Genomic DNA, 113596 nt, shown 5'->3' with positions numbered 1-113596 from the left:
GCAGCTGACGGTGCCGGATTCGGCGGACCTGCTGGTCACGACGTACTCGCCGACCGCGTCGGGCCCGGTGACGTATCACCCCGACGCCCGCCAGATCTCGTACACCGCGCGCGGCGAGCACACCGCGCAGACCAGCGGGGCGGCCTTCGTCGGGCAGAGCCCGCACTGGCGGTACGTGACCGGGGTGGACGTCTTCACGCCCCGGGCCGACGGCGCGGTCGTGGTGCTGGGCGACTCGCTCACCGACGGCGTCGCGTCCACCGTCGGCGCGAACCGGCGCTGGACCGACGACCTCGCGATGCGCATGCTGAATTCCGGCCTGCGCATGGGCGTTCTCAACGCGGGACTGAGCGGCAACCGGATCCTGCTCGACGAATCCACCGGCTTCGACCCCGGTGGCCTCAACCGCCTCGGGCGTGACGCGCTCGGCGCGACCGGGGCCAGGACGCTGGTCGTGCAGCTGGGGATCAACGACATCCTGCGCGCGCCGCGTCAGACGGAGCCAGCGTTCGTCATCGACGGGCTGCGCGCGATCGTTCACCGCGCGCATGCGCAGGGGGTGCGCGTCGTCGGGGCCACGCTGGCCCCCGTGCAGGGCCACGCGGGGTACAGCGCCGCCGTGGAGGCCGTGCGGCAGAAGATCAACCAGAAGATCCGGACCGGCGTGATCTTCGACGACGTCGTCGACTTCGACAAGGTGCTCCGCGATCCGCGCCGGCCGGCGCGGCTGCTGGGCGCCTACGACTCCGGGGACCATCTGAACCCCAACAACGCCGGGTACCAGGCCATGGCCGACGCGGTCGCGCTCGGCACCCTCAAGAGCGACGGGAAAGCGAACGCATGACCAGCGAGGCCGGACTGCCGGGATACGCCGAGCACTTCAGCGAACCCGAGGGCTATCTGGACTTCGCCCGCTACGGACCGCCCTCCCGCGACGTCCTCGACGCGACCGCCGCCGCCCTCGCGCAGTCCGCGCAGGCCGGCCACACCACCGTCAACGAGCTGATGCTGGCCGAGCCGCGCGCCCGCGCGGCGGCGGCCCGCCTGGCCGGAACCGGCCCTGCGCATGTCGTGTTGCTGCCGAACGCCTCCACCGGCCTGTTCCACGCGGCCTTCGGCATCCCCAAGGGCACCGTCCTGGTCCCCGCCGCCGACTTCCCCGCCAACCACTACCCGTGGCGCCGCAGCGCCGCCCTCGGCCGCGCCGAGCCCCGCTGGCTCGACGCCGCGCCGACCCCGGAGGCCGTCGACAAGGCACTGACCGACGTTGTCGTCGCGGTGTCGCTGAGCGCCGTGGACTTCCGTACCGGCTACCGCGCCGACCTCGCCGCCATCCGCCAGGTCATCGGCGAGGACCGGCTGCTGATCGTCGACGCCATGCAGGCCTTCGGCGTCGCCGACCTCCCCTGGGACGCGGCCGACGTGGTCGTGGCCGGCGGCCAGAAGTGGCTGCGCGCCAGCTGGGCCACCGGCTTCGCCGCTCTGTCCGACCGGGCCCTGGAGCGGCTGGAGCCGACGCTCACCGGCTGGACGGGCGTCGAGGACGTCGCCGTCTTCGACGACACCGAGCACCCGGCCGCGCCGGACGCGCTGCGCTGGAGCATCACCAACCTGAGCCCGGTCACGGCGGCCGCGTTCGCCGCCGCCCTGGAGCTGGTCGAGACGGTGACCGTGCGGGCCATCGCCGCGCATGTCGCCCAGCGCGTGGACGAGCTCATCGACGCCGTCCGGGCGGCAGGCGGCGAGATCCTCTCCCCCGTCGCACCCGCCGAACGCGCCGGCATCGTCTCCTTCCGCCTCCCCGGCACCGACCCGGCGGCCGTCGCCAAAACGCTGCACGCGCATGACGTCACCCCGTCGGTGCGCGCCGACTCCGTACGGCTGTCGGCGCACGCCTCGACGACGGCCGGGGCGGTGGACCGGGTAAGGCAGGCGCTGCAGTCGGTCAGAGCTTGAGGTCCTTGATGAGCTTGGCGACATGCCCGGTGGCCTTGACGTTGTACCAGGCGTGCTCGACGTTCCCGGCCTCGTCCACGACGACCGTGGAGCGGATGACGCCAACGACGGTCTTGCCGTAGAGCTTCTTCTCGCCGAAGGCGCCGTACGCCTCCAGCACCTGCTTGTCCGGGTCGCCGACCAGCGTCACCTTCAGGGACTCCTTCTCCCGGAACTTGGCGAGCTTCTCCGGCTTGTCCGGCGAGACCCCGATGACGTCGTAGCCCGCCGAGGCCAGCAGGTCGAGGTTGTCGGTGAAGTCGCAGGCCTGCTTGGTGCAGCCGGGGGTCAGGGCGGCCGGGTAGAAGTAGACGATGACCTTGCGGCCCTTGTGTCCGGCCAGGGACACCTCGTTGCCGTCGGCGTCGGGCAGGGTGAAGTCGGGGGCGGGATCACCGGGGGTGAGGCGCTCGGCCATGGGGTGCAACTCCTCTGAAAGGGGGTGCCGACGGGCGTCGGGACGTGCGGACTGACAGACTGTCTGCACGGTACCGGGCGGACGGTACCCGGCGAGTTGACGAAGGAGCTGCGGTGTCGGACGCGAGGACCCCCGCGCAGATCGAGGCGGACATCGTCCGCAGGCGGCAGGATCTCGCCGCGGCCCTGGACGAGATCGCGGTGCGCGTGCACCCGAAGACGATCGCGGCCGACACGAAGGCCAAGGTCGCCTCGGCCGTCGACCGCACCGCCGGCCAGGCGTACGTCGCGGTGAACCGGGCGGTGACGCAGGCGTGCGGCCACTTCACCTCGGAGGACGGCAGCCCGCGCCTGGACCGCATCGTGCCGGTCGCGGTGGGCGTGGTGGCCGTGGTCGCGGTGGTGGCCGGGCTCTCACTGCGCAGGCGACGCCGGTAACGTCGTACCTGTGAGTTCGAACAAGACCGATACGGCACGCGAGTCCCATGACAAGCTCCCCATCCGCATGCTGCACGACCGTGTGCTCGTGCGCAGCGACTCCCCCGAGGGCGAGCGCCGCTCAGGCGGCGGCATCCTGATCCCCGCCACGGCGGCCGTCGGCAAGCGGCTGGCCTGGGCGGAGGTGGTCGCCGTCGGCCAGAACGTACGGACGGTGGAGGTCGGCGACCGAGTGCTGTTCGACCCGGAGGACCGGGCCGAGGTCGAGGTGCGGGGCACCGCGTACGTGCTGATGCGCGAGCGCGATCTGCACGCGGTGGCCGCGGAGCGGCTGCAGGGCGCGGAGGACTCCACCGGGCTGTACCTCTAGGACTGTGACCCGAGCGTTCGCCGGGTTGCGCAGCCCTCCGGCTGCGCTTGTCCTCAATCGCCGGACGGGCTGAATTCAGCCCGTCCGGCGATTGAGGACGGAACCGGCCACCCGGGCAGACCCCAGGGCCCTGCGCGAAGCGCTATGGCTCCGCGTCCACGTCCGGCGTACCGAAGTCGATACCGCCGTCCGTCGCCCCGTCCGTCGGGGCCTCGGTCGTCGGGGTCGGCGCCCCGGTCGTCGGGGCCTCGGTCGTGGGGGCGGTGGTCGTCGGGGCCTGGGTGGTCGGCGGGGCGCTGGTCACGGGCGGCTGGGTGGTCGCCGGGGCACTGGTCCGGGGCGCTGTGGTGATCGGCGGGGCACTGGCCCCCTTCTCCAGGAACAGCTCGAAGCTCTCGGCCTTCTTCCCCTTCAGCGCGCCCTTCGTGTACGCCGCCCAGATCTGCGTCGGATAGCCGCCGCCGTTGACCCGGGCCAGCCCGGTCACACCGTAGAGCGACTTCTGCTTCCCCGTCGCCGAATCCTGGCCCATGACCGCGACCACGGTCGCCAGATTCGGCGTGTACCCGGCGAACCAGGCCGCCCTGTCCTCCTCCATCGTCCCCGTCTTGCCCGCCGAGGGCCGCCCGGCCGCCTGCGCCGCCGTCGCCGTACCGCCGTTGACCACCGACCGCAGGATGGAGGTCGTCGTGTCGGCCGCCTCGCGCGAGATCGCCTGCTTGGCCGGGCGGGAGGGCAGGTGGATGTCGGTGCCGTCCCTGGTGATCTTCACCACCAGCGTGTACGGGATGTACCTGCCGTGGTTCGCCAGCGTCGCGTAGGCCGACGCCATGTCCAGCGGGCTCGCGGTGGCCGTGCCCAGCGCCATCGACGGATTCGTGGTCAGCGACGGCGTGTCCGACGGCAGTCCGAGCGCGATGGCCGTCGCCTTGACCTTGGCCGGGCCCACGTCCTGGGCCATCTGCGCGTAGACCGAGTTCACCGACTTGTCCATCGCCCGGGTGACGGTGATCGGCCCGTACGAGACATCGTCCTCGTTCGCCGGCCGGTAACCCGTCGGGCCGTCGGGACCGATCACCTCGCGCTTGTTGGTGCCGCTGTAGACCGTGTACGGGGTGATGGTCCGGCCGTACTGGGTCTGCGACCTGTTCTGCACGGCGGACGCGAAGATGAACGGCTTGAAGGTCGAGCCGACCTGATAGTCACGGCGGGTCGCGTTGTTCACATACTGCTTCGTGTAGTCGATGCCCCCGTACATCGCCACGACCCTGCCGGTCTTCGGATCGATCGACGCCCCGCCCGCCCGGACGTACTTGTCGGCCTTGTGCGCCTTGCTGTTGAGCTTGTCCATCAGCTGCTTCTCGGCGGCGCTGACGAAGGCCGTCTCCTTCGACTTCTCGATCGTGGTGGTGATGCGGTAGCCGCCGGTGCGCAACGTCTCCTCGTCGACGATGTCGTTGTCCGCCAGATAGTCGTTCACCGCCTCCACCAGATACCCGCGCTGACCCGACATCCCGGTGGCCGCCTTCACCGGGCCCGGCTTGGGGAACACGGTTGACTGCCGGGCGCTCTCGCTCAGCCAGCCTTCCTTCACCATCCCGTCCAGGACGTAGTTCCAGCGGGCCACGGCCTTCGCCTTGTTCTCCGGGTGGGCGACCACGTCGTACTCGCTCGGGGCATTGAGGAGGGTCGCGAGATAGGCGCCTTCGGCGACGGTCAGCTCGTCGGCGTCCTTGCCGAAGTACGCCTGCGAGGCCGCCTGGACGCCGTAAGCGCGCCGGCCGTAGTAGCTGGTGTTGAGATAGCCCTCGAGGATCTCGTCCTTGGTCTTCTCCCGGTCCAGCTTGATCGCGATGAAGAACTCCTTCACCTTGCGGACCGCGGTCTGCTGCTGGGTGAGGTAGTAGTTCTTCACGTACTGCTGGGTGATCGTCGAGCCCGACTGCTTGCCCTTGCCCGTCGCGCTGTTCCAGGCCGCCCGCACCATCGCCTTCGGGCTGACCGCCGACTCCTGGTAGAACCGCCGGTCCTCGGCCGCCAGCGTCGCGTACTGCGCCGACTTCGCGACCTGGCTCAGCGGCACGCTCTCCCGGTTGACCTCCCCGTCGCGGGCGAGCTGCGAGCCGTCCGCGTACAGATACACATTCGACTGCGCGACGGCCCCGGCATTCGCCTTCGGGATGTCCACCAGCATGTAACCCGCGATGAAAGCGCCCGCCAGCACCAGCACGAACAGCAGGAACGACCCCACGACCGTCCGCCAGGTCGGAATCAGCCGGCCAAGGCCGGTGCGCTTGCTGCTCATACCTTCTTGGACTCCTCCACCGCCGCCGAGGGTTGTGCCACGGCGGAACATCTGGGGTCAATCGTGACCTACGCCGCGCAGGACACTGTCGCATCAAAGGACTGATAAGGGACATCAGCACACACTTGTGACAGTCCCGTGACAGGCCGGATGACCCAATCCACCCACCCGTATGAGTTAAAAAGGGTTGGAACGGTTCCTGACCCGCCGCTAGGCTCGTGCGCTTGCGCGCGATTCGGGAGGGGCGGTCCGGATGAGCCGGTACGGAGGCCTGTACGGCGCCGTTGCGACAAGCAGTTTCCGCCGCTACTCGACCTACCGGGTCGCCACCGCGGCAGGCGTCTTCACCAACACCGTCTTCGGCTTCATCCTCGCCTACACCTACATCGCCCTGTGGGACCAACGGCCGCACCTCGGCGGCTACGACCAGTCCATGGCCCTCACCTACGTCTGGATCGGCCAGGCCCTCCTCGCCACCATGGCCATGATGGGCGGCGGCTTCCAGGACGAGCTGATCGAGCGAATCCGTACCGGCGACATCGCCATCGACCTCTACCGCCCCGCCGACCTCCAGCTCTGGTGGCTCACCGCCGACCTCGGCCGCGCCGCCTTCCACCTCCTGGGCCGCGGACTGCTCCCCACGCTCTGCGGCGCCCTCTTCTTCGACCTGGCTCTCCCCGCGAACCCCCTGACCTGGCTCGCCTTCCTCCTGTCGGTCGTCCTCGGCATCGTCGTCAGCTTCGCCCTGCGCTACCTCGTCGTCCTCAGCGCCTTCTGGCTGCTCGACGGCGCCGGCGTGACCACCGTCGCCGGGCTCGCCATGCTCTTCTTCTCCGGCACGCTGCTCCCGCTCAACGTCTTCCCCGGCGCCCTGGGCGACATAGCCCGGCTCCTCCCCTGGTCAGCGCTCCTCCAGGTCCCCGCCGACATCCTCCTCGGCGTCCACACCGGCCCCCTCGGCCTCGCCAGGGCCTACGGCCTCCAGCTCGCCTGGGCCGTCACCCTCCTCTGCGCCGGGCGCGCCCTCCAGGCCGCCGCGACCCGAAAGGTGGTCGTCCAGGGTGGCTGACGCCCTCCGCTCCTACTGGCTCATCGTCGTCATGTGGATGCGCTCCACCATGGCCTACCGCGCCTCATTCCTCATGACCACCTTCGGCAACTTCGCCGGCACCGCCCTCGACTTCGTCGCCATCGTGCTGATGTTCACCCGCGTCGACTCCCTCGGCGGCTTCTCCTTCGCCGAAGTCGCCTTCCTCTACGGCACCACCAGCACCTCCTTCGGCATCGCCGACCTCCTCATGGGCAGCATGGACCGCCTCGGCCGGCGCGTCCGCGACGGCACCCTCGACACCCTCCTCGTCCGCCCCGCCCCCGTCCTCGCCCAGGTCGCCGCCGACAAGTTCGCGCTCCGCCGCCTCGGCCGCCTCACCCAGGGCGCCCTCGTCCTCGGCTGGGCGATCGCCCGGCTCGACATCGCCTGGACCCCGGTGCACCTGCTCCTCCTCCCCGTCATGCTCATCAGCGGAGCCGGCATCTTCAGCTCCGTCTTCGTCGTCGGAGGGGCCTTCCAGTTCCTGTCCAACGACGCCTCCGAAGTCCAGAACTCCTTCACCTACGGCGGCAACACCCTCCTCCAGTTCCCGCCCACCGTCTTCGCCAAGGACCTTGTACGCGGCGTCACCTTCGTCGTCCCCCTCGCCTTCGTCAACTGGCTGCCCGCCCTCCGCATCCTCGGCCGCGACGACCCCCTCGGCCTGCCCGGCTGGATCGACTTCGCCCCACCCCTCGTAGCCGGTGCCTGCCTCGCCCTCTCCGGGCTGGCCTGGCGCGCCGGCCTGCGTTCCTACCGCAGCACAGGGAGCTGAGAGCCTCACATGGACGACCTCATCATCGAACTCGACGGCGTCGAGAAGATCTTCGACGTACGGCGCCGCGCCGGGCTCTGGCGACGCGAACGGCGCCAGGTCCGGGCCGTCGACGGCATCTCCTTCACCGTGCCGAGAGGAGAAATGGTCGGCTACATCGGGCCCAACGGCGCCGGCAAATCCACCACCATCAAGATGCTCACCGGCATCCTCACCCCCAGTGGCGGCCGCCTCAGGGTCGCCGGCATCGACCCCTCCCGGGAACGCACCCGCCTCGCGAGGCGCATCGGCGTCGTCTTCGGCCAGCGGACCACTTTGTGGTGGGACCTGCCCCTGCGGGATTCGTACGAGCTGGTGCGGCGCATGTACCGCATCCCCGACGACCGCTACCGGATCAACCTGGCGCGCTGTGTCGAACTCCTCGACCTGGCCGAGCTGTTGGACGTCCCGGTGCGGCAGCTCTCGCTGGGGCAGCGGATGCGCGGAGACATCGCGGCCGCGCTGCTGCACGATCCCGAGGTTCTCTACCTGGACGAGCCGACGATCGGGCTGGATGTCGTCAGCAAGGCGAAGGTCCGCGAATTCCTGCGCAGCGTCAACTCCGAGCAGGGCATGACCGTTCTGCTGACCACGCATGACCTGACGGACATCGAGCAGCTCTGCAAGCGGGTCATGGTCATCGACCACGGACGCCTCATGTACGACGGCGGACTCGACGGCCTCCACGCGGTCGGCGAGAGCGAGCGGACCCTCGTCGTCGACTTCGAGCGCGAGCTCCCCCCGATCGAGCTCGCCGGCGCGCGTTGCGAGCGCGTCGACGGGCCCCGGCAATGGCTCGCCTTCCCAGCAGGCGCGAGCGCGGCCCCGCTCGTCGCGGAACTGGCGGCTCGGTATCCGGTCGTTGACCTGTCCGTGCGGGAGCCGGTGATCGAGGACGTCATCGCCCGGATGTACACGGAGAGCCCGGCCCCGGCCTGACGGCCGACGGCCGGGCTCGCGATCGCAAAGTGGTCGGAATACGGACGTGACCATCCGACTATCGGTTCGTTAGTGCGTACGAGACTGCTACGCGCAGCCGATACCGGAGGGGGTTCCGTTGTCCATCGGTTTCAAGTACACCCGTGAACTCGTCGCAGACGCCGTTGCCTTGTGCACGTCACTATCCGAGGTGATTTCGAGATTCGGCGGCAAACCCACGAGTGGCAGCCGCGCGTATCTGCGAACGCTGGTCGCACAGTGGGGCATCGACTGTTCTCACTTCGAGCGCGAGGGTGTCCGGCATACGGAGCGGCGGCTTCGCGAAGTTGTCCGCGAGTCGAGCAGCATCGCCGAGGTTGTGCGACGGTTGGGCATCAGCCCTGTGGGCGGCAACCAGGCCCACATCGGCCGCCGCATCGCGAAGCTCGGCATCGACACTTCACACTTCACTCCCGTGGTACGCCAACCACGGCGGAAGCGAGCCAAGGACGAGATTCTCGTCCTTGGCTCCCCTCAAGACGGCCGCACCAGCAGCAGTCGCTTGCGCAAATACCTGCTGAGGGAAGGCACGCCGGACACGTGCGCGATGTGCGGCACTGGCCCCAGGCGAAATGGCGAACCACTTCGCCTGGAAGTCGACCACATCAACGGCGACTGGTGGGACAACCGCCTGGATAACCTTCGGCTTCTCTGCCCCAACTGCCATTCCGTCACAGACACTTTCCGTGGCCGCAAGCGTGCCGGGAAGGCGTCATAGTGTCCCGTCTCTACGACCGCCCCGGCTACACACGTATCGGGCTCGAAACCACCGCCCCTGAATGCCGCAGCCTCGTGGACATGCTCCGCCGCCTTGGCCAGCCACTGGGAAGCGGGCCCCTCCGCTACCTTCGTGGACGGCTCAAGCACTACGGCATCGACACGACCCACTTCGTGGACGAACCTCTGCCCCGTCGGCCTGCACAGAGGTACACGAAGGAGGTTCTTGAGGATGCCGCAGCGCACTGTGGGTCCGTCCGGGGGATTCTTGAGTACTTGGGCGTGCCGCCCTACGACACCGCGTATGGCCATCTCAAACGGAGGTTGGCTCACTTCGGCATCGACACCTCTCACTTCCCCGACGCCGGCCAACGAGGTGGCCCGATCGACCCGAACCGTCTCCGTGAGGCTGCAGCTGACTCCCTCAGCCTGGCAGAGACAATCCGAGCCCTTGGCCTCAGCAACGGCGGCGGCACACGCCAGCGGGTGAAGGCCGCTCTGGCCGCTCACGGAGTCCCAACCCAGCATTTTGTCGGCCAGGGATGCAACCGCAACAAACGATCACCGCAACGCAAGACGGCTGACGAGATCTTGCGGCGGCTTGATCCCGGAGCACCGCGCACACGACGATCGCTCCTCCATCGAGCATTGCAGGAGAAGGACGTGGCCTACGTATGCGCAAAATGCGGCGTGGGTGACGTCTGGCAAGGACATCGACTCGTCCTGGAGATCGACCACATCAACGGCGATCGCCTGGACAACAGGTTCGCCAACCTGCGGTACCTCTGTCCGTCATGCCACAGCCAGACGAACACGTTTGCCGGTCGTGACCCTCGGGCCAGTATCCCTTCGCAGGTGGGCCGCGACACCCAGTACAGTAGACCGGGCGGGCCCGTACCCCAGCTGGCAAAGAGGGCGCCGGTTTAGGTCCGGTGTGTCGTGGGTTCGAGTCCCACCGGGCCCACCGCCAAAGGCGCGACACCGTTTGAGGTGTCGCGCCTTTCCTTGTCACTCACCCCACAAGCTCGCGCACCACCGGCGCCAGCGCCCTGAACGCCTGTCCCCGGTGACTGATCGCGTTCTTCTCTTCCGCCGTGAGCTGGGCGCAGGTCCGCGACTCCCCCAGCGGCTGCAGGATCGGGTCGTAGCCGAACCCGCCGTCCCCCACCGGGGCGTGCCGGAGCGTGCCGAGCAGCCGCCCTTCCACCACCCGCTCCGTGCCGTCCGGAAGCGCAAGCGCGGCCGCGCAGGCGAAGTGGGCACCCCGATGCGCGTCGTCGATGTCGGAGAGCTGGGCGAGGAGGAGGTCGAGGTTGGCGCGGTCGTCGCCGTGGCGGCCAGCCCAGCGGGCGGAGAAGATGCCGGGGGCGCCGTTGAGGACGTCGACGCAGAGGCCGGAGTCGTCGGCGACGGCGGGGAGGCCGGTGGCCTGGGCGAGGGCGTGGGCCTTGAGGAGGGCGTTCTCGGCGAAGGTGACGCCGGTTTCCTTGACGTCGGGGACTTCGGGATAGGCGTCGGCGCCGACGAGGTCGTAGTGGGGGCCGACGGCGGTGAGGATGGCGCGGAGTTCGGTGATTTTGCCGGGGTTGCGGGTGGCGAGGACGATGCGGGTCATGGGGTGATTATCGCGTCAGCCGGGGGTGCAGACCTTGGTGAGTTCGCCGGCTGCGTCGACGACGGGGGAGATGTCGGGGACGTCGCCCTTCTCGGCGGCGGCCTGGGCGTTGTCGACGGCCTGGGTGAGGGATTTGACGGCGGCGCTGACGTCGGCGTCGCCGGTGTCGGCGTCGATGGCCTTGAGGTCGCTGGAGATCTGGTCGAGGGCGTTGGCCGCGGCCTGGGGGTTGTCGCCGGCGTTGCTGATGGCGTCCTGGAGGTTCTGGACGTCGGTGGCGACGGTGGCGGCGGTCTGGGCGCAGCTGAGAGCCTTGTCGACGGCGGAGCAGCCGGTGAGGGCTGCGGCGGCCAGGAGGGGGGCGGCTGCGGCGAGGGCGAGGCGGCGGGCGCGTGAAGGCATACCTCTCTATACGCGCCGCGCCGCCTAAAGGTTGCGTAAAACGACGAAGTCAGACGGTCGGGCGGTCAGATGGCGAGGATGCCGGCGAGGGCTTCGCGCTGGAGGGCGTCGAGTTCGGCGCAGCCGGAGACGGCGAGGTCGAGGAGCGCGTTGAGCTCCTTGCGGTCGAAGGGGGCGCCTTCCGCGGTGCCCTGGACTTCGACGAAGCGGCCGTCGCCGGTGCAGACGACGTTCATGTCGGTCTCGGCGCGGACGTCTTCCTCGTAGGCGAGGTCGAGGAGGGGGAGGCCGTCGACGATGCCGACGGAGACGGCGCTGACGGTGCCGGTGATGGGGCGGGCCTTGAGGCGGACGAGGTGGTTGCTCTGCATCCAGGCGACGGCGTCGACGAGGGCGACGTAGGCGCCGGTGATGGCGGCGGTGCGGGTGCCGCCGTCGGCCTGGAGGACGTCGCAGTCCAGGACGACGGTGTTCTCGCCGAGCTGCTTGTAGTCGATGACGGCTCGCAGCGAGCGCCCGATCAGGCGGGAGATCTCGTGCGTGCGGCCGCCGATCTTGCCGCGTACGGATTCGCGGTCGCCGCGGGTGTTGGTGGCACGCGGGAGCATGGAGTACTCGGCGGTGACCCAGCCTTCGCCGCTGCCCTTGCGCCAGCGCGGTACGCCCTGGGTGGCGCTGGCGGTGCAGAGGACGCGGGTGTCACCGAAGGAGACGAGGACGGAGCCCTCGGCGTGCTTGCTCCAGCCGCGCTGGATGGTGACGGGGCGGAGCTGTTCGGGGGTGCGACCGTCGATACGAGACATGGGATTGAGCCTATCGGCTGTGGGCGCAGGGCCCGTTCCTGTCCTTGAACGGGCCCTGTCCTGTGGTAAGCCGACGGCTCAGCGGGCTCAGCGGGTCACATCATGTCTTCGATGTCCGCGGCGATGGGGTCCGCGTCCGTGCCGATGACGACCTGGATGGCGTTGCCCATCCTGACGACACCGTGGGCTCCGGCCGCCTTGAGGGCGGCGTCGTCGACCTTGGAGGCGTCTTCGACCTCGGTGCGGAGGCGGGTGATGCAGCCTTCGACCTCGATGATGTTTTCGAGGCCGCCGAGCCCGGCGACGATCTTCTCAGCCTTGGTGGGCATCTTTCACTCCTGTTTTCTCGGCCGTCACGCACACGGTGTCGACTGGTCTACACCATTTTACCCTCCAGGAGAAACGTGATCCAGGCCACACGGATTGAGGCATTCCTTACTGTCGGCCATACGTGGTAAACACTGGTCTACACCACCGAGTGGTATAGACCAGGAGGAACCACATGACCACCGCCACAGCGTCTGCGCCGGCGGCCCCCGCAGCCAAGAAGCGGGGCTCCGGCCTGTTCTCAGGTTTGCAGAAGGTCGGCCGCAGCCTGCAGCTGCCGATCGCCGTGCTGCCGGCGGCGGGCATTCTGCTCCGCTTCGGACAGCCGGACATGTTCGGCGCCGACGGCCTCGGCTGGGACCGGGTCGCGTCCGTGTTCGCCACGGCGGGCGGCGCGGTCTTCGACAACCTGCCGCTGCTGTTCTGTATCGGCGTCGCGATCGGCTTCGCCAGAAAGGCGGACGGCTCGACCGCCCTCGCGGCACTGGTCGGCTTCCTGGTCTACAAGAACGTGCTGACCGCGTTCCCGGTCACCGAGGCGAAGATCCAGAAGGGCGCCGACATAGCGGCGACCTACAACAACCCCGGTGTCCTCGGCGGCATCATCATGGGTCTGCTGTCGGCCATCGTCTGGCAGCGGTTCCACCGCACCAAGCTCGTGGACTGGCTCGGCTTCTTCAACGGCCGCCGGCTCGTCCCGATCCTGATGGCCTTCATCGGCACCGCGGTCGGCGTCTTCTTCGGCCTGGTCTGGGAGCCGATAGGCGAGGTCATCAGCAACTTCGGCGAGTGGATGACCGGTCTCGGCTCGGTCGGCGCCGCCCTGTTCGGCCTGATCAACCGCGCGCTGATCCCCGTCGGCATGCACCAGTTCGTCAACTCCGTGGCCTGGTTCCAGCTCGGCGACTTCACCAACTCGGCGCACGTGGTCGTGCACGGCGACCTCACCCGCTTCTTCGCGGGCGACCCGACCGCCGGGCAGTTCATGACCGGCTTCTTCCCGATCATGATGTTCGGCCTGCCCGCCGCCGCGCTCGCCATGGCGCACACCGCCCGCCCCGAGCGCCGCAAGGCCGTCCTCGGCATGATGATCTCCGTCGCCCTGACCTCGTTCGTCACCGGCATCACCGAGCCGATCGAGTTCTCGTTCATGTTCATCGCGCCGCTGCTCTACGCGGTCCACGCGGTGCTCACCGCCCTCTCGATGGCCATCACCTGGGCGCTGGGCGTGCACGCCGGCTTCACCTTCTCCGCCGGCTTCATCGACTACGCCCTGAACTGGAACCTCGCCACCAAGCCATGGCTGATCATCCCGATCGGCCTGGTCTTCGGAGTGATCTACTACGTGGTCTTCCGCTTCGCGATCATCAAGTTCGACCTCCCCACGCCGGGCCGTGAGCCCGAGGAGGAGATCGAGGACCTCACCAAGGCGTGATCCACGATGCGCGAGGCCCCGGCACCGTCGTTACGGTGCCGGGGCCTCGTCATGCCGTGATGCCTACAGCTCGTACACCGCGCCGGGCTTCGCCAGCTCCACCGGGCCGTCGAAGACCTCGCGGGCGTCGGTGAGGTTGATGTCGGGGTCCGTCCACGGCGGGATGTGGGTGAGGACGAGCCGGCCCGCACCGGCGCGGTCGGCGTGTTCCCCGGCTTCGCGGCCGTTGAGGTGCAGGGCGGGGATGTCCTCCTTGCCGTACGTGAAGGACGCCTCGCACAGGAAGAGGTCGGTCCCGTCGGCGAGGGCGAGCAGCGCGTCGCTGACGCCGGTGTCGCCGGAGTACGTGAGCGACTTGCCGGCGTGCTCCACGCGGAAGCCGAAGGCCTCGACGGGGTGGCTCACCCGGTCCGTGGTGACGGAGAAGGGGCCCAGGCGGAAGGTGCCGGGTTCGAGGGTGCGGAAGTCGAAGACCTCGCTCATGCACTTCTCGTCCGGCAGGTCGCCGTACGCGGTGTTGAGGCGGCGTTCGGTGCCTTCGGGGCCGTAGACCGGGATGGCGTGGGCGGGGCCGCCCTCGTGGCGGTAGTACCGCGCCACGAAGTACCCGCACATGTCGATGCAGTGATCAGCGTGCAGATGGGACAGCAGTACGGCGTCCAGGTCGTACAGGCCGCAGTGGCGCTGCAGCTCGCCAAGGGCACCGTTGCCCATGTCGAGAAGCAGCCGGAAGCCGTCGGCCTCTACGAGGTAGCTCGAGCAGGCCGATTCCGCGGAGGGGAACGAGCCCGAGCAGCCGACGACGGTGAGCTTCATGTGCAGAAACCTCCGTGGAGTCGTCCGGGGGTCTTGCGGGAGGTGAGCGGGCGGGGTGGGGACGTACGGCCCGCCGTGCCACCTGAGCGTACGGCGCGGCGTGTACGCCCGCGCCTCCCCTGGCCGCCGTTGTGGGCGGAATCACCAGTCCGGCGGCCCCTCCGGGACTCCGCCCCGGGCCCTCCCCCGAGGCCCGCCGGCCGCGGCCTACGCCCAGAGCTGGCCGTGCAGAGCCGCGATCGCGGCCTCCGTCGTGGGCGCGGTGTACACGCCGGTGGACAGGTACTTCCAGCCGCCGTCGGCGACGACGAAGACGACGTCGGCGGTCTCGCCGGCGCGCTCGGCCTTACGGGCGACGCCGAGCGCGGCGTGCAGCGCGGCGCCGGTGGAGACGCCGGCGAAGATGCCCTCCTGCTGGAGGAGTTCGCGCGTGCGCGCGACCGCGTCCTCGGAGCCGACGGAGAAGCGTGTGGTGAGGACGGACTCGTCGTAGAGCTCGGGGATGAATCCCTCGTCGAGGTTGCGGAGGCCGTAGACGAGGTCGTCGTAGCGCGGCTCGGCGGCGACGATCTGGATGGCGGGGATCTTCTCGCGGAGGAAGCGGCCGACGCCCATCAGGGTGCCGGTGGTGCCCAGACCGGCCACGAAGTGGGTGATGGACGGCAGGTCGGCCAGGATCTCGGGGCCGGTCGTCGCGTAGTGGGCACCCGCGTTGTCGGGGTTGCCGTACTGGTAGAGCATCACCCAGTCGGGGTGCTCGGCGGCGAGGTCCTTGGCGATGCGGACGGCGGTGTTGGAGCCGCCCGCGGCCGGGGAGCCGATGATCTTGGCGCCCCACATGGCGAGGAGTTCACGGCGTTCGCGCGAGGTGTTCTCGGGCATGACGCAGATGATGTCGTAGCCCTTGAGCCGGGCGGCCATGGCCAGGGAGATGCCGGTGTTGCCGGAGGTGGGCTCAAGGATGGTGCAGCCGGGGGTGAGGCGGCCGTCGCGCTCGGCCTGCTCGATCATGTGCAGGGCCGGGCGGTCCTTGATGGAGCCGGTGGGATTGCGGTCCTCCAGCTTGGCCCAGACGCTGACGCGGTCGGAGGGCGACAGGCGTGGCAGCCGCACGAGCGGGGTGTTGCCGACGGCTGCCAGCGGGCTGTCGTATCGCATCAGCGCATGCCGCCGGCCACGGCCGGGAGGATGGTGACGCTGTCGCCGTCGGTGAGCTTGGTGGTGATGCCGTCGAGGAAGCGGACGTCCTCGTCGTTGAGGTAGACGTTCACGAAGCGGCGCAGGCCGCCGTCCTGGACGATGCGCTCGCGGATGCCGGCGTGCCGGGTGTCGAGGTCGGTGAAGAGCTCGTCGAGCGTGTTTCCGCTGCCCTCGACGGCCTTCTGGCCGTCGGTGTAGGTGCGGAGGATGGTGGGGATGCGGACCTCGATGGCCATGCGGGCTGGCTCCTGTCGGAAAGGGCGGCGGGTGCGTCGGTCGGGTGGCGTGCGGCGCGGCGTGGTGCGGAAGGCAGATCGGCGGACGGAGTCCGACGCAGCGGCCCGAAGCCCGCGAAGCGGCGCGAGGGGCGCGTCAGGAATCGGTACACGCCGCGCTGGCGAGGCGGCACAGGTCGACGTGCAGCCGCGCCACGAGCAGCATGCCCGGCGCCTTCTTGCTCACGTCGAGGGAAACCATGGGCTCATCGTATCGATTCCCCCGGGCTCGCAGAGATGGCCGTCCCATGATGCGGACGATTCCGTCTCAGATGTACGTCACACGTACGCGTCGACGATCTCGACCGGCTCCTCGGTGACCTCGCCGTCCACGATCCGGAATGAGCGGAACTGGAAGGGACCGGCGTCGTCGGTGTCGGCGGTGGAGACCAGGACGTAGTGGGCGCCCGGCTCGTTGGCGTAGGAGATGTCGGTGCGGGAGGGGTAGGCCTCGGTCGCGGTGTGGGAGTGGTAGATGACCACCGGCTCCTCGTCGCGGTCGTCGAGCTCGCGGTAGAGCTTGAGCAGGTCCGTGGAGTCGAACTCGTAGAACGTGGGCGACCGGGCCGCGTTCAGCATCGGGATGTGCCGCTCGGGCCGGCCGGAGCCCTCCGGTCCGGCGATGACGCCGCAGGCCTCGTCCGGGTGGTCGGCGCGGGCGTGGGCGACGAGGGCGTCGTGGAGAGCCCGGGTGATGGTCAGCATGCGCATCAGAATAAGCGGGGCCCCGGCAAGGCCCCTCGCGGCTAGGCCCTGTTCGGGCGATCAGGGTCGGATAGGCCGCGGCGTCTGGTGCGGTGCATCGCAAGGCGCCGGAATGCCCGCAGACTGGTTTGTCTGTGGGCTTTTCGGCAACGCCGCGAGGTGCCGTGTCAGGCGTCACGGCCCCGGCCATGATCGCCCGGACAGGGCCTAACGCATCAGCGTCTCCACGAGCGTCTCCTGGAGGCCGCCGAGCCACAGGTACGCCATCACCATCGGCTTGCGCGGGTCGCTGTCGGGCAGCCGGTAGAGCTCGTTGTCCTCCTCGTCGACGTCCAGCCGGGTCCCTATGGTCAGCCGGAGGTCGTTGAGGGCGCCGAGCCACTGCCGGGACTCGTCGGGGCTGAGCCTGATGACCGGGCCGCCGGCCCCGGCGTCCAGGGTGCGGACCATGGCGAGGGCGTCGTCGCGCTTGCGGGAGCGCAGATCGTTCTCGGTGTAGCGGCGGAAGTCGGAGGAGTCGGCGGCGTCCTCGTACGCGTCCGGGAAGAGCCGGGCCAGCGCGGGGTCCTCCGGGGGCTTGGAGGGGCCGTCGGCGAAGAGCTCGGCGAGCGGGTCGGCGGACTCGCCCGGCCCGCTCTCGGGCCCGTCGCCGGGGCCGATCAGTTCCAGGAGCTGGACGGCGAGGCTGCGGAGGATGGAGACCTCGACCTCGTCGAGTGCGATGGCGGCGCCGCCGCCGGGGGCGGTCTCGAAGTATCCGGTCATCGTGGTCAGCGGTCCTGCTGCAGGGTGGCCCACAGTCCGTAACCGTGCATTGCCTGCACGTCGCGCTCCATCTCCTCGCGGCTGCCGCTGGAGACCACGGCCCGGCCCTTGTTGTGGACGTCCAGCATGAGCTTGGTCGCCTTGTCCTTCGTGTAGCCGAAGTACGCCTGGAAGACGTATGTCACATAGCTCATGAGATTGACCGGGTCGTTGTGGACCAGGGTCACCCACGGAACATCCGCCGCGGGTACGGCAAACGGTGCCTCGCTGGACTCGGTGCGTTCGATCTCTACGGGGGCGACACTCACGTCCCCCATGGTGTCACCGCATGGGGTGACAGGTGAAACCGAGCGGGTTCGTCAAGTGCTTCCCGAGACATCTCGTCAGTTTGACGAGATGTGCGCTAGCATCCTCGTCATGAGCACAGCAGACCTGGGCCTGCCCGTCGCGGTCCCGTCCACCGCGCTGTTCACCGACCGCTACGAGCTGACCATGCTGCAGGCCGCCCTGCGCAGCGGCGCGGCGCACCGGCGCTCGGTGTTCGAGGTCTTCACCCGCCGCCTGCCCGAGGGCCGGCGCTACGGCGTCGTGGCGGGCACCGGGCGGGTCCTGGACGCCGTGGAGAACTTCCGCTTCGACGCGGACCTCCTGGCCTTCCTGGAGCGCGAGGCGATCGTGGACGCCCCCACCCTGGACTGGCTGTCCGGCTACCGGTTCCGGGGCGACGTCGACGGCTACCCCGAGGGCGAGGCCTACTTCCCCGGCTCCCCGATCCTGCGGGTCGAGGGCACCTTCGCCGAGGCGGTGCTGCTGGAGACGGTGATCCTGTCGATCCTCAACCACGACAGCGCCATCGCCGCCGCCGCGTCCCGTATGGCCGTCGCCGCCGGCGGGCGGCCCCTCATGGAGATGGGCGCCCGCCGCACCCACGAGCTGGCGGCCGTCGCCGCCTCCCGGGCCGCGTACGTCGGCGGCTTCGTCTCGACCTCCAACCTGGCGGCCGGCTTCCGCTACGGCCTGCCGACCATCGGCACCAGCGCGCACGCCTTCACCCTCCTCCACGACAGCGAGCGCGACGCCTTCACCGCCCAGGTCGAGTCCCTGGGGCGCGGCACGACCCTGCTCGTGGACACCTACGACGTCGCGACGGCGGTCCGGGCCGCCGTCGAGATCGCCGGGCCCGAGCTGGGGGCCGTACGGATCGACTCCGGCGACCTGCTGCTGCTCGCCCACCGCGTGCGCCAGCAGCTCGACGACCTCGGCGCGAAGAACACCAGGATCGTCGTGACCTCCGATCTCGACGAGTACGCGATCGCCTCGCTCGCGGCCGCCCCCGTGGACGCGTACGGGGTCGGCACCTCCCTGGTGACCGGCAGCGGGCACCCGACCTGCTCGATGGTCTACAAGCTGGTGGCGCGGGCGGCGGACGGCGAGCCTCTTGAGCCCGTCGCCAAGAAGTCCACCGGCGGCAAGACCAGCATCGGCGGCCGCAAGTGGGCCGCCCGGCGGCTCGACGCCGACGGCGTCGCCGAGGCCGAGGTGGTGGGCACCGGGCCCGAGCCCGTGTCCGGTGAGCTGGCGGGGCTCATGCTCCAGGTGCCGCTGATGCGCGGCGGCCGGAGCGTCGGCCGCGAGCCGATGTCCGCCGCCCGCGCCCGCCACATCGAGGCCCGCGCGGGGCTCCCGCTGTCCGCGACGCAGCTGTCGCGCGGGGAGCCGGTGCTGCCGACGGTGTACGCGTGAGTGTACGAGTGGGCCCGCCGTGCCCAGGCCCTGTCCGGGCGATCACGAACGGCCCCTTCGCCGCCCGGCACGGCACCTCGCCGCGTTGCCGAAACGCCCACAGGAAACCACCCTGCGGGCATTCCGGCGCCTTGCGATGCACCGCACCAGACGACGCCTGGACCGCCCCTGATCGCCCGGACAGGGCCTAGAGTCAGTGTTCGAAGCGAGCAACCGGGAGGATCCCCCATGCACCGCGCACTGATCGTCGTGGACGTCCAGAACGATTTCTGCGAGGGCGGGAGCCTGCCCGTCGCCGGTGGCGCGGATGTCGCCGCCGCCATCACCGACCTCGTCGGCCAGTCCGGCGTCGTCGGCTACCGCCACGTCGTCGCCACCCGGGACCGCCATGTCTCCCCCGGCAACCACTTCGCCGCCCACCCCGACTTCGTCCACTCCTGGCCCGCGCACTGCGTCGCCGGCACCGAGGGGGTCGGCTTCCACCCGAACTTCGCGCCCGCCGTGGCTTCGGGCGCGGTCGACGCGGTCTTCGACAAGGGGTCGTACGCGGCCGCGTACAGCGGCTTCGAGGGCTTGAACGAGAACGGCATCGCGCTCGGGGACTGGCTTCGCGAGCGCCGGGTCACGGAGGTGGACGTGGTGGGGATAGCCACGGACCACTGCGTGAAGGCCACCGCGCTGGACGCGGTACGGGAGGGTTTCCGGACACGCGTGCTGCTCGACCTCACGGCCGGAGTCGCCCCCGGGACGACGGAAGCGGCCGTGGAGGAGCTGCGGGCGGCGGGAGCCGAGCTCACGGGCAAGCCGGTCGTGGCCGAGGCCTAGAACGCCCTCCGGGCGTGTCCTCAAACGCCGGACGGGCTGAAATTCACCGCAGGGCCGTGAACGCCTGCCAGCCCACCCCATCCGTCGCGGCCACGGCACGCCACACCAGGCCGTCCGGGTGGTGGAGGACCGCCCGGACCTCGTCCGCCGTGGGCGGTTCCGCGTTGCCGACGAGCCGTACGCCGCGAAAACCCAGGTTGCGCAGGCGCGTGAACGCGCGCTGGCGGTTGGCGGCGAGGACGATGACACGGATGTCGCCGCCGCCGGAGGGCGGGGAGAGCCGGAGGGCGACGACCACGTCGCCGCTGAGGAGCCTGGTGAAGCCGCCGGTGGCCATATGCACATGATCAGCTGAACGGCCCCCGTCCACCAGGGGCGGGGGCCGTTCGTGGGTCAGATCGAGTGAATTACCGGGTGAACTACTTCGTGGAGGCGCCCACGGCGACCGTGACCGTGCTGCCGTCCTTGGACTGCGTCAGGATCTTGATCTTCGTGTTGGTGTCGGGCACCTGGACACCCGCGTAGGGGGTCGCTGCGTAGTAGTACGTGCCCTTGCGGTCGTCGAAGACGGAGACGCCCTTCTGGCTCTTGATCTTCGTGGCGACGCTGAGCTTGTGCAGGGTGACCCCGTCCGTCGGCTCCAGGGTGAAGGTGGAGTCGTAGGACTGGATGCGCTGGCGCATGTACGTGCCGTCGGACCACTTCAGCGGGGTGGCGTGGGCGTCGATCGGGAGGATCAGGCCCTGGCCGGGGTGGGCGCTGACGTTGTTGTCGGCCTGGGAGGTGTCCCAGAGCCAGATCAGCAGGCCGTTCTGGTAGGGGAAGTGCTCGACCCAGCTCTCCTTGGTGTCGAGGAAGCCGAAGTTGTACGGGCCGACCTTGAGGGTCTTGTCGTAGGACACGTACTGGCGGTTCTCGGCGATGTAGTACTGCGGGTACTCGCCGGAGAAGGACGCGCCCTTGACGGTGAAGCCGTCGGCGGTCCAGTCGCCCTCGCCGTTCTCGGCGCCGTCGGAGAAGACGGTGGCGCCGTCGGCGGTGATGGCGATGTCGTCGGCGGTGAAGCCCTTCTGGGCCACGCCGCCGTCGGTGGCGTAGCGGAAGCGGAGCTTCACGGACTGGCCGGCGTAGGCGTCGAGCGGGTAGACGAGGTCCTGGTAGCCGTCGACGGTGCCGGTGAGGGCGGGCTGGTCACTGGCGTCGCGCGGGATGGCGGCGCCGCCGGAGGTGCCGTCGATGGGGGTCCAGGTGGTGCCGCCGTCGGTGGAGACCTCGGTGTAGAGGTAGTCGTAGGCGGTCTCGATGTCGTAGTAGCCCTTGAGGGACAGGGTGGCTGCCGACTTGCCCGTGAGGTCCACGTCGCGGGTGAGGGTGTTGCTGAGGTTGTCGCCGCTGCCGCTCCACCACTGGTACGAGCCGGAGGCCGGCGGTATCAGCTCGGTGGTGACGGTCTTGTCGGGCAGGGCGACGATCAGCGCCTGCTTGTCCTTGGTGTTGTACTCCGAGACGCCGAGCTTGGTGACGGACTTCGTCGCCGACTGGACGACCTTGTAGTTCAGCCAGCCGAGCTGGAGCTTGTCCCAGGCGCTGAAGTCGCCGGGGAGGTCGCCGATGGCCTGCTTGCCGGTGCCGAGCCAGGAGCCCGAGGACATCAGGTCCCAGAAGCCGGTGGAGTTCTCGGCGGCGCCGGTGGTGTCGTAGTTGTCCGGGAGGCCGAGGTCGTGGCCGTACTCGTGGGCGAAGACGCCGAGGCCGCCGTTCTCCGGCTGGATGGTGTAGTCGCCGACCCAGATGCCGGTGTCGCCGATCTGGGCGCCGCCGAGCTTGTTGTCGTCCGGGCCGGTGCTGCCGGCGTCGGTGCCGTACGCGTACCAGCGGTGGGCCCAGATGGCGTCGGCGCCCTGGGCGCCGCCGCCGGCGGACTCGTCCTCGCCGGCGTGCACGATCTGGAAGTGGTCGATGTAGCCGTCGGGCTCGTTGAAGTCGCCGTCGCCGTCGTAGTCGTAACGGTCGTACTCGTCGTAGGAGGCGAGCTGGGTCTTGATCTCGGCGGCGGTGTCACCGGCGGCCTCGCGGGCGGCGACCCACTTGGTGACGGCGTCGCTGACCAGGTTCCAGACGCAGGTGTCGCAGTCGTTGGAGCCGTAACGGGCCTCGTTGTAGTCGACCTTGACCCAGTCCTGGACCTGGCCGTCGACCGAGTAGCGGCCGGAGGAGGCCTTCTCGTAGAACTTCTTCAGGGACTCCTTGTTCTTCGCCGTGGAGAAGTACAGGTCCTGGAAGTGCGCCTGGTTGTAGTCGGCCTGCCAGGCGGTGCTGTTGTCGGTGGACCGGTCCGGCTCGGCTATCTCGTTGTGCGCGGGGCCGGCGGTGCCGCCGTACTGCGAGATCCCGTCGCCGAACTCGGCGAGGATCGTGAAGATCTTGTCGGTCTTCTCGCGGGCCAGCTCGACATACTTGCCGCCGCTGAGTTTCACGACCTTCGAGCCGTCCCGGTCCTTGACCGCGGACTTCCCGGATATGACCTGTTCGATCGCCTGCTGCTTCTGCGCCTGCTGACTGTCCGTCAGTGGGCCCCTGAGGTCGTCCTCACGCTGGGCCGATGCCGAGGACGGGTCCTCGCGCACGACACTGGCAGAGCCCGAAGCGGGTGCGGCCGAGGCTGCCGTGGCGGGTATCACGGTGGCGCCGATCGCGGCGATCGCCACGGCCAGAGCGGCGGATCTGATGGTCCGTCGTTGGCTATTCACGATGTCTTGACCTCCCTATGGTGAGGCCATTGCATCGAAGTGGCGGAAGAAAAAACAGATCTTGACTTGTACATGATCAGCCAAGTACGGTGATCGGTCCGGCAGTTGTGCATAGCGGACACAAGCGCCCCGAGTGCGGTCGCGATGCGACCCCGTGCGCCCCCCTATGCTTCCGCACCGTGGGTTAGGTCACGCTTACCAGCGGTTCCGGACGGGCATCCCGGAACGTAGAGTCTGTGGTCGGCGCGCCACGCACAAGTACCACAAGTACTGCGAACCACCGCCCTACCCGACACTTCGGCCCCCATCGTCGTTTACGAGGACGGACCCCCGCCATGCCGCGTCCTACCCCTGCCCAGCTGACCTACGGTTCCGTGACCGTGGTGTTCTCCACCCTCGCGATGCTGCTGCTCTCCGAGGCGCGATCGGGCATCGGCGTCGTCGTCATCGCGGCAGCCGGCCTCGTGCTCGGTGTGCTCGTCGCCATGACGGTGCCGATCCCGCTGACCGCCCGGGCCAAGGCCCGTACGGCACCGGCCGTGACGCCGCCCTCGGCGCCCGGCACGGCCATACCGCGCGTGCGCATCCACAGCAACGCAGAACCGCGCGTGAGCGAGCACTCCCTGCGCCGCTGACCCGCCGACCCGCTGACGAACACGAAAGGGCCCCGGGCGCATGCCCGGGGCCCTTCGTCATGTCAGCCGGCCTGGACGACCACCGTCTTCGCCGCCTTGTCGTGCAGGCACTGCCGGTACGGCTGGTCCCAGGTGCACCACAGCACGTTCAGCAGCCAGAAGAGCGCGCCCACGCACACCGCCGACAAAATGCCCGGCAGCGCGAAGACCCCGGCGCGCAGCCAGCCCGCGTTGCCCGGGACGCTGCCGTCGGAGAACTTCGCCACGCGGATCTTCAGGGCCATCTTGCCGAGCGTCTGGCCGGTGCGGCTGAGCATGAGGCCCTCGTAGACGAAGTACAGGCCATAGACGATGATGTCGGCCAGCATCTGCTTCCCGATGGTCGCCCTCCACTGGGGGCCGTGGATGGCGGTGGAGACGACCACCGCGAGCACGATGAGCAGGCCGGTATCGATCAGCCGGGCCAGGAAGCGCTGGCCGACGGTCGCCAACGGTGGCTTTCCGGCGGGCGGTTGAGTGCCGTAGACGTCCTGTCCGTACGGTTCCTTTTCACTCATAGAGTGAGTGAAGCAGCCAATCGGATGGTCGTACAGATGCTGTGCGGAGGTCAGGCGGCGGAGACCACCACCGTCTGGCCCGCCTTGTCGTGCAGGCACTGCTGATAGGGCTTGTCCCACGTGCACCACAGCACATTGACGAGCCAGAAGATCGAGCCGCAGCACGGCACGATCGGCACCAGCGCGTACACCGACTCCCGCTTCAGGGCCGCCTGGGTGGTGGGGTGCGAGCCGTCCGCGAGCATGCCCACGCGCACCTTCAGCAGCATCTTGCCCAGGCTCTGGCCGGAGCGGGTCAGCATGGAGACCTGGTACGCGAGATAGACGAACGCGTAGATGACGGACTCCCCGTACGACGCACCGGTGTTGTTGTAGTCGTAGTTGTCGAAGGCCGCGCCCATGATCGCGTAGACCGGGATGCCGACGATCAGCGCGTCCACGATCCGCGCCAGCAGCCTGCGGCCACGGTTCGCCAGCGGCGGCATGCCCGCCAGCGGGTCGGCGGCGGCGGTGCCCCCGGGCACGTCGTACGGGGAGGTGCCCGGCGGGGGCGGAGCCTGCGGAGGTTCCTGGCCCGGCGGCGGCCGCTGCGGAGGCTTGGCGAACGGGTCCTCTTCGGTGCTCATGCACCGAGTGAAACCCGGACGATTCGGCCGCGCCTCCGGCAGCGTCCGTTCGGGGTAATCAGTCCCCGGACACGAAGGTCCGGGCCACCTTGTCGTGCCAGCACTGCCGCCACGGCCGGTCGAACAGGCACCACGCCAGCCCCAGGAAACCGATCACCAGCCCGTCCAGCACCGTGTGCGTCAGCCAGCGGCGCAGCGCCGCCCTGAAGCCCGGCTCGTACTGCGACTCGACGTCCAGCACCCTGAGCCCCAGCAGCTTCTTGCCGAGCGTACGGCCCCACTTGGCGGTCGGCAGCACCTCGTACAGCAGTCCCGTGACGAAGGCGACGGCCAGGACGATGCCGAGCTGCACGGCCGTCGTGCCGTCGATCAGCCACACCGTCACCGTCTCGCCGCTGCGCCGCGCGTCGTCCAGCTTCTGCTGGATGTGGTCGTACGCCGCCGAGCCCAGCGGCACAGCCGCGACCGCCACGACCGCCCCCATCACGGCCTGGTCCAGGACCCGCGCCGCCAGCCGCTTCCCCAGCGAGGCGGGCCGCGCCTGCTCCCGCGCCGCCAGGACCGGATCGCCCGCCACCGGCTTGGCGAGGTCGTGCACCTGCTGTGCCCAGGGGGCGGGGGCCGGGGCGGGGGCCTTCGGCTGGGGTTTCGGCTCGGCGGGCGGCATGGGCGCCGGCGCCGGCCGTACCTGCTCGGGTACCGCCGGGCGCGGGGCGACCTGTACGGGTGCCGGCTCGCGCACCGCGGGCTGCCAGGACGCCGCAGGGGCGGCCTCGGCGGCGGGCGGCGCCTCCGAGGCGGGCGCGCCAGGCTCCTCGTCCAGGAACATCGGCCCGGACTCATCCATGGCGGGCATCCGGGGCATGGGAGCAGGGGCCGGGGCGGGGGCGGGGGCGAGGGCAGGAGTCGGCGCGGGCGCCGGGGCGACGGAAGGGGCCGCGACCGCCGTGTTGGGCGGCGGGGCGACATCCTCCCCGGGCAGCGGCGCGGGCCGGCTCGTACCGGGCACCCAGGCCGAGCCGTTCCAGTACCGGATGTAGCCCGGAATGGACGGGTCCGGGTAGTAGGCAGGGGTGGGGGAGCTCATCGTCCGTACATCCCGTATCTGCTCGGCCGTGTGGTGCGGGCGGGGGTGCTGTCACTGCTGTCGACGTGCGGTGTCCACATCTACCAGAACAGCGCACCGACCGGGCCCGGCCCCGCCCGGACCACTCCACTGTGCGTACCCCATGGATCTACGCGTCGCGCCTCGTTCAAGAAAAATCCTCCCGATTGCCAGAACTCGCGTAATGGTGAGAGCTGTATGCGCTCTCTCCTGGTGCGGGCCCCGTGCAGCACCCGCTGCGCATGCGACAACGCAAGGGGCCGCCGCGCAGAGGAAAGGACGACGTCTTCATGCATACCGTGGTGGAACGCGAACTCGAGATGAACCTGGTGCTGTCGCCCGAGCGCAGCATCGCCGTCCCCGCCAAGCTGGCCTACCACTCCGACGATCCCTACGCCGTGCACATCACCTTCCACACCTGCTCCGACTCCCCCGTCAACTGGACCTTCGCCCGTGAGCTCCTGGTCGAGGGCGTCTTCCGCCCCTGCGGCCACGGCGATGTCCGGGTCTGGCCGACCAAGTTCAACGGCCGCAGCGTCATCTGCATGGCGCTGAGCTCCCCCGACGGCAACGCCCTGCTGGAGGCCTCCGCCACGCCGCTGTCGGCCTGGCTGGAGCGCACGCTGCGCCTCGTACCACCGGGCACCGAGCAGGACCAGCTGTCGATGGACGACGGGCTGATCGCGCTGCTCACGCCCACCACCCCGCGCGACGAGCTGTGGCTGCGCGATCCGTGGCGCAAGAAGGACGAGACGACGCCGGAGGGATGAGGCCCGACTCGGGTCTCCTCGCCTGCCCCGCCCGCCTCGCTCAGAAGAGCTTGCCCGGATTGAGAATGCCGAGCGGATCGAAGACCTCCTTGATCCCGCGCTGCATCTCCACCCCCACCGGGCCCAGCTCGCGGGCCAGCCACTCCTTCTTCAGTACGCCGACGCCATGCTCGCCCGTGATCGTGCCGCCCAGCTCCAGCCCCAGCGCCATGATCTCGTCGAACGACTCCCGCGCCCGCCGGGACTCATCGGCGTCGGCCGCGTCAAAGCAGACCACGGGGTGCGTGTTGCCGTCCCCCGCGTGCGCACACACCCCGATGGTCAGGTCGTACTTCTCCGCGATGTCCGCCACCCCGTCGATCATCGCCCCCAGCGCGCTGCGCGGCACGCACACATCGTCGATCATCGTCGCCGTCGACACCCGCTCCATCGCCGGCAGCGCCATCCGCCGCGCCTGCAACAGCAGTTCCGACTCCGCCGCGTCCTCCGCCGGCACCACCTGCGTCGCCCCGGCGGCCCTGCACAGCTCCCCGAGGGCCTGCAGGTCGGCCGACGGGTCATGCGTGTCGAACGCGGCCATCAGCAGGGCCTCCGTCGTCTCCGGCAGCTCCATGTGCGCCATGTCGTTCACCGCCCTGACCGTCGTCCCGTCCATCAGCTCCAGCAGCGACGGCACATGGCCTCCGGCCATGATCGCGCACACCGCTTCACACGCCGCCGCCGACGACGGGAACTCGGCCGCCAGGGCCAGCTGCACGGGCGGCGCCGGCTTCAGCGCGAGCGTCGCCTCCACGACGATGCCCAGGCTGCCCTCCGACCCCACGAACAGCCGCGTCAGGTCGTATCCCGCGACGCCCTTGGCCGTCCTGCGGCCGGTCCTCATCAGCCGCCCGTCGGCCAGCACGACCTCCAGCCCGAGTACGTACTCGGCCGTGACCCCGTACTTCACACAGCACAGGCCCCCGGAGCCCGTCCCGATGTTCCCCCCGATCGTGCACTGCTCCCAGCTCGACGGGTCGGGCGGGTAGTACAGCCCCCGCTCCGCCACCGCTCGCGACAGCACGGCGTTCACCACGCCCGGCTCGACCACGGCCACCCGGTCCACCGGGCTGATCTCCAGGATCCGGTCCATCCTCGTCAGCGACAGGACGATGCACCCCTCCGACGCGTTCGCCGCCCCGGACAGGCCCGTCCGGGCCCCCTGCGGGACCACCGGGATCCGCAGGGCAGTCGCCGTACGCATGACGTGCTGCACCTCTGCGGTCGTCCGGGGCAGCACCACGACCGCCGGGGCCCCGGCTTCGCAGAAGCTCGCCATGTCGTTGGCGTAGGACGCGGTGATGTCGGGGTCGGTGAGGATCGCGTCGTCCGGGAGGCCCGCGCGGAGGTGGTCAAGGAGATCGCCCATGTGTCCAAGCGTGGCACCACGGCGGGGGCGCGGGGAAGATCCGCGACGATCACGTCGCGGGCGGCCGGGGATCACTCCGCCCGGGGCCAGACCACCCGAACGGACGATGTCAGCTCTTGGCCGGGAACTCGCTCGTGTCGATGTCCACGGCCCGCCCATCGGCAAGCCGAAGGGTCACGGGCTCCCCGAACTGGATCTCTTCCTTCGTCTTGTACCCGGTCGGCTGCGGCCCTTCCAGCAGCGTGCACACCGCACGGAAGGGGTCGACGATCAGGTACGAAGCCACTCCGAAGCGGCCGTACTTGGCCACCTTCGTCACGTAGTCATTCGCGTCGCCCTCTATCGAGACGAACTCGACGGCCGCGAGCACATCAGTGCAGACATACCTGTTGCCGTGTGGCACCGCATCCGAGGACAGGATGGCGACATCCGGGGCCAGCGAGGTTTCGCCCGGGAAGTCGACGAATACGTCAGAGGCCGTCTTCACCGTCTTTCCATAGCGATCGCGCACCTGGCTGCGGATGTTGAAGATCGTGTCGTCCTGATCCGGCCCCTGCGGGGTCAGGATCACCCTTCCGTCGATCACGTCGACGACGTAACCCTCGGTCTTGAGGTCCATGGCCGGATTCCGCCGCAGCTCATCCAGGAGAGACATGCAGTCGCTCCTCTCAGCGCGGTAACGCTCCGCAGCCATGCTCGCATGGGTCTATGGCCTCAGCGAGCAGCTTCAGTTCCGTTCGCGATCCGACGGGCCCTGACCTGATCCATGCTGACCGTCTGCAGCGTGCCGGCCTCGGCCGCCGCGATGATCCGCTCCCGTTCAGGGTCGGTGTCCAGCATCGCCTGCCCCCACCAGGTGGCGACGACATGCTGCAGCTCCGGGCCGGCCTGTGCCTCGCCGATCTCCCGGTAGAACTCCATCCGACGGGCGCCACTCAGCGCATCGGCAATCCCGTTGATCGTGCGAGGGACCCGGGGCCCCGGGTCGTGCGGATGTACAGGCCGCGCGCTCATCCGTCCATCCTGCCATCGCGGGCTCCGGTCCCCCGAGGATCTGAGTACGCGTACGGATAGCCGACCGGCGGGGGCACACCCCGAGGATGGCCCAGTGACCGAAACCAGGGACTCACGGCGCAAGGCCATCACCAGGTGGGTGTGGACGGGCCTGCTGCTGGCGCCGCCCGTCGTCCTGTGGTGCCTGGGCGCCTACGACGCCGCCCACCACAAGAGCCCGACCGACTGGCAGACCAACCACGCGACCAAGCTCGCCTTCGAACACGCCTTCCTGCTCATCTTGGGCGCCCCGGCCGTCGGCGCGCTGCTGGGCGGCTGCTACGGCGTTGTACGGCGCTCGGCCGACCCCGGGGCAACCGTGGCGGGCGGTGCGCTGCTGGGGGCGGTGGGGCTGTGGGCGTACGGCGCGTACGAGCTCGGCTACGCGCTCACGCACATCACGATCGTCTTCTGAGCCGCTTCACTCGGCGAGCGGCCAGACGACGCCGTCGAACCTCAGCGTCGAATAGAAGCCGTTGTCCGCCTCGGTCACCTTGAGGCGGCCGATCCGCCCCTCACTGGTCTTCACACACAGGACCATGCCCTCCTTCACGGCCTGCTCACCGGCCCCGGCGGCGGTCACCGTGCTGGAGCAGTCCGCGAATTCGGGGAGTCTGGTGCTGTCATCCCACACGGAGACCAGGGCATGGTCGTGGGCTCGGATGGTGTCGTTGGACGCGTAGAAGTCGTTGTCGTCCCTGTTGCCCGCGTCGACGGGCTGAGGCGCGTCCAGGTCCTTGTCGCCGCTGCTGTCGATCTCGGTGAGCACGAGCTTCCCCTGCCACTGCACGGCGCCGCCGCTCGGCTGCGCCGTGGGACTGCCCGTGGTGGCCGACACCGAGGGCGACGGCTGCGGCGAGACGGAGACGGTGGGCGTCGGCGATGCCGCATCGTCCGCGGTGCCGTTGCTCCCTCCCCCGGCCAACTGGCTCCCCAGCACGCCGATCAGAGCCACCAGCACGCTTGCCCCGGACGCGATCCACGCCCCCCGGTGGGCCGAGAACCAGCCACCACCGTCTCCGACGGTCGGCGGCGTGGACGGCGGCGGCCCGTAGTAGTTGTTCGTGGTGATGTGCTGGTCATGACCAGCCTGCTGCGTCGTGGACCGGCCATGCGCTTCCGCGTTCATACGGGGCGACGGCTCTCCGGGCTCCGCCGACTCGCCGTCCCTCTTTGTGTCGCTGGCCACTGTTGTCTCAACGCTCCCCTGTGCAACGTGACTTACGTTCCGCAGAGGTTATCGCTTGGCATGGTCAGGTCGGTCGCTGAGCCTCTCGACGAACGCCGCCCAGGCGTCCGGGCCGAAGGCCAGGGCGGGGCGGGCGGTGTCCTTGGAGTCACGGACGTGGACGGTGTGGGCGCAGGTGGCGACCTCGACGCAGTCGCCCTCGTTGCCGCTGTAGCTGCTCTTGAACCAGTCGAGTGCGCTCATAGCTCCTGTGCCAACTTCCTGATCAGATCCGTCGAATCACGAGGCGTGAGGGCCTGGGTTCGGATGATCCCATAACGCGCCTTGAGGACGCTGACCTCCTTCGAGTCCGAGATCAGAAGGCTCACCCCCTGGCCTTCCACATATGCCTGTTCCCGACGGTCGAAGCCCTCCACAAGGACCAACGGACCGTCCAGACCCGGGTGCTCCTCAACCTCAGTGGGCATGACCTGAATCTGCAGATTGCGCATACCGCCGCACTCCAGCAGGTGCAGCAATTGGGCCTTCTGGACTGCCCGACCGCCCAGCGGTCGCCGAAGCGCCACTTCCTCGACCACGAAAGCCGCGATGATCGGCGGCGTGCGGGTCAGCACCGCCTGCCGCGTCATGCGCCCCCGGACCCGACTCTCCACCTCCTCGTCATCCAGCGGGGGACAACGAGCGCCAATCGCCGCGCGCGCATAGGCCTCGGTCTGGAGCAGACCTGGGACGGAGAGGGCGTCGTACGAATACCTCGTGACCGCCTCCGCCTCGATCGGCGCGAACTCCGCCAGCAGCGCCGGAAGGCCGTCCAGGCTGAGCGTCTTCTCCAGCTTGAGCAGCGCGCCCTGCGCATCAAGCGCGGCCTCCGCCTTCCGTACGAACTCCGGCAACGCGGGCCGCCGTGCCTGCTCGACAGCCGCGACCATCGACTCGGAGTAGCCCATCAGCTGCCCCAACTCGGCCTGCGTCAGCCCCTTCAGCCCCCGGAAGTGCCCGAGCATCAGCCCGAACGTGGCCCAGCTCTGCGGCGTGCCGTCTGCCATCAGCCTCAACTCTCCCCGTACAGAGCCCCACAAGGCCGTCCACCGAGCCCCACAAACCCACAGTGATCGCGTCACTACTCCCCACGGTAGGCGGATCAGGCCACCGTAGAAGCCATGACGACCGAAATTCCCCCCACCGACTGGCTCCCGGCGACCGGCCACCAACTGCACCGCACCGGCGTCCAATTCGACGCCGTACGGATCGCCGGACTCGGCGGCGACGGGATCGCGGGCCCGGTCATCCACGACAGGTCGGGCAAGGGGTGTACGTACTTCCTCCTCCCGCCCGGCGCCGCCGCCGATTACCGCTGGCCGCCCGGGGTGACGGTGCTGGGAACCGGACACCGGGTGGGCTACGTCGGCGTGCCGGCGCTGCAGGGGAGGACGTGGCCGCTGGCGTGGCGGTCGAGGCCGACCGTGGAGCGGCCGTTCGTGGATGCGGCGGCCCTGCATGGGGCCCTGTGCAGCACGCCCGCCGCGTGGACCTGGGTGGACACCGACCCGGCCGGGGAACCGCTGCCCATGCTCCTGCTGGCCCACCCGGAGGGCTCGGGGATGCGGGAGCTGGCCGCCCGGCTCGGCCTGGCCGCACCCGACGCCCCCGTGGCGGACCTCGGCGCGCTGCTCACCGTGCAGCCGGGGAACCGGGCCGTGCTCGCCCTCCCCGCAGGTCCCATCGCCCTTCCGGTTCACGCGAGTTGGGTCCGGCTCCTGCTCACCCGCCGCCAAGCCGCGCTCATCCTGGGCCTGGACCCGCTCCCCCGTGCGGCCGACGCCCCCGCCCTGGACCAGTACCTCACCGACGCGCTCATCGCCGAGCGCCTTCTGTTCGGCCACGTGGAAACGTACGGGGCCGGGCCATGCCTCTCCCCCGTGGAGGCATGGCCCGGCGGCCGGAACGGCGGTTGAAGCGGTCAGAGATTGCCGCGGAGCGCCTGCTCACGCTCGATCGCTTCAAACAGGGCTTTGAAATTCCCCTTGCCGAAGCCCATCGAACCGTGTCGCTCGATCATTTCGAAGAAAACTGTCGGGCGATCCTGGACAGGCTTGGTGAAGATCTGTAGAAGGTAGCCGTCCTCGTCCCGATCTGCGAGGATCCGGAGCTCACGGAGGGTCTCCACGGGGACGCGGGTGTCGCCGACCCACTCCCCCAGTGTGTCGTAGTACGAGTCCGGGGTGTCGAGGAATTCGACGCCGGACGCGCGCATGGCGCGCACGGTCGCGACGATGTCGTTGGTCGCGAGGGCGATGTGCTGGACGCCGGGGCCGCCGTAGAACTCCAGGTACTCGTCGATCTGGGACTTCTTCTTGGCGATGGCGGGCTCGTTGAGGGGGAACTTCACCTTCCGCGTCCCGTCGGCGACGACCTTGGACATGAGGGCGGAGTACTCGGTGGCGATGTCGTCGCCGACGAATTCCTTCATGTTGGTGAAGCCCATGACGCGGTTGTAGAAGGCCACCCACTCGTTCATCTTCCCGAGCTGCACATTGCCGACGCAGTGGTCGATGGCCTGGAACCACCGTTTCGCCCTTGGCTCGACGAGCGGCGCGGCGGGCACGTACCCCGGCAGGTAGGGGCCGTCGTAGTCGTGGCGCTCGACGAGGGTGTGCCGGGTCTGGCCGTACGTGGCGATGGTGGCGAGGACGACATGGCCGTGGCCGTGCTCGTCCTTGAGCTCGTGCGGCTCGGCGAGACCGGTGGCGCCGTGGGCGGTGGCGTGGGCGTACGCGGCCCGGGCGTCGGGGACCTCGATGGCGAGGTCGATGACGCCGTCGCCGTGGGCGGCGACGTGGGCGGCGAGGAAACGGCCCCAGTCGGTGGAGGGCTTGATGACGGAGGTGAAGACGAAGCGGGCGCCGCCGGACTCCAGGACGTAGGAGGCGGTCTCGCGGCTGCCGGTCTCGGGGCCGGAGTAGGCGACGCGCTTCATGCCGAAGGCGGTCGAGTAGTAGTGGGCGGCCTGCTTGGCGTTGCCTACGGCGAAGACGACCGCGTCCATTCCCTTGACCGGGAAGGGGTCGACCGGGTCTCGAAGCTCAGTCTCAGTCATGACAGCAGGGTTGCTCCGCCGGCTCAGGGTGCGCAACAGTCGGCTGATTCGCTGGACAGTGTGTACAGCGGATGGCGGATTCCGCCGCGCATTATGAGCAACGGAGACAGAGCCATGGGCATCGATCGGCTGGACGGGCGACTGATCAAGCTCCTCGCCGAGGAGCCCCGCATCGGCATGCTGGAGGCGTCCCGCCGGCTCGGCGTCGCGCGCGGCACGGTGCAGGCACGGCTGGACCGGCTGCAGGCGGGCGGGGTGATCCGGGGCTTCGGTCCGCAGGTGGACCCGGCGGCGCTCGGCTATCCGGTGACGGCGTTCGCGACGCTGGAGATCAAGCAGGGGCAGGGGGCGGACGTGCGGGCGCATCTGGCCACCGTGCCGGAGGTGCTGGAGCTGCACACGACGACAGGGCACGGCGACATGCTGTGCCGGCTGGTGGCGCGGTCCAACGCGGACCTTCAGCGCGTGATCGACCGGGTGGTGGGCTTCGAGGGCATCATGCGGGCCTCCACGGCCATCGTCATGGAGAATCCGGTGCCGCTGCGGATCATCCCGCTGGTGGAGCAGGCCTCGGAGGACACCTGACGGGCCCTAGCAGCTCGGCACCTTGCCGCCGGCTCCGTCCAGTGCCCTCAACGCGCTGATCGCCCCGTCCAGTGTCGTGACCGGCACGAGCCGCAGCCCCGCCGGGAGCTCGGCCTCGGCGTCGGCACACTCGTCCTTGGGGACCAGGAAAACCGTGGCGCCGTCGCGCTTGGCGGCCTGCGTCTTGAGGGAGACGCCGCCGACGGCACCGACGTTGCCGGCAGCGGTGATGGTGCCCGTACCGGCGATCCGGCGTCCTGCCGTGAGGTCGCCGCCGGAGCCGTTGCCGTCGATCTTGTCGACGATGCCGAGGGTGAACATGAGGCCGGCGCTGGGGCCGCCGACGTCCGCGAGGTGGAGGCTGACCTTGACGTCGGAGGAGGAGAGCCCGAGGTGCTTGAGGGCGGCGACGGTGGCGGCGTCCTGGGACTGGGTCATCTCGGCCTGGTTGTGCTTCTCGATCTCCTTGACGGACCCGCCGGTCGGGTAGACCGCGTCGCGGGGCATCGCGGCCCGGTCGGTGGCGAACCAGGCCTCGATGACGTCGCTCAGGTAGACGTCCGCGTCGGGCTGGGTGGCCGCGATCGTGGTCATCCGCAGCTGGCCGGAGGTCTTGCGGACCTTCGTGCCGGTGATGGTGATCACCTGCGTGCCCCTGTTGGCGCCGAGGACGTCGGCCGTCAGGCCCGGCTCGACGATCGACACCGGGAGCGGAGCCAGCGCCGCCACCGCGAGCAGAGCGACGACCAGCGCGGCGCAGACGGCGAGGGTCCGGGTCCGGGGGCTCAGGAGAGCGGCGGGGACGGAGAACGGCATGGGGTGAATCTAGTGGACGTACGAACCGGCCCCGAGCACTGGCTCAGCACAACGCATCCGCCACCTCCAGGGCCGCCTCGACGACCCGGGGGCCGACCCGCTCGGGTATGGAGTCGGCGAGCATGACGACGCCGACGCTGCCCTCTATCCCGGTGACGCCGAGGACCGGGGCGGCCGCACCGCTCGCGCCGGCCTCCAGCTCGCCGTGGGTGAGGACGAAGCCGGGCCGTCCCTCCTTGAGCGGCTGGTCGGGCTCGTACGGGTGGCTGCCGCGGCCCGCGAGGATCGCGCGGCCGGCGGCGCCGCGCTCCAGGCCGTGGCGGAAGCCGGTGCGGTAGGCGACGTGGTAGTCGGTCCAGCTGGGCTCGACGACGGCCACGGCGAGCGCTTCGGTGCCGTCGACGAGGGTGAGGTGGGCGGTGGCGCCGATGTCCTCGGCAAGCGAGCGCAGCGCCGGGAGGGCCGCTTCGCGCAGCAGGGGGTGGACCTGGTGTGCGAGCCGGAGGACGCCGAGGCCGACGCGGGCGCGGCCGCCGAGGTCGCGGCGTACGAGGGCGTGCTGCTCCAGGGTGGCCAGCAGACGGTAGACGACCGTGCGGTTGACGCCGAGTTTGGCCGCGAGCTCGGTGACGGTGAGGCCGTGGTCGGTGTCGGCGAGCAGCTTGAGGACTCTGAGCCCCCGGTCGAGCGTCTGGGATGTCTCCGCGGTCACGACGCCCTCCTTCTCGTGAGTGGCGGGCCGTCCCCTCTGCCGGTCCCGCGGCAGAGCGCGGAGAGGCCGCCTGTTCTGGCGGTGGGTACCGGCTGCGCTCCGGGGCTGCACTGACACGGAACGCGTTGCGTGAGCGGCACGGTATCCACTCCGTACCGCTCAGCGGAAGACGTCGTCCACAATCCGGTCACGTACCGGCCACCGCTCGGGGCGCGGTGCGGGAATCCTGCTGGGTCGCGCCGGGGAAAGCACCTCTGAAACATCCACCCGCCATGAACACGTCACGGATGAACAAATCACCGCATCCGGGTGGCCCACTCCTGGATCTTCTTGATGCGCTCGCCCAGCTGCCCCGCCGTCGCCTCCGCGCTCGGCGGGCCGCCGCACACCCGGCGCAGCTCGTTGTGGATCACTCCGTGCGGCTTTCCGCTCTGGTGGTTGTAGGCCGCGACCAGCGTGTTCAGCTGCTTGCGCAGCTCCAGCAGCTGCTTGTGCGTGACGATCGGCCGCCGCTCGGCGGGCAGTTCCAGCAGGTCCGCTTCTTCGTCCGGTTTCTTTCGGCTGTGCGCGATCTGGCGGGCCTGGCGCTTCTGCAGCAGCATCTGCACCTGGTCCGGCTCCAGCAGCCCCGGGATGCCGAGGTAGTCCTGCTCCTCCTCGCTGCCCGGGTGCGCCTGCATGCCGAACTCGGCGCCGTCGTACAGCACCCGGTCGAAGACCGCGTCCGATTCGAGGGCCTCGAAGGGCAGTTGCTCCTCGTCGCCGGTGTCCTCGTCCTGCTCGCGCTCGGCCTCGGCGAGGAGCTTGTCCTCCTCGGCGTAGATGTCCTCGTCGCCGCCGTCCTTCTTCGGCTTGTCGAGCACGTGGTCGCGCTCGACCTCCATCTCGTTGGCGAATTCCAGCAGCATCGGGATGGTCGGCACGAAGACCGAAGCCGTCTCGCCCCGGCGGCGGGACCGCACGAAACGACCCACGGCCTGCGCGAAGAACAGCGGCGTCGAGATGGTCGTGGCGTACACCCCGACCGCCAGGCGCGGCACGTCCACGCCCTCCGACACCATGCGGACGGCCACCATCCACCGGTCGTCGGAGTCGGTGAACTCCTCGATCTTCTTCGACGCCGCCGCCTCGTCCGACAGCACGACGGTGGCCTTGTGCCCGGTGATCTCCTTGATCAGCTTCGCGTACGCCCGGGCGCTGTCCTGGTCGGTGGCGATCACCAGCGCCCCGGCATCCGGGATGCCCTTGCGGACCTCCGTCAGCCGCTGGTCGGCGGCGCGCAGCACGTTCGGGATCCAGTCGCCGGTCGGCGCGAGCGCAGTGCGCCAGGCCTGGCCGATGGCGTCCCGGGTCATCGGCTCGCCGAGACGGGCGGCGATCTCGTCACCGGCCTTGGTGCGCCAGCGCATGTTGCCGCTGTAGGAAAGGAAGATGACCGGCCGCACGACGCCGTCCGCGAGCGCGTTCCCGTAGCCGTAGGTGTAGTCCGCCGAGCTGCGGCGGATCCCGTCGTTTCCTTCTTCGTACGTCACGAAGGGGATCGGGTTGGTGTCCGAGCGGAACGGGGTGCCGGTCAGCGCGAGCCTGCGGGTCGCCGGCTCGAACGCCTCCAGGCACGCCTCGCCCCACGACTTGCTGTCGCCCGCGTGATGGATCTCGTCCAGGATCACCAGCGTCTTGCGGCTCTCACAGCGGTTCCGGTGCAGCATCGGGCGTACGCCCACACCCGCGTACGTCACCGCCACCCCGTGGTACTCCCGGCTCACCGGGCCCGCGCTGTACTCCGGGTCCAGCTTGATCCCTATCCGCGCGGCCGCCTCCGCCCACTGCTTCTTCAGGTGCTCGGTCGGCGCGACCACCGTGATCTGCTGGATCAGGTGGTTGTGCAGGAGGTACGAGGCCAGCGTGAGGGCGAAGGTCGTCTTACCTGCGCCCGGGGTCGCCACGGCCAGGAAGTCGCGCGGCTGCGTCTCGACATAGCGGTCGATCGCGCCCTGCTGCCACGCGCGCAGCTTGTTCGCCGTGCCCCACGGGGCGCGCCCCGGGAACGCCGGGGAAAGGTGATGGGAGCTGGAAGCGGCGGTGGTAGTCACGGTCTCCGGAGTGGCGGTCGGGGTGGGGCGGGCGCTTACGTCGTCGTCAGCGTCGGTACGAAAACCCGGCCAGCCTACCGGCGCCACGCCCGTCCCTCCGGCAGAACGACGGCGCGTCCGTCGCATGTGCGACAGGGGTCACACGGCAGGACCGGCGTATCCGCCGATCGCGCGGGCAGTCCGGTGCCGGGCCGTCCGTTGCCCGGCCGGGAGGCGCCGCTGCTCCCTCAGACCGAATCCCTCAACCGAGGGCACCTGCCTATATCGCGCCGTGCAGGGCACGCAGGCGCCGGGCGATGTCACCGACGTCGTCAACCCCGCCTGAGGCGACTCCGATCACGAGCTTGTAGGCACTGTCCTGATCGACGCCGACCATCTCCACGCCATTGATGTCGAGGAAGACGACCGTGCACATCCAGGCCATGCGCTTGTTGCCATCCACCAGTGGATGGTTCACCGCCAAGGACTGAAGCAGCGCCGCCGCCTTCTCGAAGATGTCCGCGTAGGCCTGGATGCCGAACATCTGCGACTGCGGGCGGTGCACGGCGGAACTCAGCAGTCCGAGGTCGCGCACCGCGATCTCCTGCTCCCCGCAAGCGAGTTCCGCCAGGTCCAGGGCTTCCTGGACCGTCAGGTACTTCACCTATTCCCCCAGCCTCCGCAGCAGGTCAGCGTGACGCGCCGCATACTTCGCCCCCAGGCGGCGGACTTCCGCCCGATCCGCCTCCTGCTCCAGATACCGGTCAATCGCCTGAAGCACTATCGCGTGCATGCTCCGCCCCTCTTCCTCAGCACGCCGCTTGAGGGCTTCCTGCTGATCCTCACGCAGCCGAAGGTTCATCGCCATACCAGAACGGTACCACCAATGGGGTCATTCCGGTACCGCCTAGCGGGTAGGTGGCCGCAGCCGCGACGCCACCCAGGCCCCCACCAGCGCCAGCCCCACCATCGGCAGGAACACCGCCGCGAACGCCCCCGCATGCCCCGCCCCGCCGAGCGCAGCGAAGACCGTGCCGGCGGCGCTGATCAGAACGAGGTTGAAGAGGGAGTCGCTGACCTGCAGCGCGGCGGAGTTCGCGCCGGCCTCCTCGGGCGGGGAGAGGCGCAGGAGCAGGACGCCGAGGGAGGCGATGACGAGGCCGATACCGAGGCCGCCGACGGCCCAGGAGATGGCGGCGGCGTAGGCGGGGGCGCCGGGGAGGAGGGTGAGGGCGGGGCCGGTGAGGGCGAGGGCGGACAGGAGCATGCCGAGGACGGCGAGGCGGTAGCGGTGGGGTTCGAAGCGGGGGCGGGACTGGAGGTAGGAGCCCAGCGCCCAGGTGACGCCCGCGCCGGCGAGGGAGAGTCCGGCCAGCGTCGGGGAGAGGTGGCGCTGGGTGACGAGCATGAGGGGGATGAAGCTCTCGGCCCCGATGAAGGTGCCCGCGGCGACACCCCGCAGCAGCACCACGGACGGCAGACCGCGCGCCGCGCGGAACGTGCCGGGCGGCAGCAGCCGCAGAGCGCACGGCACCAGCAGGGCGGCGCCCAGCACGGCGGGCGCCAGCGACGCCCACCGCAGATCCTGGCCCGCGTACTGGAGCAGCGCCGCACCCAGCGCGATGCCGCCCGCGAACAGCACCCGCCGGCGGTCGAGCGGGGCGCCGTCGCCGCCGCCCGTCGCCCGGCGCAGGGCGGGCAGCGCGGTCAGCAGCGGTACGACGACGAGCACGGGTATCGCGAGGAACACCCAGCGCCAGCCGAGGTGCTCGGTGACCGCCCCGGACACCAGGGGGCCGACGATCGACGGCACGACCCAGGCGGCGGCGAAGGCGGCCATCACGGTGGGCCGCAGCCGTTCCGGGTAGGCCCGGCCGGCGACGACGTACAGGGCGACCATGACCAGGCCGCCGCCCAGGCCCTGGACGGCGCGGCCGAGGACGAAGGGCCACATGGACTGGGCGGTGCCGCAGATGACGAGCCCGGCGGCGAAGCCGCCGATGCCGGCCACGAGCGGCGGGAGCGGGCCGCTGCGGTCGGACCACTGGCCGCTGAGGACCATGGAGAAGAGCGAGGTCGTGAAGTAGCCGGAGAAGGCGAACGCGTACAGCGACAGCCCGTCGAGCTCGTGGGCCGCGACCGGCATCGCGGTGCCGACCGCCGTCGCCTCGAAGGCGATGAGCAGGACGACGGAGACCATGCCGAGGGTGAGTGCGCGGTAGGGGCGCGTCCATACGGTCGCCGTGGCGTCGTCGGCCGGCGGGGGTACGGGGGCGGGGAGAGGCAGGTCGGTCTGCGGTTCTGCGGCTGTCACCCGGACAGCGTAAGGGGCGTATCGCCGTTTCACCCCTGCCGTTCGGCTGACGCGGGCTCCGTCATTGGGCCTACGCCGCCCGAGGCAGGGAACACCTACGGCATGCCGCACTTCACGTCGTACGACGGAACCGAGATCGCCTACCGGACCCTGGGCGAGGGCCCCGCCCTGGTGTGCCTGGCCGGAGGCCCGGCGCGGGACGCCGCCTATCTGGGGGATCTGGGCGCCCTGGACCTGTCTTTCCGGCTGGTGATCCCGGACAGCAGGGGCACGGGCGACACCCCGCCCGCGCAGGACCCGGCGGCCTACGCGTTCACGCGGCTTGCGCAGGACGTGGAAGCGCTGCGCGAGCACCTCGGCCTCGACCGCTTCGCGCTGCTCGCGCATGACGCGGCCGCGGCGACCGCGCAGGCGTACGCGGCCTCGTACGGCGAGCTGCTCACCCACCTGGTCCTGGTCACCCCCGGCTCGCGCCTGCAGGGCGAGCTGCCCGACGACGCCCGGGAGATCTTCCAGGAGCGGGCCGCCGAGCCGTGGTGGCCGGAGGCCATGGTCGCGCTGCACGACCTGGAGACCGCCGAGGACCTCGACGAGGTCAAGACCCTCCTCCTGCGCATCGCCCCCATGGCCTACGGCCGCTGGGACGAACCCCAGCAGGCGCATGCCGCCTCCGAGGCGACCCAGCTCCACCCCGTCCCCCGCGCGGGCTTCTGGCAGGGCGTGGACGAGCCGACCCGCCTGGCCCTCCTGGAGCGGCTTCGCGAGGTGACCTGCCCGGTGCTGGTGATCACCGGCGACCGGGACGCGGTCAGCGGCATGCGCGCGGGCAAGGCGGTCGCGGAGTCCTTCCCCGAGGGCCGCTGGCAGCCGCTGCACGAGGTCGGTCACTATCCGTGGGTCGACGAGCCCGAGCTGTTCCGGCCCATAGTGGAAGAGTTCCTCGCCGAAGAACGGGCATAACGCACATATGGCGCACGTCAAGAGCTACGAGCTGACCTTCCCCGAGTCCGGCGACACCGTCGTCGTCACCGCGACCGAGCGCAAGGGCGCCGGAGGCCACCCCGTCTACGCCGACGCCACCGGCATCATCCAGGCCGAGATAAGCACCCAGGGCGAGATCCGCATGCTCGCCAGCGGCGGTCACCAGAGCCACGACCTGCCGTCCGTCCATGAACTCACGTGAACTCACGTGCCCGAATGTGAACCCCCGTGAACATCGCATTGCCGCCCCGCCCGGACCGTTGACCCGCCCCGGGGCACCCCGCCTATGGTCGACGCAGTGGTCACCTCGGCGGTGTGCCCGAGTGGTTTAGGGACTCGCCTGCAAAGCGAGGCACGTGGGTTCGATTCCCGCCACCGCCTTCGGGAGAACGTGTAAGGACCCGGCACCTGGTGCCGGGTCCTTACACGTTTGCAGCTGCTTACGCCTGCTGGGGCTTCGCCACCGCGTGCTGCGGCCGGATCGGCAGCCGGCTGACCGGGCGGCCGGTGGCGGCGCGCACCGCGGCCGCGACGGCGGCCGGGGAGGTGACGACGGGGGCGGCGCTGACGGCTTTGGCGCCGAAGGGGGCGACGACGTCGCGCTCTTCGACGAGCTTGATGATGCGGACGTCGGGGGCGTCGAGGGCGGTCGGCAGTGCGTAGCCGGTCAGGTTGGGGCGCTTGATGATGCCGCGGGGCGCCCGGAGGTCCTCCATGAGGGCCATGCCGACGCCCTGGGTGACCCCGGCCTCGATGCGGGCGGCGAGCTGCTTGGGGTTGAGGACCCGGCCGACATCCTGCGCGACGGCCATTTCGACCACGCGCACGGCGCCCAGCTCGATGTCGACGTCGACCACGGCCCGTACCGCGCAGAAGGCGAGGCTGACGAAGGCGTCGCCCTGGCCGGTGTCGTCGAGCTGGTCGGTGGGGTGGGGGCGGCACTGGGCGGTGGCCCAGAGCTCCTTGCCGGCGAGCTCTTCCTCGACGGTGGTGGACAGCACACCGTCGTAGGAGGTGATCTTGCCGTCGGCGATGGTGAGCAGCTCCACGGACATGCCGAACTTCCCGGCGAGCGGCTGGAGAAGCTGCGTACGGACCATCTTGGCGGCCCGCTCGACGGCGCCGCCCGACACCCAGGTGTGGCGGCCGCGGGCGGAGGCCCCGGCCGGGGGCTGGTCGGTGTCGGAGGGCAGGACGCGGACCTCCTCGACGCCGAGCACCTCCTGGACGATCTGGCGGGCGAGGGTGGTGAAGCCCTGGCCGGTCTCGACGGCGGCGCAGATGACGGTGGCCTGGCCGTCGTGGATGCGCACGGTCGCGGTGGACACCTCGTCGGTGCCCTCGGCGCCGAGCATGTGGACCATGCCGAGCGCGTAGCCGACCCCGCGCCGGACCGCGCCTGGCTCGCCCGCGCCCTCGGGGCCGCCGGGGAGCAGCCACAGCGACTCGTCGTCGTCGACCGGCAGCGGGGGCAGGTCGGCGTCGCGTACGGCCTTCAGGAGCTCGCCCACGGGGGCCGGGCAGGTGACGGACTGGCCGGTGGGGAGCAGGTCGCCGGTGGCCATGACATTGCGCATGCGGATCTCGGCCGGGTCCAGGCCGAGCTTGGTGGCGAGCTTGTCCATCTGGCCCTCGTAGGCCGCGCAGACCTGCATCGCGCCCTCACCGCGCACATGGCCCGACGGCGGGTTGTTGGTGCGCACCGCCCAGCCCTCGACGAAGACGTGCGGGACGACATAGGGCCCGGCCGCGAAGGCGACAGCGGCGGCGAGGGCGTCGGAGGAGGTGTCGGCGTAGGCGCCCGCGTCCAGCAGGACCTGGGCCTCGACCTTGACCAGACGGCCCTCGGCGTCGGCGTGGTGGCGGTAGCGCAGCAGGGTGGGGTGGCGGTGGGAGTGGCTGAGGAAGGACTCCTCGCGGGTCGCCACGAACTTCACCGGGCAGCCGGTCTTCAGGGCCAGCAGACCCAGCGGGATCTGCACGCCCGAGTCCTCGCGGTCGCCCATCGCGCCGGGCACGCCGGTGACGACGACCTTCACCCGGTCCGTCTCCAGCCCGAAGCACGCCGCCGCCAGGTCCCGGTCGGTGTGCGGGTCGGTGGACGCCACGTACAGCTCCACCCCGCCGTCGGGTCTGGGGACCGCGAGCCCGGCCTCCGCTCCTATCGGCGCCGGGTCCTGCCGGCCGACCCGGTACAGGCCCTCGACGATGACCTCGCCGACCGCGTCCGGGTCGCCGAAGCGCAGCGGGATGTGACGGATCAGATTGCCGTCGGGGTGCAGCGGCTCGGCCGAGAAGGCCTTCTCCGGGTCCGTGATCGGTTCGAGGACCTCGTACTCGACGTGCACGGCCGCCGCCGCGAGGCGGGCGGTGTCCGGGTGGTCGGCGGCCACGGCGGCGATCGCCTCGCCGTGGTGGCGGACGCTGTCCTTGGCGAAGACGGGACGGTCGGCGACCCGCCGGCCGTGCGTGGCGTCCCCCGGCACGTCCTCGTGCGTCACGACGGCGCGCACGCCGGGCATCGCCGCGGCCTCGGTCGTGTCCACGGACAGGATGCGGGCGTGGGGGTGCGGCGAGCGGAGCACCGCCGCCCAGAGCAGGCCTTCGGCCCACAGGTCGGCGGCGTACGGGTAGGTGCCCTGTGCTTTCGCCAGGGCGTCGGTCGGCGGCAGGCTCACGCCCAGGCCGTGCGGCGCCGCGGGCTCGGCGGCGGCGGACTGGGTGGGGGCGCCCACGGTTGGCGTCGCGGTCGCCGCGTCGGGGCCGGTCATGCGGATTCCCTCTCGGTGCGCCGGCCGACGGTCGTCACTGCTCGCTCCCCGGGCCGGCCTGGTGGGGGATGCGGGCGGCGGGGTCGGCCGCGTCGTCGGCGTCTGCTGCGGCGGCGTCGCGCTCGGCGACCACCTCGCGGACGGCGTCGAGGACGCCGCGGTAGCCGGAGCAGCGGCAGAGGTTGCCGCAGATGGCCTGGCGGGTCTCCAGGTCGGTGGGGCTGTGGTTGCCCTCGAGGAGGTCGTGGACGGTCATGGCGAGGCCGGGTACGCAGAAGCCGCACTGGACGGCGCCGCATTCGACGAGGGCGCGCTGGACATCCGACGGGCCGCCGTTCTCGCCGAGTCCCTCGACGGTGCGGACCTCGGAGCCGGCGGCGGTCGCGGCGGGGACGAGGCAGGAGGCGACGAGGCGGCCGTCGACCTGGACGGAGCAGGCGCCGCATTCGCCCTGTTCGCAGCCGTCCTTGGCGCCGGCGAGGCCGAGGCGTTCGCGGAGCACGTAGAGCAGGGACTCGCCGAGCCAGGCGTCGGTGACGGGGCGGTCGGCGCCGTTGACCCGGAGCACGTAGGAGGCGAGGGGGTGGTCGCTGTGGACCTCTTCGACGACCGGCTCGGGCTCGGGGAAGGGGTATTCGCCGGTTTCCTCGGGATTGTCGTCGGCGGCGAAGGGCAGCGCCCACTCGCCGCCGTTGCGCGCGGCCGGCACCATGCCCGCCGAGTACTCGCCGGAGTCCTCGGCGGCCGGGTCGGAGTCCTCGACCGTGGGGATGGTCCAGGTCGCCGCCGGGGCGTCGGCGGCGGGCTCGTCGAGGGGGAGGTGGGCGGCGAAGGAGACGTGCATGGTCTGGTCGGCGTCGTACTCGGCGCCGTGCGGCAGTGGCTGCCACACTCCTTCGGTCATCCGGGCGTCCTCGTCGCTCATACCAGGGTCGCTCATGCCAGTGCCCTCCCCAACGCACGGCGGGCCAGTGCCGCCACCGTACGCCGCAGCTGGATCGCGGCGGGGGGCAGTTCGGGTGCCGGGGTCCCGTCCGCGGCCGGGAGCGGGTCGGGGATGCAGGCCACGGCCACGTACTCGCCGAAGGCCGTGCAGGCCTCCGGGGCGAGGCTGCGCTGGCCGTCCCAGTCGATCAGAGAGGCGACCCACCGCTCGGCCTCCAGGGGCCGCAGCGGCACCTGCGCGACCGCGCCCACCGCGCAGCGTACGCCCCGGCGCGCCGGGTCCAGCACCAGGGCGACCGAGGCCGTGGCCCGGCCCGGGCCGGTGCGCGCGGTGGCCTTGAGGAAGGTCTGCGGGGCGTGCAGCAGCGGCACCCGTACGTACGCCAGCAGCTCGCCGGGGCGCAGCGGGTCCATGCCGGTGAGCAGGTGGCTGACCGGCAGCTCGCGGTTGCCCTCCGGGCCGGCCAGCAGCACGCTCGCCTCCAGCGCGGCCAGCACCGGCAGGGAGTCCCCGGTGGGCGCGCAGGTGACGATGTTGCCGCCCAGCGTGCCCGCGTTGCGGATCTGCGGCGGCCCGGCGGCGCGGGCTGCGGCGGCCAGGGCGGGGATCAGCGCGGCGAAGTCGGGGCGGCCCATCCGGGCGTGGGTGAGGCCGGCGCCGAGGAGGGCTGCCCCGTCGGCGTACTGCCAGCCACGGATCTCGTTGATCCGGCCGAGGCCGACGAGTCCGCCGGGGCGCAGCAGTCCGGAGTTCACGTCCGCCATGAGGTCGGTGCCCCCGGCGACGGGCACGGCGGAAGGCGAGGTGGCCAGTGCCTCCACGGCCTCGTCGAGCGAGGACGGCAGCGCGACATTGCGCGTCTGCGCGCCCTGCGCTGTCTGCCGTGCGTACGTGCTCACGCAGCTGCCCCTTCCCCGGCTCTCCGCGGTGCGGTAGCCGTACGGTACGTGCTGACCGCCCGGACGTGGCAACTCTGGCACATCTTCGGCGTCGATCAGCGCGAGGGTCGCAAATGGAGAGCCCGCTTTACCGAGCGGTCCGCATCCGTTTCCGACCGTTGCCGCCATTCCTTCCCTGGTGTGCGATTTCACCCTCTTCGCGTCTGTTGTGACATTTGCGGCCAACCCGCACTGCCAGCATCTCCCTTGCCCAGGGGCTTTGGGCAGAGCCCCGGCCGCACCTCACACGATCGGGGCGGCTCCTCGATCGGGCGTCCGACCGAGACGGCCACCCCGTTCAGCCCTGTGGCAGCGCCCCGCGCCGCCGTTGTTCGCGCGCGAGCAGCACGACCGAGAGGCCCAACCCGGCGAAGAACCACAGGAAGTGCCCGATGACGAGGGCCAACCACCACCCCGTGGAGGTCGTTCCGGTCAGGGAGAGCGCGAGCGTGCCGCCGACGAGGAGGGTGACGGCGCCGAGGTGGAGGGCGGTGACGCGGCTGGGGAGAAGCTCACGGCGGAGGAACTCCTCGCCGAACCACCAGCGCACTGCGCGGGCGGTGAGGAGCAGGACGACCACGGCGCCGCCGGCGGCGAAGGTGACGGACCAGGTCGACCAGGGGTCGCCGTCGGAGCCCGCGGCGCAGGGGAAGGTGGTGGCGGCGAAGGGAAGGGCGGGGAGGAAGCCGGTGATGTTGAGGACGGCGGTACGTGACTTGGCGGGGTCGTGGGCGAGTTCGGTGCGGGACAGGGCCCGCATGGACTGGACGCGTCCGGAGGCGGTCGCGCCGGAGCGGCGGGCCTGAAGCAGCCACAGGGCGGCGCCGAGCAGCGCCCCGATGGCGAGGACGGCGGCCAGGGCCCAGCCGGAGGTGAGCCGGATCAGCCCGAAGGCCGCGACGAACGGAACCACCTTGAGCCACAGGCCCGGCCTGGTGAACTGCTCCGGGTCGGCCCCGAGTTCCTCCGCCCGGCGGGCCGTGGCGGCCAGCTCGGCACGGATCTGCTTGGGGACACCCCTGAGCGTCCGGAACTCGGCGAGGGCGCGCCAGAGCGCGACCTGCGCCTCCGCCTCGTCGGGCGCCAGTGCGACCGCCCGCCGGCCCGCCGCCACCGCGTCCGGGATGCGCTCCAGGAAGCGGCTGGCGTCCGCGATGAGGACCTGCGGCTCCCAGGCGTCGGGCTCGGCCTGCACGGCGCGCAGGGCCACCGACAGCGCGGCATGCGCGTCGCCGAGCATCAGCAGGATGACGCCGGCCAGGACCAGGACGTCCACGTCGTCGCCCTCGGCATGCGCGAGCGCCCAGTCGACGGCCTCGCGGGCCTCGGCTGCACGCCGATCGTCCGCGAGGGCCTTCGCCCGGACCAGATATTCGTAACTGTCGGCCAAGAAGGGCTACTTCTTGCCGCTCTTGTCCTTGTCTCCGCCGCCGCCACCGGCCGGCATCGACTCGAAGATCTCCTTGCACATGGGACAGACCGGGTACTTCTTCGGGTCGCGGCCCGGTACCCAGACCTTGCCGCAGAGCGCGACGACCGGAGACCCGGAGAGCGCGCTCTCCATGATCTTGTCCTTCTGGACATAGTGGGCGAAGCGCTCGTGGTCGCCATCGCCGTTCGACACCACGGGGGTCGGCTCGACGAGGGTGCCGGTGCCCGCCCCGCGCTCGGGCTCAAGAGTGCTCATAAGGGCCAAGCCTAATTGAGAGAAGGATCGTCGGGATACGTGGCCACCATCGCCAGTTCGCTGCGTTGCCGGCGCAACACGGAGCGCCACAGCTGCTCCGGGTCGGGGGCCGAGACATCGCCCGGCTCGGACTCCACGACGTACCAGGCACCCTCCACGAGCTCGTCCTCCAGCTGGCCGGGGCCCCAGCCCGCGTAGCCGGCGAAGATCCGCAGGGAGCCGAGCTCCGAGGCGAGGAGCTCGGGCGGGGCCTCCAGGTCGACCAGGCCGATCGCGCCGTGGACGCGGCGCCAGCCGAGCGGGGCGTCGCCGTCGCCGTCCCGGGTCTCGCCGGGGACGACGGCCAGGCCGAGCGCGGAGTCCAGGGAGACCGGGCCGCCCTGGAAGACCACCGACGGGGCGCCCGCCAGCATCGCCCAGGGTTCCAGCACATCACCGACGCCGACGGGGGTAGGCCTGTTGAGGACAACACCGAGCGTCCCCTCCTCGTCGTGGTCGAGGAGGAGCACCACGGCCCGGTCGAAATTCGGGTCCACCAGCGCGGGCGTCGCCACGAGGAGCCGCCCGGTGAGCGAGGTCACCTCGGTCATGGTCAACATGATCCCGCATCCGGCGGGTTTAGGGAGGCTCAATCGACCGGCCACGCTACGGCGCCACGCGTGCGCATACGGTTCTGTAGCGAACCCATGACACGAGTGGTGCCTCACAGCCCCCGCTCAGCCCCGCCCGCGCCCATTACCCTTACCTCTTGGTGTCTGCGGGGAACCCGTTATTTTTCTGCCCGTCTCCAGGAACGCGAGAGCTATGACCGACGTGTCCGATGTGCTGCTTGTCCACGGCGGTACCCCGCTCGAGGGCGAGATCCGTGTCCGCGGTGCGAAGAACCTCGTACCCAAGGCCATGGTGGCCGCCCTTCTCGGCAGTGAGCCGAGCCGCCTGCGCAATGTCCCCGACATCAGAGACGTACGCGTCGTGCGCGGGCTGCTGCAGCTGCACGGCGTCACCGTGCAGGCAGGTGAGGAGTCGGGCGAGCTGGTGCTCGACCCGTCCAAGGTGGAGAGCGCGAACGTCGCGGACATCGACGCGCACGCCGGGTCCTCGCGGATCCCGATCCTGTTCTGCGGCCCGCTGCTGCACCGGCTGGGCCATGCCTTCATCCCGGGGCTGGGCGGCTGCGACATCGGCGGCCGGCCGATCGACTTCCACTTCGACGTGCTGCGCAAGTTCGGCGCCGTCATCGAGAAGCGGCCCGAGGGCCAGTACCTGGAGGCCCCGCAGCGGCTGCGCGGCTGCAAGATCGAGCTGCCGTACCCGTCGGTCGGCGCGACCGAGCAGGTGCTGCTGACGGCCGTCCTGGCCGAGGGCGTGACCGAGCTGCGCAACGCGGCCGTCGAGCCCGAGATCGAGGATCTGATCTGCGTCCTGCAGAAGATGGGCGCCATCATCACGATGGGCCTGGACCGGACGATCCTCATCACGGGCGTCGAGAAGCTCGGCGGCTACAACCACCGCGCCCTCCCGGACCGCCTGGAGGCGGCTTCCTGGGCCTGCGCGGCGCTGGCCACCGAGGGCAACGTCTACGTGCGCGGCGCGAGCCAGCGCGAGATGATGACCTTCCTCAACGTCTTCCGCAAGGTCGGCGGCGCCTTCGAGGTCGACGACCACGGCATCCGCTTCTGGCACCCCGGCGGCCCGCTCAACGCCATCGCCCTGGAGACCGACGTCCACCCCGGCTTCCAGACCGACTGGCAGCAGCCGCTCGTCGTGGCCCTCACGCAGGCCTCGGGCCTGTCCATCGTCCACGAGACGGTCTACGAGTCCCGGCTGGGCTTCACCAGCGCCCTGAACCAGATGGGCGCCCACATCCAGCTCTACCGCGAGTGCCTCGGCGGTACCCCCTGCCGCTTCGGGCAGCGCAACTTCCTGCACTCCGCGGTCGTGAGCGGCCCCACACGGCTCCAGGGCTCCGATCTGGTCATCCCGGACCTGCGCGGCGGCTTCTCGTACCTCATCGCCGCGCTGGCGGCGCAGGGCACCTCTCGGGTGCACGGCATCGACCTGATCAACCGCGGTTACGAGAACTTCATGCGCAAGCTCGCGGACCTGGGCGCGAAGGTGGAACTGCCGCAGCCCGTGAAGGCGTAGCGGGCAGGCGTAGACACGCATGCGCAAGGGCGGCCGTCCCGGTGTCGGGATGGCCGCCCTTGCAGGTGCTGCCGAGGCTTACTTGCCCTTGGCGGCTTCCTTGAGCTTGGAGCCCGCGGAGACCTTGACGCTGTAGCCCGCCGGGATCTGGATCGGGTCACCGGTCTGCGGGTTCCGGGCGGTGCGAGCGGCACGGTGGGTGCGCTCGAAGGTCAGGAAGCCGGGGATGGTGACCTTCTCGTCGCCCTTGGAGACGATCTCGCCGACGATCTCGGCGAAAGCGCCGAGGACAGCGTCGGCGTCCTTGCGGGTCACCTCTGCGCGCTCGGACAGAGCAGCAACCAGCTCACTGCGGTTCATCTGAATCTCCTTGCATGGAAAACCCGGCGTTCACTGCCGGGAAGACGCATTGAAGGCGCTTGTCGCGCTTCTTGCGGTGCGGCCCTCACCGCCACAGGAACGCATCCTGCCCCCATTTCTGGGGGAAAAGCCAATCCGCGCCCGGGTGAGTCACACAAAAAGCGGGTGAGACTCGGCACTATGACGCTCCGAATCATCCCACGACGGTGGCGGCCTGTGCCTTGGCGGCCTCGCGCACCGCTCCGGCCACGGCGCCCGCGACCTTGTCGTTGAAGACGCTGGGAATAATGTAGTTGGGGTTGAGCTCGTCCTCGCCGACGACCCCCGCCAGGGCACGCGCGGCGGCCAGCATCATCTCGGTGTTGACCGTGCGGCTCTGGGCGTCGAGCAGGCCCCGGAAGACACCCGGGAAGACCAGTACGTTGTTGATCTGGTTCGGGAAGTCCGAACGGCCCGTCGCGACCACCGCGGCCGTCTCCCGGGCGATGCCCGGCTCAACCTCCGGGTCGGGGTTGGCCAGCGCGAACACGATCGCGCCGTCCGCCATCGCCGCCACGTCGTCCCCGTTCAGGACGTTGGGGGCGGACACCCCGATGAACACGTCCGCGCCGCGCACCGCTTGCTTGAGCGTGCCCCTCACACCCTCCGGGTTGGTGTTGTCCGCGATCCAGCGCAGCGGCGACTCCGGGTCGGCGTCCACCAGGTCCGCGCGGTCGGCGGCCACGACGCCGTGGATGTCGGCCACCACGGCGTGCTTCACGCCGGCGGCCAGCAGCAGCTTCAGGATGGCCGTACCGGCCGCGCCCGCACCGGACATGACGACCCGTACGTCACCGATCTTCTTGCCCACGACCCGCAGCGCGTTGGTCAGCGCCGCCAGCACCACGATCGCCGTGCCGTGCTGGTCGTCGTGGAACACCGGGATGTCCAGGGCCTCGCGCAGCCGCGCCTCGATCTCGAAGCAGCGCGGCGCCGAGATGTCCTCGAGGTTGATGCCCGCGAACCCGGGGGCGATCGCCTTGACGATCGCCACGATCTCGTCACTGTCCTGCGTGTCAAGGCACAGCGGCCACGCGTCGATCCCGGCGAACCGCTTGAACAGCGCCGCCTTGCCCTCCATCACGGGCAGCGCGGCCTTCGGCCCGATGTTGCCCAGACCCAGGACGGCCGAGCCGTCGGTGACGACCGCGACGCTGTTGCGCTTGATCGTGAGCCGGCGGGCGTCCTCGGGGTTCTCCGCGATCGCCATGCAGACCCGGGCCACGCCGGGCGTGTAGATCATCGACAGGTCGTCACGGTTGCGGATCGGGTGCTTCGACGCCATCTCGATCTTGCCGCCGAGGTGCATCAGGAACGTACGGTCCGAGACCTTGTCGACGACGATGTCCTCGATGCCGCGGAGCTTCTCCACGATCTCGGCGGCGTGCTCGGTGCTGCTCGCCGCGATCGTCACATCGATCCGGAGCTTCTCGTGTCCGGACGCCGTCACGTCGAGGCCGTGAACGGCCCCGCCGGAGGATTCCACTGCGGTGGTGAGCTGGCTGACCGCGGAACCGCTCGCGGGCACCTCCAGTCGCACCGTGATCGAGTACGAAACGCTGGGCGCCGTTGCCATGCCGGTCTTCCTCCGCTGTAGCTTGTGTCGCGCCCCCGATGGTCCCACCTACCGCTCAGTACGCGTAACCCGGGCTTCTTTACGTACTTAACGTTCGCCGGGCGGGCCGAGGCGGGAGCGGAAACGACGATGGGGCGCCCTTCGTGAAAAGGGCGCCCCACCGGACGCTACGACACCGACCCGCCATGCTCGCCTCGCGGCAAGTGGGCGCTCGAAGCGCCTAAGGTTGGGCCCGGGGGCTTGGATCGAGCCGGTGCCTCACCCAGGCTAACAAACGATCCCCGATTGTCATTCCGGACTCGGCAACGACTTCCCCCGGACCCACCGATCAGCCGCGCAGCAGATCCGGGACACCGTCCCCGTCGGCCCGGTCCCGCTCACCCGAAAGCACGGTCAGCCGCTGTGTGGCCCGGGTCAGCGCCACGTAGAGCACGCGCAGTCCCGCCGGCGACTCGTCCGCGATCTCCGCCGGGGACACGACGATGGTGGCGTCGTACTCAAGGCCCTTGGCCTCAAGGCTCCCCAGCGCCACGACGCGCTCGCCGAGCCCGGCCAGCCAGCGCCGCGCCTCCGCGCGGCGGCCCATGGCGACGACGACGCCGACCGTGCCGTCGACATCGGCGAGCAGCCGTTCCACCTCGGCGCGGACGGCGGCGCCCAAGTCGCCGTCGGACGCGGCGAATCGGGGGACGACGCCGGTGGAGCGCACCGCACGCGGGGACTCCATGCCGGGCATGGCGAGGGCGAGGACCTTTGCGGCGAGGTCGGCGATCTCGGCGGGGTTGCGGTAGTTGACGGTGAGGGTGAAGCGGCGGCGGGAGCGCGCGCCGAGCGCCTCGTCGCGGGCGAGGGCGGCCTCGTCGGGGTCCGTCCAGGAGGACTGGGCGGGGTCGCCGACGATGGTCCAGGTGGCGGTTCGGCCACGGCGGCCGACCATGCGCCACTGCATGGGGGTGAGGTCCTGTGCCTCGTCGACGATGACGTGGGCGTACTCGGTGCGCTCGGCGTCCAGCCGTTCCTGGCGGGAGCGGCGGCCGCCGGCCATGCGGTCGGCGAAGGTGGTGACCTCCTCCAGCCCGGTGAGCTGGTCCATGGGATCCGCTTCCCGCGTCTTGACCTTGGGCGGCGGGCCGAGCAGCGCCTCCAGCTCGTCCAGCAGCGCGACGTCGTGCACGGACAGCGGCCCGATGCCGGTCGCGGAATCCAGCCTGCGCAGCGAGCGCGCGACCCGCCGCACCTCGGGCGGCGTCAGGACACGCCGCGCCCACCGCCCGAGCTGCCGCTCGTCGGCGAGGGCGGCGAGCACCCCGCGCGGGGTGAGGATCGGCCACCAGGCGGCCAGGAAGTCCAGGAAGACCTCCTCCGTGGCGACGTCCTCGTCGAAGCCCTGCCGCTCCTCGGCGGCCAGCTCCGGATCGTCCGGCAGCCGCCGCCCGGTCTTGCGCCACAGGGCGTCCAGGAGCAGCCGGCGGGCACGCGGGCGCAGCAGGTTCACCGGCGCGGTGCCGCTGAGCACGTTGTGCCGGATGTTCGACAGTTCCTGCTCGTCGAGCTCCAGGCGGCTCCCGTACGCCACCACGCGCAGGCGGGTCGGGGCGGCGGGGCCGTCGAGGACGCCGCGGGCGACGTTGCGCAGGACGCGCAGCATGCGCAGCGAGCCCTTGATGCGGGCGACGGCCGGGTCGTCGTACGTGTCGGCCTCGGCGCCGTCCACGAGGGAGCCGACGGCGCGGATCGCGACCTGGCCCTCCTCGCCGAGGGAGGGCAGAACACCCTCCGTGTAGGCGACGAGCAGCGGCGTCGGGCTGACGACGAGGATGCCGCCGGCGTAGCGGCGGCGGTCCTGGTAGAGCAGGTACGCGGCGCGGTGCAGGGCGACGGCGGTCTTGCCGGTGCCCGGGCCGCCGGTGACCTCGGTGACCGAGGCGGCGGGGGCGCGGATGACGACATCCTGCTCGGCCTGGATGCTGGCGACGATGTCGCGCATGGTGTGGCTGCGGGCCTGGCCGAGCGCGGCCATGAGCGCGCCGTCCCCGACGACCGGCAGGTCCCCCCCGGCCAGTGTCGCGGTGAGCTCGGGGCGCAGCAGGTCGTCCTCGACGCCGAGCACCTTGCGGCCGCGCGAGCGGATGACGCGGCGGCGCACGACGCGGCCGGGGGCGACCGGCGTGGCGCGGTAGAAGGGCGCGGCGGCGGGGGCCCGCCAGTCGATGACGAGCGGTGAGTAGTCGGCGTCCAGGACGCCGATGCGGCCGATGTGCAGGGTCTCGGCGATCAGGGCGCGGTTGTCGTCGCCGACGGCGTCCTCGGCGGGCTCGACGGAGATGTACGCCCCGTCCGGGCCCTTCTTGCCGTCCTTGCCGCGCAGCAGGTCGATCCGCCCGAAGAGGAAGTCCTCGAACTCGGCGTTGAGCCGGTTGAGGTGGAGCCCCGCCTGGAACACCTGCGCGTCGCGCTCGGCGAGCGCGCCGGGAGTGCCGACCTGGCCTCGTTTCTGTGCGTCGCCGACGAGGAACTCAGCCTCGTGGATCTTCTCTTCGAGCCGGTCGTAGACCCGGTCCAGATGCGTCTGCTCGACCGAGATCTCGCGGTCCCGGACGCCAACCCCCACCCCATCGGGTGATGCGGTCTGCGCTGCCACGCAAGACCCCCTTCTTCCTGCCTGTGCGTCATTCGCTCCGCGCGCGGCGGGGCAGCCTGCAACCGTACGCGAAACGAAGGTCTTCCGCCCAGCCGGAAAAAGTTTGCGCGGCCGTCCGCCGCACTACGCGGAGGCGTACTTCGCGTCGGCCGAGGGGTCCAGCGCCAGCCGGTAGCCCCGCTTGACGACGGTGTGGATCAGCTTGGGGGCGCCCAGAGCCGTACGCAGCCGGGTCATGGCGGTCTCGACGGCGTGCTCGTCGCGCCCCGCGCCGGGCAGGACGCGGAGCAGGTCGGCGCGGGGGACGACCCAGCCGGGGCGGCGGGCCAGCGCCCGGAGCAGGGCCATTCCGGCGGGTGGCACGGCGCGCAGCTCGCCGTCGACGACGACGGCGTGGCCGCGGATCTCGACGCGGTGCCCGGCGACGGGCAGGGGGCGTACGCGCCCGGGGAGCTCGGCGCAGACCAGCTGGACGAGCGGGCCGAGGCGGAAGCGTTCGGGCTGGTAGGTGGGTACGTCATGGGCCTCCAGCGGAAGCGCGGTGACGGGCCCGACGCACACGGGCAGTACATCGTGCCGCAGGGCGTCCAGGACCTCCGCGAGGATGCCGCGGCGCTCGGCCCGGTCGAGCAGGGAGGCCGCGGCGGGGGCGCTGGTGAAGGTGACGGCGTCCAGCGAGCGGGCGGCGATCGCGTCGAGCATGCGGTCGACCGGTGCGATGTCCTCCGGGGGCATCCAGCGGTAGACGGGGACGCCGACGATGTCCGCGCCCGCCTCCTTGAGTGCCTCGATGAAGCCGGGCAGCGGCTCGCCGTGCAGCTGTACGCCGATCCGCCGGCCCTCGACGCCCTGCTCCAGCAGCCGGTCCAGCACCTCGGCCATGGATTCCGAGGCGGGTGACCAGGCTTCCTTCAGCCCGGCCGCGCGGATCGCGCCGCGCACCTTGGGGCCGCGGGCGAGCAGTTCGACGCCGCGCAGCCGCTCCAGCAGCGCTTCGCCCAGGCCCCAGCCGTCCGCCGCCTCGATCCAGCCGCGGAAGCCGATCGCGGTGGTGGCGATGACGATGTCCGGACAGAGGTCGAGCAGCCGCTTGGTGGCGGCCATCAGCTCGGTGTCGTCCGGCAGCGGCACGATCCGCAGGGCCGGTGCCCGCAGCACGGCCGCGCCCCGCCGCTCCAGCAGAACGGCCAGCTCATCGGCCCGCCGGGCAGCGGTGACCCCGACCGTGAATCCGGCCAGAGGCAGCACGGCGGGCTGCTGCTGTGCGTCTTGCATGGCTCTGCCCCACTCCACTGGAGGTACACACACGTGCGCAGTGGCGGGAAGCCGTCCCGGCTTCCCGCCACCTTCTGCAGTTGTCCGATCGATTCGACGTTGGCCCGCATGCTGCCAACCTCTCATGACGTACGCAGTTCGCCCGGATTTCGCCGGTGTTACGCCGCTACGCCGCCTACACCTGCGCGTAGCCCAACTGCGGCTTCGACTCGGCCTGGACCGACTCCGCCGGCGCCGCCGCCTGGCCCCGCAGGTATACGGCCCAGGTCAGTGCGAAGCACACCGCGTAGAAGGCCAGGAAGGACACGAAGGCCGGGGTCCCGGTGTGCTCCGTGAGGAAGGACTGCCGGAAGGCGAAGTTGATCCCGACGCCGCCGAGCGCGCCGACCGCACCGATCAGCCCCATCGAGGCGCCCGACAGCCGCCGCCCGTAGGAGGCCGCCTCCTCGCCCTCCAGGCCCTTGGCGAGGGCCTTTGCGGCGTAGATGCCGGGGATCATCTTGTACGTGGAGCCGTTGCCGAGCCCGGTGAGCACGAAGAGCGCGATGAAGGCCGTCGTGAAGAGCGGCAGCGACTTCTGTGTGGAGGCGATGATGATGACGCCGGTGGCCGCGGCCATCGCCAGGAAGTTCCACAGCGTGATCTTCGCGCCGCCGAAGCGGTCGGCCAGCCGGCCGCCGACCGGGCGGATGAGCGAGCCGAGGAGCGGGCCGATGAAGGTGATCGAGGCCGCCTGCAGCGGGGTGCGGGCGAACTGGTTCTGCAGGACGAGTCCGAAGGCGAAGCTGTAGCCGATGAACGACCCGAAGGTGCCGATGTAGAGGAAGGACATGATCCAGGTGTGCGCGTCCTTCACCGCTTCCTTCGCCGCGCCCGTGTCGTTCTTCACCGGCGCCAGGTTGTCCATCTTCAGCGCGGACAGGGCGGCCGCGATGACGATCAGCGGGATGTAGACGCTCAGGAGGATGCGCGGGTGCGTCGCCCCGGCCGTCCCGATGATCAGCAGGCCGACCAGCTGCACCACCGGCACGCCGATGTTGCCGCCGCCCGCGTTGAGGCCGAGCGCCCAGCCCTTCTTCCGCAGCGGGAAGAAGGAGTTGATGTTGGTCATGGACGAGGCGAAGTTACCGCCGCCCACCCCGGTCAGCGCCGCCACCAGCATGAACGTCGTGTACGACGTCCCCGGCTTCATCACGATCGCCGCCGCCACCGTGGGCAGCAGGAGCAGCAGTGCGCTGATGATGGTCCAGTTACGGCCACCGAAGCGCGCCACGGCGAAGGTGTACGGGACCCGGACCAGCGCGCCCACCGCGGTCGCCGTCGCCACCAGGAAGAACTTCCCCGCCGGGTCGATTCCGTACTGCGGTCCCATGAACAGGACCATGACGGACCACAGGCTCCAGATCGAGAATCCGATGTGCTCGGACAGGACCGAGAAGATCAGGTTCCGGTTGGCGGTCTGCTTTCCGCCGTTCTCCCAGAACTGCTCATCCTCCGGGTCCCACTGCTCGATCCAGCGGCCCCCCTTGCGTGTAGCGGTCGCGGCACTCATGACGCCTCCAGGCCCTACTGACAGATGATGTCGGGTGTCTGTCCACGACAGTAGGAACCGTGCGTTTCCGGACGATGCCCCGAGGTGACCGCTGGGCAACCTTGCTCTCACCCGGCGCTTGCGCCCACTGTGAGCGCCGGGGGCGCCCGGGCCGTCAGTCGGCGTAGACCGTGAGGACCGCGCCGTCCACCTCGATCCGCCGCGGCGCCGGGCCCTCGCCGCGCCGCAGCGTGGCGAGGCAGCGCCGGAAGAGCTCCGTCTCCTCGCCGCCGAGAACCGCGGCGGCGAGGTCCAGCAGTTCGGCGACGCTCGCGTCGGTGAGGACGTCGGGCAGCTCCCCGGAGAGGAGCACGACGGACTCGCCGGTGCGGCCCCGGACGACCGCTGTGGTGGTTCCACCATGTACGACCAGCACTTTTCCCCCTGCCACCAGAGGGATCGTGCCACTCACGCGCCTCGGGCGGAATGGACGATAGTCGCGGATCTTGGGCCGTTCGACCCATTCCGGATTCTTTTCCCGTATTCACCCGCCCCGGGAACCACAGCCGCCCGCGAGACGTCTCAGTCCGTTTCGGGCGCGCGCTCCAGCAGCGACTCGACGAGCGCGGCGACATGCCGACGGTCGTCGGACGACAGTTTCTGGACACTGGCGATGAGCAGGTCCACCTCGGGGTCCGCCGGCGACACGGGCGACGCGGGTTCCTTGGCGTCCGCGTACACATTGATGCCGCAGGCCTCGGCGGCGGCCCGCCGCAACGTGTCCAGGGGCAGTTCGAGGCCGCGGGACAGGCCTTCGAGCGTGGCCGGCTGGGGCATGCGGACCAGGCGTTCGGTGGTGGCGAGATGGTGGACGGTGGAGCGGGGGATGCCGCCGCGCCGGGCGACCTCGCCGTAGGACCAGCCCTGGCGGTCCAGCCGCTCTCTCATGATCTGTTGCAGTGCGTTGGCCACTGATGGTCGCTTCCCGCTCGCGGACGGGCCGAACTCGCCCGAGTGAGACCGATTCTACGGAACCCCCTTGCGCGGGGCGTCCGGACCCTACTACTGTCCAATCTCGTTGGACACACCGTCCGACCAGATCGGACAGAGTCCGGGGGGAACCTGCCTCCGTCCGATCGGAAATGCCCATCCCTGAGGGGGAATTTTCATGCTCGACATCCGTGAGCTCGACGCCGAGTCCGCCGAACTGCTCCCCGGCCGTGAGGCCCTGAGCCGCCTGAAGTTCAGCATCACCAAGACGGTCAACGTCACCAAGCACATCGCGAACGTCGCGGCCCACAACGAGTCCGCCGCTCTGAACGACCACTCGTTCGCCTCGGTGGCCCAGTCGGTGGCCGACCAGGGCGTCACCGTCAACCAGTAATCCCCGGTAGTTCCCGGCGCCCGCCGCCACCACCCACCCGTAACGAACGAAAGAGGTTTCACCATGAGCATGGACCCGCGCGAGCTCGACGCCGAGGCCGCCGAGCTGCTTCCCGGCCGCGAGGCCCTGGGCCGGCTGAAGTTCAGCTTCGCCAAGACGGTCAACGTCACCAAGCACATCGCGAACATCGAGGCGCACAACGAGTCCGCCGCCCTGAACGACCACTCGTCGTTCGCCACGGCGCAGTCCGAGGCCAGCCAGTCGATCATCGTCAAGCAGTAACCGCGACGGCGGGGGCCGCGCCAGGGGAGGGCGCGGCCCCCGCCGGAGGGGGGAGTCCGGGGGGACCAGAGTCGGGGGGAGAGAACAGATGACGGTGCTCGGAAACGACGAGCGGGAACGCAGTCCTCATGCCCGTCGCCACAACCGCAAGGGCGGCGGGCGGCTGGAACGGACCCTCGCGTACGACACCGGCAATCTGCCGGTACCCGGTCCGGGCGGCTTCGCCGTGGCCTGCCAAGATCTCACGGAGGAGCCGCCCTCGGCGCAGCCGCAGTCCGGCGCCGGGGCCGGGGCCGTCGTCCCCCGGCTCAGCGCCGGGCTGCGGCTGCACGGCGAGTACCAGGGGTCCGGCTTCAACGAGCCGAAGTACATCGCCCGCCGGGGGGACGGGCAGGTGGTGCAGCTGTCACGGCTGCTCCATCTCGTGGCGGACGCCATTGACGGGATCCGGGACATCGAGACCATCTCGTACCGGGTCAGCGGCCGCTTCGGACGTGAGCTCAGCACCGAGAACATCGCCTACCTGATCGAGAACAAGCTCGAACCGCTCGGGGTCACCGTGCCGTTCGGGCAGGAGGACGACCAGGTAGACGGTCCGCGCTCGGACCTGCTGCTGGCTCTCAAGGGCCACCGGGTGCTCTTCAACGAGCGCCGGGTGGCCCGTATCGCGCGTTCCCTGGCCTGGCTGCACCGTCCGCTGGCGGTCGCCGCAGTACTGCTGTCGGCGGTCGCGCTGGATGTCTGGCTTTTCGGGTTCTTCGGGGCGATGGACCCGGTGCTCCAGGTCATCGACCAGCCGGTGCTGCTGCTGGTGGTCTTCGGGCTGACGGTGGCCTCGCTGGCCTTCCACGAGTTCGGCCACGCGTCCGCATGCACCTACGGCGGGGCGAAACCCGGCTGCATCGGCTGCGGGCTGTTCCTGATCTGGCCGTCCATGTACACCGACGTCACCGACGTCTACCGGATCGGCCGGGGCGGGCGGATCCGCACCGACCTGGGCGGCATCTACTTCAATGTCGTCTTCATGCTGGGGCTGGCCGCCGGGTACTTCCTGACCGGCCAGGAGTTCTTTCTCGCCGCCGTCTACATCGCGCATTTCGAGGTGCTGGAGCAGCTGATGCCGGCCGTCCGGCTGGACGGGTACTACATCCTGGGCGATCTGGCCGGGGTGCCCGACCTGTTCGGCAAGATCAAGCCGATTCTGCTGAGCATGATCCCCCGCCGCCCGGTCCGTCCCGAGGTCGCCGACCTCAGGCGCTCCGCCCGGGTCATCGTCACCGTCTGGGTGCTCACGATGGTCCCGCTGCTGCTGGGCGAGCTGGGCTACGCACTGTGGAATCTGCCCCGCATCATCACCACCGGCATCCGGTCCCTGACCGAGCAGCTCACCGGCACCTGGTCCGCCTTCGCGGACGGCCAGATCGCCGCCGGGCTGGCCGGCACCGTCGGCAGCGTGATGCTGGTCTTCCCGCTGGCCGGGATGATCTACCTCTCCATCCGGCTCGGCGGCCGGCTGATCCGTACCGCCGTACGCTCCACCAACGGCAAGCCGCGGCTGCGGGTCGCCCTGTGCGCCCTGGCGCTGGCCGGGATGTCCGGCCTCAGCTACGCCTGGGTCAGCGGGGTCACCCCCAAGCCGCTGCCGCCCAAGCCGCCGATCGCGCCGATCCTGCAGCCCGGGGTGTCCGCCGCCCCGGACCCGGCGCGGGACGCCGACTCCCCCGCTCCCTCGGCCTCCGCCTCGCCGACCTCCACCCTGGTCACCGGCCCCGGGGCCATCGTGCCCTCGCCGGGGCTCAGCCCCTCGCCCGGGGCGTCGGTCTCCGGCTCCCCCGCCGCCTCGGCCTCGGGCAGCCCGGCCGCGTCGCAGCCGCCGGCCGCCGCGAGCAGCCCGGCCGCCACACAGCCGCCCGTCGCCCCGAGCAGCCCGGCGGCGTCCGAACCGCCGCCACCGGCCTCGTCCGCCCCGGCGTCCGATCCGCCGGCCTCGCCCAGCACGGACCCGTCGGCGAGCGCGAGCAGCGCGGCGCCCGAACCGGCCGCCACGTAAACCATCAGACAGTCACAGTCACAGGAGACCCGCATGACCCATCGAAAGCCCCGGCCCAGCCGGAATCCGCTCACCAGCAAAGTCGTCCAGCTCGGCCTGCTGACCGCCGGAATAGCGACCGCCGCCGCTGCCGCCCCGGCCCAGGCCGCCGCGCCCAGCTCGTCCTTCGCCCGGGTCGCCGTGGCCAACGACCACGTCAGCACCCTGGCCAACCGGGCGCACCACACCGTGGTCAAGGACAGCTTCACCGTCCACCAGTACGGCACCGCGATCGCCACCGGGGTGCGCAACCAGGCCAACGCGGTCTCGGCCGGCTGCTCGGTCGACGACCACTGCCGGTCGGTCGCCCTGTCCTTCCAGATCGTGACGGTGGCGGGCCACCAGACCCACCTCAACGCGGTCAACCTCAGCGATGCCGTCAACAAGAGCTGCACCGGCTGCCAGACCCTGGCCGGGGCGTACCAGTTCGTGGTCAGCACCCCGCGTGCCTTCACCCTGAACGCCGCCTCGCAGCACAAGCTGGCCGACATCCACCGCAGGCTGGACGCCCTCACCCACTCCAAGGCCTCCGCCACCGATCTGAAGGCCCAGGCCGACGGCCTGGCCGCCGAGGTGAAGACGGTCCTCGCGGACGCCGTCGCCACCGCTCACTTCGCACCCGACGTGGCCGTGCACCGCCACCTCGACGGCGGCTGGCGCTGACGCTGGACAAACGACGAGGGCCCTGCCGGTGTCGGCAGGGCCCTCGTCGTACATGGGATGAGTGGAGATGGCGGGAATCGAACCCGCGTCCTGTGGTGCGGAACCAGAGCTTCTCCGAGCGCAGTCCGCTGTGCTTTTCTCGGCCCCGGCAGTCACGCGGACAAGCCGCCGACGGGCCCAGTCACTGTTTGGTTTCCCACCCGACCCCGTGACCGGGTCTGGTGGTTTAGTTCCCTAGTTGACGCCAGGAACCGGGTCGGGAACACTCCCGGGCTGACGCTCCTTAGAGCTTGCTTCTAGCTGCTAATTAGGCAGCGAGAGAGTAAGCGGAGTTATCGCTGTTGGAATTGGCGATTATTTTTTTGCGACATATGGTTAACGAGATCATTGCCGCTTCCTCGGCTCGCTTCCTCTGCCTCGACATCCCCAGTCGAAACCGATCATCCCCATGTTGATTTTTCAATCTGCGACCGCGACATCCAACATGTCGACGGCTGCTCGGACCATGATACAGCCGTCAGCGCCCGCGCTCACGTCGTTTAACGGCCGAGATCGCGCGGTCGGTCTCCCGGCGGTCCTGCTTCTCCCGCAGGGTCTGCCGTTTGTCGTACTCCTTCTTGCCCTTCGCGAGCGCGATCTCGACCTTCGCCCGCCCGTCCTTGAAGTACAGGGCCAGCGGCACGATGGTGTGACCGCTCTCCTGGGTCTTCTGGACCAGCTTCTCGATCTCCGCCCGGTGCAGCAGCAGCTTGCGCTTGCGCCGCGCCGTGTGATTGGTCCAGGTCCCCTGGGTGTACTCGGGGATGTGGACGTTGTGCAGCCACGCCTCCCCGCCGTCCAGCTGCCCGAAGCCGTCCACCAGGGAGGCGCGGCCCTGGCGCAGCGACTTGACCTCCGTGCCGGTCAGCACCAGACCGGCCTCGAAGGTGTCCATGATGTGGTAATCGTGCCGCGCCTTCTTGTTCTGCGCGATCAGCTTGCGACCCGTCTCTTTAGCCATAGCGTGGCTATTCTCGCACTACGACGGGGCCCCGAGGCCACTCAATACTTCACGGGCCTCCGCCTCGGCGTCCTCGCCCGCCGCGACCGCGACATCCGGCTCGACCCCGCGCCCGTCGACCGCCCGCCCGGCGGGCAGCCGGTAGTGCCCGACGGTGAGCTCGGCGACCGATCCGTCCGACAGCCGGCTCGGCATCTGCACCGACCCCTTGCCGAAGGTGCGGGTCCCGACCACCACGGCCCGCCCCCGGTCCTGCAGGGCCCCGGTCAGCAGTTCGGCGGCGCTCATGGTGCCGCCGTCGACCAGGACGACCAGCGGCGTCTCGGTGTCGCCGCCATCGTCGGCGTACAGCACCCGCTGCTTGCCGTGGACGTCGTACGTGGCCACCAGCCCGCCGTCCAGGAAGGCGGAGGCCACGCTCACGGCCTCGGTCACCAGCCCGCCGGAGTTGCCGCGCAGGTCCAGCAGGACTCCGCCCGCGCTGCCCCGCACGGCCTCACGGACCCGCCGGCCGACGCCCTTGGTGAAGGCGTCGATCTTGACGACCGTCACATCGTGCGCGAGATGCTGCACCGTGACCGTCTCGGCCGGCAGCAGCGCCCGCCGCAGATCCGCGCCCCAGGCCCGGTCCCCGCGGCGCAGCACCAGCCGTACCGCCGTACCCGCCGCGCCGCTGCCGCGCAGCCTGGACACGACCTCCGTGACGGGCCGGCCCGTCACTTCCTTGCCGTCGATGCTCTGCAACTGGTCGCCGGCCCTGACGCCGGCGCCGGCCGCGGGGCTGTCCTTCTGCACACGGGCGACCACTATCCGGCCGCTCTCCTTGCGCCGCACCCACAGTCCGACACCCACATACCGGCCGTCGAGGGACTGCTCGAAACCCTCGTACTCCTGGGCCGTGTAGAAAGCCGACCAGCGGTCCCCGCTGCGACTGACCAGCTCCTCCGCAGCCTCCGGGCCGACCTTGCCGTCGTCGATGGCCTTGGCGATCTCGTCGGTGTCCGCGAGCCGGGTGCTCGGCTGCGCTTTGCGCTGCCCGGCGGGTGCGGCGTCGCCCCAGGAACCCGTGGCGGCACCGGTGGCGAGCACGGCCCCGAACAGCAATGTCAGGACTGCCCCGCGGCCGAAGCGGCGGGGCTTCCCGGACATCAACGGTCTGAGCACGACGGGCAGTCTAGGCCAAGCGCTCGTCCGGATCCGGAAAGTCCGGAATCAGACCTTGAGGTACTTGCGCAGGGCGATGAACGCGGCGAACGCCGGGATCAGCACACCCGCCACAAAGACCAGCGGCAGCACCTTGATGACATCTCCCCAGCCCAGGAAGTCGATCAGGGTGATCTTCTCCGAGAGGGCCAGGCCGTGGTCGATCAGGAAATAGCGGCCGATGAGCAGCATGACGCTCGCCAGACTCGCGCCGACGATGCCGGCGAATGCCGCCTCCATGATGAACGGCATCTGGATGTAGAAGCTGGACGCGCCGACCAGCCGCATGATCCCGGTCTCCCGGCGGCGGCTGAAGGCCGAGATGCGTACGGTGTTGACGATCAGCAGCAGCGCGATCATGAGCATGAACACCACGACCGCCCAGGCCACATACGTCATACCGTTGAGCAGGTTGAACAGGTTGTTCAGGAGCTTGCGCTGGTCCTGGACCTCCTGGACGCCGGGCCGGCCGGAGAAGGCGCTCGCGACGACCTCGAACTTCGTCGGGTCCTTGAGCTTGACCCGGAAGGACTCCTGCATCTGGTCCGGCGTGAGGGAGTCGGCGAGCGGGGAGTCCTTGAACTGCTCCTTGTAGTGCTTGTACGCCTGCTCGGCGGTCTCGGTGTAGACCGTCTCCACCACCGAGAGCTTCTGCAGTTCGGACTTGATCTCGGCCTTCTGCGCGTCCGTGACCGCGCCCTTGGTGCAGTTCGGGTCGCTCTTCGCGTCGTTCTTGTTGCAGAGGAAGATCGAGACCTGGACCTTGTCGTACCAGTAGCCCTTCATCGAGCTCACCTGCTTGTTGGCGAGCAGCGCGCTGCCGGCCAGGGCGAGCGACAGGGCCACGGAGATGATCACCGCGAAGGTCATGGTGAGGTTGCGCCGGAGACCGACGCGGATCTCCGAGAGCACGAACTGGGCGCGCATGATGTCCCTTTACTGGTCGGTCAGTTGCAGTCTGTCAGTGCTGGTAGCCGTAGACGCCACGCGACTGGTCGCGCACCAGGCGTCCCTTCTCCAGCTCGATGACGCGCTTGCGCATCTGGTCGACGATGTTCTGGTCGTGGGTGGCCATCACCACCGTGGTCCCGGTGCGGTTGATCCGGTCCAGCAGCCGCATGATGCCGACCGAGGTCTGCGGGTCCAGGTTTCCGGTCGGCTCGTCCGCGATCAGCAGCATGGGGCGGTTGACGAACGCCCGGGCGATCGCCACGCGCTGCTGCTCACCACCGGACAGCTCGCCCGGCATCCGGTCCTCCTTGCCGCCCAGACCCACCAGGTCCAGCACTTCGGGGACCGTCTTGCGGATCGTCCCGCGCGGCTTGCCGATCACTTCCAGCGCGAAGGCCACGTTCTCGGCCACCGTCTTGTTCGGCAGCAGCCGGAAGTCCTGGAACACCGTCCCCAACTGGCGGCGCATCTGCGGCACCTTCCAGTTGGACAGCCGTGCCAGGTCCTTGCCCAGCACATGCACCATGCCGGTGTCCGTACGCTCCTCGCGCAGGATCAGCCTCAGGAAGGTGGACTTCCCGGAGCCCGAGGAGCCCACCAGGAAGACGAACTCACCCTTCTCGATCTCAAGCGAAACATCCCGAAGTGCAGGACGGTTCTGCCTGGGGTAGGTCTTGGTGACGTTGTCGAATCGGATCACGGTTCGCACTCCGGTTACAGGGGAACGGAGGCGACCTTACGCGAACCGCGCGCACAAGCGCAGTCCGCGTCCGTGGTTGGTGGGTTTATTCACCGGTCATGAGGGGACGAATCAGGCATTGGCCTCATATCTCACTCTGCGAAACCGCCGGTCCCCCTGTGGGCCGCGCCGAACGCCCCGGAACCTGGCACAGTGGAAGGGAAACAAGGTGAAACGGGGCCCGAGGAACCCCCGGTTCCCCAGGGGAACCCGCGGGGCCCCTGACGCGTTGGACGTACGAAGGAGGAGCCGCATGACCTGCGATCATCTGGTGTGCGCCAACTGCGCCGGCCCCGTCAGCGAGGGCCGCTGCTCCGTGTGCCGTGCCGAGCGCGCCCGCCTCCACCAGGACAACCCTTTCGCCGCCCTGACGCCCGCGACCCTGCTCGCCCTGCTCGTGGCCCTGCTGGCCGTGGTCTGGGCCGTGCACGAGGCCGCCGCCGTCTGAGTCGTCAACCGTCGTTGAAACGCTGACTGCCGCCCCTGTGGGCGGCAGTCAGCGTTTTACGTTACGGGCAGTTACCGGCCCGGATCAGCCGCGGGCGGCCTGTTCCTGCTGCTTGCGCCAGCGGATGCCGGCTTCGAGGAAGCCGTCGATGTCACCGTCGAGGACACCCTGGGGGTTGCCGACCTCGTGCTCGGTGCGCAGGTCCTTGACCATCTGGTAGGGGTGCAGGACGTACGAACGCATCTGGTTGCCCCAGGAGTTGCCGCCGTCGCCCTTGAGGGAGTCCATGAGGGCCTGCTCCTCCTGGCGGCGGCGCTCAAGGAGCTTGGCCTGGAGGACGTTCATGGCGCTGGCCTTGTTCTGGATCTGGGAGCGCTCGTTCTGGCAGGAGACGACGATGCCGGTGGGGATGTGGGTGATCCGCACGGCGGAGTCGGTGGTGTTGACGCCCTGGCCGCCGGGGCCGGAGGCACGGTAGACGTCGATGCGCAGCTCGGTCTCGTCGATGTCGACGTGGTCGCTGGACTCGACGACGGGCAGCACCTCGACGCCCGCGAAGGAGGTCTGGCGGCGGCCCTGGTTGTCGAAGGGCGAGATGCGCACGAGGCGGTGGGTGCCCTGCTCGACGGAGAGGGTGCCGTAGGCGTAGGGGGCCTTGACGACGAAGGTGGTCGACTTGATGCCGGCCTCTTCGGCGTAGGAGGTCTCGTAGACCTCGGTGGAGTAGTTGTGGCGCTCGGCCCAGCGCAGGTACATGCGCTGGAGCTGCTCGGCGAAGTCGGCGGCGTCGACGCCGCCCGCCTCGGCGCGGATGTTGACCAGCGCCTCACGGGCGTCGTACTCACCGGAGAGGAGGGTGCGGACCTCCATCTCGTCCAGCGCCTTCTTCACCGACTCCAGCTCGGCCTCGGCCTCGGCCAGGGTGTCCGGGTCGTCCTCGCCCTCGGCGAGCTCGAAGAGGACTTCGAGGTCGTCGATGCGGGAGCGCAGGGCCTCGGTCTTGCGCACCTCGGCCTGCAGGTGCGAGAGCTTGCTGGTGATCTTCTGCGCCGCCTCCGGGTCGTCCCAGAGGGACGGCACCGCGGCCTGCTCCTCGAGTACGGCGATGTCGGCCCTCAGTTTGTCGAGGTCCAGGACGGCCTCGATCGACCCCATGGTCGATGAGAGGGACTTCAGCTCTTCGGATACATCCACGACTGCCACGCCCCCAGCGTACCGGCTGGCCGCCGGCTTCAGGCCGCGCGTGCGCCCGGGGGTCAGAGCAGCGGCGGTGCCGGCTCCGCCCCCGCGGATTCGCCCGCGCGCTGCAGGGCGCTGGCGAGCAGGGCGAGGTCGGTGGGGCCGTTGCCGAGCTCGCGGACGGGGCGGCGGGTGGGGGGATCTCCCATGCGGTCCCATTCCAGGGGGACGACGGTGGGGCGCAGCGTGGCGGTGCGGGGGATGCGGGCGCTGATGCGGCCGGTCTGGAAGGGGGTGACGGCGCCGCCGGGGCGGCGGAGGTAGCCGCGGCCGGGGAGGGAGTCGTCGAGGGCGGCGGGGTCGTCGACGGCCACCAGCAGCGCCGCGGCGTCGGGGTCCTCGGTGCGCAGGGCGATACGCAGGCGGGCGGCGTCGTCGGCGTCGGTGCCGGCGGTGCGCTCGGGGCGGCCGGTGGTGGCGACGAGGTGGACGCCGAGGCGTTCGCCGTCGCGGGCGACGGCTTCGAGGGCGCGGACGACTGAGCCGGCGGCGGGGCGGCCGGTACTGCCGAGGGCGGGGGCGACCAGGGCATCGAAGTCGTCGACGAGGACGACGAGTCGGGGCAGCGGGTTGGCGGTGCGGGTCTGGGTCTTCACGGCGCCCTGGACGGAGGGTTTGCGGCCGTCCGCCGTCTCCTGGGCTTCGTGGGCTTCCCGGGCGGTGCCCTGGCGCGGGACGAGGGCGGCCGCGCGGCGCTGCGCGTGCCAGCCGCCGAAGTCGCCGCCGTCCAGCAGGACATCGCGGCGCTTGAGCTCGGCGCCCAGCGCCTGGGCGAACTCGCGCATGCGCAGGGGGTCCGAGGCGGACAGGTAGGTCGAGACATGCGGCAGGTCGGTGCAGACGCGCAGGCCTTCGCCGCGCTCGGTGCCGGCGCCGTCGACCAGGACGAGGGAGAGCCGGTCGGGGCGTTCGGAGGCAGCGAGGGCGGCGGCGAGGGAGCGGAGCAGCTCGGTCTTGCCGGAGCCGGGGGCGCCGCCGGCGATGAGGTGCGGGCCCTCGGAGGCGAGGTCGATGACGACGCGGCCGTCGGGTCCGGCGCCGAGGACGGCGGTGGCGGCACCGGCGGCGGGGGTGGGGCCGCCACCGCCGTCCCAGCGGGCGGTGATCTTGGCGGGGGTGGCGAGCGCGAGGTCCAGCTCGTCGAGGAGGCGGGCAGCCGCCGGGAGGGCGGTGCGCTGGCGGGGCAGGGCGGCGTCGCCCTCGCGCAGGGGGGCCAGGGCGCGGGCGAAGCGGTCGGCCCAGGCCGGGGAGACGGCGTCCAGGGTCAGCCGGTCGGGGCCGTTGGGCTCGATGCGCAGGGTCGTGGCCACGTCACCGTCGAGGATGGCGAGGACGCCGCACTCGGCGGCCAGCCGGTCCGGGGTCTCGGCCAGGCACAGCACGTGCACGCCCACGGAGGGCCCGGCCGCCGCGATGCGGCCGACCGCCTCGCGCAGATAGGCCGAGCCGGGGTCGCCGTCGACCACGAGCAGGGTGTGCGGGCCCTCGCGGCGCTCCGCCGCGGCCGTGACGGCCTCCGGATCGGCGGCGGCCCAGCCCGGGCCGAGGGGGCCCTCCTCGCAGCGGCGGACCAGCTCGGCGGTGCGGGCCTCGGCCTGTTCGCGGTCCAGCGCGGTGAGGAGGCGGCAGTCCTGGCCGTGGACGGGGCGCAGGTGGGGGAGCCAGTTGAGCCAGGCCCACTCGTCGGCGCGCTGCTCGGCGGGGCGGCCGCGGTCGGCGCTGATGAGGACGACTTCGAGGGCGCCGGGCGAGTGCAGCGCGCAGAGCTGGGCCAGCACCGCGCGGGCCAGGCCGGACAGCCGGGGCCGGGGGCCGGCCAGGCCCAGTACGTACGTGTGCGGGTCGCGCAGGTCGATGGTGAAGGGCACGGACGGCAGCGTGCCGAAGCCGTCCTCGGCGGGCAGGTCCGCGGTGCCGAGCCGGACGGTGAGGGCGTCCGGGTGCCCGGGGCAGCGCTCCCACAGGCGGGGGCCGGGGCCCAGGGCGGTGAGCAGCACGGTGGCCGGGTCGGGCCAGCGCTCGCGCAGGGCGTCGGCCTCGGCGGCGTGGCGGGCGGCGTCGGCCGGGTTCACCGGCTGGGCTGCCTCGGGACGCCCGGCGCCGCCCGCCGCCAGCTTGCGGGCCCAGGCACCTATGGCCTCGGCCACGGCGCGGGCGGTGCGCGGCGGCTGGGGCAGCCGTACGACGCGGGTGGCCTCCGCCCCGGCGTCGTACGGCCTGGCCGGGCCGACCGGGCTGACCGGCGGCTCGGCAGGCGGCACCGGTGGCGCGAGCGGCACCGGTGGCCGGGGCGGCGGGGGCGGCAACGGGGCTGAGGAGGCCGAGGGGGCCGGTACGCGGTCGGACCATCCCATCGGCGGCAGCGAGACGCGCAGGTGGCCGTCGCCGTCGGGGATGGCCGGGATGGAGGCGGGCGGGGGCGGCACGGGCGAACCGGGCGGGGAGGGCTCCAGGCGCAGCGCGGACTCGCCGATGCGCAGCAGGCCGCCCGGCGGGAAGAGCGCGCCCCGGCCGTCCACCGAACGCCCCGCGACCCGCGTGCCGTTGGTGGAGCCGAGGTCGACCACGGTGACCCGGCCCCCGTCGTCGACCGTGACCGCGCAGTGCAGCCGGGATACGTCGGGGTCGTCCAGCGCCACGTCGGCGTCTGCGGAGCGGCCGATCCGTGCCTGGCCGCCCTGGAGCAGGTGGACGCCCCCCGCGTCGGGCCCGCCGACGACATGGAGCCGCGCGGCCGACGGTGTACCGGGGCGGGGCCCGGCGTGCTGCTCGGCCGGGGCGTGCAGGGACAGCACCGCCCCGTCGACGAGCGGGGGCACGCCCAGCACGGCGACGGCCGGGTCGAGCCGCTCGGACCCCGCGTAGAGCGCGGGTGTGGAGCCCGAGGCGCGCGCGGGCTGGCCGGAGCCGGAGCCGGAGGCCAGCGCGCCTGCCACCGCCCCGAGCGGCGTGCCCGCGGGCGCGGTGACGAGCACGTCGTTGGAGCGTGCCGCGCGGCCGCTGCGCGGCCCGAGAACGGTCAGCCGGATCTGCATCGGCGTTCGCGTCCCTTCTCCTGCTCGGGTCTGCCCGGGAACGCTGCGGTGTCCGCGAGGACACCCCAGCACCGCATCCTCCCACTAGGCACTGACAAGCCGCCGCCGGTCCCTCCTTCAATGATCATCGGCGAACGCAAATGATCATGTCCAGGCGTAAACAGGCAACCAGGCGACCGTACCCCGCGTCCTACACCCAAGCCCGTGCCGTGCGGGAAGCCGCGACGCTCTCATGCCACGGCACTAGAGTGAGCCGGAAAGCCCATTGACCAGGGAGCGCAGATCGTGCGGCCGGTAGGCAGCAAATACGTACTGGAGGAGCCGCTGGGACGCGGCGCCACGGGCACCGTATGGCGGTCCCAGGTGCGCGACACCGGCGAGACGGTCGCGATCAAGGTGCTCAAGGAAGAGCTCGCGAGCGACCCCGACATCGTCATGCGCTTCCTGCGCGAGCGGTCCGTCCTGGTCCGGCTCTCGCACCCGCACATCGTGAAGGTCCGCGACCTGGTCGTCGAGGGCGATCTGCTGGCCCTGGTCATGGACCTGATCGACGGCCCCGATCTCTACCGCTACCTGCGCGAGAACGGCCCCTTCAGCCCGGTCGCCACCGCCCTGCTCACCGCCGCCGTCGCCGACGCGCTCGCCTCCAGCCACGCCGACGGCGTCGTCCACCGCGACCTCAAGCCCGCGAACGTCCTGCTCGCCACCGTCACCGGCCCCGACGGCAACGCGCAGATGCACCCGATGCTCACCGACTTCGGCATCGCGCGGCTCGCGGACTCCCCCGGCGTCACCCGTACGCATGAGTTCGTCGGCACGCCCGCCTACATCGCACCCGAGGCCGCGCAGGGCCACCCGCAGACCTCGGCCGTCGACATCTACGGCGCCGGAATCCTAATGTACGAGCTGCTGACCGGCCATGCGCCGTTCCGCGGCGACAGCGCCATCGAGGTGCTGCACATGCACCTCAGCCAGCAGCCCCGCCGCCCGTCCACCGTCCCCGAGCCCCTGTGGACGGTCATCGAACGCTGCCTGCGCAAGTCGCCCGAGGAGCGCCCCAGCGCCGAGAACCTGGCACGCGCACTACGCGTTGTGGCCTCGGGCATCGGCGTGCACGCGAGCCCCAGCGCCGCCGAGGCGGCCTTCGGCGTCGCCGCGCTGCTCGGGCCCGACCCGGAGCCGACGACCGTCCCGGACCAGCAGCTCGTCCCGCCGGGCGCGGCCGACCCGACCCAGGTGCTGTCCCGCCAGGCGCAGCAGGCGTACGACCCGAACGCCGCCACCAGCGTGCTGCCCGCGGACGCCGTCGGCCCGGCGGCGGGGGCGGACGGCACCCGCGTCATGCCGCCGATGCCCGACACGGCACCGGCATCGGCGCAGCCGCAGGGCCCCCACCCCTGGGAGTCGCAGCTCAACGCCGCCCGCAACCGCGCCGAGCAGACCGAGGTCCAGTACCTCGACCCCGACCAGGACCCGCTGCGCCGCCGCCCGCGCCGCCAGCCCGCACCCCCGGCCGCGCAGCAGCAGCCGCAGCAGCCATACGGGCAGCAACAGCAGCCGTACGGGCAGCCGCCCCAGCAGCCCCAGCAGCCCCGACAGCAACAGCCCCAGCAGCCCTACCGGCAGCCGCAGCCGCCGCCCCAGCAGCAGCAACAGCCGCGCTACCAGCAGCCCCAGCCCCAGCGTTACGAGCCGCAGCGCCCGCCCCCCGCGGAGCCGGCGCCACGACGGGAGCCGCGCCAGCGCAGCGCGAACCCGATGAAGATCCCGGGCCTGGGCTGCCTCAAGGGCTGCTTCACGGTGATCCTCGTCCTGGTCGCCATCTTCCTGCTGGCCTGGTACGTCGGCCCGCTCCAGGACTGGTTCAACACCGGCAAGGGCCTGTGGGCCAGCGTGAGCGACTGGGTCAGCACCGTGTGGAGCTGGGTCTCGTCGATCGACGATGCCACGGGCGGCACGTCCAGCGGGCTCCCCGGCCCGGGCGGAGGCCCGGGAGGGCAGTAACGCCCCCCAGTGACACCCCCGGAAGCGCCCCCGAATCCCCCTGAACACCCCTGATGTTGGAGATTTGTCGACTTCCGGAGGGTGATTTCCCCCGCAGAACCCACAGTCACCCCCGACTCGTTCCCCCAATCGGCTCTCATCCGCGTAGCTTTGTCGCCAACACGACGGATCGTCGGAGGAGTCGAAGCAGCCTTGGCACGGAAGATCGGCAGCCGGTACACCGCCCACCAGGTGCTGGGGCGGGGTTCCGCCGGGACGGTATGGCTGGGCGAGGGACCCGAGGGGCCCGTCGCGATCAAGCTGCTGCGCGAGGACCTCGCCTCCGACCAGGACCTCGTGGGCCGCTTCGTGCAGGAGCGCACCGCGCTGATCTCCCTCGACCACCCGCACATCGTCGGCATCCGCGACCTCGTCGTCGACGGCAGCGACCTCGCGCTCGTCATGCACCTCGTGCGCGGCACCGATCTGCGCTCCCGCCTGGAGCGCGAGCACCGCCTCTCCCCCGAGGCCGCCGTCGCCATCGCCGCCGACGTCGCCGACGGCCTCGCCGCCGCCCACGCCGCCGGGATCGTCCACCGCGACGTCAAGCCCGAGAACGTACTGCTGGACTCCGCGGCCCCGCCCGGACCCGGCGGCGCGCCGCCCGCCCTGCTCACCGACTTCGGCATCGCCCGGCTCGTGGACTCCCCGCGCCGCACGCGCGCGACGCGCATTATCGGTACGCCCGACTACCTCGCCCCCGAGATCATCGAGGGCCTGCCGCCGCGCGCCAGCGTCGACATCTACGCCCTCGCCACCGTCCTGTACGAACTCATCGCCGGGTTCACCCCGTTCGGCGGCGGCCACCCCGGCGCCGTGCTGCGCCGCCATGTCACCGAGTCCGTCGCCCCGCTGCCCGACCTGCCGGACGAGCTGTGGCAGCTGCTCTCCCAGTGCCTTGCCAAGGCCCCGGCCTCCCGCCTCAAGGCGAGTGAAATGGGCGCCCGGCTGCGCGAGATGCTCCCGCAGCTCGCCGGACTGCCGCCGATCGACGTGGACGCGCCGCACGACGGGCCCGACCACTCCGAAGCCGGCCTCTACGAGGTCGACCTCGACCACGAGCCGTACGAGCCGGGCCAGGGCGGCCGCCGCGGCGCGGTCCCCCTCGTGCGCGGCGCCGCGCCCGACTCCACCCGCGACACCCACACCAGCCTCAAGCTGCCCACCGCCGAGGAACTGGCCACCGGCCGCCCGCCCGCCCCCAGCGGCGCCCCCCGCCACCGGCACCGGGCCTCCGGCCCCGCCGCGGTGCGCCGCCGCCGGGTCAAGCTCGGCGCGGCGGCCGCCGCCGCGCTGGTCGCCGCGGGGCTCGGCGGCTGGGCCGCGGCCAGCGGCGGCAGCGACGACAACGGCTCCGGTTCCGGCTCCACCAGCCGCCAGGACCAGCAGCCCGACGAGTCCACGCCGACCGCTCCCACCGCGGGCGTGGCCTCCCCGCAGGGCGCCATCGGCTCCTCGGCGGGCACGGCGGCGGTCGTCGCCGACGTACTCCCGACCTGGTCCTCCTTCAAGTCCCTGCCCTCGCCCGGCCCGGGCGTGAAGTTCACCGGCGGCCCGCGCGCGATCACGTACTCGGGCACCACGTACGTCTTCGCCCGCGCCACCGACCGGACCATCTGGTACTACAACGGGACCTGGCACCACCTCCCCGGCATAAACGTCCTGGACGACCCCGCCGTGGTCTCCGCCACCAGCGGCGAACTCGACATCTTCGCCCTGGGCACCGACCACCTGCTCTACCAGCGCACCCTCACCGCCGGTGCCTGGAGCGGCTGGTACCAGGTCGACGAGCGCACCAGGTTCGACTCCGCCCCCGCCGCCGCCTCCTCCGAGCCCGGTCGCATCGACCTGATCGGCCGCGTCGGCGGCGACCTGGTCACCGCCTCCCTCGTCGACGGCCGCTGGAACGCCTGGGCCCTGGTCCCCACCGCCGGCCGCATCACCGCCGCCCCCGGCCTGGTCTCCCTCCAGAAGGGCTCCCTGGACGCCTTCGTCGTCCGCAAGGCCGACGGCGCCGTCCTGCGCCTGCCCTACGTCAACGGCGCCTGGCGCCCCTCCGAGCTCGTCGACGGCCTCGCCACCACCGGCCGCCCCGAGCCCCTCGCCCTCGGCTCCCGCCTCTACGTCTACGCCCCCACCGACACCGGCGGCCTCACCCAGGCCCTGCGCACCGCCACCGGCTGGCACCTCACCGCCGTCACCGCCGACACCACCTCAGCCACCGCCCCCACCGGCTCCGACGGCAAGGTCACCCTCTACATCCGCCGCCCCGACGGGACTCTGGCCCGCGCCACGTCCGCCTGACCGGGGCAACGCGGCCAAGACGCCGGAGGCCGGCGCAGCCGCCTCGAAGCCCGCGAAGCGGTGCGAGAGCGGCATCAAGGAGAGACCGGGACTCTGGCCCGCGCCACGTCCGCCTGAGGGCCCTGGCCGCTTCATGCCATTGGCAGGATGCGGCCCCGCGACGGGCGGGTAATCCGGCTCTGGCACCTCCTCGTTGAGCGATGATCGACAGGGGCGGACGGGGGCTTCGACGCTCGCGCCGGACCGCGCCCGAGTCGCCAGGACCGCCGCCGGCCTTCCTCGTCCGGGAAGGCACAGCTCACGGCGGGCGGTCCGCCGGTGACGGCCGTCCCGGCGGCGGGCAGGGATCCCGCCGCCGGGACGGTACGCGCACGGGAACCGGTCACATCAGGGTCACGATCCAACGGCCCACCGTGCACGCGCTATTGCGGCCCTTCACAGCCAAGGCGTAGGACTGGTCCCGGAACGCGGAAGCGGATGACGCGGGGACGGGACGCCCAGCGAAGCCTGCGGCGTGCGCGGATCCGCGCTGAGGGGATGGGCAGGCAGATGCGAACATCCAGCAGGCGCACGCGCAGGGTCATCATCGCAAGCGTGGCGGCGGCCACGCTGACAGCGGCAGCGGCAGGCTGCGGCGGTGGAAGCGACAACAAAGCAGGCGGCGGCAGTTCGTCGAGCGGGAGCAGCAGCGGGAGCAACAGCGGCAGCGTCACGCTCCCCAGCCTGACCGGGCAGAACTTGGAAGTCGCGGCCGTCTGGACGGGCCCCGAGCAGAAGAACTTCGTCAAGGTCCTCAAAGAGTTCGAGAAGCGCACCGGCGCGACCGTGAAGTTCGTGCCGACCGGCGACAACACCTCCACCTTCCTCGGCACCAAGATCCAGGGCGGCCAGCCGCCGGACGTCGCGTTCCTCCCGCAGGTGGGCGTACTGCGGCAGTTCGCCGAGAAGGGCTGGCTGAAACCGGTCGACAGCAGCGTCCAGGCGCAGCTGGACAAGAACTTCACCAAGGGCTGGCAGGCGCTCGGCGCGTACGAGGGCAAGCAGTACGGCGTCTACGCCAAGGCCGCCAACAAGTCGCTGGTCTGGTACAACACGGCGTCCTTCGAGACCGCCGGGATCAGCGAAGCCCCCACCACCTGGGCCGACTTCATCACCACCGCCCAGACGGTCTACGAGTCCGGTACGCCCGCCGTGTCCGTCGGCGGGGCGAACGGCTGGACGCTCACCGACTGGTTCGAGAACGTCTATCTCTCCCAGGCGGGCCCGGAGAAGTACGACCAGCTCGCCGAGCACAAGATCAAGTGGACCGACCCCTCCGTCAAGGCGGCCCTGACCACCCTCGCGGAGCTGTTCGGCAACAAGGACCTGGTCGCGGGCGGCACCAGCGGCGCCCTGCAGACGGACTTCCCGAAGTCCGTCACCCAGACCTTCACCGACCCGCCGAAGGCGGCGATGGTCTACGAGGGCGACTTCGTGGGCGCGTTCATCACCGCCAACACCAAGGCCAAGGTGGGCACGAACGCCAAGGTGTTCCCCTTCCCGGCGGTCGGCACCGGCAAGGCCCCGGTCGTGAGCGGCGGCGATGTCGCGGTGGCGCTGAAGGCCTCCAAGGGCGCGCAGGCGCTGCTGACCTTCCTGGCCTCGACCGACGCCGCGAAGATCTGGGCGTCCTCGGGCGGCTTCGTGTCCCCGAACAAGTCGCTCGACCTGTCCGCCTATCCGGATGACGTGTCACGCGCCATCGCCAAGGCCCTGGTCGCGGCGGGCGACGACTTCCGCTTCGACATGTCCGACCAGGCCCCGGCGGCGTTCGGCGGCACCGACGGCAAGGGCGAGTGGAAGGACCTCCAGGACTTCCTGGCCGACCCCAAGGACATCGCGGGCACCCAGTCCCAGCTGGAGGCGGACGCCGCCAAGGCGTACGCGAACAGCTGATGGCGACGGCGACTGCAACGCCCCCGCCACCGGTCCGCAGGAGCATCACGCGCACCCGCCCCTGGGTCGCGGCGCTCTTCCTGCTGCCCGCGCTCGTGCTGCTGGGCGCGCTGGTGGTGTACCCGATCGGGTACACCACCTGGCGCAGCTTCTTCGACGCGGGCGGTGGAAGCTTCGTCGGCCTGGACAACTACGGCTCGGTCTTCAGCGACGACAGCACGCTCACCGCGCTCAAGAACACCGCGATCTGGGTCGCGGTGGCCCCCGTCCTGGCCACCGCGCTCGGACTGGTCTTCGCCGTGCTGACCGAGCGGGTGAGCTGGGGGACCGCCTTCAAGCTGGTGGTCTTCATGCCGATGGCGATCTCGATGCTGGCCGCCGGGATCATCTTCCGGCTGGTGTACGAGCAGGATCCGAGCCGGGGTGTGGCGAACGCGGTCGTGGTCGGCGTCCACGACACCTTCGCGGAGTCCTCGCAATACCCGGGGGCCGGGGTGCGCACCGGCGGCCCGCTCAAGGCGGCCGCGGTGGGCGGCCCGTACACCACCACGGCCACCGCCCACGCCGGCACCCCCGTCGGGCTGCCGCTGATCGGCATCGCGGCGGCGAAGCTCCCGGCCGGCACCGAGAACGCCAGGCCCGCCGCCTCCGGCTCCGGGGTGAGCGGCACCGTATGGCTGGACTTCAAGCCGGGCGGCGGCGGCAGCCCGGGGGTGATCGACCCGGGCGAGAAGGCCCTGAAGGGGGTACGGGTCGAGGCGGTCGACGATTCCGGGAAGGTCGTGGCCACCGCCAGGTCCGGCCCGGACGGCACCTTCTCGCTCCCCGCGTCGGCGGACGGGACCCGGCTGCGGCTGCCCGCGTCCAACTTCGCGGAGCCGTACAACGGGATCGACTGGCTGGGGCCGAACCTGGTCACCCCGGCCATCATCGGCTCGTACATCTGGATGTGGGCGGGCTTCGCGATGGTGCTGATCGCGGCCGGGCTGGCGGGGGTGCCGCGCGAACTCCTGGAGCAGGCCCGCGTGGACGGCGCGAACGAGTGGCAGGTCTTCCGCAGGGTGACGGTGCCGCTGCTGGCGCCGGTGCTCGCGGTGGTGCTGGTGACGTTGATGATCAACGTACTGAAGATCTTCGACCTGGTCTTCATCATCGCGCCCGAGCCGTCCCAGCCCGACGCGAACGTGCTGGCCCTGCAGCTCTACCTGTCGTCCTTCGGCGGCGGCAACAACCCGGGCCTGGGCAGCGCGATCGGCGTCATCCTGCTGCTGCTCGTGGTGCCCGTGATGCTGGTCAACATCCGCCGCATGCGAAGGGAGCGCCGCGCATGACGCGCCTCGTGACAGCGGGCGACGGCGCCCGGAGCTCGCTCGTCTCACGCCTCGCCGGCAAGGCGAGCGGCGGGGTGATGCGGGTCTTCCTGATCCTCGTCGCCCTGTTCTGGCTGATGCCGACCGTCGGGCTGCTGGTCTCGTCCTTCCGGGGCCCCACCGACATCGCCGCGAGCGGCTGGTGGAAGGTGTTCACCACACCGGCGCAGCTGACCCTCACCAACTACAAGGACCTGCTGGACAACGACACCGTCACCTCCTCCTTCCTCAACACCGTGCTGATCACCGTCCCGGCGACCCTGCTGGTGGTGATCATCGGATCGCTCGCGGGCTACGCCTTCGCCTGGCTGGACTTCCCGGGCCGGGACTGGTGGTTCATGGTGGTCGTGGGGCTGCTGGTGGTGCCGATCCAGATCGCGCTGATCCCGATCGTGGACCTGTTCCGGGAGCTGGGGATCTTCGGCGACACCATCGGCGTGGTGCTCTTCCATGTCGGGTTCGGGCTGCCGTTCGCGATCTTCCTGCTCCGCAACTTCTTCGCGGAGATCCCGCGCGAACTGCTGGAGGCGGCGCGCCTGGACGGCGCGGGCGAACTGCGGCTGTTCACCACGGTGATCATGCCGCTGGGCGGGCCCGCGATCGCCTCACTGGGCATCTTCCAGTTCCTGTGGGTGTGGAACGACATGCTGGTGGCGCTGATCTTCACCAACGCCGACTCGCAGCCGCTCACGGTCGCACTGCAGCAGCAGGTACGGCAGTTCGGCAACAACATCGACGTCCTCGCGCCCGGCGCGTTCCTGTCGATGATCGTCCCGCTGGTCGTGTTCTTCGCGTTCCAGCGCCAGTTCGTCTCCGGCGTGATGGCCGGAGCCGTCAAGTAGCGACCGCAAGCAACCGTAACCAGATCACCGTTCGCGGCGTTGCCCGGAATATAACGGGCACACGCCGCGTACGTTTGCAGTTCATCCGATAACCGGCGCGCAGCCCGGCAGCCCGCCCGCGCCCGCGCTCGCCGAACTCATTGGATGTGCCTTGCCCCGCTTCAGCGTCATCGTGCCTGCCTACAAGGTGCAGGCCTACCTGCACGAATGCGTGGAGTCGGTCCTCGGACAGGGCTTCTCGGACTTCGAGCTGATCGCCGTCGACGACTGCTCACCCGACGGAAGCGGCGGCATCCTCGACGAGTTCGCGGTCCGCGACGCCCGTGTGAGCGTCATCCACCTCCAGGAGAACGTCGGCCTCGGCCGTGCCCGCAACGCCGCCCTGTCCCGCGCCACCGGCGACTACCTGCTCTTCCTCGACAGCGACGACGCCCTCACCCCCGGCTCCCTCCAGGCGATCGCCGACCGCCTTAAGCAGACCTCCGAGCCGGACGTCCTCGTCTACGACTACACCCGCACCTACTGGGACGGCCGCAGCGCCCGCAACCAGCGGGCCGACCTGCTCGCCCAGTCCCCCGACGGCCCCCAGGTCTTCGGCCTCGCCGACCGCCCCGAGCTGCTGCGGCTGCTGCAGGTCGTCTGGAACAAGGCGTACAAGCGGGAGTTCATCGAGCGCCGGGGCTTCACCTTCCCGCCCGGCTACTACGAGGACACCCCCTGGACCTATCCGGTGCTGCTCAGCGCCCGCACCATCGCGGTCCTGGACCGGGTGTGCGTCAGCTACCGGCAGCGCAGGCAGGGCAACATCCTCGGCACCACCAGCCGCAGGCACTTCGACATCTTCGAGCAGTACGACCGGGTGTTCGGCCACATCGAGAACAACCCCGGCCTCAACCGCTGGCGCCCAGCCGTCTTCGAGCGGCTGAACGCCCACATCGCCACCATCTACGGCTCCACCGACCGCCTGCCCCGCTCCGCGCGTGCCGCGTTCTTCAAGCGCGCCCGCCAGTACCACCGCCGCTACCGCCCGGCCGGCACCCCCTTGGACGCCCGTCAGTTCCTCCTCGGCATCGGCGCCCGCCGCGCCTTCGACGCCCTGCGCATGGCCGGGCAGCTGCGCCGTACGCTGCGCGCGCGTGCCGTGCTCGCGTACCGCCGCATGAGCGGCGCGGCCATGCTGCTCCACTACGGCATCCAGCGCCGCCTCCCCCTCGACCCCGGCCTCGCCGTCTTCAGCGCCTACGGTGACCGCGGCTACGCCTGCAACCCCGCCGCCCTCGAAGCCTCCGTACGGGCACTGGCCCCACATGTGCGCACCGCCTGGATCACCACCGCCCGGCACGCCCACACCCTCCCGCCCGGCGTGCGCAGGCTGCACCCCGGCAGCGCCGCCTACTGGACGGCGCTGGCGCGGGCCACGTACCTGGTCAGCAATGTGAACCTGTCCGAGCGCTACGTGAAGCGGCGGGGCCAGACCAACATCCAGACCCACCACGGCACCCCGCTCAAACACATGGGCGTCGACCTCCTCGACCGCCCGGCCGCCGCCCGCGACCTGGACTTCGACCGCCTGCTCCGGCACGCCGACCGCTGGGACTACAGCCTCTCCGCCAACCGTCACTCCACCCTGACCTGGGAGCGCGCCTACCCCTCGGGCTTCACCACCCTCGAATACGGCTACCCGCGCAACGACGTCTTCCAGCTGGCCACCGCCGACGACGTGCTGAACGTACGCAACCGCCTCGGCATCCCCCGTGAGGCCACCGCCGTCCTGTACGCCCCCACCCACCGCGACTACCGGCGCGGTCAGCGCACCCCCGCCGACCTGCGGCGCATGGCCCGCGAGCTGGGGCCGGGCTTCGTCATCCTGCTGCGCCCGCACCACCTCAGCGAGGCCCCGGCCGCCGTGCTGCCCGAAGGAGTCATCGACGTCTCCGCCCACCCCTGCGTGGAGGAGCTGTGCCTGGCGGCCGACGTCCTGCTCACGGACTACTCGTCCATCATGTTCGACTACGCCAACCTCGACCGCCCCATCGTCCTGCACACCGAGGACTGGGCCGCCTACGGGGCGGCCCGCGGCACCTACTTCAACATCATCGCCGAGCCGCCCGGCCTGGTCGCCCGCACCGAGGACGAGCTGATCGACATCCTCGCCACGGACGCCTGGCGCGGCCCCCGCTCCGCCGAGCTGCGAGCCGCCTTCCGCGCCCGCTTCTGCGCCCACGACGACGGCCACGCCGCCGAGCGCGTCATCCGCCGCGTCTTCCTCGGCGAGGACGACGGACTCCCCTCCGTCATCCCCCTGGAGCACCGCCGCCCCGCCCCCGCACCCAGCCGGGCGCGCGCCCTCACCCCGCGACCGCACACAACCGTCCCGGCCCCGGCCCTCAGTCCCTTCGAGGTGCACCCGCAGGCGTGACCGTCACGGCCACGGCCCCGTTGAACCACCTGCCCACACGTCCAGGAACCAGGAACCCCCATGCCCCGCTTCAGCATCATCGTCCCGGTCCACAAGGTGCAGGGCTACCTGCGTGAATGCCTCGACTCGGTGCTCTGCCAGTCCTTCCCCGACACCGAGCTGATCGCCGTCGACGACGCCTCCCCCGACAACTCCGGCCGCATCCTGGACGAGTACGCCGCCCGCGACACCCGCGTCACCGCCATCCACCACCCCGCCAACCGCGGCGTCGGCGCCTCCCGCAACACCGGCGCCGCCGCCGCCACCGGCGACTACCTGCTCTTCCTCGACGGCGACGACACCCTCGCACCCGGTTCCCTCGACGCCCTCGCCGAACGCCTCAAGCAGGACGGCGACCCCGACATCCTCTACTTCGACCACGTCCGCACCTACTGGTGGGACTCCGTCGACAAGAGCCTGTTCGGCGAGCTCCTGGCCTCCGCCGGCACCGATGTCTTCCGCATCACCGAACGCCCCGAATTCCTCAAGCTCTTCGCGATGACCTCGAACCGCGTCTACCGCCGCGACTTCTACCGCGGGGATCCCGAATTCGCCTTCAGCGACGGCATCTACGAGGACGCCCTCGTCTCGTACAAGACCATGCTCAGCGCCGAGCGCATCTCCTGCCTCGACCGCGTGATCCTCCAGTACCGCCAGCGCCGCACCGGCGCCAGCACGCGCAGCCCCGGCCGCAACCACTTCGTCATCTTCGACCAGTACGCACGCCTCTTCGCCTTCCTGGAGGGCAAGCCGGAACTGGCCCCGCTCCATGGCCGGCTCTTCGAACGAGCCGTCGCCCACTTCCACTTCTGCCTCAACAACCCCGACCGCATCCCGCCCCACCTCCGGCGCGAGTTCTTCCGCCTCGCCGTGCGGTGGTACCGCCGCCACCTCCCCGCCGGCTTCGTCCCGCCCGCCGAGCTGAGGTCCTTCGCGCGCGGCGGCTACGCCCGCCTGCGCATGCGCGAAAGCGCGGCATGCGCAGTGCGCGGTGCGGCCAGGCGCAAGCGCAAACTGCGCAAGACACTCGCCGTACGCGCCAAGGCCGTCCTCTACCGTTTCCACCTGCGCCGCCCCATCGACCCCGGCCTCGCGGTCTACGCGGCCTACTGGGACCGTGGCGTCCACTGCAACCCCGCCGCGATCTGGCGCAAGGCGCAGGAGCTGGCCCCGCACATCCGCGCCGTATGGGTGATCCGCAAGTCCGAGGTGGACCAGGTCCCCGAAGGCGTCGACTACGTCATCCCCGGCACCAGGCGCTACTGGCGGACCGTCGCCCGCGCCAAGTACCTGATCAACAACGTCAACTTCGCGAACGCCGTCGTCAAGCGCCCCGGCTCCGTCCACGTCCAGACCCACCACGGCACCCCGCTGAAGAAGATGGGCATCGACCAGCAGCGCTATCCCGCCTCCGCCAACGGAATGAGCTTCCGCAGGCTCCTGGACCGCGTCGACCGCTGGGACTTCAGCCTCTCGGCCAACCCCCACTCCACCGAGGTCTGGGAGCGCGTCTACCCCTCCTCCTTCCAGCAGCTCGAATCGGGCTACCCGCGCAACGACGTCTACGTCACGGCGGGCGCGGCCGAGGTGGAGGCGGCCCGCGCCGCGCTGGGCATCCCGCCCGGCCGCACGGCCATCCTCTACGCCCCCACCGTGCGGGACTACCAGAAGGGCTACGTCCCCCGGCTGGACTTCGCCCGCGTCTGCCGCGAGCTCGGCCCGGACTTCGTACTCCTCGCCCGTACGCACTACTTCCACGCCGGCGACGAGTCGCTGCGCGAGCTGCACGAGCGCGGCCTGGTCATCGACGTGTCCCGGCACTCCCCGGTCGAGGAGCTGTGCCTGGCCGCCGACGCCCTGGTCACGGACTACTCGTCCATCATGTTCGACTACGCGAATCTGGACCGCCCCATCGTCATCCACGCCGACGACTGGCCCGTCTACCGCGCCTCCCGGGGCGTCTACTTCGACCTCCTGTCCGGCGCCCCCGGCGACACCCCCGGCCCCGTCTCCACCTCCGACGACGACTTCGTGAGGATCTTCCGCGACGGCGACTGGAACAGCCCCCGCTCCGCCGGGCTCCGCAGTGAGTTCCGAGCCCGCTTCTGCGCCTTCGACGACGGCCTCGCCGCCGAGCGCGTGGTCCGCCGCGTCCTCCTCGGCGACGACTCCCCCCTCCCCCACATCCCGCTGCCCGACCGCACCCCCGCCCCGGCCCCGTCCGCCCTCCCCGAACGTCCCCGGGTCCCGGCCCCCGGCGTCGAGCCCTCCGACCAGGTCCAGTCGGCGGGATAGCCCCGCTGGGGATCCATGACCCCGAACGGCGCAGCCCCCGTGGCAGGGGTGCCGCCCACCCGGGAGGCTCGTCCCTGACGACAGGACGAATCCGGGAGGGGCCGACGTGACCGGCGTGCTGACCACGATCCACGCGAAACCGCAGGTCACCGGTGCCCGGGAGGAGGCGGGGCGGCGGGGCGGCCGATGCCCTACGCCGTACCAGGTGCTGGGCACCGCCGTCTGGCTGCTGATATCGGTGACCGCCTGGCGGCTCCCGATCGCCGCCGACTTCGGCCAGCATGCCGCCGCCGTGGAGAGAATCAGGGCGGACTGGCTGCACCCGTCCAACCCGCTGCTGGACATACCGGGCACCGGGAGCCCGTACTACACGCCGTACACCCTCGCCCTCGGGCTGACGGCCAGGGCGACGGACCTCCATGGCTGGCAGCTGCTGAGGGCGTGCGGGCCGCTGAATCTGGCGGTGCTGCTCACCGGGATCGCCACGTTCACCCGCACCCTCAGCTTGCGCCGCTGGGCGCCGGTGCTGGCTCTGGGGGCGTTCGTGGTGCTGTGGGGGCCGGCCCATATGGAGTGGAGCGGCTTCCTGGGCCTGCAGTCGATGGTGCGGGGCATCACGTATCCGAGCGCGCTCGCGGTCGGGCTGACCTTCCACCTGTGGGCGCTGACCAGCCGCTTCGCGCAGCGCGGGCCGGGTCCGGGGCCATGGGCGTACGCGGGGCTGGGGGCGCTGGCGGGGCTGGTGGTGCTGATCCATCCGTTCACGGCGATGGGCGCGGCGATCGGGATGGCGGCGCTGGTGGCGGGGCGCCGGCGCAGGTGGGCGCGGTCGAGCGGCAGGTGGGCGTTGACGGCGGCGGTGGCTTTCGCGGTGGCGGCGTGGTGGCCGTACTTCAGCGTGTTCTCGCTGATCGGCGACCCGACCACGGACTCGATGCACCGGCGGCTGTATCACGACCTGTGGTCCTGTTACGGGCTCGCGCTCGCCGGGCTGCCCGCTCTGGCCTGGCGGGCGCGGCGCGATCCGTTCGACCCGCTGGTGCTGATGTTCGTGCTGGGCTGCGGGGTGGCGGCGTACGGATGGTTCACCGGCCACTACGCGTACGGGCGGATCTTCGGGCTGCTGCTCGTGCCGCTGCAGTTCTCACTCGCGGTCGAGCTGGCGGAGATCCCGCCGTGGACCCGGCTGCATCAGTTCCTCGTCCCCCTGGCGGCGATCGCCGCCTGCGCGGGACTGGTCGCGCAGGCCGGGGCGGTGGTGCCGAAGGGCTACGCGCCGGTGGCGCTGCAGCGGACGGGCCATTGGCCGGACTACCGGTGGGCGGCGGACCGGATCCCCGTAGGCGAGGTGGTGCTCACCGACGGGTACCGGCCCAGCAGGGCGCTGCCGGCGTACGGCGCCTATCTGGTCGCGCCGACGTGGCCGGACCCGTCCACGCCGCTCGCGGTGCGGCAGGCCCGGAAGGCGGCCGTACGGGCGTACTTCTCGCCGATGACGGCCGGCGAGGACCGGCGGCGCATCGAGCGGGCGTACAAGGTCCGCTGGGTGCTGACGCTGCCGGGCGAGCCGGAGCCGCCCGGCGCGACGCGGGTGGCCTCCGGCCGGGTGACCGGGGAGCGGCTGTTCCGTCTCCGGTCACCGATCGGGTGATGACCCGGGTGATGGCCGGGTGACCGGAGACGGAACATCAGCTCAGCGATGCGTCCGGAGCAGGGTACGGATCGTGCGCATCGCGACCGACAGATTGGCCAGGTCGTAGGACTCGGAGGTCTGGATCTCCTCCAGCGTGGCCCGGGCCCGGCCGATGATCGCCGCGTTCTTGGTCTCCCAGGCCTCGAAGCGCTGCTCGGGGGTGGAGCTGCCGTTGCCCGCCGAGAGAACGTCGGCCGTGAGCGCCGCGTGGGCGGAGAAGAGGTCCTCACGGATGGCGGCGCGGGCCATGGACTGCCAGCGGTCGGCCCGGGGCAGCTCGATGATCCGGTCGAGGAGCTGGGTGATGACCAGCCGGTCGGCGAGGTCGTAGTAGACCTCGGCGACCTCAAGCGGCTCCTTGCCGGTCCGGTCGGCGACATCGACGATGTCCAGGATCGGGAAGGCCGAGGACAGGCCGGCGACGCGGGTCGCGAGCTCCTCGGGGACGCCTGCGCCGGTGAGCTCGTCGTGGATGGACTGGTACCACTCCAGGTCGGGGCCGCGCAGCAGCTTGGGCAGCACGGCCCAGACGGTGGCGACGCCTTCGGTGAAGAAGTCGATCGTGGTGGCGATCTCCAGCGGCTGCGGCCGGTTGTTGAGCAGCCAGCGCGCGGCTCGCTCGACCAGGCGCCGCGAGTGCAGCCGGATCCTGGTCTGGACGGCGGCCGGGACCGCGTTGTCCAGCGCCTCGACCTCGTCCCAGATCCGGCCGAGGCCGTAGATCGAGCGGGCGGCGGTGTGGGCGCGGACGATCTCCTCGGTGGTGGCGCCGGTCTCCTCCTTGAAGCGGTGGAGGAAGGTGCTGCCGGCCGTGTTGATGGTGTCGTTGACCAGGATCGTGGTGACGATCTCGCGGTGCAGGGCGTGGTTGTCGATCTGCGACTCGAAGGTCTCGCGCAGGGCGTGCGGGAAGTACTCGTGCAGCAGTGCCCGCAGGTACGGGTCGTCGGGCAGCCCGGTCCCGATCAGCTCGGCCGCCACCGTGATCTTGGTGTACGCGAGCAGCACGGCCAGCTCGGGCTGGGTGAGGCCCTGGCCGGCGGCGAGCCGCTCGCGGATCTGGCGGTCGGTGGGCAGGAACTCCAGGGCCCGGTCCAGGTAGCCGTCGCGCACCAGGCGGCGGATGTAGCGCTGGTGGGCGTGGAGCAGGCTGCTGGACTGGGCCATGCCGTTGCCCAGGGCCACGTTCTGCGCGTAGTTGTTGCGCAGGACGAGCGCGCCGACCTCGTCGGTCATCTCGGCGAGCAGCTTGTTGCGCTGCTTCACCGTCATGTCGCCGTCCGTGACGACCGCGTTGAGCAGGATCTTGATGTTGACCTCGTGGTCGGAGGCGTCCACACCGGCGCTGTTGTCGATCGCGTCGGTGTTGATCTTCCCGCCGTTCAGGGCGAACTCGATCCGGCCGAGCTGCGTGAGCCCGAGGTTGCCGCCCTCGCCGACGACCTTGACCCGCAGCTCGTTGCCGTCGACCCGGATCGGGTCGTTGGCCTTGTCGCCGACATCGGCGTGCGATTCCGTCGAGGCCTTGACGTAGGTGCCGATGCCGCCGTTCCACAGCAGGTCGACCTCGGCCTGGAGGATCGCCTTCATCAGCTCGGCCGGGGTCAGCTTGGCCACCGGCTGCTCGATCCCGAGGGCCTTGCGGATCTGCGGGGTGACGGTGATGGCCTTGGCGCTGCGGGGGAAGACTCCGCCGCCCGCCGAGATCAGCGAGGAGTCGTAGTCCGCCCAGCTGGACCTCGGCAGCTCGAACATGCGGCGGCGCTCGGCGAAGGAGGTGGCCGCGTCGGGGTTGGGGTCGATGAAGATGTGCCGGTGGTCGAAGGCGGCGATCAGGCGGATGTGCTCGCTGAGCAGCATGCCGTTGCCGAAGACGTCGCCGGACATGTCGCCGACGCCGACGACCGTGAAGTCCTGGGTCTGGGTGTTGTGGCCCATCTCCCGGAAGTGCCGCTTGACGGACTCCCAGGCGCCCTTGGCGGTGATGCCCATCTTCTTGTGGTCGTAGCCGACCGAGCCGCCGGAGGCGAAGGCGTCGCCGAGCCAGAAGCCGTACGAGACCGCGACCTCGTTGGCGATGTCGGAGAAGGCGGCGGTGCCCTTGTCGGCGGCGACGACGAGGTAGGTGTCGTCCTCGTCGTGGCGTACGACATCGGTCGGCGGCACGACATGGCCCGCGACCAGGTTGTCGGTGATGTCGAGCAGACCGGAGATGAAGGTCTTGTACGAGGAGATGCCCTCGGCCAGCCATGCGTCGCGGTCCACCGCCGGGTCGGGCAGCTGCTTGGCGACGAAGCCGCCCTTGGCGCCGACCGGCACGATGACGGTGTTCTTGACCATCTGCGCCTTGACCAGGCCCAGCACCTCGGTGCGGAAGTCCTCGCGCCGGTCGGACCAGCGCAGGCCGCCGCGCGCGACCTTGCCGAAGCGCAGGTGCACGCCCTCGACCTTCGGCGAGTACACCCAGATCTCGAACGCCGGGCGGGGCGCAGGCAGATCGGGGACGGCCTGCGGGTCAAATTTCACCGACAGGTAGTCGTGCGGCTTGCCGTCCTCGCGGCGCTGGAAGTAGTTGGTGCGCAGCGTCGCCTTGATGAGGGTCAGGAAGGCCCGCAGGATGCGGTCCTCGTCCAGCGACGCGACCTGGTCGAGCGCGGCGTCCAGCTCCTCCATCAGCGCGTCGGTGAGCTCGCTGCCGGCCCGCTGGTGGTCGGGGGACATCCGGGCCTGGAAGAGGTTGACCAGCAGCCGGGTGGTGTGGACGTTGGAGCGGAGGGTGTCCTCCATGTAGTCCTGGCTGAAGGTGGATCCGGCCTGCCGCAGGTACTTGGCGTAGCTGCGCAGGACGACCGCCTGGCGCCAGGTCAGTCCTGCGCGCAGGACGAGGGAGTTGAAGCCGTCGTTCTCCGCCTGGCCGGTCCAGGTGGCGGCGAAGGCCTCCTGGAAGCGCTCGCGGGCGTCGTCGCCCAGGTCCCCGAGGGAGCGGTCGATGCGCAGGCCGAAGTCGTAGATCCAGGCGCGGCTGCCGTCGCCCCTGCGCAGCTCGTACGGACGCTCGTCGATGACCTCGACGCCCAGGCGCTGCAGGATCGGCAGGACGGCGGACAGCGAGACGGGCGCGCCGGTGCGGTAGATCTTGAAGCGGCGCTCGTCCGCCGGGGCATGGACCGGCTCGTACAGGCTGAGGGTGAAGTCGTCGTCCGGCGCGAGCCGTTCGAGGTGCTGGAGGTCGGCCACGGCGCTGCGCGCGGTGAAGTCGGCCTTGTAGCCCTCGGGGAAGGAGTGCTGGTAGCGGCGGGTCAGCTCGGCCGCGCGCTCCTCGCCGCACTCGGCGTTCAGCGCCTCGGCGAAGCCGTCGGCCCAGGAGCGGGTGGCGTCGGAGAGCCGGTTCTCGATCCGCTCGACGTCGGCGTCGGTGAGGTGCACCAGCTCGGTGCCGGGCAGGACGCGGACCACGAAGTGCAGCCGGGACAGCACCGATTCGGTGTGCAGGGCGGTGAAGTCCACCGACTGCCTGCCGTTGAGCTCCTCGACGAGGATGTCGGTGATCTTCAGCCGTACGTCGGTGGTGAAGCGGTCGCGCGGCAGGTAGATCAGCGCCGAGTAGTAGCGCCCGTACTCGTCCTGGCGCAGGAACAGCCGCAGCCGGCGCCGCTCCTGCAGGTACAGCACGCTGGTCGCGATGGCCTTCAGCTGGTCCACCGGCGTCTGGAACAGCTCGTCGCGCGGGTATGTCTCCAGGATCTGCAGCAGGTCCCGGCCGTCGTGGCTCTCCGGCCCGAAGCCCGCCTTCTCCAGGACCTCGGCGACCTTGCGGCGGACCACCGGCACGCGGCGTACGGACTCGGTGTACGCGGCCGAGGAGAACAGGCCGAGGAAGCGGCGCTCGCCGATGACATTGCCCTCGGCGTCGAACTTCTTGACCCCGACGTAGTCCAGGTAGCTGCGACGGTGCACCGTGGCGCGGCTGTTGGCCTTGGTGAGGACCAGCAGCTTGTGCTCGCGGGCCTTGGCCCGTACGTCGGCGGGCAGCCGGTGGAAGGACGGCGAGACCGGGTGCTCGTCGCCGCCGGAGTGCGCGGGGTCGGAGCGCAGGATGCCCAGCCCGGTGCCGGGGACCGGCGCGAGCACGTCCTCCTGGACGCCCTCGGGGGTGGTCTCGGCGGCCAGCGCGTACTCGCGGTAGCCGAGGAAGGTGAAGTGGTCCTCGGAGAGCCAGCACAGCAGCTCCTCCGCCTCGGCGATCTCCTGCTCCGGCAGCCCCTTGGGCGGCGCGGCGGCCAGCTCGCCCGCGACGAACAGCGCGCGGTCGTGCATCTTCGTCCAGTCCTCGACCGCCTCGCGGACATCGGACAGCACGCGGCGCAGGTCTGCGGTGATCTGCTTCAGATCGGCGCGGTCGGTCTCGCGGTCGATCTCGACATGGATCCAGGACTCCACGAGCGCGTCGTGCGGCAGTTCGCCCTCGGCGGGGCGGCCGGTGCCCAGGACTTCCAGGAGCTTGCCGGTGACATCGCGCCGGACCACGATCTGCGGGTGGATCACCACATGGATGGCCCGGTCCTGCCGGGTCAGCTCATTGGTGACCGAGTCCACGAGGAACGGCATGTCGTCGGTGACCACCTCGACGACCGAGTGGCTGCACGTCCACCCGTTCTCCTCGACGGTCGGCGTGTGCACCCGTACGTTCGCCGTGCCCTGCGGGCGGGCTTCCGCCAGCCGGTAGTGCGACAGCGCCGCCCCGAACACGTCCACCGGGTCCCGCGAGACCAGGTCCTCCGCCGCGCTGTGCAGGTAGTAGCGCTGAAGGAACGCAGCTAGCGCCTTCTCGTCGAGCCCCTGACCTGGTTTGCCCCCCGACGGGCTGTTCTCGGCGACCCGGGCGGCCCGTTCGAGCAGCTCGGCCTTGGCTTCGTCCAGCTTGGTCTGCATGTCCTCATGCTCCTGTCGCGCGCCATTGCGAGACGTAGGTGACGGTCCGAATCCGAAGATCAGCGCTGATCTCGCTCAAGGCTATCGCTCCCGCCGGGGGGCTGTCGGGGGCCCTATGTGTACAAAAAGATGAACCGATGTTTGACGAACCGGCCAGTGCCGGCCGGCGCACCGGCGGGCGCGCAGCCGCTGACGCGGGCCTCAGCCGTCGCCGGCCAGCGCCGCGATCTCCGTCCGGGAGGACACCCCGAGCTTCGCGAGGATGTGCTCGACATGCGCGTCAGCCGTCCGCTTCGAGATCACCAGCCGCTCCGCGACCTCCCGGTTGGACAGCCCCTGCGCGACGAGCGCCGCCACCTCCCGCTCCCGGGGCGTCAGCCCCTCCGGCCCGGAACGGCCGCCGCCGCGCTCCGCGTCCTGCGCAGGCAGCCGTAACGGCGAGTCCGCGTCGGCGAGCACCAGTTCGACCACGCGGTCCAGCGCCAGCCGGGCGCCCCGTTCATTGAGCCGCCCGTACGCCCGCTCGCCGAGCGCCTCACGCGCGTCGCGCTCGGAACGGGCGTGCTGCGCAAGCAGCGTTTCGACGCCGAACATGGGCGTGCCGATGCGCCGCCACAGCGTCTGCGCGGCACCGAGCATCCAGGCGGTGCGGGCGTAGCGCCCGTCCTCCGCCGCGACCCAGGCCAGGGCCTCGGTGCAGTGCGCGAGCCCCCACACCTCGCCGAGCTCGCGCTTCATCACCAACGCGGAGCGGATCAGCCGGGAGCATCCGGCCCGGTCGCCGGTGTCCCAGGCGACGATGCCCTTGATCAGCATGATGTTGGACTGGATCATGCACTCGCCGCTCGCCTCGCCCAGGTACTCCATGGCCCGGTCGCACATCTCGACCGCCCCGGGGACGTCGTTCATGACGGCCCGCAGGAAGCCCTCCTGGTAGTGCGAGACGACCAGCCCGAGCCGGTCGTCGAGGGCCCGCAGCCTGGCCCGGGCGTCCTCGGTGTGCTCCCGGGAGAGCTCCTTCTCGCCGTACAGGCCGTGAACGCCCCCGATGTAGCCGATCGCGTAGGCCAGCGCGGCCTGGTCACCGGCCTGCTCGGCGGTGCGGCGCGCCTCGGTGAAGCGGGTGAGGGCGGGTTCCAGATCGCCCTGCATGAGGGCGAGGATCCCGGAGACGACGAGCGCGTGCGCCCGCTCGGGGCCGGGGTCGGGGCTCAGGGACAGGCCCTTGTCGAGCCAGTAGCGGCCTTCCGTGGGCAGCCCGGAGGTCAGCCAGTACGCCCAGAGCTTGCTGGCCAGCACGAGGCCGTGGAGGTGGCCCTGCGGCTCGGCGAACGCGTACTCCAGGGCGGCGCGCAGATTGGCCTGATCGCGCACCAGCGCCTTGTAGAGGGTGACCTGCTCCTCGGTGAGCAGGCGGTCGAAGAAACGCTCGGCGAGCAGCAGGTGGTGGTCCCGGTGGCGGCGCCTGCAGGCCGGTGTGCCGCCGGTCTGGGCGAGCCACTCGGCCCCGTACTCGCGGATGGTGTCGAGCAGCCGGTAGCGGGTGCCGCCGGGGCCGTCCACGCGCAGGACGACCGACTTGTCGACCAGCGCGATGAGGTGCTCCAGCACCTCCACCGGCGGCAGATCGCCGCCCGAGCAGACCTGCTCGACGGCCGCGAGGTCGAAGGTGCCGGCGAAGACCGACAGCCGGGCCCACAGCAGCCGCTCCTGCGGCGTGCACAGCTCGTGGGACCAGCCGATGGTCGTGCGCAGCGTCTGGTGCCGGGACAGGCCGGTGCGGGCCGCACGGTTGCTCCCGAGGATGCGGAACCGGTCCTCCAGGCGGGCGGTGAGCTGGTCCAGCGGGATGGCCCGCAGGCGTACGGTGGCCAGCTCGATGGCCAGCGGGATGCCGTCCAGGCGGCGGCACAGCACGAGCACATCGGCCCGGTTGGCCTCGGTGACCGCGAAACCGGGCACCACGGCCGCCGCCCGCCGCCCGAACAGCGCCACGGCGTCCTGCACCGGCAGCGGCGGGATCTGCAGGGTGTGCTCGCCCGGCACGTCCAGCGGCTGCCTGCTGGTGGCCAGGACGGTGACCCCGGGGGCCTCGCGCAGCAGTACGTCGGCGAGCATCGCGCACGCGTCGACCAGATGTTCACAGGTGTCCAGGACCACCAGGACCCGCCGGTCCCGCAGATACTCGACCAGCAGGTCCAGCGTCGGCCGGGCGGACTGCGCGGGCAGCCCCAGCAGGGTGGCCAGGGTGTGCGGCAGCAGCTCCGGGTCCTGCAGCTCCGACAGCTCGACCAGGCAGACCCCGTCCGGGTGGTCCGGCCTCGCCTCGGCGGCGGCGCGCAGCGCTATCCGGCTCTTGCCGACCCCGCCGGGCCCGGTCAGCGTCACCAGACGGGCGCGGTCCAGGAGCCTGCGCACCTTGGCCAGCTCCGCAGTCCTGCCGACCAACTCGGTCACTTCAACCGGGAGTTCCCCACGACGCCGCCCACCGAAGCCGAGTGTCATACATCACAGCGTACTTATCCCACTACATCCGGTGAGCGCGAATCGGCCGACCTCTCCCGAGCCGGCCGACCGCTGCCGGACTCATCCCGCCAGCGCCTGCGCCACCTCGACCGCGTCCGCCAGGCTGTCCACCACCGGCACCCCGGCCAGCTCCAGGCTCGCCCGGCTGTGCGAGCCCCCGGTGTACAGCACCGCCCGGGCGCCGACATGCGCGGCGGCCACGGCATCGTCCACCGCGTCACCGATCACGACGACCCGGCGCGGGTCGATGTCGATGTCCTCGATCGCCGCGAGATGCCGCGCCATCTGCTCGGACTTGCCGGTGTGGCTGCCGTCGACCCGGCCGTCCACCCGTATGAAGTGGTCCTCGATGCCATGCGTACGGATGATCGGCAGCAGCTGCTCGTGCGGCGCCAGCGAGCACAGCGACTGGGTCAGGCCCTCGTACCGCCACCGGGCCAGGATCTCCGCCGCGTCCTGGGTGAGGCCGCAGGTGCCGGCGAGCGTCCAGTAGTGGCGGTGGAATATCTCGTCCATCACCTCCCACTCGTCATCCGTGGGAAGCCGGCCCATCACCCGTTCGTAGAACTTGGGCACGGGTACGCAGTACAGCTCGCGGTACCGGTCCAGCGTGATCCGGGGCAGCCCGATCTCGGCGAACGAGGCGTTCGTGGCCTCGATCACCGCGTCGATGTCATGGAGCAGCGTGCCGTTCCAGTCCCACACGAGATGCGCGTTCACATCAAGCACCGTACCCAGGGGCACCAACAATCGGGAAAACCCGCAGGTAAAAAAGGCCTCGGGTGGCCGTCAGCCGATGAGCCCGGGGATCTCCTGGGTCGCGTACCAGAGCAGCTCATGATCCTCGACGCCGTCCACGACGAACTGCGCGTCGTCGTCCCCCGCGTCCGCCGCACCCAGCGCCTCGGCCGCTGCGGCCACATCCGGCTCCGCGTCGTCCGCGTCCGCGTGCACCGCCGCCGTCCTCGTCATCGGTACCGCCGCCGAGAGCCGCACCTCGCCCAGCCCGGCCTGGTCCAGGCTCCGGGACGGGTCGTACGACACCGCCGCGTCCTCGACCTCCACCACCACGACCACCCGGCGGCGCGGCGCCTCCGGCTGCAGGGCCAGCTGCCGCAGCGAGGCCTGCGCGGCCCGGGTCAGCGCGGCGTACTCCAACTCCTCGATGTCGTCGGAGACATACCACTCGCGCAGCGCGGGCGTGACGGCATAGGCATCCAGCGGAGCGGGACCCACCTCACCCGCCTTGTGCGCCTCGGCCAGGCCGGGAAGGGTCGTGGGGATATAGACGCGCATGGCGTCAGCATACGTGCGGCACCCCCCTGATAGGTGAACTCACCGCCGCCTCCCGGCCCGCCCGATCAGCACCCCCGCCCGGTCCCCGGTGCGACTACAACCCCGGTTACCGATCAGTAACGGGGGTTACACCATGACCACAGCCATCGCCGTAGGCCGCCGCTCCCAGCCGCACTTCTGGTTCGCCGACCGCCTCCTCGGCATCCTCACCGGCCGCCGGCCCATCGCCTGCCTCGCCGGCCTCATCACCGACGACGACTACGACCGCCTCTGGAACCTCACCAACACCCGCTCCGACTGGCGCCACCGCGCCCGCGGCCACCTCCCCTCCCTCCGCCACTGCCGCTTCTCCCCCACCACCCCCGGCACCCTCGAAATCACCGCCATCGTCGCCCTCACCCGCGACTGCGTCCGCGCCATCGTCTTCCGCCTCGAACGCGCCCCCGGCGGTGAGCATCCCCCATCGAGCGTCCGCGGCTGGCGCTGCACGGCGATCGAAGCGATCGAGTAATCCAGCACCATTCCAGCCCCTCCGGCGTTTGAGGAGCGGGGTCCGGGGCGGAGCCCCCACGCGGCGCCAGCCGCAAATCGGATGCAGCCGGGAAGGGGCGGGGTGGGGGAATCCCCCTCCCCCCACCGGACCGCAGCTGCCCCTGCACGCGCACCACCCGCCGCAAACGCCGGAAGGGCCGGCCCCACCCGGGACCGGCCCTTCCACAGACGCGCTACGCGCTACTTCTTACGGCGCCGGCCGCCCTTGGCGGCCTTACGCCGCTCCGCCCGCGTAAGCACTTCCTCCCCGGCGTCATCGCCGGCGTCGCCGTTGTCGAAATCGCCCTCGACGACGCCGCCCTCACCGTCCACCGACGGCGCCGAGAAGTGCAGCCTGTCCGCCCGCTTGGGAGCCTCCAGCCCCTTCGCCCGGATCTCCGGCCGCGCCGCGGGGATGGCGTCCTGCTTGGCGAGCGAAGGCGCATCGGCCACCGCGACCGCCGCGTCCTCCACCGGGACCTCCTCGACCTGCTGCTCGACCTGGACCTCCAGGTTGAACAGGTAGCCGACGGACTCCTCCTTGATGCCGTCCATCATCTGCGTGAACATGTCGAAGCCCTCGCGCTGGTACTCGACCAGCGGGTCGCGCTGCGCCATCGCCCGCAGGCCGATGCCCTCCTGGAGGTAGTCCATCTCGTAGAGGTGCTCACGCCACTTGCGGTCCAGGACCGACAGCACGACCCGCCGCTCCAGCTCGCGGGTGATCTCCTCGCCGAGCGACGTCTCACGGGCCTCGTACTGCTCGTGGATGTCGTCCTTGACCATCTCCTCGATGAACTCGGCGGTGATCCCGGCGCGGTCCCCGGCCGCCTCCTCCAGGTCATCGACCGTCACCGTGACCGGGTAGAGCTGCTTGAAGGCGCCCCACAGCCGCTCCAGGTCCCAGTCCTCGGCAAAGCCCTCGGCCGTCTCGATCGCGATGTAGTCGTCGATCGTGTCGTCCATGAAGTGACGTACCTGCTCGTGCAGGTCCTCGCCCTCCAGGACGCGGCGCCGCTCGCCGTAGATGACCTCGCGCTGGCGGTTGAGCACCTCGTCGTACTTCAGGACGTTCTTGCGGATCTCGAAGTTCTGCTGCTCGACCTGCGACTGGGCCGAGGCGATGGCCCGCGTGACCATCTTGTTCTCGATCGGGACGTCGTCCGGCACATTCGCCATGGACATCACACGCTCGACCATCTGCGCCTTGAACAGCCGCATCAGGTCGTCGCCCAGCGACAGGTAGAAGCGGGACTCGCCCGGGTCGCCCTGACGGCCGGAGCGGCCGCGCAGCTGGTTGTCGATACGCCGCGACTCGTGACGCTCGGTCCCGAGGACGTACAGCCCGCCCAGCTCCTTGACCTCCTCGAACTCGGCCTTCACCGCCGCCTCGGCGCGCTCCAGCGCCTCGGGCAGAGCCGCGGCCCACTCCTCGACGTGCTCGACCGGGTCCAGGCCGCGCTGGCGCAGCTCCGCCTCGGCGAGGTCGTCGGGGTTGCCGCCGAGCTTGATGTCGGTGCCTCGGCCGGCCATGTTCGTGGCCACCGTGACCGCGCCCTTGCGGCCGGCCTGGGCGACGATCGAGGCCTCACGGTCGTGCTGCTTGGCGTTGAGCACCTCGTGCGGGACGCCACGCTTGGCGAGCTGCTGCGAGAGGTACTCGGACTTCTCGACGGAGACGGTGCCGACCAGGACCGGCTGGCCCTTCTCGTGCTTCTCGGCGATGTCCTCGACGACGGCCGCGAACTTCGCCTCCTCGGTGCGGTAGATCAGGTCCGCGCGGTCCAGGCGCTGGGCCGGCCGGTTGGTCGGGATCGGGACGACGCCGAGCTTGTAGATCTGGTGGAACTCCGCGGCCTCGGTCATGGCCGTACCGGTCATGCCGGAGAGCTTGTCGTAGAGGCGGAAGAAGTTCTGCAGGGTGATCGTGGCGAGGGTCTGGTTCTCGTCCTTGATGTCCACCCCTTCCTTCGCCTCGATCGCCTGGTGCATGCCCTCGTTGTAGCGGCGGCCGGCGAGGATACGGCCGGTGTGCTCGTCGACGATCATGACCTCGCCGTCCATGACGACGTAGTCCTTGTCCTTCTTGTAGAGCTCCTTCGCCTTGATGGCGTTGTTGAGGTAGCCCACAAGCGGGGTGTTGACGGACTCGTAGAGGTTGTCGATGCCCAGCCAGTCCTCGACCTTGGCGACACCCGGCTCGTGGATGGAGACGGTGCGCTTCTTCTCGTCGAAGTCGTAGTCGCCGGTCTCCTGCTGCGGCTTGCCGTCCGAGTCACGCTTCATCGGGTTGGCGGCCTCGCCGGCCTTCAGGCGGTTCACGAGCTTGGCGAAGTCCGAGTACCACTTCGTCGCCTGGTCCGCCGGACCGGAGATGATCAGCGGCGTACGGGCCTCGTCGATGAGGATCGAGTCGACCTCGTCGACGATGGCGAAGTTGTGGCCGCGCTGCACCAGCTCTTCCTGCGACCACGCCATGTTGTCGCGCAGGTAGTCGAAGCCGAACTCGTTGTTGGTGCCGTACGTGATGTCGCACGCGTACATCTCACGGCGCTGCGCCGGGGTCTGGTTGGACAGGATGCAGCCGACCTCCAGGCCGAGGAACTTGTGCACCCGGCCCATCCACTCCGAGTCGCGCTCGGCGAGGTAGTCGTTGACCGTGATCAGGTGCACGCCCTTGCCGGTCAGCGCGTTGAGATACGCGGGCAGGGTGCCGACCAGGGTCTTGCCCTCACCGGTGCGCATCTCGGCGACGTAGCCGAGGTGCAGGGCCGCGCCGCCCATCAGCTGGACGTCGTAGTGGCGCTGCCCGAGGACGCGCTTGGCGGCCTCGCGGACGGTGGCGAACGCCTCGGGAAGTAGGTCGTCCAGGCTCTCACCGTCCGCGTACCGCTCCTTGTACTCGTCCGTGAGAGCCCGCAGCTCGGCGTCGGAGAGGCTGATGAAATCCTCTTCGATGGAAGTGACCTGGTCCGCGATGCGGTGCAGCTTGCGCAGGATCTTGCCTTCGCCTGCACGCAGGATCTTGTTGAGGACGGACACGTAGGTTGGCTCCTTGCCGGTCGGGCCTGGCACACACTTCGCGCTGGGCACAGCAGGTCATGCCCCGCTGCAACGGCCATCGTAAGCGAGGACACCAGCGCCCTGGGAGGTCCGTAGGCACACCGAGTGGTTCTGCACCCGATTTCAGTGATACTGCGGACCATGGAAGCGATAACCCTCACGACGGAGCGCCTGCTGCTCCGCCCCTTCACCCCTGCGGACGCCGAGGCCGTGCACGCCGCATGCCGGGATCCGGAGATCCCGCGCTGGACGCCGGTGCCCTCTCCTTATACGTATGAGCACGCCGAATCGTTCGTGGGCACGGTGTGCCCGGACGGGTGGCGGAACGACACCGTGTACAACTTCGCCGTCACGACAAAGGACGGCGGACGGCTGGTGGGCTCCATGGGGCTGGTGAGACTGGGCGAGCTCAAGGCCCCCCAGCGGCAGGCCGAGCTCGGCTACTGGACGGCCAAGGAGATGCGGGGCCTCGGCTACACCGTGGAGGCGGCGCGGACCATCGTGCGCTGGGGCTTCGAGGAACTGGGCGTCGAGCGCATGGAGTGGTACGCCGAGGCCGGCAACGCCGGCTCGCGGGCGGTCGCCCTGAAAACCGGCTTCCGGATGGAGGGCACGATGCGCGCCAAGATCCCCTACAACGGCACCCGCCGGGACGCCTGGGTCGGCTCGCTCCTCCCCTCCGACCTGGGGCTGAGCACCGCGACGCCGTATCTGCCCTACGCCGGCGGCTGATTGCCGGCGACTGGTTGTCAGTGCCCGCCTCTACGCTGACCGGCATGACGACACCGGTCTCCCTCTCCGCCGCCGACGCCCGCCGGATCGCGCTGCGCGCACAGGGCTTCCTGGGCACGCCCGACCGCCGCGGCGGCGTACGGGGCGTGCTGCGGCACCTGGGCGCGGTGCAGCTCGACACGATCTCGGTGCTGGCGAGGTCCCATGAGCTGATTCCGTACTCCCGGCTGGGAGCCGTCGGCCGGGACGCGGTGGAGTCCGCGTACTGGACGGACAATCACGCTTTCGAGTACTGGTCGCACGCCGCCTGCATCCTCCCGATCGAGGAGTGGCCGCACTTCGCCTTCCGCCGCCGGGCCCGCCGGGCGCGCGGTTACCGCTGGCACGAGCTGGCCGACGCCGAGCGCTCGTGCGCCGCCGTCCTGGACCGGCTCCGAGCCGACGGGCCGCTCACCTCGACCGAGCTGGGTGGCGCGAAGAACGGCGGGCCGTGGTGGGACTGGTCCGAGACGAAGATCGCGGTCGAGTGGCTGCTCGACACCGGCGAGGTGGTCTGCACCCGCCGGCGCAGCTGGAAGCGGGTGTACGACCTCGCCGAGCGCGCCGTGCCCGGCCCCCTCCTCCACGACGACCTCGACGACGCCGAGTGCTGGCGCCGTCTGGTCGCCCAGGCCGGCGCCGCGATGGGCGTCGCCACCCGGGCCGACCTCGCCGACTACCACCGCCTCAAGGGCCAGCAGGTCGACGCCGTGATCGCCGACTCCGGCCTGGTCCCCGTCCAGATCGATGGCTGGGCCAAGCCCGCCTGGGCCGACCCCGCCGCCCTCGCCGCCCCGCCCCGCGGCCGCCACCGCACGACGCTGCTGTCCCCCTTCGACTCCCTGGTCTGGGACCGCCCCCGCACCGAGCGCGTCTTCGGCTTCACCCACCGCCTTGAGGCGTACGTCCCCAAGCCCCAGCGCATACACGGCTACTTCGCCATGCCCCTGCTCTCCGGCGGCAACCTCATCGGCCGCGTCGACCCCGCCCGCGACGGCCGCACCCTGGTCGCCCGCCAGGTGTCCCTGGACGGCCCCAAAGCGGTCGAGCCGATGGCCACCGCCCTCGTCGAGGCCGCCACGTGGGTCGGCTGCACCGATGTCCGGGTCGAGCGTGTCATGCAGGACGACCTGCGGGACACGCTGATCGGCGCGCTCAAGCGCAGCCACGACCTGCGGTAGCCCTACCTGATCTCGAGGATCTTCTCCCGCATCGCGTACACCACCGCCTCCATCCTGGAGTGCAGCTGCAGCTTCTCCAGAATGTTCCGCACGTGGTTCTTCACCGTGTTCTCGCTGATGAAGAGCTGCTTCGCGATGTCCCGGTTGTTCAGCCCCGTGGCCACCAGCTTCAGCACCTCCAGCTCGCGGTCGGTGAGCTTGGGCGCCGGGACCAGCCGCCGCTCGTCCGTGCGCTGGATCATCGACTTGAACTCGGTGAGCAGCTTCGAGGCCATCGACGGGCTGATCTGCGACTGCCCGTCCGCCACCGCGCGGATCGCGGTCGCGACCTCGTCGGTGGAGATCTCCTTCAGGAGATAGCCCGTCGCGCCCGCCTTGATCGCCTCGTAGAGGTCGGCTTCCTCGTCGCTTATCGTCAGCATGATGATCTTCGCGCTCGGGGCCACCTCCTTGATGGAGGTGCAGGCCTCGATGCCGCCGCGCTTGGGCATCCGTACATCCATCAGCACGATGTCCGGCAGCAGATCCGCCGCCTTGTCCACCGCCTCCGCCCCGTCGCCGGCCTCGCCGACGACCTGGATGTCCTCCTCCTGGGCGAGCACGATCTCCAGGCCACGCCGGAAAAGCGCGTGGTCATCGACGACCAGGACCCTGATCGGCTCCTGGCGCGATGCGCCGGTCGCGCCGGTCGCTCCGGTCGCTCCGGACGTGTCACCGACCGCCGCGGGCTCAAAGCTGTCCGCCATCGGTTCCTCCCCCTCGGGTCGTGCCAGGCCAACCGGGCGGCGCGGCCCTTTCGTTGGCTGCGTGCCCATGATTCCATGCCCGGGCACAGCGGCGCCCCCGGACGAGGTCGTATTAGGCCCGGGAGCGCCGTGGCTGGCACCTGTTACCGGTGCAGGGCACCGCCCGCGCCGGACGGCGCCTCCTCGGAGGACGGGTCCGCCTTGAGGTGGATGACGCCGTAGTCGTAGCCGTGCCGCCGGTAGACGACAGCCGGTTCTCCCGTGTCGGAGTCGAGATACAGATAGAAGTCGTGCCCGACCAATTCCATTTCGTAGAGCGCCTGGTCGAGCGCCATCGGTGCTGCCGCATGTGTCTTCTCACGTACCACCAGCGGGCCTTCGCCCTGGACTTCCAGGGGGCCGATCCTGGTGGTGGGCACCCCGCCGCGCGGCTGTTCGGCGGCCCGGCTGCCGTTGAGCTCCGGCGCGCCGGTCAGTCCGGCCGTCGCTTCCGCGACGCTCGTCGGAGTGCGGCTGCCGCCGCGGTGCACCCTGCGCTTGTCGGCCGCCTTGCGCAGCCGTGCTTCCAGCTTGCTCACGGCAAGGTCGAGCGCCGCATACGGGTCCGCCGCCGCGGCCTCTGCCCGGACCACCGGTCCACGTGTGAGCAGTGTGATCTCCACCCGGTCGGAGCGGTCCGCCTGCCGGGGGTTGAGCTCCTTGGACACCTCGACGTCGAGGCTGATCACCTTGCCGTCGAGCTTCTGGATCTTCTCCAGCTTCTCGGTCACGTGCTTCCGGAACCGCTCGGGCACCTCGGTCTTGCGGCCCTTGACGACGATGTCCACGCAGAACTCCGTTCCGGACCGCCCCGGTCTGACGGGGCGCATCCCTTGCGCTGAGGCCGGCGGGCACCAGGTCCCACCCGGCGCTGTGCTAGCTGCCGCTCCGCGCGCGCTCCGGAGGCTCCGGGGGCGGCGAAGCCGCGACTCTCACCTCCTCCTCCCCCATGGGAAAGATCGACACCCATACGAATTCTGGGCGAACACTTTCCCTTGGTACCTCACCACCGAACATAGACCCGTAAGCCGGAGGTCGGCACCCCCAACGGCGTGATACCTCCGTTCGGGCCAGCCCCCGGCTGTACTACCTGCAACGATTCCCCCGGCCTCAGAGTTCCGCTTCCCGTACGGCATCCGGGGGCGCCGCCACCACCGCCGCCCCGGCCACCCGGCCACCCGCGGCCCGCAGGACGGCCGCCGCCTCCGCCAGCGACGCCCCGGTCGTCATCAGGTCGTCCACCACGACCACCCGCGCCGCCCCCAGCCGCCTCCCGGCCCCCCGCGCGGCCACCAGGGCCCCCGCCAGATTCGCCACCCGCTCAGGGCCGCTCAGCCCCGCCTGGTCCGCCACCTCGCGGCCCTGCCGCAGCACCGCTGCCACGCGGGTGGTCCGCCCGCCCCTGCGCAGCGCCATGGCCGCCGCCACCGCGATCCGCCGCGTCGCGTCATGCCCCCGCACCGCCACCGCCCGCCGCGACGAGGGCACCGGCACGAGCACCACCGGCCCACTGGGCGCGACCGCGCGTACCGCCCCCGCCAGTGCCGCCCCCAGCGGCCCCGCCAGCGCCATCGCCCCCCGCTCCTTGTGCGCCAGCAGCACCGACCGCACCTCATCGGCATATCCCGCCACCGCGTACACCTCCGGCAGTCCCACCGGCTCCGGCTCGGGGCGCACGCGTCGCCCCCGGCGGTGACCCAGCATCGACCGGCACCCCTCGCACAGCCCCGTCCGCGGCGCCCCGCACCCCGCGCACTCCGTCGGCAGCACCAGCCCCGCCAACTCCTGCCACAGCCCCCGCATATGTCCAGCTTGCCCCTGTTGACCCCTTGCCACCACCCCCTGTGGACAACTCGGGCCCCGGCCGTGCCTGCCGGCGGATTCCGTCAGCCCGGGTAGACCGGCGAGCCGCCCTTCGGGGTGACCGCCTTCCAGTTCCCGTCCGTGGGGAGCCGGAAGATCCCGTCGCCCAGCGACGCGAGCAGCGGCTTGTCCTGGCTCTCGGAGGCTGCCACGGAGGTGACGCCGCTGATGCCGGGCACGGTCGTGTCGTCGGAGGTCGAGCCGTCCACCCCGACGTACTGGATCTGCTGCACGCCCCCGGACTCCTGCCCGACGACCACCAGCCGGCTCACTCCAGCCCAGGACGCCGCCTTGACGTCCTCCAGGTACGGGGTGACCTGCCGCAGCGCGGTCACCGTCAGCTCCGGATGGGCCTGGGTGCCGCCGCGCTCGATGCGCCCGAGGCGCAGCGTCGTGCTGCTGCCCTCGGTCACGAGCATCGCGATCCGTACACCGTCCGCGGCCACCCGGAGCGATTCGATCCGGCCGCCCTTGAGATCGGGCACCGACACCTCGACCGGGGCGCCGGCACCGTCCTGGAGCATCAGCAGCCGGGGGTTCGCCGGGTTGCGGTCGGCGACCCACAGGTCGTTGTAGCCGTCCCAGCTGGGGGCGCTCAGCCCGTTCCTGCCATGAGCGGTGCTCTTGAGCACCGACTGGCCCAGCGCGGCGTCGGCGGTGAGCCCCGTGACGAACAGCGCGCTGCCGTCGGCCTTCACGCCCGCCGCGTAGGTCTCGTCACGGCGTACGGCGACCGATCCCAGGTCGACCTGGCCCGCGCCGAGCGGCCCGGGCACCCGTTCGGCCGCGGTGGCGTTGCCGTAGAGGCTGACGAGGCGGTGGCCGGTGTCGATGAAGTACTGCTGCTGGTCGGCCGTGCCGGCCACCTGCTCCGGGGCGTACTCGGCGGCCTGCTGCTGCGAGAGCGAGCATGCCGCCGCCCCGTCGGGCCGCTGCAGCTCCACCGAGGCCACCGGCAGCGTCGCGACGCCCTGCACGGTGTTCATGAGCTGGGCGGCCATCCGGTGACAGGTCGAGGCGTCGGTGCCGGGCGTCTTGCTGAGCTTGACCGTCAGGTGCTGGGAGTCGTCCAGGGACAGCCGCTTCGCCTTTGTGCCGGACGGAAAGGCGGAGGCGACCACCGGGTCCAGCCAGTCGGTCGGTCCCGACAGCAGAGAACTGACCGTGTTCTGCAGCAGGTCGACCTGCGAACGCAGATAGACCGGGTCGGCGACCAGCACATCGCGGAGCCGGCCGGCCGTGCCGGCGGCGTCCTGGCCGAGCGACGCGTAGTAGTAGATGTCGACGGACTGGTACAGGCGCAGGAAGTCCGCCTCGCTGAGCACGAGCCCGTCCGGCACGCTGTCGATCCGCCACTCCCCGCGCTCCTTGGACAGGTGGATCCCGGCGGAGAACTCCTTGGAGACGGCGCGGTAGGCGTGCTTGCTGTCCACCGCCGCGACCGTCCTACCGGACAGGCTGACCGTGGTGGAGCTGTTCGTGCTGCCCGCCTGGACGCTCTGTACGGCGCCACCGGACAGGATGGTGATCTTCCTGTTGGGCTGCCAGGTCTTCTTCAGCCCCTTCGCCAGGTACTCGCGCGCGGTGTCGTAGTCGGCCTCGTTGCTGGTCGTCGCCTCCAGGAAGCCGCTGACGATGTCCGCCGCCAGCTCGCCCTTCTGCGGCTTGACGCCGTAGACCCGCACCTGGGAGTCCGCGTCGTTGTGCGCCTCGCTGCCGACCTTGCTCACCTCGCCGCTGCTGGGCATCGATGCGCAGCCCGCGAGCAGCACGAGGCAACCGAGCAGCGCCGCCGTTCCGGCCTGCCTGCGCATGCGGTAAATGCTACGAACGGCGTGCGGGCCGCCCCCCATGGCGCGCATCAGTGTCCGTCCTCCCGCGCCTCGTCGGCGACCGTCTCAGCGCTGATGTTCCGGCTCCCCGCCCCGTGCCCGACGACCCGCGCGCCGCTGCCCGGCAGAGCCGCCGGGTCGGCGGCGGGCGCGGCGGGCATCGACGGGATGGTCGGTATGGCCGGAGCGATACGGGGGCCGGGCAGCGCCGGCATGGTGTCGTGCACCGCCACCCTGGCCACCGGAGCGGCCGGCGCGTCGGCGGGCGGCACGGGGGCCCGCAGCACGCTGTTGCGCCGTGAGTCCTCCGGCTCCAGGGCGATCGGGGAACCGCGCAGGCTCTCCCCGGCCGTACGGGGCAGCGTCAGCCGGAACTGCGAGCCGCCGCCCGGCTCGCCCCAGGCCTGGAGCCAGCCGCCGTGCAGCCGGGCGTCCTCGACTGCGATGGACAGGCCGAGGCCGGTGCCCCCGGTCGTGCGTGCGCGTGCCGGGTCGGCCCGCCAGAAGCGGTTGAAGACCCGGGTCGCCTCGCCGGGCTTGAGCCCGACGCCGTAGTCGCGTACGGCGATGGCGACCGCGCCGCCCGCCGAGGCCAGGCGTACGACCACGTCCTTGCCGTCGCCGTGCTCGACGGCGTTGACCACGAGGTTGCGCAGGACGCGTTCCACCCGCCGGGCGTCCGCCTCCGCGATCACCGGCTGCTCGTCGCCGCGTACGACGACCCGGCTGCCCTTGCGCTCGGTCAGCGGCTCGGCGGCCTCGACCACCCTGCGCACGACGTCCCGCAGGTCTATCGGCTCGGCGGCCAGGTCGGCCGCGCCCGCGTCGAAGCGGCTGATCTCCAGCAGGTCGGAGAGCAGCGACTCGAAGCGGTCGAGCTGGGTCTGCAGCAGTTCCGCGGAACGGGAGGTCGCCGCGTCGAAGTCCTCGCGGGCGTCATGGATGACATCGGCGGCCATCCGGACGGTGGTGAGCGGCGTGCGCAGCTCGTGCGAGACGTCGGAGACGAAGCGGCGCTGCATCCGTGACAGGTCCTCCATCTGCTGGATCTTGACCTGGAGGTTCTGCGCCATCTTGTTGAAGGACTCGCCGAGCCGCGCGATGTCGTCCTCGCCGCTGACCTTCATCCGCTCCTGCAGCCGCCCGGCGGCGAGCCGCTCGGCGATCCCGGCGGCCATCCGGACCGGGGTGACCACCTGGCGTACGACCACCCACGCGATGGCGCCGAGCAGCACCACCACGAAGATCCCGGCGGTCGCCAGGGTGCCCTTGACCAGGTTGAGGGTCTTCTCCTCCTGGTCGAAGGGGAAGAGGTAGTACAGCTGGTACGGATGCCCGTTCGGATCCATCAGCCGCTGACCGACGGCGAGCGCGGCCTGGTTCTCGCCGCTGTTGTCGCGCACCATCGTGGTGTACTGCTCCTGCACCTTGGTGCTGGTGTCCAGCGCCGCGCGCAACTGCGCCGGAACGCTCTCCTCGGGCAGTACCGAGCCGGAAGCGCGCGGACCTCGGGTGCCGGTGCTGTCCGTGCTGTCGCCGCTGTCCCGGGCGAAGGTCTGCGTCTGTGCGTCGGAACTCAGCGCGACCACCGAGTACGCGCCCTGCCCGCCACTCGCGAGGGCCTCGACCAGCGCGGTCAGCCATGCCCCCGCGTCGGTCTGGCTGCGCCCGGACGTGGCGGTCCCCGAGGTGCCGGACGAGGTGTTGCCTGCCTTCTCCTTCGCGACGCCGAAGCCGCCCATGGCCTGGCTCTGCGCGGCCTGCCGCTTGGCGTCCAGCAGCCCGTTCTTGACCTGCCCGATGACCACCACACCGAGCAGCAGCACCACGCCCAGCGACATCAGCAGCGTGGTGGCCACCACCCGCAGCTGGATGTTGCGCCGCCACAGCCTCAGCCCGGGCTGCAGCGGACGGCGCCCCCAGCGCGCGCACGAGCGGAGCACCGGAAGCAGCCCGTCCAGCACACTCGCCGGCCGGGCCTCCAGCCGCTCGCGCTCGTACGGCACCGCCATGTCAGCCCGGACCCGCCTTGTAGCCGACGCCCCGGACGGTCACCACGATCTCCGGACGCTCCGGGTCCTTCTCGACCTTGGAGCGCAGCCGCTGCACATGCACATTGACCAGCCGGGTGTCGGCGGCGTGCCGATAGCCCCACACCTGCTCCAGCAGCACCTCACGGGTGAACACCTGCCAGGGCTTGCGGGCCAGCGCCACCAGCAGGTCGAACTCCAGCGGGGTCAGCGCTATGGGCAGCCCCTCGCGCTTGACCGAGTGACCCGCGACATCGATGACCAGGTCACCGATGGTCAGCTGCTCGGGCGTCGGCTCCTCGGCACGGCGCAGCCGCGCCCGTACCCGTGCCACCAGCTCCTTCGGCTTGAAGGGCTTGATGACATAGTCATCAGCCCCGGATTCCAGGCCCACCACGACATCAACGGTGTCGCTCTTGGCGGTGAGCATGACGATGGGCACCCCTGACTCGGCCCGGATCTGACGGCATACGTCGATGCCGTCCCGCCCGGGGAGCATGAGGTCGAGGAGAACCAGATCGGGCTTGGTCTCACGGAAAGCGGCCAGGGCCTTGTCACCGTCGGCCACGAACGACGGCTCAAAACCTTCGCCGCGCAGCACGATGCCAAGCATCTCTGCCAGTGCGGTGTCGTCGTCGACGACCAGGACACGTCCCTTCATACGCACCATCATCCCATTACCTGATCGTGACCTGGAGCACTAGGGCCGCACAAAGCCACGAGATCACTGGCCGTAACGGGCGAAATCGCGCCGTTTTCCGTAACAATCGCCGTTATCAAACTTGCCGGTGTGACATCGAACGCAGGGTTGTAAGCCTGGGTGCCGAGCGGCGCCACCGGATTCCCCGCCGCCTCCGTCACCTCGTGTCCCGAACGCTGCTCGACCTCGATCGAGGCCCCGTCCGGGGTGCCCAGATCCACCGTCGTGGTCGGGGCCACCACGATGAAGGGCACATTGTGGTAGCGGGCGAGCACCGCCAGCGGATAGCTGCCGACCTTGTTCGCCACGGACCCGTCGGCGGCAATGCGGTCCGCACCGATGAGAACCGCGTCGACCTCCCCCGCGGCGAAGAGCGAGCCAGCCGCGCTGTCGGTGAGCAGGGTGTACGGCATGCCGGCGCGGGCCGCCTCGTACGCGGTGAGGCGGGCACCCTGCAGCAGCGGGCGGGTCTCGTCCACCCACAGGCGCCGCAGCTCGCCCGCCCGGTGGGCGGCGGCCACGACGGCCATGGCGGTGCCCTCTCCTCCGGAGACCAGGGCACCGGTGTTGCAGTGCGTGAGCACCTGGTAGCCGCCGCCGGGCAGCAGCTCCGCCAGCAGCTCCAGCCCATGCTGAGCCATGGCCGCGCTGGCCTCCGCGTCCTCCGCGTGCAGCCCCCGCGCCTCGGCCAGCGCGGCCGCCGCCGCCCGCTCGGCACCACCACCGCCGGCCAGCGCCGCGTGATAGGCCGCTGCCGCCCGGCGCACCCCGTACCCCAGGTTGACCGCCGTCGGCCTGGCGTACGCGAGCGTCTCGGCTGCGTCGTCCACGTCAAAACCCCGTACGGCCGCCAGCGCGACCCCGTACGCCCCCGCTATGCCCAGCAGCGGCGCCCCGCGCACCGCCAGCGTGCGGATCGCCTCCACCAGCGCCGGCACATCGGTGCACACCAGCTCCGTCTCCTCGCCCGGCAGGCGCGTCTGGTCGAGCAGGACAAGCACCGGCCCTTCCGGCGGCTCCTCCCAACGAAGAGGCGGCAATGAATCGTTGGCCTTCGTTACCACGTACCGATCACCCATCCGCTCAGTCTCCCGCGAACACCGCGGCGAGTTGAACAGTTCCCGCACCGAGGAGCTTCACTCAAAATCGACCGCACAGTGGCCGCACGGTGCAGGACCGGGCCGAACGCACTCAGGCCTCCCCCGGTACGGGACCGGACACCCCATGGCACGATGGCCCCCATCCCGCCGTTACAGGACAGGGAAGCGCAGTGACGAAGGAGCGATGATGAACGACACTCCGGGCTGGGCCTCGCCCGGATCCTCTCCCTCCGGCGAGCCGGACCCCGAGAACGGCCCCGGCACGCCCCAGGATTCCGCTCCCCCGAACTGGTCCAAGCAGCAGCCCCCGCCCGGCCAGTGGTCCGCCCCCGGCTCCCCCGCCGCAGCCGGCCCGGGCAGCACACCGCCACCGCCCCCGCCGCCACCGCCCGCAGGCCCCGGCTGGGGCCAGCAGCAGGGCTGGCAACAGGGCTGGCAGCAGCCGCACTGGGGCAAACCGCCGTCCCCGAAGCCCGGCGTCATCCCGCTGCGCCCGCTGGGCGTCGGCGAGATCCTCGACGGCGCCGTCTCCACCATGCGCGCCCACTGGCGCACCGTGCTGGGCATCTCCTTCGTCGTCGCACTGGTCACCGAGACCCTCATGGTGGTGGCCCAGGGACTCATCGAGAACTCGGACCTCAACAGCCTCGGCGACCGGGCCACGTTCGGCGACGTCATGCGCGCCGTCGGCGGCAGCCTCACCCTCAACGTCCTCGCCCTGGTAATCACCCTGCTGGGCACCGTGATCGCCACCGCGATGCTCACCATGGTGATCAGCCGCGCCGTGCTCGCCCGGCCGGTCACCACCCGCGACGCCTGGTCCGATGCCCGCCCTCAGCTGCTGCGGCTCCTCGGGCTGACCGTACTGCTGGGCCTCCTCGGTATCGGCCTCCTCGCCGTCGGCGTCACCCCCGGCATCCTGGTGGCCGTCGCCGGCTCCACCGGAGGCGGAATCGCCCTGGGCGTCCTCGGTGCCCTGGCAGCAATGGTGGTCGCCGCCTGGCTGCTGATCCGCTTCAGCCTGGCCTCCCCCGCGCTGATGCTGGAGAAGCAGAGCGTGTTCAAGGCCCTGGCCCGCTCCTCCAAGCTGGTACGCGGCTCGTGGTGGCGGATGTTCGGCATCCAGCTGCTCGCCTCGTTCATCGTCTTCCTGCTGTCCGGCGCCATCCAGACTCCCTTCGTCGTCCTTGCCATGCTCACTGGCGAGGGCGGCGCCTCCGGCTTCCTCTCCAGTGACTCCGCCGGCTACGGCTGGACCTCCCTCATCGTCATCGGCATCGGCGCGGTGATCGGTTCGACCATCACCCTCCCGATCAGCGCCGGCGTCACCGCCCTCCTCTACATGGACCAGCGCATCCGCCGCGAGGCCCTGGACATCGAACTCGCCCGCGCCGCAGGCGTCCCCGGCTACGGAGACTCCCCCGCCGACAGCACCACCTCCGGGAGCTGACGCCTGTGACGGGGGACGTACCGGTCACGATCCCGCGCGACGCCGCCCGCGAAGCGGCGCAGCACGAACTGTCCAAGCCGATCTACCACCAGAACGACCCCAGCCTGTTCCAGCGCGCCCTGGACTGGCTCTGGCAGAAGATCGACGACCTCCTCACCGTCGCCTCCGGGGCCGCCCCCGGAGGCACCGTCGGCCTCGTCGTCGTCATAGCCGTCGTCATAGCCCTGCTGATCGCCCTGCGGCTGCGCCTCGGCAAGCTCCGTACGCCGGAGACAGCTGCCGCCGGTCTCTTCGGCGACTCCCCGCGCACCGCCGCCGAACATCGCACCGCCGCCGAGCACTTCGCCCGCCTGGGCCAGTGGACCTCCGCCGTGCAGGAACGCATGCGAGCCATCGTGCGCTCCTTGGAGGAACGCACCGTGCTCGACCCGCGCCCCGGCCGCACCGCCGACGAAGCCGCCGCCGAGGCCGGCCGTTTCCTCCCCGCCCATGCCGCCCCACTGCGCGATGCCGCCCGCACCTTCGACGACGTGACCTACGGCGGCCGCACCGCCACCCAGCAGTCCTACGCCGCCCTGCGCGACCTCGACACCGAACTCGAGCGCAGCAAACCGCGATTCGCCGACGCCGTCCCCTCCGCCGGGGGCGCCCCCACATGACCACCACCCTCCCCGACACCGTCGCGCCCGCGCCCTCCAGCACACCCGGCACCTCGGCCTCACCCACCGCCCGGCAGCTGTGGACCCGGTCCCGCGCCCTGATCGCCGCCTTCCTCGTCCTCCTCTCCTTCGGCATCGCCTACGCCGCCGTGAACTCCGGCGAGAACCACGACGCCCTCGACCCCCGCTCCCCCGACTCCGGGGGCACCCGGGCCCTCGCCGTTCTCCTCGCCGACCAGGGCGTCACCACCACGGTCGTCACCACCTCCGCCCGGGCCGCCGCAGCGGCCGGACCCGACACCACCCTTCTCGTCGCGGTCCCCGACCTGCTGACCGACCGCCAGCAGTCCGCCCTCCACAAGGCCACCGAACGCTCCGGCGGCCGCACCGTGCTGCTCGCCCCGACGCCCGCGTCCACCAAGACCCTGGCCCCGGGCGTCACCCCCTTCGCCGACACCACCGTCAGGGTCCACGGCCCCGACTGCGACCTGCCCACCGCCCAGCGAGCAGGCGACGCCACCACCGGCGGGATCAGCTACACCGTCACGGAGCCCATCGAGGCGAGAGCCGACTCCTGCTATCCCAGCGGCGGCCACCCCACCCTGCTGCGTCTCCCGGCCGGCAACGGCGGCGACACCGTCGTACTCGGCTCCTACGACCTGCTGCTGAACGAGCACCTCGACGAGCAGGGCAACGCCTCCCTCGCGCTCCAGCTCCTCGGTGCCCACCCCAAACTCGTCTGGTACCTCCCCTCCCTCGATGACACCTCCGCCCTCGACGGCGGGCAGCAGAGCTTCCTGGAGCTCATCCCCGCCGGCTGGAACTGGGCGCTGCTCCAGCTCTTCATCGCCGCGCTCATCGCCGCACTGTGGCGCGCCCGCCGCCTCGGCCCCGTCGTCGCCGAACAACTGCCCGTCGCCGTACGCGCCGCCGAGGCCACCGAAGGCCGGGCCCGCCTCTACCGCCGAGCCCGAGCCCGCACCCGCGCCGCCGAGGCCCTGCGCGCTGCGGCCCGCAGCCGGCTCGCCCCGCTGGTCGGCATCCCGCCGTCCCAGGCCGACGAACCCGACGTACTCGCCACCGCCGTCGCCGCCCGCCTCACCGACCCGGCGATCGACGTCCGCACCCTCCTCCACGGTGCCCCGCCGCCCGACGACGCCGCCCTGCTGCGCCTCGCCGACGACCTCGACACACTCGAACGCTCGATCTTTTCCACAGAGAGGTACGCCAACCCGTGAGCGCCCCGACCGCCGACAGCGCCCGCGCCTCCCTCGAGGCCCTGCGCACCGAAATCGCCAAGGCCGTGGTCGGCCAGGACCCGGCCGTCACCGGCCTGGTCGTGGCCCTGCTCTGCCGAGGACACGTCCTGCTCGAAGGCGTCCCCGGAGTGGCCAAGACCCTCCTCGTCCGCGCACTCGCCGCCTCCCTCCAGCTGGAGACCAAGCGCGTCCAGTTCACCCCCGATCTGATGCCCGGCGACATCACCGGCTCACTCGTCTACGACGCCCGCACCGCCGAGTTCTCCTTCCAGCCCGGCCCCGTCTTCACCAACCTCCTGCTGGCCGACGAGATCAACCGCACGCCGCCCAAGACCCAGGCCTCCCTCCTCGAAGCCATGGAGGAGCGCCAGGTCTCTGTCGACGGCACCCCGCGCCCCCTCCCGGACCCCTTCCTGGTCGCCGCCACCCAGAACCCCGTCGAGTACGAGGGCACCTACCCGCTGCCCGAAGCCCAGCTCGACCGCTTTCTGGTGAAGCTGATCCTCCCACTGCCCTCCCGCGACACCGAGATAGACGTCCTCACCCGGCACGCCGACGGCTTCAACCCCCGCGACCTGCACACCGCCGGCCTGCGGCCCGTCGCCGGTCCCGCCGACCTGGAAGCCGCCCGCGCCGCCGTCGCCAAGACGGCCGTCTCCCCGGAGATCACCGGCTACATCGTCGATATCTGCCGAGCCACCCGCGAATCCCCCTCTCTCACCCTCGGTGTCTCCCCCCGTGGCGCCACCGCCCTGCTCGCCACCTCCCGCGCCTGGGCCTGGCTCACCGGCCGCGACTACGTCATCCCCGACGACGTCAAGGCCCTCGCCCTGCCCACCCTCCGGCACCGCGTGCAGCTGCGCCCCGAGGCGGAGATGGAAGGCGTGACAGCGGACTCCGTCATCACCTCCGTCCTGTCCCGCGTCCCCGTCCCCCGCTGAAAAGGCAACCGACCGATGGCAATCACCGGACGCACCGCCCTGCTCGCCGCGCTCGGCGCCCTCGTCGTCGGACTGCTGCTCCCGAGCTGGAGCGGCATCCTCGCCATCGAGGGAATCCTTCTATTCGGAATTCTGTGCGACCTCGCGCTCGCCGCGCCAGTGCGAAAGCTGCATATCACCCGAAGTGGTGACACCTCGGTACGTCAAGGTGACGCCACCGAGGTCCACCTGACCATCCACAACCCCTCGAGCCGCCCGCTGCACGCCCGCATCCGCGACGCCTGGCCGCCCAGCAGCTGGCACCCCGGCACCGAGGTGTTCGCCTCCCGTCACCGGCTCACCCTCCCGGCAGGCGAACGCCGCCGAGTCACCACCCACCTGCACCCCACCCGCCGTGGCGACCGCACCGCAGACCGCATCACCGTCCGCTCCCTCGGCCCCCTGGGCCTGGCCGCCCGCCAAGGCTCGCACCGTGTGCCCTGGACCGTGCGCGTCCTGCCGCCCTTCCACAGCCGCAAGCACCTGCCCTCCCGCCTGGCCCGGCTCCGCGAACTCGACGGCCGCACCTCGCTCCTGGTCCGCGGCCAAGGCACCGAATTCGACTCCCTCCGGGAGTACATCCCCGGCGACGACACCCGCTCCATCGACTGGCGCGCCACCGCCCGCCGCGGCACCGTTGCAGTCCGCACCTGGCGACCCGAACGCGACCGCCACATCCTCATCGTCCTCGACACCGGCCGCACCTCCGCCGGCCGCGTCGGCGACGCCCCGCGCCTCGACGCCGCCATGGATGCCGCCCTCCTCCTGGCCGTCCTCGCCACCCGCGCTGGCGACCGCGTCGACCTGCTCGCCTACGACCGCCACGTCCGCGCCTCCGTCCAGGGCCGCCACGCCAACGACATCCTCCCCGCCCTCGTCAACGCCATGGCCCCCCTCGAACCCGAACTCATCGAGTCCGACGCCCCCGGCCTCGTCGCCACCGTCCTCCACCGCGCCCCCCACCGATCCCTCGTCGTCCTCCTCACCAGCCTCGACGCCGCCCCCATGGAGGAAGGCCTCCTCCCAGTCCTCCCCCAGCTCACCCACCGCCACGAGGTCCTCATCGCCTCCGTCGCCGACCCCCGCATCCAGGAGCTCGCCCAAGGCCGCGGCACCCTCGACGCCGTCTACGCCGCCGCAGCCGCCGAACAGGCCCGCACCGAGCGCCTGCGCACCGCCCAGCGGCTCTCCCGCCATGGCATCACCGTCGTCGACGCCCCTCCCACCGACATCGCCCCCGCACTCGCCGACGCCTACCTCGCCCTCAAAGCCGCCGGCCGCCTCTGAAAACCAATTGCCCTACCGGCCCGGCCCCGGCCTCATCCGGTCCACCGGAACTGCGGTAGAACGCAAAAATGCCTCAGTCCCCGAGCACAAGGCTCGGGGACTGAGGCTAAAAATTGTTCGGCGGCGTCCTACTCTCCCACAGGGTCCCCCCTGCAGTACCATCGGCGCTGAAAGGCTTAGCTTCCGGGTTCGGAATGTAACCGGGCGTTTCCCTAACGCAATGACCACCGAAACACTATGAAGACAACTGAACCAGACCACAACATGGTTCGTTACTTCAGAACTACACAGTGGACGCGAGCAACTGAGGACAAGCCCTCGGCCTATTAGTACCGGTCAGCTCCACCCCTTACAGGGCTTCCACATCCGGCCTATCAACCCAGTCGTCTACTGGGAGCCTTAACCCCTCAAAGGGGGTGGGAATACTCATCTCGAAGCAGGCTTCCCGCTTAGATGCTTTCAGCGGTTATCCCTCCCGAACGTAGCCAACCAGCCATGCCCTTGGCAGGACAACTGGCACACCAGAGGTTCGTCCGTCCCGGTCCTCTCGTACTAGGGACAGCCCTTCTCAATATTCCTACGCGCACAGCGGATAGGGACCGAACTGTCTCACGACGTTCTAAACCCAGCTCGCGTACCGCTTTAATGGGCGAACAGCCCAACCCTTGGGACCGACTCCAGCCCCAGGATGCGACGAGCCGACATCGAGGTGCCAAACCATCCCGTCGATATGGACTCTTGGGGAAGATCAGCCTGTTATCCCC

The 113596-nt window shown here is 70.8% G+C and carries 102 protein-coding genes, 2 tRNA genes, 2 rRNA genes, 1 other RNA gene and 1 pseudogene (2 of these 108 cut by a window edge); 43 read left to right on the top strand and 65 right to left on the bottom strand.

Features of this window, described 5'->3' with window-relative positions:
* Together OG607_RS29025 and OG607_RS29020 are read left to right on the top strand one after the other, a co-directional pair.
* Positions 1–844: the 3' portion of a GDSL-type esterase/lipase family protein gene (locus OG607_RS29025; protein ID WP_405729693.1), read on the top strand. The gene continues 74 nt to the left of window position 1, outside the view; 844 of the gene's 918 nt are visible here — the last part of the coding sequence; its start codon lies off the left edge, out of view; it ends in the stop codon at positions 842–844.
* Positions 841–1956, top strand: coding sequence for an aminotransferase class V-fold PLP-dependent enzyme (locus OG607_RS29020; protein ID WP_405729690.1), 1116 nt, complete (start codon positions 841–843; stop codon positions 1954–1956). Before OG607_RS29025 ends, OG607_RS29020 begins: the two co-directional genes overlap by 4 nt.
* Here OG607_RS29020 and bcp read toward each other — a convergent pair.
* Positions 1946–2413 (bottom strand): thioredoxin-dependent thiol peroxidase, encoded by a 468-nt coding sequence (gene bcp / locus OG607_RS29015; RefSeq protein WP_405729687.1) that lies wholly within the window; start codon positions 2411–2413, stop codon positions 1946–1948. The genes OG607_RS29020 and bcp overlap by 11 nt on opposite strands.
* 113 nt (positions 2414–2526) lie before the next feature.
* Here bcp and OG607_RS29010 point away from each other — a divergent pair, with 113 nt between their 5' ends.
* Together OG607_RS29010 and OG607_RS29005 are read left to right on the top strand one after the other, a co-directional pair.
* Positions 2527–2850, top strand: a complete 324-nt coding sequence (locus OG607_RS29010; protein ID WP_405729684.1) for a DUF3618 domain-containing protein — start codon at positions 2527–2529, stop codon at positions 2848–2850.
* A gap of 67 nt (positions 2851–2917) precedes the next feature.
* A complete protein-coding gene (locus tag OG607_RS29005) occupies positions 2918–3220 on the top strand; it encodes a co-chaperone GroES (RefSeq protein WP_127358706.1) in 303 nt (100 codons plus the stop codon).
* A 142-nt stretch (positions 3221–3362) separates the two neighbouring features.
* On the opposite strand, the gene OG607_RS29000 is transcribed toward OG607_RS29005, so the two are convergent.
* Complete coding sequence (locus OG607_RS29000) at positions 3363–5576, bottom strand: transglycosylase domain-containing protein (RefSeq protein ID WP_405729681.1); 2214 nt, start codon at positions 5574–5576, stop codon at positions 3363–3365.
* A 202-nt stretch (positions 5577–5778) separates the two neighbouring features.
* Between OG607_RS29000 and OG607_RS28995 the strand changes: the two genes are divergently transcribed.
* The 6 genes from OG607_RS28995 to OG607_RS28970 all read left to right on the top strand — a co-directional run bounded on the left by OG607_RS28995 (position 5779) and on the right by OG607_RS28970 (position 10088).
* Positions 5779–6594: an ABC transporter permease gene (locus OG607_RS28995; protein ID WP_405729678.1), complete on the top strand. Its 816-nt coding sequence runs from the start codon at positions 5779–5781 to the stop codon at positions 6592–6594.
* 31 nt (positions 6595–6625) lie between these two features.
* Entirely contained in the window at positions 6626–7390 is a 765-nt protein-coding gene (locus OG607_RS28990; RefSeq protein WP_405737122.1) for an ABC transporter permease, read from the top strand.
* A gap of 9 nt (positions 7391–7399) precedes the next feature.
* Positions 7400–8368: an ATP-binding cassette domain-containing protein gene (locus OG607_RS28985; protein WP_405729675.1), complete on the top strand. Its 969-nt coding sequence runs from the start codon at positions 7400–7402 to the stop codon at positions 8366–8368.
* A 118-nt stretch (positions 8369–8486) separates the two neighbouring features.
* On the top strand, positions 8487–9125 hold the full coding sequence (locus tag OG607_RS28980) for an HNH endonuclease signature motif containing protein (RefSeq protein ID WP_405729672.1): 639 nt from the start codon (positions 8487–8489) through the stop codon (positions 9123–9125).
* 80 nt (positions 9126–9205) lie between these two features.
* Entirely contained in the window at positions 9206–10051 is an 846-nt protein-coding gene (locus tag OG607_RS28975) for an HNH endonuclease (protein ID WP_405737120.1), read from the top strand.
* Positions 10013–10088 (top strand) — tRNA-Leu (locus OG607_RS28970). Before OG607_RS28975 ends, OG607_RS28970 begins: the two co-directional genes overlap by 39 nt.
* Positions 10089–10136: 48 nt before the next feature.
* Here the strand turns inward: OG607_RS28970 and rdgB are convergent.
* The 4 genes from rdgB to OG607_RS28950 all read right to left on the bottom strand — a co-directional run bounded on the left by rdgB (position 10137) and on the right by OG607_RS28950 (position 12273).
* Complete coding sequence (gene rdgB, locus OG607_RS28965; RefSeq protein WP_405729669.1) at positions 10137–10739, bottom strand: RdgB/HAM1 family non-canonical purine NTP pyrophosphatase; 603 nt, start codon at positions 10737–10739, stop codon at positions 10137–10139.
* Between the two features lie 15 nt (positions 10740–10754).
* Complete coding sequence (locus tag OG607_RS28960) at positions 10755–11141, bottom strand: hypothetical protein (protein ID WP_405729666.1); 387 nt, start codon at positions 11139–11141, stop codon at positions 10755–10757.
* A 65-nt stretch (positions 11142–11206) separates the two neighbouring features.
* Positions 11207–11944, bottom strand: a complete 738-nt coding sequence (gene rph, locus OG607_RS28955) for a ribonuclease PH (RefSeq protein ID WP_405729663.1) — start codon at positions 11942–11944, stop codon at positions 11207–11209.
* A gap of 95 nt (positions 11945–12039) precedes the next feature.
* Complete coding sequence (locus OG607_RS28950) at positions 12040–12273, bottom strand: glucose PTS transporter subunit EIIB (protein ID WP_405729660.1); 234 nt, start codon at positions 12271–12273, stop codon at positions 12040–12042.
* Positions 12274–12446: 173 nt separating this feature from the next.
* On the opposite strand from OG607_RS28950, the gene OG607_RS28945 reads away from it, so the two are divergent.
* Positions 12447–13706 (top strand): PTS transporter subunit EIIC, encoded by a 1260-nt coding sequence (locus OG607_RS28945; RefSeq protein ID WP_405729657.1) that lies wholly within the window; start codon positions 12447–12449, stop codon positions 13704–13706.
* Between the two features lie 63 nt (positions 13707–13769).
* Here OG607_RS28945 and OG607_RS28940 read toward each other — a convergent pair whose 3' ends face one another.
* The 7 genes from OG607_RS28940 to clpS form a co-directional block, all read right to left on the bottom strand.
* Positions 13770–14522, bottom strand: coding sequence for an MBL fold metallo-hydrolase (locus OG607_RS28940; protein WP_405729654.1), 753 nt, complete (start codon positions 14520–14522; stop codon positions 13770–13772).
* A 207-nt stretch (positions 14523–14729) separates the two neighbouring features.
* Entirely contained in the window at positions 14730–15680 is a 951-nt protein-coding gene (locus OG607_RS28935) for a PLP-dependent cysteine synthase family protein (protein ID WP_405729651.1), read from the bottom strand.
* Positions 15680–15958 (bottom strand): MoaD/ThiS family protein, encoded by a 279-nt coding sequence (locus OG607_RS28930; RefSeq protein WP_405729648.1) that lies wholly within the window; start codon positions 15956–15958, stop codon positions 15680–15682. The genes OG607_RS28935 and OG607_RS28930 overlap by 1 nt, the downstream gene beginning before the upstream one ends.
* A 136-nt stretch (positions 15959–16094) precedes the next feature.
* The gene (locus OG607_RS28925) at positions 16095–16199 is read right to left on the bottom strand and encodes a putative leader peptide (RefSeq protein ID WP_329317544.1); all 105 of its coding nucleotides are present in this window, start codon (positions 16197–16199) and stop codon (positions 16095–16097) included.
* Between the two features lie 77 nt (positions 16200–16276).
* Positions 16277–16702, bottom strand: coding sequence for a M67 family metallopeptidase (locus OG607_RS28920; protein ID WP_329317543.1), 426 nt, complete (start codon positions 16700–16702; stop codon positions 16277–16279).
* A 207-nt stretch (positions 16703–16909) separates the two neighbouring features.
* Positions 16910–17467, bottom strand: a complete 558-nt coding sequence (locus OG607_RS28915) for a DUF2017 domain-containing protein (RefSeq protein ID WP_405729644.1) — start codon at positions 17465–17467, stop codon at positions 16910–16912.
* A 5-nt stretch (positions 17468–17472) separates the two neighbouring features.
* Positions 17473–17784 (bottom strand): ATP-dependent Clp protease adapter ClpS, encoded by a 312-nt coding sequence (gene clpS / locus OG607_RS28910; protein WP_405729641.1) that lies wholly within the window; start codon positions 17782–17784, stop codon positions 17473–17475.
* A gap of 100 nt (positions 17785–17884) precedes the next feature.
* Between clpS and OG607_RS28905 the strand changes: the two genes are divergently transcribed.
* A complete protein-coding gene (locus OG607_RS28905; RefSeq protein WP_405729638.1) occupies positions 17885–19210 on the top strand; it encodes a nicotinate phosphoribosyltransferase in 1326 nt (441 codons plus the stop codon).
* A gap of 228 nt (positions 19211–19438) precedes the next feature.
* Positions 19439–20035, top strand: coding sequence for an isochorismatase family protein (locus OG607_RS28900; RefSeq protein ID WP_405729635.1), 597 nt, complete (start codon positions 19439–19441; stop codon positions 20033–20035).
* A gap of 43 nt (positions 20036–20078) precedes the next feature.
* Here OG607_RS28900 and OG607_RS28895 read toward each other — a convergent pair whose 3' ends face one another.
* Positions 20079–20372, bottom strand: a complete 294-nt coding sequence (locus OG607_RS28895; RefSeq protein WP_405729632.1) for a hypothetical protein — start codon at positions 20370–20372, stop codon at positions 20079–20081.
* 82 nt (positions 20373–20454) lie between these two features.
* Positions 20455–22785 carry an immune inhibitor A domain-containing protein gene (locus OG607_RS28890; protein ID WP_405729629.1) on the bottom strand — a complete coding sequence of 777 codons (2331 nt, stop codon included), beginning with the start codon at positions 22783–22785 and terminating at the stop codon, positions 20455–20457.
* A gap of 335 nt (positions 22786–23120) precedes the next feature.
* On the opposite strand from OG607_RS28890, the gene OG607_RS28885 reads away from it, so the two are divergent.
* Entirely contained in the window at positions 23121–23420 is a 300-nt protein-coding gene (locus OG607_RS28885) for a hypothetical protein (RefSeq protein WP_405729626.1), read from the top strand.
* A gap of 62 nt (positions 23421–23482) precedes the next feature.
* Here the strand turns inward: OG607_RS28885 and OG607_RS28880 are convergent, their stop codons facing one another.
* From OG607_RS28880 to OG607_RS28870, 3 genes are read right to left on the bottom strand one after another with little or no spacing between them, the layout of a single operon-like run.
* Positions 23483–23977 (bottom strand): RDD family protein, encoded by a 495-nt coding sequence (locus OG607_RS28880; RefSeq protein WP_405729623.1) that lies wholly within the window; start codon positions 23975–23977, stop codon positions 23483–23485.
* A gap of 50 nt (positions 23978–24027) precedes the next feature.
* Positions 24028–24603: an RDD family protein gene (locus OG607_RS28875; protein WP_405729620.1), complete on the bottom strand. Its 576-nt coding sequence runs from the start codon at positions 24601–24603 to the stop codon at positions 24028–24030.
* Positions 24604–24661: 58 nt separating this feature from the next.
* Positions 24662–25690, bottom strand: coding sequence for an RDD family protein (locus OG607_RS28870; protein ID WP_405729617.1), 1029 nt, complete (start codon positions 25688–25690; stop codon positions 24662–24664).
* 308 nt (positions 25691–25998) lie between these two features.
* On the opposite strand from OG607_RS28870, the gene OG607_RS28865 reads away from it, so the two are divergent.
* Positions 25999–26478: an SsgA family sporulation/cell division regulator gene (locus OG607_RS28865; protein ID WP_405729614.1), complete on the top strand. Its 480-nt coding sequence runs from the start codon at positions 25999–26001 to the stop codon at positions 26476–26478.
* 40 nt (positions 26479–26518) lie between these two features.
* On the opposite strand, the gene OG607_RS28860 is transcribed toward OG607_RS28865, so the two are convergent.
* The 3 genes from OG607_RS28860 to OG607_RS28850 form a co-directional block, all read right to left on the bottom strand.
* Positions 26519–27886 carry an FAD-binding oxidoreductase gene (locus OG607_RS28860; protein WP_405729611.1) on the bottom strand — a complete coding sequence of 456 codons (1368 nt, stop codon included), beginning with the start codon at positions 27884–27886 and terminating at the stop codon, positions 26519–26521.
* 109 nt (positions 27887–27995) lie between these two features.
* Entirely contained in the window at positions 27996–28505 is a 510-nt protein-coding gene (locus tag OG607_RS28855; protein WP_405729608.1) for a Uma2 family endonuclease, read from the bottom strand.
* A gap of 95 nt (positions 28506–28600) precedes the next feature.
* Positions 28601–28900 carry a hypothetical protein gene (locus OG607_RS28850; RefSeq protein WP_405729605.1) on the bottom strand — a complete coding sequence of 100 codons (300 nt, stop codon included), beginning with the start codon at positions 28898–28900 and terminating at the stop codon, positions 28601–28603.
* 94 nt (positions 28901–28994) lie between these two features.
* Here OG607_RS28850 and OG607_RS28845 point away from each other — a divergent pair, with 94 nt between their 5' ends.
* Positions 28995–29354, top strand: a complete 360-nt coding sequence (locus OG607_RS28845) for a hypothetical protein (protein ID WP_405729602.1) — start codon at positions 28995–28997, stop codon at positions 29352–29354.
* Positions 29355–29360: 6 nt separating this feature from the next.
* Here the strand turns inward: OG607_RS28845 and OG607_RS28840 are convergent, their stop codons facing one another.
* The 3 genes from OG607_RS28840 to OG607_RS28830 form a co-directional block, all read right to left on the bottom strand.
* Entirely contained in the window at positions 29361–30068 is a 708-nt protein-coding gene (locus OG607_RS28840; protein ID WP_405729599.1) for a hypothetical protein, read from the bottom strand.
* A 108-nt stretch (positions 30069–30176) separates the two neighbouring features.
* Positions 30177–30371: a DUF397 domain-containing protein gene (locus OG607_RS28835; RefSeq protein ID WP_405729596.1), complete on the bottom strand. Its 195-nt coding sequence runs from the start codon at positions 30369–30371 to the stop codon at positions 30177–30179.
* Positions 30368–31174 (bottom strand): Scr1 family TA system antitoxin-like transcriptional regulator, encoded by an 807-nt coding sequence (locus OG607_RS28830; RefSeq protein ID WP_405729593.1) that lies wholly within the window; start codon positions 31172–31174, stop codon positions 30368–30370. The genes OG607_RS28835 and OG607_RS28830 overlap by 4 nt, the downstream gene beginning before the upstream one ends.
* Positions 31175–31288: 114 nt before the next feature.
* Between OG607_RS28830 and OG607_RS28825 the strand changes: the two genes are divergently transcribed.
* The gene (locus OG607_RS28825) at positions 31289–32083 is read left to right on the top strand and encodes a hypothetical protein (RefSeq protein WP_405729590.1); all 795 of its coding nucleotides are present in this window, start codon (positions 31289–31291) and stop codon (positions 32081–32083) included.
* 5 nt (positions 32084–32088) lie between these two features.
* Here OG607_RS28825 and hppD read toward each other — a convergent pair whose 3' ends face one another.
* On the bottom strand, positions 32089–33225 hold the full coding sequence (gene hppD, locus OG607_RS28820) for a 4-hydroxyphenylpyruvate dioxygenase (RefSeq protein ID WP_405729587.1): 1137 nt from the start codon (positions 33223–33225) through the stop codon (positions 32089–32091).
* Between the two features lie 114 nt (positions 33226–33339).
* Between hppD and OG607_RS28815 the strand changes: the two genes are divergently transcribed.
* Complete coding sequence (locus OG607_RS28815) at positions 33340–33810, top strand: Lrp/AsnC family transcriptional regulator (RefSeq protein ID WP_405729584.1); 471 nt, start codon at positions 33340–33342, stop codon at positions 33808–33810.
* Between the two features lie 6 nt (positions 33811–33816).
* Here the strand turns inward: OG607_RS28815 and OG607_RS28810 are convergent, their stop codons facing one another.
* The 6 genes from OG607_RS28810 to OG607_RS28785 all read right to left on the bottom strand — a co-directional run bounded on the left by OG607_RS28810 (position 33817) and on the right by OG607_RS28785 (position 39724).
* A complete protein-coding gene (locus OG607_RS28810; protein WP_405729581.1) occupies positions 33817–34626 on the bottom strand; it encodes a S16 family serine protease in 810 nt (269 codons plus the stop codon).
* Positions 34627–34669: 43 nt separating this feature from the next.
* Entirely contained in the window at positions 34670–35338 is a 669-nt protein-coding gene (locus OG607_RS28805; protein WP_405729578.1) for an IclR family transcriptional regulator, read from the bottom strand.
* Positions 35339–35634: 296 nt separating this feature from the next.
* Positions 35635–37431, bottom strand: coding sequence for a DEAD/DEAH box helicase (locus OG607_RS28800; protein ID WP_405729575.1), 1797 nt, complete (start codon positions 37429–37431; stop codon positions 35635–35637).
* A 259-nt stretch (positions 37432–37690) separates the two neighbouring features.
* The gene (locus tag OG607_RS28795; RefSeq protein ID WP_405729572.1) at positions 37691–38074 is read right to left on the bottom strand and encodes a type II toxin-antitoxin system death-on-curing family toxin; all 384 of its coding nucleotides are present in this window, start codon (positions 38072–38074) and stop codon (positions 37691–37693) included.
* Entirely contained in the window at positions 38075–38272 is a 198-nt protein-coding gene (locus tag OG607_RS28790; RefSeq protein ID WP_405737118.1) for an Arc family DNA-binding protein, read from the bottom strand.
* A 45-nt stretch (positions 38273–38317) separates the two neighbouring features.
* Complete coding sequence (locus OG607_RS28785; protein WP_405729569.1) at positions 38318–39724, bottom strand: MFS transporter; 1407 nt, start codon at positions 39722–39724, stop codon at positions 38318–38320.
* Between the two features lie 102 nt (positions 39725–39826).
* Here OG607_RS28785 and OG607_RS28780 point away from each other — a divergent pair, with 102 nt between their 5' ends.
* The 3 genes from OG607_RS28780 to OG607_RS28770 all read left to right on the top strand — a co-directional run bounded on the left by OG607_RS28780 (position 39827) and on the right by OG607_RS28770 (position 41086).
* Positions 39827–40684 carry an alpha/beta fold hydrolase gene (locus tag OG607_RS28780; RefSeq protein ID WP_405729566.1) on the top strand — a complete coding sequence of 286 codons (858 nt, stop codon included), beginning with the start codon at positions 39827–39829 and terminating at the stop codon, positions 40682–40684.
* A 7-nt stretch (positions 40685–40691) separates the two neighbouring features.
* Complete coding sequence (locus tag OG607_RS28775; protein ID WP_405729563.1) at positions 40692–40907, top strand: DUF6296 family protein; 216 nt, start codon at positions 40692–40694, stop codon at positions 40905–40907.
* A gap of 107 nt (positions 40908–41014) precedes the next feature.
* Positions 41015–41086: transfer RNA gene (locus OG607_RS28770), tRNA-Cys, on the top strand.
* A 59-nt stretch (positions 41087–41145) separates the two neighbouring features.
* Here the strand turns inward: OG607_RS28770 and OG607_RS28765 are convergent.
* The 6 genes and pseudogenes from OG607_RS28765 to OG607_RS28740 form a co-directional block, all read right to left on the bottom strand.
* On the bottom strand, positions 41146–43440 hold the full coding sequence (locus tag OG607_RS28765; protein WP_405729560.1) for a xanthine dehydrogenase family protein molybdopterin-binding subunit: 2295 nt from the start codon (positions 43438–43440) through the stop codon (positions 41146–41148).
* Positions 43380–44065, bottom strand: a pseudogene (locus tag OG607_RS28760) ((2Fe-2S)-binding protein); the annotation flags it as partial. The pseudogene OG607_RS28760 and the gene OG607_RS28765, both read right to left, overlap by 61 nt.
* Positions 44066–44412: 347 nt before the next feature.
* Entirely contained in the window at positions 44413–45321 is a 909-nt protein-coding gene (locus tag OG607_RS28755; RefSeq protein WP_405729557.1) for an FAD binding domain-containing protein, read from the bottom strand.
* 337 nt (positions 45322–45658) lie between these two features.
* A complete protein-coding gene (locus OG607_RS28750) occupies positions 45659–46750 on the bottom strand; it encodes a hypothetical protein (protein WP_405729554.1) in 1092 nt (363 codons plus the stop codon).
* Positions 46751–46756: 6 nt separating this feature from the next.
* Positions 46757–47047, bottom strand: coding sequence for a DUF3039 domain-containing protein (locus OG607_RS28745; RefSeq protein ID WP_405729551.1), 291 nt, complete (start codon positions 47045–47047; stop codon positions 46757–46759).
* Positions 47048–47058: 11 nt separating this feature from the next.
* Positions 47059–47637, bottom strand: coding sequence for a YqgE/AlgH family protein (locus tag OG607_RS28740; RefSeq protein WP_405729548.1), 579 nt, complete (start codon positions 47635–47637; stop codon positions 47059–47061).
* Positions 47638–47851: 214 nt separating this feature from the next.
* Between OG607_RS28740 and murA the strand changes: the two genes are divergently transcribed.
* Positions 47852–49192: a UDP-N-acetylglucosamine 1-carboxyvinyltransferase gene (murA, locus tag OG607_RS28735; RefSeq protein ID WP_329317518.1), complete on the top strand. Its 1341-nt coding sequence runs from the start codon at positions 47852–47854 to the stop codon at positions 49190–49192.
* A gap of 78 nt (positions 49193–49270) precedes the next feature.
* Here the strand turns inward: murA and OG607_RS28730 are convergent, their stop codons facing one another.
* The 7 genes from OG607_RS28730 to OG607_RS28700 form a co-directional block, all read right to left on the bottom strand.
* Positions 49271–49552 carry an HU family DNA-binding protein gene (locus OG607_RS28730; protein WP_127360223.1) on the bottom strand — a complete coding sequence of 94 codons (282 nt, stop codon included), beginning with the start codon at positions 49550–49552 and terminating at the stop codon, positions 49271–49273.
* 193 nt (positions 49553–49745) lie between these two features.
* On the bottom strand, positions 49746–51167 hold the full coding sequence (locus tag OG607_RS28725; protein ID WP_405729545.1) for an NAD-dependent malic enzyme: 1422 nt from the start codon (positions 51165–51167) through the stop codon (positions 49746–49748).
* Positions 51168–51495: 328 nt separating this feature from the next.
* Positions 51496–53808 carry a HelD family protein gene (locus OG607_RS28720; protein ID WP_405729542.1) on the bottom strand — a complete coding sequence of 771 codons (2313 nt, stop codon included), beginning with the start codon at positions 53806–53808 and terminating at the stop codon, positions 51496–51498.
* Between the two features lie 123 nt (positions 53809–53931).
* Positions 53932–55083 (bottom strand): uroporphyrinogen-III synthase, encoded by a 1152-nt coding sequence (locus OG607_RS28715; RefSeq protein ID WP_405729539.1) that lies wholly within the window; start codon positions 55081–55083, stop codon positions 53932–53934.
* A gap of 175 nt (positions 55084–55258) precedes the next feature.
* Positions 55259–56635 carry a nitrate/nitrite transporter gene (locus OG607_RS28710; protein ID WP_405729536.1) on the bottom strand — a complete coding sequence of 459 codons (1377 nt, stop codon included), beginning with the start codon at positions 56633–56635 and terminating at the stop codon, positions 55259–55261.
* 154 nt (positions 56636–56789) lie between these two features.
* On the bottom strand, positions 56790–57065 hold the full coding sequence (locus OG607_RS28705) for a hypothetical protein (protein ID WP_405729533.1): 276 nt from the start codon (positions 57063–57065) through the stop codon (positions 56790–56792).
* 131 nt (positions 57066–57196) lie between these two features.
* On the bottom strand, positions 57197–57562 hold the full coding sequence (locus tag OG607_RS28700) for a helix-turn-helix domain-containing protein (protein WP_405729530.1): 366 nt from the start codon (positions 57560–57562) through the stop codon (positions 57197–57199).
* A 220-nt stretch (positions 57563–57782) separates the two neighbouring features.
* Between OG607_RS28700 and OG607_RS28695 the strand changes: the two genes are divergently transcribed.
* The 4 genes from OG607_RS28695 to OG607_RS28680 all read left to right on the top strand — a co-directional run bounded on the left by OG607_RS28695 (position 57783) and on the right by OG607_RS28680 (position 61032).
* A complete protein-coding gene (locus OG607_RS28695; RefSeq protein ID WP_405729527.1) occupies positions 57783–57998 on the top strand; it encodes a hypothetical protein in 216 nt (71 codons plus the stop codon).
* A 63-nt stretch (positions 57999–58061) separates the two neighbouring features.
* Positions 58062–58280: a hypothetical protein gene (locus OG607_RS28690; RefSeq protein ID WP_329317510.1), complete on the top strand. Its 219-nt coding sequence runs from the start codon at positions 58062–58064 to the stop codon at positions 58278–58280.
* Between the two features lie 88 nt (positions 58281–58368).
* Positions 58369–60330: a hypothetical protein gene (locus OG607_RS28685; RefSeq protein ID WP_405729524.1), complete on the top strand. Its 1962-nt coding sequence runs from the start codon at positions 58369–58371 to the stop codon at positions 60328–60330.
* Between the two features lie 33 nt (positions 60331–60363).
* A complete protein-coding gene (locus tag OG607_RS28680) occupies positions 60364–61032 on the top strand; it encodes a hypothetical protein (protein WP_405729521.1) in 669 nt (222 codons plus the stop codon).
* A gap of 59 nt (positions 61033–61091) precedes the next feature.
* Here the strand turns inward: OG607_RS28680 and ssrA are convergent.
* The 5 genes from ssrA to ftsE form a co-directional block, all read right to left on the bottom strand.
* Positions 61092–61480, bottom strand: a transfer-messenger RNA (tmRNA) gene (gene ssrA / locus OG607_RS28675).
* A gap of 69 nt (positions 61481–61549) precedes the next feature.
* The gene (gene smpB, locus OG607_RS28670; protein WP_329317507.1) at positions 61550–62032 is read right to left on the bottom strand and encodes an SsrA-binding protein SmpB; all 483 of its coding nucleotides are present in this window, start codon (positions 62030–62032) and stop codon (positions 61550–61552) included.
* 18 nt (positions 62033–62050) lie between these two features.
* Positions 62051–63181, bottom strand: coding sequence for a S41 family peptidase (locus tag OG607_RS28665; RefSeq protein WP_405737115.1), 1131 nt, complete (start codon positions 63179–63181; stop codon positions 62051–62053).
* Positions 63182–63244: 63 nt separating this feature from the next.
* Positions 63245–64162, bottom strand: a complete 918-nt coding sequence (gene ftsX / locus OG607_RS28660) for a permease-like cell division protein FtsX (RefSeq protein WP_405729518.1) — start codon at positions 64160–64162, stop codon at positions 63245–63247.
* 34 nt (positions 64163–64196) lie between these two features.
* Positions 64197–64886 (bottom strand): cell division ATP-binding protein FtsE, encoded by a 690-nt coding sequence (ftsE, locus tag OG607_RS28655; RefSeq protein WP_018564091.1) that lies wholly within the window; start codon positions 64884–64886, stop codon positions 64197–64199.
* A gap of 292 nt (positions 64887–65178) precedes the next feature.
* Here ftsE and OG607_RS28650 point away from each other — a divergent pair, with 292 nt between their 5' ends.
* Positions 65179–65373, top strand: coding sequence for a hypothetical protein (locus tag OG607_RS28650; protein WP_405729515.1), 195 nt, complete (start codon positions 65179–65181; stop codon positions 65371–65373).
* 84 nt (positions 65374–65457) lie between these two features.
* Here the strand turns inward: OG607_RS28650 and prfB are convergent, their stop codons facing one another.
* Together prfB and OG607_RS28640 are read right to left on the bottom strand one after the other, a co-directional pair.
* On the bottom strand, positions 65458–66576 hold the full coding sequence (gene prfB / locus OG607_RS28645) for a peptide chain release factor 2 (protein WP_405729512.1): 1119 nt from the start codon (positions 66574–66576) through the stop codon (positions 65458–65460).
* 53 nt (positions 66577–66629) lie between these two features.
* A complete protein-coding gene (locus OG607_RS28640) occupies positions 66630–69647 on the bottom strand; it encodes an FtsK/SpoIIIE domain-containing protein (RefSeq protein WP_405729509.1) in 3018 nt (1005 codons plus the stop codon).
* A gap of 285 nt (positions 69648–69932) precedes the next feature.
* Here OG607_RS28640 and OG607_RS28635 point away from each other — a divergent pair, with 285 nt between their 5' ends.
* The 8 genes from OG607_RS28635 to OG607_RS28600 all read left to right on the top strand — a co-directional run bounded on the left by OG607_RS28635 (position 69933) and on the right by OG607_RS28600 (position 84545).
* The gene (locus tag OG607_RS28635) at positions 69933–71651 is read left to right on the top strand and encodes a protein kinase domain-containing protein (protein ID WP_405729506.1); all 1719 of its coding nucleotides are present in this window, start codon (positions 69933–69935) and stop codon (positions 71649–71651) included.
* Between the two features lie 192 nt (positions 71652–71843).
* Positions 71844–73994 (top strand): protein kinase domain-containing protein, encoded by a 2151-nt coding sequence (locus OG607_RS28630; protein ID WP_405729503.1) that lies wholly within the window; start codon positions 71844–71846, stop codon positions 73992–73994.
* A 549-nt stretch (positions 73995–74543) separates the two neighbouring features.
* A complete protein-coding gene (locus tag OG607_RS28625) occupies positions 74544–75929 on the top strand; it encodes an ABC transporter substrate-binding protein (protein WP_405729500.1) in 1386 nt (461 codons plus the stop codon).
* Positions 75929–77260, top strand: a complete 1332-nt coding sequence (locus tag OG607_RS28620; RefSeq protein ID WP_405729492.1) for an ABC transporter permease subunit — start codon at positions 75929–75931, stop codon at positions 77258–77260. Before OG607_RS28625 ends, OG607_RS28620 begins: the two co-directional genes overlap by 1 nt.
* Positions 77257–78141 carry a carbohydrate ABC transporter permease gene (locus OG607_RS28615; protein ID WP_405729489.1) on the top strand — a complete coding sequence of 295 codons (885 nt, stop codon included), beginning with the start codon at positions 77257–77259 and terminating at the stop codon, positions 78139–78141. Before OG607_RS28620 ends, OG607_RS28615 begins: the two co-directional genes overlap by 4 nt.
* Positions 78142–78292: 151 nt before the next feature.
* Positions 78293–80560: a CDP-glycerol glycerophosphotransferase family protein gene (locus OG607_RS28610; protein WP_405729486.1), complete on the top strand. Its 2268-nt coding sequence runs from the start codon at positions 78293–78295 to the stop codon at positions 80558–80560.
* A 60-nt stretch (positions 80561–80620) separates the two neighbouring features.
* Positions 80621–82894, top strand: a complete 2274-nt coding sequence (locus OG607_RS28605) for a CDP-glycerol glycerophosphotransferase family protein (protein WP_405729483.1) — start codon at positions 80621–80623, stop codon at positions 82892–82894.
* A gap of 106 nt (positions 82895–83000) precedes the next feature.
* On the top strand, positions 83001–84545 hold the full coding sequence (locus tag OG607_RS28600; protein ID WP_405729480.1) for a hypothetical protein: 1545 nt from the start codon (positions 83001–83003) through the stop codon (positions 84543–84545).
* Between the two features lie 42 nt (positions 84546–84587).
* On the opposite strand, the gene OG607_RS28595 is transcribed toward OG607_RS28600, so the two are convergent.
* From OG607_RS28595 to OG607_RS28580, 4 genes are all read right to left on the bottom strand, one after another.
* Positions 84588–89519: an NAD-glutamate dehydrogenase gene (locus OG607_RS28595; protein ID WP_405729477.1), complete on the bottom strand. Its 4932-nt coding sequence runs from the start codon at positions 89517–89519 to the stop codon at positions 84588–84590.
* 201 nt (positions 89520–89720) lie between these two features.
* On the bottom strand, positions 89721–91976 hold the full coding sequence (locus OG607_RS28590) for an ATP-binding protein (RefSeq protein ID WP_405729474.1): 2256 nt from the start codon (positions 91974–91976) through the stop codon (positions 89721–89723).
* A gap of 129 nt (positions 91977–92105) precedes the next feature.
* Positions 92106–92765: an HAD family hydrolase gene (locus tag OG607_RS28585; protein WP_405729471.1), complete on the bottom strand. Its 660-nt coding sequence runs from the start codon at positions 92763–92765 to the stop codon at positions 92106–92108.
* Between the two features lie 69 nt (positions 92766–92834).
* Positions 92835–93341: a DUF6912 family protein gene (locus OG607_RS28580; protein WP_405729468.1), complete on the bottom strand. Its 507-nt coding sequence runs from the start codon at positions 93339–93341 to the stop codon at positions 92835–92837.
* 133 nt (positions 93342–93474) lie between these two features.
* Between OG607_RS28580 and OG607_RS28575 the strand changes: the two genes are divergently transcribed.
* Entirely contained in the window at positions 93475–93852 is a 378-nt protein-coding gene (locus OG607_RS28575; RefSeq protein WP_405729465.1) for an Rv3235 family protein, read from the top strand.
* 221 nt (positions 93853–94073) lie between these two features.
* Here the strand turns inward: OG607_RS28575 and secA are convergent, their stop codons facing one another.
* Positions 94074–96914 (bottom strand): preprotein translocase subunit SecA, encoded by a 2841-nt coding sequence (secA, locus tag OG607_RS28570; protein WP_405729462.1) that lies wholly within the window; start codon positions 96912–96914, stop codon positions 94074–94076.
* 162 nt (positions 96915–97076) lie between these two features.
* On the opposite strand from secA, the gene OG607_RS28565 reads away from it, so the two are divergent.
* Positions 97077–97667 carry a GNAT family N-acetyltransferase gene (locus OG607_RS28565; protein WP_405729459.1) on the top strand — a complete coding sequence of 197 codons (591 nt, stop codon included), beginning with the start codon at positions 97077–97079 and terminating at the stop codon, positions 97665–97667.
* A gap of 44 nt (positions 97668–97711) precedes the next feature.
* Positions 97712–98887: a winged helix-turn-helix domain-containing protein gene (locus OG607_RS28560; protein ID WP_405729456.1), complete on the top strand. Its 1176-nt coding sequence runs from the start codon at positions 97712–97714 to the stop codon at positions 98885–98887.
* 2 nt (positions 98888–98889) lie between these two features.
* Here OG607_RS28560 and OG607_RS28555 read toward each other — a convergent pair whose 3' ends face one another.
* From OG607_RS28555 to mtnA, 7 genes are all read right to left on the bottom strand, one after another.
* On the bottom strand, positions 98890–99633 hold the full coding sequence (locus OG607_RS28555) for a response regulator (protein ID WP_405729453.1): 744 nt from the start codon (positions 99631–99633) through the stop codon (positions 98890–98892).
* Between the two features lie 143 nt (positions 99634–99776).
* The gene (gene hpf / locus OG607_RS28550; RefSeq protein WP_405729450.1) at positions 99777–100460 is read right to left on the bottom strand and encodes a ribosome hibernation-promoting factor, HPF/YfiA family; all 684 of its coding nucleotides are present in this window, start codon (positions 100458–100460) and stop codon (positions 99777–99779) included.
* A 322-nt stretch (positions 100461–100782) separates the two neighbouring features.
* On the bottom strand, positions 100783–101349 hold the full coding sequence (locus tag OG607_RS28545; RefSeq protein ID WP_405729447.1) for a ComF family protein: 567 nt from the start codon (positions 101347–101349) through the stop codon (positions 100783–100785).
* Positions 101350–101558: 209 nt separating this feature from the next.
* Positions 101559–103349 (bottom strand): LpqB family beta-propeller domain-containing protein, encoded by a 1791-nt coding sequence (locus OG607_RS28540; protein ID WP_405729444.1) that lies wholly within the window; start codon positions 103347–103349, stop codon positions 101559–101561.
* Between the two features lie 47 nt (positions 103350–103396).
* A complete protein-coding gene (gene mtrB, locus OG607_RS28535) occupies positions 103397–105379 on the bottom strand; it encodes an MtrAB system histidine kinase MtrB (protein WP_405729441.1) in 1983 nt (660 codons plus the stop codon).
* 1 nt (position 105380) lies between these two features.
* Positions 105381–106070 (bottom strand): MtrAB system response regulator MtrA, encoded by a 690-nt coding sequence (gene mtrA, locus OG607_RS28530; protein ID WP_329322197.1) that lies wholly within the window; start codon positions 106068–106070, stop codon positions 105381–105383.
* On the bottom strand, positions 106067–107176 hold the full coding sequence (mtnA, locus tag OG607_RS28525) for an S-methyl-5-thioribose-1-phosphate isomerase (RefSeq protein ID WP_405729436.1): 1110 nt from the start codon (positions 107174–107176) through the stop codon (positions 106067–106069). The genes mtrA and mtnA overlap by 4 nt, the downstream gene beginning before the upstream one ends.
* Positions 107177–107384: 208 nt before the next feature.
* Here mtnA and OG607_RS28520 point away from each other — a divergent pair, with 208 nt between their 5' ends.
* From OG607_RS28520 to OG607_RS28500, 5 genes are read left to right on the top strand one after another with little or no spacing between them, the layout of a single operon-like run.
* The gene (locus OG607_RS28520) at positions 107385–108647 is read left to right on the top strand and encodes a glycerophosphoryl diester phosphodiesterase membrane domain-containing protein (protein WP_405729433.1); all 1263 of its coding nucleotides are present in this window, start codon (positions 107385–107387) and stop codon (positions 108645–108647) included.
* A 5-nt stretch (positions 108648–108652) separates the two neighbouring features.
* Entirely contained in the window at positions 108653–109306 is a 654-nt protein-coding gene (locus OG607_RS28515; protein WP_405729430.1) for a DUF4129 domain-containing protein, read from the top strand.
* On the top strand, positions 109303–110544 hold the full coding sequence (locus OG607_RS28510) for a DUF4350 domain-containing protein (RefSeq protein ID WP_405729427.1): 1242 nt from the start codon (positions 109303–109305) through the stop codon (positions 110542–110544). The genes OG607_RS28515 and OG607_RS28510 overlap by 4 nt, the downstream gene beginning before the upstream one ends.
* The gene (locus tag OG607_RS28505) at positions 110541–111506 is read left to right on the top strand and encodes an AAA family ATPase (protein ID WP_405729424.1); all 966 of its coding nucleotides are present in this window, start codon (positions 110541–110543) and stop codon (positions 111504–111506) included. The genes OG607_RS28510 and OG607_RS28505 overlap by 4 nt, the downstream gene beginning before the upstream one ends.
* Before the next feature lie 15 nt (positions 111507–111521).
* Positions 111522–112832 (top strand): DUF58 domain-containing protein, encoded by a 1311-nt coding sequence (locus OG607_RS28500; RefSeq protein WP_405729421.1) that lies wholly within the window; start codon positions 111522–111524, stop codon positions 112830–112832.
* 115 nt (positions 112833–112947) lie between these two features.
* Here OG607_RS28500 and rrf read toward each other — a convergent pair.
* Positions 112948–113064 (bottom strand): 5S ribosomal RNA (rrf, locus tag OG607_RS28495).
* A gap of 74 nt (positions 113065–113138) precedes the next feature.
* A 23S ribosomal RNA gene (locus OG607_RS28490) occupies positions 113139–113596 on the bottom strand; it runs 2667 nt beyond the window's last position.

This window comes from Streptomyces sp. NBC_01537, assembly GCF_045040445.1.
GTDB lineage: Bacteria > Actinomycetota > Actinomycetes > Streptomycetales > Streptomycetaceae > Actinacidiphila.
Note: the sequence above shows the minus strand (reverse complement) of the source record. Positions and strands in the feature narration are given on the sequence as shown.

Bases quoted from the DNA above. Each gene is read 5' to 3' on its own strand.
- OG607_RS29020 (WP_405729690.1), top strand. From the start codon at position 841: ATGACCAGCGAGGCCGGACTGCCGGGATACGCCGAGCACTTCAGCGAA.
- bcp (WP_405729687.1), bottom strand. From the start codon at position 2,413: ATGGCCGAGCGCCTCACCCCCGGTGATCCCGCCCCCGACTTCACCCTG.
- OG607_RS29005 (WP_127358706.1), top strand. From the start codon at position 2,918: ATGCTGCACGACCGTGTGCTCGTGCGCAGCGACTCCCCCGAGGGCGAG.
- OG607_RS29000 (WP_405729681.1), bottom strand. From the start codon at position 5,576: ATGTTCCGCCGTGGCACAACCCTCGGCGGCGGTGGAGGAGTCCAAGAA.
- OG607_RS28995 (WP_405729678.1), top strand. From the start codon at position 5,779: ATGAGCCGGTACGGAGGCCTGTACGGCGCCGTTGCGACAAGCAGTTTC.
- OG607_RS28990 (WP_405737122.1), top strand. From the start codon at position 6,626: ATGTGGATGCGCTCCACCATGGCCTACCGCGCCTCATTCCTCATGACC.
- OG607_RS28985 (WP_405729675.1), top strand. From the start codon at position 7,400: ATGGACGACCTCATCATCGAACTCGACGGCGTCGAGAAGATCTTCGAC.
- OG607_RS28975 (WP_405737120.1), top strand. From the start codon at position 9,206: ATGCTCCGCCGCCTTGGCCAGCCACTGGGAAGCGGGCCCCTCCGCTAC.
- rdgB (WP_405729669.1), bottom strand. From the start codon at position 10,739: ATGACCCGCATCGTCCTCGCCACCCGCAACCCCGGCAAAATCACCGAA.
- OG607_RS28960 (WP_405729666.1), bottom strand. From the start codon at position 11,141: ATGCCTTCACGCGCCCGCCGCCTCGCCCTCGCCGCAGCCGCCCCCCTC.
- rph (WP_405729663.1), bottom strand. From the start codon at position 11,944: ATGTCTCGTATCGACGGTCGCACCCCCGAACAGCTCCGCCCCGTCACC.
- OG607_RS28950 (WP_405729660.1), bottom strand. From the start codon at position 12,273: ATGCCCACCAAGGCTGAGAAGATCGTCGCCGGGCTCGGCGGCCTCGAA.
- OG607_RS28945 (WP_405729657.1), top strand. From the start codon at position 12,447: ATGACCACCGCCACAGCGTCTGCGCCGGCGGCCCCCGCAGCCAAGAAG.
- OG607_RS28940 (WP_405729654.1), bottom strand. From the start codon at position 14,522: ATGAAGCTCACCGTCGTCGGCTGCTCGGGCTCGTTCCCCTCCGCGGAA.
- OG607_RS28935 (WP_405729651.1), bottom strand. From the start codon at position 15,680: ATGCGATACGACAGCCCGCTGGCAGCCGTCGGCAACACCCCGCTCGTG.
- OG607_RS28930 (WP_405729648.1), bottom strand. From the start codon at position 15,958: ATGGCCATCGAGGTCCGCATCCCCACCATCCTCCGCACCTACACCGAC.
- OG607_RS28925 (WP_329317544.1), bottom strand. From the start codon at position 16,199: ATGGTTTCCCTCGACGTGAGCAAGAAGGCGCCGGGCATGCTGCTCGTG.
- OG607_RS28920 (WP_329317543.1), bottom strand. From the start codon at position 16,702: ATGCTGACCATCACCCGGGCTCTCCACGACGCCCTCGTCGCCCACGCC.
- OG607_RS28915 (WP_405729644.1), bottom strand. From the start codon at position 17,467: ATGACCGGATACTTCGAGACCGCCCCCGGCGGCGGCGCCGCCATCGCA.
- clpS (WP_405729641.1), bottom strand. From the start codon at position 17,784: ATGGGGGACGTGAGTGTCGCCCCCGTAGAGATCGAACGCACCGAGTCC.
- OG607_RS28905 (WP_405729638.1), top strand. From the start codon at position 17,885: ATGAGCACAGCAGACCTGGGCCTGCCCGTCGCGGTCCCGTCCACCGCG.
- OG607_RS28900 (WP_405729635.1), top strand. From the start codon at position 19,439: ATGCACCGCGCACTGATCGTCGTGGACGTCCAGAACGATTTCTGCGAG.
- OG607_RS28895 (WP_405729632.1), bottom strand. From the start codon at position 20,372: ATGGCCACCGGCGGCTTCACCAGGCTCCTCAGCGGCGACGTGGTCGTC.
- OG607_RS28885 (WP_405729626.1), top strand. From the start codon at position 23,121: ATGCCGCGTCCTACCCCTGCCCAGCTGACCTACGGTTCCGTGACCGTG.
- OG607_RS28880 (WP_405729623.1), bottom strand. From the start codon at position 23,977: ATGAGTGAAAAGGAACCGTACGGACAGGACGTCTACGGCACTCAACCG.
- OG607_RS28875 (WP_405729620.1), bottom strand. From the start codon at position 24,603: ATGAGCACCGAAGAGGACCCGTTCGCCAAGCCTCCGCAGCGGCCGCCG.
- OG607_RS28870 (WP_405729617.1), bottom strand. From the start codon at position 25,690: ATGAGCTCCCCCACCCCTGCCTACTACCCGGACCCGTCCATTCCGGGC.
- OG607_RS28865 (WP_405729614.1), top strand. From the start codon at position 25,999: ATGCATACCGTGGTGGAACGCGAACTCGAGATGAACCTGGTGCTGTCG.
- OG607_RS28860 (WP_405729611.1), bottom strand. From the start codon at position 27,886: ATGGGCGATCTCCTTGACCACCTCCGCGCGGGCCTCCCGGACGACGCG.
- OG607_RS28855 (WP_405729608.1), bottom strand. From the start codon at position 28,505: ATGGACCTCAAGACCGAGGGTTACGTCGTCGACGTGATCGACGGAAGG.
- OG607_RS28850 (WP_405729605.1), bottom strand. From the start codon at position 28,900: ATGAGCGCGCGGCCTGTACATCCGCACGACCCGGGGCCCCGGGTCCCT.
- OG607_RS28840 (WP_405729599.1), bottom strand. From the start codon at position 30,068: ATGAACGCGGAAGCGCATGGCCGGTCCACGACGCAGCAGGCTGGTCAT.
- OG607_RS28835 (WP_405729596.1), bottom strand. From the start codon at position 30,371: ATGAGCGCACTCGACTGGTTCAAGAGCAGCTACAGCGGCAACGAGGGC.
- OG607_RS28830 (WP_405729593.1), bottom strand. From the start codon at position 31,174: ATGGCAGACGGCACGCCGCAGAGCTGGGCCACGTTCGGGCTGATGCTC.
- OG607_RS28825 (WP_405729590.1), top strand. From the start codon at position 31,289: ATGACGACCGAAATTCCCCCCACCGACTGGCTCCCGGCGACCGGCCAC.
- hppD (WP_405729587.1), bottom strand. From the start codon at position 33,225: ATGACTGAGACTGAGCTTCGAGACCCGGTCGACCCCTTCCCGGTCAAG.
- OG607_RS28815 (WP_405729584.1), top strand. From the start codon at position 33,340: ATGGGCATCGATCGGCTGGACGGGCGACTGATCAAGCTCCTCGCCGAG.
- OG607_RS28810 (WP_405729581.1), bottom strand. From the start codon at position 34,626: ATGCCGTTCTCCGTCCCCGCCGCTCTCCTGAGCCCCCGGACCCGGACC.
- OG607_RS28790 (WP_405737118.1), bottom strand. From the start codon at position 38,272: ATGAACCTTCGGCTGCGTGAGGATCAGCAGGAAGCCCTCAAGCGGCGT.
- OG607_RS28780 (WP_405729566.1), top strand. From the start codon at position 39,827: ATGCCGCACTTCACGTCGTACGACGGAACCGAGATCGCCTACCGGACC.
- OG607_RS28775 (WP_405729563.1), top strand. From the start codon at position 40,692: ATGGCGCACGTCAAGAGCTACGAGCTGACCTTCCCCGAGTCCGGCGAC.
- OG607_RS28745 (WP_405729551.1), bottom strand. From the start codon at position 47,047: ATGAGCACTCTTGAGCCCGAGCGCGGGGCGGGCACCGGCACCCTCGTC.
- OG607_RS28740 (WP_405729548.1), bottom strand. From the start codon at position 47,637: ATGACCGAGGTGACCTCGCTCACCGGGCGGCTCCTCGTGGCGACGCCC.
- murA (WP_329317518.1), top strand. From the start codon at position 47,852: ATGACCGACGTGTCCGATGTGCTGCTTGTCCACGGCGGTACCCCGCTC.
- OG607_RS28730 (WP_127360223.1), bottom strand. From the start codon at position 49,552: ATGAACCGCAGTGAGCTGGTTGCTGCTCTGTCCGAGCGCGCAGAGGTG.
- OG607_RS28725 (WP_405729545.1), bottom strand. From the start codon at position 51,167: ATGGCAACGGCGCCCAGCGTTTCGTACTCGATCACGGTGCGACTGGAG.
- OG607_RS28715 (WP_405729539.1), bottom strand. From the start codon at position 55,083: ATGCAAGACGCACAGCAGCAGCCCGCCGTGCTGCCTCTGGCCGGATTC.
- OG607_RS28710 (WP_405729536.1), bottom strand. From the start codon at position 56,635: ATGAGTGCCGCGACCGCTACACGCAAGGGGGGCCGCTGGATCGAGCAG.
- OG607_RS28700 (WP_405729530.1), bottom strand. From the start codon at position 57,562: ATGAGAGAGCGGCTGGACCGCCAGGGCTGGTCCTACGGCGAGGTCGCC.
- OG607_RS28695 (WP_405729527.1), top strand. From the start codon at position 57,783: ATGCTCGACATCCGTGAGCTCGACGCCGAGTCCGCCGAACTGCTCCCC.
- OG607_RS28690 (WP_329317510.1), top strand. From the start codon at position 58,062: ATGAGCATGGACCCGCGCGAGCTCGACGCCGAGGCCGCCGAGCTGCTT.
- OG607_RS28685 (WP_405729524.1), top strand. From the start codon at position 58,369: ATGACGGTGCTCGGAAACGACGAGCGGGAACGCAGTCCTCATGCCCGT.
- OG607_RS28680 (WP_405729521.1), top strand. From the start codon at position 60,364: ATGACCCATCGAAAGCCCCGGCCCAGCCGGAATCCGCTCACCAGCAAA.
- smpB (WP_329317507.1), bottom strand. From the start codon at position 62,032: ATGGCTAAAGAGACGGGTCGCAAGCTGATCGCGCAGAACAAGAAGGCG.
- OG607_RS28665 (WP_405737115.1), bottom strand. From the start codon at position 63,181: ATGTCCGGGAAGCCCCGCCGCTTCGGCCGCGGGGCAGTCCTGACATTG.
- ftsX (WP_405729518.1), bottom strand. From the start codon at position 64,162: ATGCGCGCCCAGTTCGTGCTCTCGGAGATCCGCGTCGGTCTCCGGCGC.
- OG607_RS28650 (WP_405729515.1), top strand. From the start codon at position 65,179: ATGACCTGCGATCATCTGGTGTGCGCCAACTGCGCCGGCCCCGTCAGC.
- OG607_RS28640 (WP_405729509.1), bottom strand. From the start codon at position 69,647: ATGCAGATCCGGCTGACCGTTCTCGGGCCGCGCAGCGGCCGCGCGGCA.
- OG607_RS28625 (WP_405729500.1), top strand. From the start codon at position 74,544: ATGCGAACATCCAGCAGGCGCACGCGCAGGGTCATCATCGCAAGCGTG.
- OG607_RS28620 (WP_405729492.1), top strand. From the start codon at position 75,929: ATGGCGACGGCGACTGCAACGCCCCCGCCACCGGTCCGCAGGAGCATC.
- OG607_RS28615 (WP_405729489.1), top strand. From the start codon at position 77,257: ATGACGCGCCTCGTGACAGCGGGCGACGGCGCCCGGAGCTCGCTCGTC.
- OG607_RS28605 (WP_405729483.1), top strand. From the start codon at position 80,621: ATGCCCCGCTTCAGCATCATCGTCCCGGTCCACAAGGTGCAGGGCTAC.
- OG607_RS28595 (WP_405729477.1), bottom strand. From the start codon at position 89,519: ATGCAGACCAAGCTGGACGAAGCCAAGGCCGAGCTGCTCGAACGGGCC.
- OG607_RS28580 (WP_405729468.1), bottom strand. From the start codon at position 93,341: ATGCGCGTCTATATCCCCACGACCCTTCCCGGCCTGGCCGAGGCGCAC.
- OG607_RS28575 (WP_405729465.1), top strand. From the start codon at position 93,475: ATGACCACAGCCATCGCCGTAGGCCGCCGCTCCCAGCCGCACTTCTGG.
- OG607_RS28565 (WP_405729459.1), top strand. From the start codon at position 97,077: ATGGAAGCGATAACCCTCACGACGGAGCGCCTGCTGCTCCGCCCCTTC.
- OG607_RS28560 (WP_405729456.1), top strand. From the start codon at position 97,712: ATGACGACACCGGTCTCCCTCTCCGCCGCCGACGCCCGCCGGATCGCG.
- OG607_RS28555 (WP_405729453.1), bottom strand. From the start codon at position 99,633: ATGGCGGACAGCTTTGAGCCCGCGGCGGTCGGTGACACGTCCGGAGCG.
- OG607_RS28540 (WP_405729444.1), bottom strand. From the start codon at position 103,349: ATGCGCAGGCAGGCCGGAACGGCGGCGCTGCTCGGTTGCCTCGTGCTG.
- mtrB (WP_405729441.1), bottom strand. From the start codon at position 105,379: ATGGCGGTGCCGTACGAGCGCGAGCGGCTGGAGGCCCGGCCGGCGAGT.
- mtrA (WP_329322197.1), bottom strand. From the start codon at position 106,070: ATGATGGTGCGTATGAAGGGACGTGTCCTGGTCGTCGACGACGACACC.
- mtnA (WP_405729436.1), bottom strand. From the start codon at position 107,176: ATGGGTGATCGGTACGTGGTAACGAAGGCCAACGATTCATTGCCGCCT.
- OG607_RS28520 (WP_405729433.1), top strand. From the start codon at position 107,385: ATGAACGACACTCCGGGCTGGGCCTCGCCCGGATCCTCTCCCTCCGGC.
- OG607_RS28510 (WP_405729427.1), top strand. From the start codon at position 109,303: ATGACCACCACCCTCCCCGACACCGTCGCGCCCGCGCCCTCCAGCACA.
- OG607_RS28500 (WP_405729421.1), top strand. From the start codon at position 111,522: ATGGCAATCACCGGACGCACCGCCCTGCTCGCCGCGCTCGGCGCCCTC.